The following is a 115,343-nucleotide window of genomic DNA, read 5'->3' as shown; positions in this document are numbered from 1 at the left end:
GTTGCTAAATGCTAAATGGATCACTCGAATGCTTGCTACGGTTGCGTTGGTTGTTGGTGTGACGTTGCTCGTCTGAGGCTGATGAAGAACGGTATACCTTATTCATCCGGTGTTTCATTGACGACTATTTGGGTGAGCACAGGGTACACATAAGGCTGTGTAGGCGTTGGCAGTTGATCAATGGCCGTCACTCGAATGACGGCGCGTCCAGATCGGTGTTCAATGGTCCCTTCAAGTTGTACCCATTCATTGTCTTTTAAAGACTGCGTCATCTCGCCGTGAATGAAAAAGGAAAGTACACTCGCATCGGCGACACAATGTGTAATCAAAAAACGATTAATCGTCCTCGTTCCGTTCGCCTGATTGTGCACGAATCCTTCGAGGGTTATGGTCTTGCTTTGAAAAGCCTCTGGTTCACTGGAAATCATTTCATAATAGGGAGCAAACATCTCCGCCTGTATGTTGATGGCTTCGTTGTTTTTTAAGGCGGCTATCGCTTCGTCATAGCCTTGCTCGGACATGTAATTGTTGTTGATTATGGCATTGCTGTGTGCAAGCGTTGTAGGATTTGCTTTGTTGGCGGCGATGGACGCGTTTAACGGTACGGGAGCGATACTGAAGCCGAGCACTGCGGGCAGGACGACAAGCCCATACCCGATCCAACGCCAGCGTTTTTTTGCATGTACGTGATTGTGACCACAGCCGCAAGAGTGACCCGTCTTTGCTACTGTCCAAATTCTCGTGCTTTGCTGCAATGAAAGTAGGCAAAGACCCAACGTCGCTACTTTACTGAACGTCGTGTACGCTGGATTAATATAAGAAAACAGTCGTCCGGTTGCTTGCAAATAGAGAAAGTAAAGGGCCAACATTGTTAGCAAGACAGCGCGCAATGCTTGGCGACGAGAAAAGGTCATACCCCCTACACCCCCAACTGGAACAAAAGCGCTGATAGCCAAACCGTACAAGCGACAATGACTGTAACCAACAGCACAAAGGAAACCACAAACTTGGGCTTAAACACACTAAGCAGCATCAATGTATTTTTTAGATCAATCATCGGTCCATAAATCAAAAATGCAAGGATCGACGTTGTTGGAAAAATGGAGGAGAAGGAAGCGCCAATAAAGGCATCGGCTTCTGAGCACAGTGAAAGCAGAAAGGCGAGAGCCATCATAAGAAGCGTGGAGCTCATCATATTCTGACCGAACAACAGCATGTCCCCAGCAGCGACAAAGGTTTGCATGAGTGCAGCGAGGAGAGCGCCTAAAACAAAAAACTTACCAACATCAAACAACTCATCAATGCTGTGGTTCAGCATATGCCGAAACCGTTCGATGAAAGGAGCTTTTTTGGTATGTGGATGGTTTACAGCTTTCACTCCATCCTGCTTAAACGGATTGGTGCGAAGGAGGGAGCGAGCGGTAAAAGCAATGATACAAGCAGCAACAAAACCAATTCCCATACGCATTCCCGCCATTTCTAGGCTTTGCCCAAATGCCATGTAGGTTGAAAAAATAACCATTGGATTAATGAGGGGCCCGGTCAGCAAAAAGCCTAGTGCTGCTGGAATAGGCACCCCTTTATAAATCAAGCGTCGTACAATCGGCACGATCCCGCACTCACAGGCAGGAAAAATACTTCCGACAACACAACCCATCAGGACGGAGAGCACCGGGTGCTTTGGAATCCAGCGCTGGACATGCTCTTCGGTCACAAACAACTGAATCGCCCCGGCAATCAGAATACCAATCAACAAAAACGGTAGTGCTTCAATAATGAGGCTAATAAAAATGGTCGTCACCTGCTCTAGCTGCGTAGGCATCCACTGCCCTTGAAGAGACAGCTGGTGAAGGAGCGTTGCTAGCATTGCAGTTGTGAGCAAAATGATCAACCAAGTGATGTCTAAATAGTAGGATCTGAGCCAGGTCATATACAAAAACTCCTCTCGCATAGGGGATGATCGTTTAGTATATGACCGACTCTAGTGGAATATGTGATTCAATTAACAGATTGATAGAGGCAGAGGGCTCAATTGCATGGCGTCCCTTCACAATCGCCATCTGCTAGGTCAATTTGTATGGTCGTGTGCTCTAGCTGAAACTCTTGTTTAAGCAGTGCTTGGGCGTTGGCGAGTACCGATTGGTGAGCGACCTGCGGTTCCACGACGAGATGACAGCTCAGGGAAGGAAAATCCGACGTGATCGACCACACATGCAAGTCGTGCACGTCTTTAATGCCTTGTAACGACATTAATGCCATTTTGACATCCTCAATTTGCATGCCATGCGGAACACCTTCCATCAGAATGTGAAACGAATCTTTTGTCACACGCACGCCGCTTACGATAATTAAGAAAGCCACAACAATACTGGCAATTGGATCAGCGATGCTCCACCCGAAAAACAAGATAAGCAATGCCGCCACGATAGCGCCTACCGAGCCGAGCAAATCGCCAAGCACATGCAGAAACGCACTTCTGACATTGAGGTTATCCTCTTTATCCCCCCTCATTAATAGAAAGGCGACGACGATATTCACGAGCAGCCCAATTCCTGAAATAATTAGCATGCCTGAGCTCACGACCTCTGGAGGAGCAAGAAGACGAGTAATGGCTTCCACAAATATATAAATGGAAATGCCGATAAGCGTAAGCCCATTGATGAGGGCGGCCAGAATTTCAAACCGTTTGTAGCCAAAGGTTTTCGATAAAGAAGCGCCTTTTTCTCCAAACACAATGGCGAAAAAGCTAAGTCCAAGGGCTGCGGCATCGCTCAACATATGACCAGCATCGGACAGGAGTGCCAAGCTATTTGTGAGAAAGCCGCCAATCACTTCAACGATCATGAACGAAGCAATAATAAAAAAGGAAAGCCTAAGTACCTTTTTGTTTTGGTGTCCATGATGGTGATGGTCGTGCCCATGATGATGGGAGTGGGAATGAGAGTGGTTCATGTTTGTTCACCTCAGTTTAATATATGAATATATGTTCATATATAAATTATAATCAATACACCAATGCTTTTCAACCATGTTTCTTGCCTAATTAGGTTCCCCATCCTTATTTCAATCTAACCAGATGTGTCACACGTCTTCATTATTTTAGTCAAATAGTGAAAATGAATTGAGCTTGCTGTAATACAATACCCAGTTGCGTCCTTTTGAAAATGCTATATAATGAGAATGAATATCATTATTAATTACATCATCTGACTTGAAAGTGAGGATTCGATAGTTATTATGAAGACATTTGGTTGGTTGTTAGGTTTGATTTTAATGGTTGGTGTGCTTTCTGCATGTGCTGGAGGGCAAGGACCAGCAGAGGGGATGACCAATGAAACGGCATCTGCGGAGACAGAGCATTCCCAACAAGACGATGCAATAATTGACACAGATGCGCGAATTGCATCAATGTCGATCCATATGACGAACAACTTATTAGCCCTCGGAATTACGCCAGCTGGCTCGGTCATTGGCGGAGGTGTGCAGGATTTTCTTCCCCATGTGAAAAATCAACTGGAAGGCGTGGAAAAACTAGGTGTCATTAAAAATCCGAATTTAGAGGCTGTGGTTTCACTAAAGCCTGACTATATTTTTACAGACAGCTTTTTCGGTGCTGAAACCGTTGATAGCTTGGAAAAGATTGCTCCAGTGATCAGCACGAATTTGGACAAAGGCACATGGCGCGATCAGTTGCTTGAAACGTCTTCCCACTTTGCATTGGAAGATAAAGCTCAGTCTTTTATTGAGGAGTATGACGCGAAGGCAAAGCGTGTTGGGGAGCTCATCCATGAGGAGCTTGGATATGATGCAAAAGTGATGGCAGTGCGGGTGACCGCAAAAAATATCCGCGTGCAAAGCACTGGACGTCCTCTTGGTCCCATTTTGTACGACGATCTCAAGCTCACACCACCTAAATTGGCAGAGGATATTTCAAAGGCTGAGCCGTATGCCGCCATTTCTGTAGAGGTGCTCCCTGAATCAGATGCAGATGCCATTATCCTCATGGTCAATAACGATGAAGACGCGAGAAAAGCATTTGCGACACTTGAAAATAATCCACTTTGGTCGCATGTAAAAGCCGTCAAAAACGATCATGTGTATGCGGTTGACGGACAAAAATGGCTAGATTATTCATCGCTCGGTCAAAGCATGGCGCTCGATAATGCCGAAGAGCTGTTTACTAACAAATAGAGCAGTAGACGTCATAAACCCCTGTGGCCAATTTGCCATCAGGGGTTTTTGCATGGACATGTTTAATTACAGCTGAGCAGGCTTACTAAATGGCTATATTTTTTAAAATTAATCTCCTTTGTTCATTGGAGTGAAGAGTTAAATATGAAATGCGCAGGAGTACAGCAATATACAAAAGAGGAAACCATTCAGACTCCAGCGAAGTTGCTTCGCTGAGTTCTTAAATTTTTGTAAATCTAGAAAACTTAGAGCGATGAGAGGATACGCAAACTAAGGTGTGTCCATGAAGCGTTATTGCAAATCAACTCAAGTGACATTGTATTGCATCTCCCATACAGATTTCCCCAATGAGTTAATGAAGAACCGATAGAATCTGTCATTTGTCCACCAATTTTTGTATAGTAAAAGGAAAGCGCCATTTAGAGGTGATGTCATGCATTTTTTTCGTAAATTCGCTGTACAACTCATTCGTTTGAAAAATGCCACTGTGCTTTTGGCCACTCTCATTTTTGTTGCTGCGTGTACAGTGGTGATGTATAGCCTTGAGCCAGACAATTTCGGAACAATCTTCAATGCGTTTTATTTCGTTCTTACTACCTTTGCGACAGTTGGGTATGGGGATTTTTCGCCCGTCACTGTCATAGGGAAAATCGTGACCATTTTGATGTACTTCATTGGGATTGGTCTTCTCGGCGTAGTAATCGGAAAAATTGTAGATGGCTTCACTGTGTTCAAACGCAGACGAGAGGAAGGGAAGGTGGCCTATATGGATAAGGAGCATATTGTCATCATAGGGTGGAGCAAAAAAGCAGGGATTGCCATGAAAGAAATCCTCGAAAATGATGAAGAGATGGAAATCGTGGTGGTGGATACGTTAAGCGAAACACCAGTTGATCCAGGTGAGGATCGTGTACATTATATTCAAGGAAGCGTTACGAATGAAGAGACTTACGTTCAAGCGAATCTTGATACAGCAAAGGCTGTGATCATTTTTTCCGACGATACCATACAGGACCTCTCGCTCCGTGACGCCAAGACCTTATCTATTGCGTTGACGGTGGAACGGATTGCTCCGAACGTTCACACAACAGCTGAGATTATGGCGAAGCACCATCTTGCTAATTTCGCACATGTCCGCGTTGATGATTTTCTACTCTCTCAAGACACCATTTCGCACATGGCGGTTCGCTCCGTCATGGATCAAGGCATTAGTAAGGTTTACACGCAACTCATCAGCCAAACGGATGGAGCAGACGTGTTTCAGGTGACCCCAAGACCCGAGTGGACCACCTATAGGGAAGCCTTCATCCAGCTTTTGGAGCAGGGGGCTACATTAATTGCCGACGAGGAGTCAATGAAGCTCCATCATCGTCTTCACGACCCACTTCCGCAGAATGCACGGTTATTTGTTCTCTGTGACAAGGCCACCATTGTCAAGATTGAGGGAAGAGCAGGGGAATGAGGGTCATGTGAAATAAATAATCCCCTTGCTCCTTAGAGTGAGGGGTTAAAAATGAAATGTACGTAGGAGTACAGTAAAATACAAAAGAGGAAACCAAACAGACTCCAGCGACGTTGCTTCGCTGATTTCTTAAAAAAGTGTACACTTAGAAAACCTAGAACGATGAGAGGATACGCAAACAAAGGTGTGTCCATGAAGCGAAATAGCAATACAACCCAAGTGACATTGAAGAGCAGTTCCCACCATACGGATTCCTTGAATTTATCTAGCAAAGGTCACCCTCCTTCCGTTGACGCAAAGTTATAATCGGCAGTAAACTTCTTAATGTACAAAATAATGGAATTGGATTCAACCCTGTTTTATGAGATGTTCGATTGATGTAGTCAATGTTTTTGTGTTGGGGCGACAGTCGAAGCGCGAATCTTATCAAGCATCATCACTTTAGAGGACTTTTGGGATCAAGTGTCTTTCGAAGGGGGTAAGGAGGCGATAGAATGGTAAAAAAGAAGACTATAAATAGCGCTTTTGTTTTTTTCAACATTGCTACTGAATTCCAAACTGGGAAGAAGGTATTTAGTGTTTATTCTCGCTCAATGTCCCTCGTTTCAGAGTCCTCCTCTTGATTTGGGCTGGATAGAAGCTCTCTAATGAGCGCACCGAAACCACATCCGAGAAGTCCGACAACCATATTGTCTACCTCAATGGAAAAACCATCACCGTTAAAATAATCCCATATCATGCCGACTGTCACGTAGGTGCCGATATACACTGCTGCATAGCCAACTATTTTTATTAGCTTCAAGCTTCCCCTCCTTTATATCCACCATTCTTATAAATAGTCCATTAAATTCATGGGAGTTTTAGCTTCTCTTTGACCTGGTCACAAGTGATTCAATGAGCCAAAGGACACAGAATACAGCGACGATGATGAGCAAGATATCTAGATTTAGCGATATGCCATTGGGGTTAAACGAGCCGAAAATTACAGCAATAAGAAGATAACAGACTATAAAGCCAAATAAATAGAGAAGTTTTCTCTTCAATGCTACACCACCTTCAAACCAAATGTTGTGTACCTTCCTTGACCTGGATTTTCCAATACATCCATCTGATTGTCAAGGGTCATATGACTAAATTCTACTGACTATTGTATATAAAAGGACCAGTAACTCCACGAGATGGGAGTATCTGGTCCTTTGCATACAATTAAATTGAACGTCTTCTTCTTTCTCTAATGGCCCCTCGACATATCGCTTTTTTGGTTAAACACCAACACACGTTTTCTCAAAAGAAACAGCAGAGCCATGAGTGCAAACATACAGCCGGCAAAACCGAACAACACCCACAACGTAACTTGAACAGGATAGAGGTCAAGCAAGCTGCCGGTTAAGCGAGGAAGTAATGCGCCACCTAAACCGCCCATCGCAATAAGTAAGCTCGACGTTCGGTCTTCCAATCCGGGAGTTGCCTCGTTAATAAGCAGCAGCCCGAGTGAAAAGATGCCGCCCATCGTCAACCCGACAAAGAAGATGACAATAAAACTTATGGTCACATTTGGCGATAACGCAAACAAGCCAAGGGTAATGAATTGTCCAGTGCAGCAGATGGCGAAAAGCTTTGTAAACCCGAATCGTCCAATGATAAAGGTCATGACCATACGCCCAATCGTCATTGCGCCCCAAAACACAGTGATGCTAAGCGCAAGTGTCGATGGAGACAATTCAGAGGACATCGACAAAATGGAAGGCAAATAGTTCGGAAAGGTCATTTCCGTGCCAACGTATAGAAAGAAAAAGAACGCACCAATGCAAAGCATAGGCAAAGACGGTTTTGGGTAGCGCTTATGGTCAGCTTTTTTCGTTTTGATTTTTTCTTTCGCCATAAGGGTTTCATCATGTTCACCGAAGCGAAGAAACATCCACAAAACGAAGGTGATCAACGTTACCATTCCAACGAAAGCAAAAAGACTGTTCCATTCTCCACCTGCGATCAGAATGGCTGAGATGATGGGGAGCAGTAAAGCCCCGATGCCGAAGAACACTTCTGTTAACATCATCACCGATGCTTTTTTCTCTTTGAGCTTTCCAATGATCAGCCCAGCGATGACGGTTTCAGTGATTCCAAGTCCTGCACCACCTAAAGGCACGATGGATAACAGCATTGGCCAAGGGACAAGCATAAACAATGCCACCTGAGCGACGGTAAACAGGAAAAACGAGAGAACAATGGTCGTTCGTCGACCCATGGTTTTGAGAATAAACGGTGCAAACAACACTCCAACTAAAAAGCCGAGGAATTGGTTCATAATCAGTTGTCCGCCATCGCTATAACTAAGGTCATAGTGTGCAATCATCGGTTCAAGAACAGAACCAATAATAATATGGCCGACGCCTGTAAGTAGGTAGGACAAGCATGCCAACCAGATGAATAGTCTCATATGTTTCCTCCAGAAAAGGATCGTAGATGTCGACCGCAAATTTGCTTTTAATTGTATATCAATGAGTACTAAAATTAGTTAAATGTACAGGACTAGACTAGTATGGAGCAGGTAGAAGTGTGCGTCAAGATGCCTAGAAGCCTAGATTGTCTAATGCAGGTTCACAATAAAGATGGTAGGATAAGACGGAACGGTAAAGAAGTAAGGTTTTATGTTTAATGAATACGTTTTCATATAATGGTAAGCTGAACACCATCTAAGATGATGAAGGAGGAATAGATATGATTGTTACAGGCTATGAATTGTTCCAAGTGCCTCCACGTTGGTTGTTTTTAAAGATCGAAACCGATGAAGGCATTGTCGGCTGGGGCGAACCGGTGGTGGAGGGCAGAGCCAAAACAGTTGCCGCTGCTGTAGAAGAGCTAATGGAGGGCATTGTCGGTAAAAGCCCCCTTTTAATAGAAGATCATTGGAACACGATGTACCGCGGAGGGTTCTATCGTGGCGGTCCGATTTTAATGAGTGCAATTGCCGGCATTGATCAGGCGCTTTGGGACATTAAAGGGAAGTATTACGACGCGCCCATTCATGAGCTTATGGGCGGCCGCTGTCGGGATTCCATCCAGGTCTACTCATGGATTGGCGGCGATCGTCCATCGGATATTGCTGAAGGCGCACAAGCGGCTGTCGATGCAGGCTTTCAAGCGATCAAAATGAACGGTACAGAGGAGCTTCATTACGTAGACTCTTTTGCGAAAATTGAGGCTGTCGTAGAGCGCGTGGCGACAGTCAGACAAGAGGTCGGGTCACATATTGGCATCGGCATTGATTTTCATGGACGTGTGCATAAACCGATGGCTAAGGTACTCGCTAAAGAGCTTGAGCCTTATCACCCGATGTTTATCGAAGAGCCGGTACTAAGCGAAAACGTAGAGGCGCTTCGTGACCTTATGAAGCTGACCACAATACCAATCGCGCTTGGTGAGCGACTGTATTCACGGTGGGATTTTAAACATATTCTATCCGAAGGCTATGCCGACATTATTCAGCCCGATTTGTCTCATGCAGGCGGCATTACTGAGTGTAAAAAAATCCTTTCCATGGCGGAAGCGTATGATGTCGCTGCAGCCCCACATTGCCCGCTTGGTCCGATTGCTTTAGCAGCGTGTCTTCAGGTTGATGCGACGTGCCACAATGCGTTCATTCAGGAGCAAAGCCTCGGCATTCATTACAATCAAACGAACGATTTGCTAGACTACATTGTCGATCCAAAAGTCTTTTCCTATCAAGACGGTCAGGTCGCCATTCCAAACGGTCCTGGTCTTGGCATCGAAATAAATGAAGCCTTCGTCCGTAAAATGGCTGAAGTCGGACACAACTGGCATAACCCGATTTGGCGTCATCAGGATGGCGCTGTAGCGGAGTGGTAGGAGGTTCAGTTCTTTTGAATAGGAAAGAGGCGATATGAATGAAAAAAACAGATATCCTAGCCTCCTAAAACTCGACTATATTTAGGAGGCTATCAGATGAAGTTTAATCTAATTGATGTTGAAAGCTGGCAGAGAAAAGAAATCTTTAATCATTTTCTGAAACAACAAACCACGTTTAGCATCACTACAGAAATTGATATTACCGTCTTGTATCAAATGATAAAACAAAAAGGATATAAGTTTTATCCTGCATTTATCTTCTTAGTGACGAGCGTCGTAAACTCTAATAAAGCGTTTAGAATGAACTTTAATCGTAAAGGACAGTTAGGTTATTGGGATAAGGTAGATCCAATGTATACGGTATTTAATCGTGAATCGGAAACATTCTCTGGAATTTGGACAGAAGTAAAACACGACTTCAAAGGGTTTCATGACATGTATCTTTCTGATGTTAAGAAATATAATGGGACAGGAAAATTGTTTCCTAAAACACCTCTACCTGAAAATACCGTGTCTATTTCTATGATTCCTTGGACCTCGTTTACAGGGTTTAACTTAAATATTAACAGTAATCCGAATCATCTCCCCCCAATCATTACAGGGGGAAAATTTGTTGAGAATGGCGATTCGATATATTTGCCTGTTTCTCTGCAAATCCATCATGCTGTTTGTGATGGGTATCATGCAGGAGTTTTTATGAACAATGTTAGGCAAATGGCTGAACATCCTGCTGAATGGATTTTATAAAGTTGTCATGCTGTCGTGATTTCGACAGCATGATATTTGGGGTACCAGACATTTGAACCAACACAATAAAATTCTGCGTAAAGTAATAAAAAGGAAGGAGGGTATACGACATGAAGGCATTCCTTGTTCATGCCAGCTATTTTGTCGCTCTTATTTTCCTTTCCTTTTTCTCGTTTTTCTTCATATTTGGCTTGGGGTTTATAGGGAGGATCAATTTATTTTACCTGTCTATTCCATTAGGTTTAAGCATGATTTGGGTTGGGGCATATACATGGTCTGTCCTTCGTTTGAAATTTGGTGCAAATAAGGTTGAACAAGTATTTAATCTTAAAAACCCCAAGTTAATATGTTTGCTTCTTACAGGTATCATTACAGTATTTGGTTTGTTTCTATCAACGCTATTCCCTTTTCCGACACAGGACGTCCCGGCATGGATATTTCTCGGAACACCTGCAATCTTATTGCTGTTTTGGTGCTGGTTATTATATCGATTTGTACAGAACAAAAGAAAACGATCTCAGTGGATAATGAAGGTGCTTCACTTCCTGATTTCTTTAACCTACACCTTTCATGTTTGCATTATTTATTACATTCATTTTTTTACTAACTGATGTTGTTAAAGTCTCACTTCTTTTATGGAATCCCAAAAAATTGAACCTATCACTCCCATTTTCTGCGTAAAGTAATAAAAGAGGAGGTTTTTCGTATGAACTATTTCTATTCAATTGCATATGGAGATGTCTTGGTTCAACTCGTCGCTTTAGTTTTTTTGATCGTTTTAGGAGCGATCATCGTCATTTATCTAAAAAGACTTTCTCGATGGTCAAAAAACAGCAGCCATCCAAAACTTGATGTTGCTGCCGAGGTCGTGGCGAAACGGTCAAACGTTCGAGGAGGTAGATTTAGTAGCACGCGGAATTTGTACTTTGTCACCTTTGAAGTCGAAAGCGGCGACAGGATGGAGTTGATCGTCAGCGGTTCTGAATATGGTCAACTTAGTGAAGGTGACTCGGGTACGTTGGCGTTTCAGGGGGCACGTTACATTGGTTTTGACCGTAAGAGGGAATCGCCGATAGCGACGTAGGAAAAAATGTTTCTTTATTCTTAGATCTTGAAAACGTATCAAAGGAGGTACTCACCATGGCACTTTTGCCTAGACCGCCCTGCTAAGCCAAGGGCAGCAGTTCTTCACGTGCTCCACCAGCTTATCGAGTGATGTTAGTTGATTCGATTAGACTGGAGAGGAGCTTTTTAAATGAAGAGTGTATCGAATGTATGGAAGCTCTACGGCTTTCGGTTTTTTTATAGCTTAATTCCTGCCTATGTCATTGAACGATTGTACTGGGAAGAACGGGGCATGACCATCCAAATGGTCATCTACGCGGAAATCATTTTTGCAGTTACAGTTTTGTTGTTTGAGGTCCCGTCCGGCATCCTCGCTGATCGTTGGGGGCGAAAGCGGCTCATTGTGGTGTCGGCTGCGCTTGGTGTCTGTGAATTTTTCCTACTTTTGTTTGCGACGTCATTTTGGCATTTTGCGCTTGTTGTGTTTTTAGCGGCAATTGGTATGTCCGCCAGCAGTGGAGCAGAAAATGCGCTGCTGTATGATTCGTTATTGCTGAAAAAGCGGGAACGCAGCTATGAAAAATACTATGGACGGCTGAATGCCTTGGAAATTGTGGCAACAATGCTTGCCGCTCTCAGTGGGAGCTGGCTCGCCGTTCAGTTTGGTTTTACATTCAACTACTGGCTTTCCTTTGTGGCAATGTGGGGCGCTGTTTTCTTTGCCTTCTGGTTAAAGGAGCCTGCCGTCAAGACGAAAACAGAAGAAAGCGAGTCAATGCCACTGAAAGGTTATGTGGCTGCGTTTGTTCGGCTTTATAAGCAGCACCCTAACGTCATCCCAGTATTGACGTCAGGGATGGTCGTTGGGGCATCTGTCAATTTTATCGATGAATTTTGGCAGCTGTACCTTGACCGTCTGCAAATTCCTATTCTTTTCTTCGGGATGTTTTCGGCAGCTCTTTATTTTCTGAAGCTCCCAGGCAATCTGCTTGCCTACCAGTTGAAGAAGCGAGTTGCGACGCCTCGACTGCTGTTGTTTATTATGAGTGGGATTGTGTTCGGGTTGTTCATTATGGCAGTGAGCCCGAATATTTATGGACTACTCGCCATGGGTTTGGTCTACTTAGTCGCGGGGATGATTGAGCCATTGACGTCTGGGTACCTACAGCACCGTATTTCCTCCAATGTTCGCGCAACGATGGGGTCGGTGCAGTCAATGGGCGAAAACGCAGTGATCATGCTTGCAGGTTTAGGCTTTGGCTATTGGTCATCTAAAGGGGACATTTTTGGAGGATACGGGTTTCTAGCGGTCCTCTGCGGCGTCTTTCTTATGTATTATGTGTGGCGTCAGAAGGCTGTGAGGTCATAAACAAAATAGTTCTAGGACGGTCTTTTGAAACTTGATGAAGACGTAACATAAACAAATCGGAGGTTTTGAGGATCACCATTGTCCTATGAGGTTGTTGCTTTGTGATAATAGGGAGTCCTCTGACCAGTTTTCATCCATTTTTTTGTATCACACAGAAGGTATTTCCGTCAGGATCGGCCAAAACAACGTAGTCTGCTTCAGGAGGATACCTCCACTTGACTCGACTCCCCCCGAGGGACAACAGTCGCTTCACCTCCGCTTGTTGGTCGGATGCATACAGGTCGAGGTGGTGCCGTTGGTGGGTTTCGGCGTCAGAAGAAACACGAGAAATCGCCAATTGAACCCCTTCACCTGAGCGCGGAACTAAAATTGCCCAATCTGATGATGGTTCCCGAAGTAGTGTATAATCCATGGCTTCGCACCAAAACTTGATCGCACGCGGAACGTCTTGAACACCCCACACAATCGAACCAATTTTAAGCTTCTCCATCTTGACACTCCTTAGCTCGTAGACGTAAGTGAAAATTTCTAGAATCGGTAATTCGAATACTCTAACGTGCCTCCAACCCTCTTGGGCAACAGTTTCTATCAAGCATGTTTTCCCTACGCTTAAGTATTTTTCCGAAACCATAGTACAAACATCAGGAGACACACGACCATCCAACTATACGGTACGACGAGGTAGGGAAGTATGGTTTCATTGGCTTGCAATTGAACAATTCCATAGTGCAGATGATAATTTGGAAAGAAAGCGAGCCAAGACATTTCCCCTCGTTCGTTATTCATAAGCAACCCTGCAATAAACAAATACAATAAAGCAATGGGTGAGCCATAGAGAGTGACTTCAATTGTATTTCTTGTTTTCAGACCTAGAATAACGCCTATCATAATCATCATCAGGATGAGCGGAAAACTTAGGACAAACATTTTTAGACTCGTAAGCGGATGAATGCCATAAATGACAAAGAAAATCATAAGGAAGAATGCAGTTGCTAGAAATGTAATAAATATTTTAGAGTAAATAATTTCTCTCAAGGAGAAACCGACTTGGATTAATCGTCGAGTGGTACGCTGTTCTTTCTCCTCGACAATGATATTGCCTTGCATGAACATTGTCACCAATACAAAAATAGACGCAAGGATAAAGCTCACAGGAATATCACTATTTGGAGCCCATAAAAAAGTAATGGTAAAGAGGAGGTTTATGCAGAAATTAAAGATGACCTGCCCATTCCAACGCAAGTCAGATACATCCTTATAAACTAACGCTTTCCACTGCATTCCTGATTTTTGCATCATACATGAATCAACTCTTTCAACTTACTATAGTTTCCTTTGGATAGGGGAATTGTACTCTTTGAATCATCTAAGCTGAGACTATAGCTGTTTTTACTCCAAATGATAATTTCCCTTACACGTTGTAAGTTGACCAAATACGAGCGGTGACAACGGAAAAACCCTAACGATTGCAATCGTTCCTCCAAGGATTTAATCGTACTTGATGAAGCAAACTCCTCATTGTTCACAAATAGATACGTCTGCCCATCACGTGCTTCGATATAATCGATTTCCATAGGGTTAAAAAGAATAATTTTATCCTCTACCTTTGCACTTACTTTGTTCAGCTGCACCTGCATCCTGCTAAAATCTTGCGAAAGTTTCTCCTCTAATGATTCTTCTTTTTCAAGGTCCTGCTCAATTTCTTGAATCCCACGCTCAGTGTACCGGTACACCTTTTGACCGAGACGAATCGCTTCTTCTACAGTTGTAGTAAAAATGAGCACGGCCCCATCATTTCTCGCCAAATGTAAGAGTAAATTATGTAATATCTGCTTCGATTGCAGATCAAGCATCAGAGACGGATCTTCAAAAATATACACGTCTGCCTTTTGGATAAGTGCTGAAGCAAACAGTAGCCGACAATGTTCAGAAGGCGTGAGATGCTTTGTTTTTTTTAGGACACATGCATGCAATTCACAAAGGTTTAAAATTATATCCAAATCAGGCTCTTGCTCATACAGTCTGCACCAAAATTTTAATGTTTGCATGACCGTCAATCGCTTATACAACCCGTCGTCCCGTTGAAAGAGATAAACCTTTTTCAGACCACCCTCTGGAAATGTAATGGTGTTGTTCTTTATTTGTTTCGGGTAATTAAGCAGGTCAAACAGGCGTTGAATATACTCATTTTCGCTTTGGACAGCAACAATGTCTCTTTTTTCAATGGCGAGCGTTAATGGTGGAAGCATCACTGTGTTTTCGTGAATTTTATTAAGTTCTTTGAAAGAGAATACCATACTCAAGGCTCCTTTATCATGCTGCTTCTTATTCTATACTTTAGGAGCAGTAAATCAAAAGCTTAATGCTTGGCTGTCTTTCCTATCACAAAAGCGAGTATTACGATACAAATGATACTGATAAAGCCAGCAGGAACAAACCAGGGTGGCGAGTCGAATTTAGGTAAAAAAAGAAGAACGGTTGAGAGCTGGTCATAAATGACTGAAAAAGGAATGACCGCGAGAAAGACCATCATGATTGGAGCAATGACCATACTTAGGTTTCTCACTATTTATCGTTTCCTTTCTTTCATACGATTTTTATTGCTGTATTTCTCTTGCTTGCACATAGTTTCTTCGACATTTAGTGGGTCCAGAAGGTTGTTTCGATATCAATCAACCAATGATTTCTCAGCATAAGCGCTCGCTCCACTCCTGCTAAAATACCGGCAACAGTAAGCGTGGTATTTGCCCATCCGGGGAGTTGAATGGGGGACACAAACGATCCGAAATTCACAGCAAAGAAGGGTGTCTCTGAAATGACCGACGCTAATTGTGGAAGGCCAACAAATAGAGAAACGAACAAGACGACAATAGCCATCTTCCCGATGATTGAACTTGCACGAGGAAAACGGGCATCCAGTCGCATTCGAATGCCTTCTGTTGACCATTTATCTGGCTGTAATGGATATTCGTTGTTCTCTGTCGTGACATAATGCATGCGACTAAGACCATAAATGCTTGTGCCCACCTCGATAGCCCCATCTGGAACAGAAAAAGCCGCAGGTAGCTCTGACGTAGCGATATGTTTCCCATCACAATAAAGTTCTGTTGCATGATTTTCATTGAAGTGGTTCACGTTTACGGCATAAATCATTTCGTCGTTATCCTCATCAGTAAGCTTTATATAAAACAATGATCTTGTGAATAAATCCGTCAGGCGATAAGGCTCTAAAGAATGCCCGTCGCCGTATTTTACTTTATTGATCTTGTTTTGACGTTTTCGATTCCGAATAAAGCGAAACATCAGCATACCTTCCTTCTCCTTTAATGAATGGCACAAATGAGTTGAATAAAAACGCGCTCTCGTCTCAGGTCATCCAAGATGAGCTTATCGGTCGAACTATTATTCTCACGAATGTCCCAGCGAAAACTTCGAATTAATTTCAGAATGGAAAGGGTACGCTTTCCTTATGCCAGCAAAGCATTGAACAAGGATCATGATATCGAAGATCGCTTGATGAAAAAACAAAAAGGGGGTGAATGGAGGGATTTCTGTGCTCAACAGAGGGAGTTCATCTTTTAACGAAGCGTTGTACCTCTGCAAATGGATACTGTATTCAATGAGTACTACTAGAAAGTACGACGTTTTGACCGGGAGCTTCGTTTTTGAAAAGATGCATGAGAGGTAGACAATTTCAGGTTGAGTAGGGGGCATAGGTTAAGCTGGAGCGGCATACAGAGAATGGATCCAAAAAGACCCCTTTAGAAGAGGAACATACTTTCCTCTTTCAAAGGGTCAGCAAATCAAGTTACTTTATGTCTTTTCCTTGCAAATGAATTCGTTTTGATCTGTCTTCTTTTCATGGTAGAAGTTGAGGCATGGCATAGTACCTCAATTACGCGAAACAGTCATATGATCTTGTTTTAAGTCACGCAATGGCTCATCGATCAAATGGGTCATCCGGTCGGATCCCCCAATGGAACCCACGATCGTAAAGAAGTCTAGCGTTAGGCGCAGCACGAACAACCATCTCCATCCCATTGCCACTTAGTCGAAGGGTATCGTCCGACTCCTCTTGAACGGTCAACTCAACCGTTTGCACTGGTGAAGAATTGTACTCCTTGACCGTTTGCCCTGGCATACGAAGCTCACGCAGGTTCAATTGGACGGTGTCTTCCCCGATGCGTTCATAAGTGCCTTCTAAAAGCGTTCCGTTGGCGATGCGAACCTGGACGCTAGCCTTCCCTAGTTTCTCTACATTCCCGAAGGCAATTTTTTGCCACCGTGTGTCCTCCGACAAATGCGCAGCTGGCTCCTCCGTATCTTCCACTACCATCCATACGCCAGCAGGAACGGACTCGTTTATCGTTAGAGATGGCTGCGACGAAAATGCTAGCCAGCCGACGACGGCTAGAATAACAAATCCTGTAATGGGACCAGCAATTCGAGTGATGCGGGAAATCTTTGAAGATGTGAACATAGATGGTGTAGGAGCGGACGAGATCTGTTCCTGACCAATGAAGGCAGTTGCAATACGTTTTGTCCATGGCAAAAGTACGATCGCAGAGAAAATGAGCAGGGCAAGCGAGATCTGCTTCCCAGGCATGTCATAGCCTAAATTCAAAACGAAGACAAACGACATCGATGCCAAACTGATCATCGCACCGATGGCAACGGTCCGTCTCCAAAGGAGCGCAACAGCCGCACCAACTTCCGCAACGCCGGCAAGGATTTGAAACAACGGAGAAAATGCCACCATTCGCCCTAACAAACCCATGGGGCTCATCTCTCCATGAGCGATGAGCGCGTCTCCTAGATCTGGCATTCCGTACTGACCTAGGCCTAATTTAATTGCACCATTATACAAAAGGGCAATGGCGAGGATGAACCGAATGATACCGTGTATCCACCACAAAAATGTTGGCAATTTTTTTTGCTTATTCATAAAATAGTCTCCTTTGGAAGATTAGTGTAAACCACTTCTCTGAGTAGACATTCCCTAATAATTCAACTTCCTAACGCAATGATTAGCATTCGTAACGAGAAGATTACTTTTGAAAATTGATTGAACCCAAAGAGAATCCACGGATGATTAAATGACTTGCTCCTAAAGGATTATAGATTGAGAAGCTCTTTTAAAATTGTTCATTTGATGTGGAATAAATTACAGAGGGGAAAAGACCATTTAATAGAGGGGGGATCGAGTGCTCGGAAAAGGACATGAACTTTTCGGAAGCAGAGCGGATGTGCGCGGAAAATCACATGAACCGTGCGAAAAAAGCACTCGAGTGTTCGGAAACACCTCGAGTGCAAGGAAAAGGTCATGAACCGCTCGAAACCAGTGAAAACGCGGTGAAAACGTATGAACTGCGTGTGAAAAGCCTCTGAGTGCTCGATCCCATGTGGAATCTAAGCTCTAGCTTAAGCCGCTGCCTGATGGTTCACTTTGCCTCTAACAAGCTTGAAGTAGATCATCACGCCAATGGATGCGCTCGTAAACAAGATGAGCGCCATTGGAACAGCGCTTTCTTCATTGATTCCTGCCAATAGGGAGACAATCGCTCCTATGGCCAGCGGCAACATGCCAAGGACGGCGCTGGCGCTTCCAGCTCGGTGGCTTTGTTGCGCCATTGCTAGTGTGAAGGAGCTCGTCAGTACCATGCCCATACAGATCATATAAATGAAAATAAGAATGACGAGGCTGGTGAGAGGAGCTTGGATCGTAGCCATGACTAAAAGCAGACACGTGGCTATACTCGCTATGATGATCGCTGTTCTGAGAAGAACGCGTTCATGAATTCGATCGCTAAGGCGTCCGATAAGAAAGCTACCCGTTACGATCGCCAGTCCGTTGATGCCAAACAGAATGCTGAACAATTGAGGAGACACGCCATAAATATCCTGATACACAAACGGTGTTCCAGAAACATAGGCGAAGCTGCCTCCATGGACAAACCCTACAATTAACGCATAGCCAATAAAGGACTGGTCGCGGAACAAGCTGCCCATTGTACGTAATGTATGTTTAACGGAACTAGGTGAACGACGCTCCACAGGCAGTGTCTCAGGTAGTTTTACAGTGGCCGTTACGACCATCAGGACTCCTAGCACGGCAAGCGTAATGAAAATTGCTGGCCATTCCGCAGATGGAATCAGCAGAATGGCTCCGCCAGCCATCGGGGCAACCATTGGGGCAAAGGCATTAATGACCATTAGCAGGGCAAAAAACTTTGTCAGCTCCCGCCCCGAAAACACATCTCGAACGACCGCTCTTGAAAGAACGATGCCGGCCGAAGCTGTAAAACCCTGCAAAAAACGTGCGGCAATCAGAGTCGTTATGTTTGGTGCGAAGGCACATAATAAGGAAGCAATCGCAAAAATCGATGTAAAAAATAGCAATGGCCCACGCCGGCCCTTCGCATCACTAATTGGACCGACGAAAAGCTGACCAACAGCAAGACCGAGTAGGGCTGCCGTCAAACTGAGTTGAACGAGTGTTTCATTGGCACGAAAATCATTCGCAATATCCGGAAAGCTCGGAAGATACATATCGATGTTTAATGGACCGAGAATGGCAAACATGCTCAGCAAAAAAGCCATGCCCATCCGCTCGCGCCCGGTTGGATTGTGAAGCACGGTGTGACCTCTCCCTGTTGTTATGGTATATTTTCTTTATGCAAATGTCGCAAGTATACGGCAAGAACAAAGGGTTGTCCATTCGTACACGTTCAATGCAATCGTCATGGCAATGAAAGCCTCTATGTCATTCATCAAGAAATCTATGTTATCCGAATTGACGAAACTTTTTATTTGTCATACAATATGACTATAAACTTACTTAGTTAAAATGGGGAGGGTTGTTTAAAACCATTGATGAAGCCAATTGAAGTCGGCACTGTAAGCCGAAAAACGCTGTCAAAGCAAGTTGTTGAACACATTGTTGATTTGTTGAATACGCGTAAGCTAAAGCCAGGGGATAAGCTTCCGAGTGAAATGGATTTAATTGGTATGCTGTCGGTCAGTCGTCCTGTGTTGCGTGAAGCGTTGAGCTCTCTCGAAACATTAGGGGTTATTACGCGGAAAACGCGTGGGGGTACATTCTTTAATGACAAGATCAGTAGTCAGCCATTTTCTGTCATGCTGGCACTCGCTGTAGATAATTTGCCTGCGGTCATAGAGGCACGTATGACGTTAGAGCTTGGCCTTGTGACAATGGCTGCTGAAAAAATTACCGACGAACAACTCGAGCGGCTGCGAAAAACGATTGACGACATCTCGGAAAACGCAGACAACAATTATGGCAAATACGATAAGGAGTTTCATCGTATTATCGCCGAAAGTGCCAACAACCCTGTCGTTGAAGGCATGATTCACTCGTTGCTGCTAGTGCATGAACGAACGGACAGTCAAATCAAAATTCGTGAGCCGGAGCTGACGATTCAATACCATACAGCCATTTATAAAGCGCTTGTTAAGCATGACCCGATTGACGCGTTCCAACAAATGTATAAACACTTGTGTTATGTCAGAGATAAGGTTTTAGGGGATTACCAGCCATAAGCTGGTATGACTCGAATCTTACGTCCAGTGAAAAAGCAGGAGCAAAGCTTGCGGAGCCAGTTTCAGCTTTCACAAAGAGATCCCTCTGACAGTATACCACAGCGTTATTTGTAAGCGCATACGTGTAGATCACCCTTTGGCAAAAACAAAGCGAGAAGAGGGAGGAAGACGACATGACTCGAAGACAAGCCCCAACAGGAATTCTTGGCTTTCCAGTAACGCCTTTAGATGATAACGGTAAGGTAGATGAGATTGCGTTAGCGCAGAACATACAGTTTCTTATTGATGAAGGTCTTGAATCGATTTTTATCGCTTGTGGATCGGGAGAGTATCAGTCGCTGAGCTCGGGAGAATATGAGCTGCTCGTAGACATTGCCCTGGATGTGACGAAAGGAAGGGTTCCTGTATACACAGGGGTAGGCGGTCATTTGCCAACATCTCTTGAGTGGGCACAACTCTCAGCAGATAAAGGAGCGGATGGTTATCTTGTCTTTCCACCATATCTTGTGGGAGGCGAACAGAAAGGCCTTGTTCAATACTACAAAACCATCATTGAAAGTACAGATCTAGACGCCATCCTCTACCAGCGCGGTCAGGCAGTGTTTTCGACGGAGTCCGTTCAAGAGCTGGCAGAACTGCCGCAGGTTGTAGGTGTGAAGGATGGCATCGGCAATATGGAACGAAATGTGCAAATGACACAAACGATTGGTGACCGAATGGGCTGGCTGAATGGAATGCCGATGGCCGAAGTCACGATGCCGGCCTATGTGCCACTTGGCTTTAACTCCTATTCATCAGCAATATCCAATTATATCCCTCATATCTCACGAGCGTTTTATGAGGCTTTGTTGGCACAACGCATGGATGATGTGCGTCAGATGTATCAGGAGGTCATTCTTCCCATCAACGCTATTCGCAATCAGCGTCAAGGATATGCTGTCTCATTGATTAAAGCTGGGATGGAAATTATGGGCCACTCAGTTAAAAACACCGCTAGACCGCCAATATTGCCTGTTGAGCCTGAGCATTACAAGCAACTGGAAGCCATTTTAAAACGCGCGCATGAATTATATCCTAAACGTACCGCGATTGAACATAAGTAATCTCAGATCTTATCCAATTCATCATCATTATATTAGGAGGTTTTTAACGTATGGTCGTTCGTGTCGAAAGCAAAACATACCTCAATTACTTCAATGGAGAATGGGCAACATCAGCGTCAGGCAGCACAATTGAAAGTGTTAACCCTGCCAACACCCAGGAAATCGTCGGTCGTGTTCAAAATTCAACGAAGGAAGACCTTGATCAGGCGGTTGCAGCGGCAAAGCAGGCAAAGGATGGGTGGAGAAAGCTCACTGGTGCCGCAAGAGGCCAGTATCTTTATGCGTTAGCCGATGCCCTTGAAGAAAACCTTGGTGCCATTGCTGAAACGGCAACGAGAGAAATGGGAAAAACGCTAGCTGAAATGAAAGGGGAAACCGCTCGAGGTGTCGCCATTTTACGTTATTACGCAGGCGAAGGCATGCGAAAAACGGGGGATGTCATCCCGTCGACTGATGATGGTGCGTTAATGTTTACAACGAGAACACCCCTCGGTGTTGTTGGCGTCATTACGCCGTGGAACTTTCCTGTCGCCATTCCAATCTGGAAAATCGCCCCTGCCTTAATTTATGGGAACACTGTCGTTGTCAAACCGGCTACTGACACAGCTGTCACCTTTGCGAAAATTGTTGAGGCCTTCGAACAGGCGAAGCTTCCGAAAGGCGTATTAAATTTTGTGACAGGAAGTGGCTCTGTTATTGGTCAAGGGTTGGCCGATCATCCAGACGTCAACGGCATCACCTTCACTGGCTCAAACAATGTCGGCAAACAAATTGGTCAGGCTGCGCTTGCAAGAGGCGCAAAATATCAGCTTGAAATGGGTGGGAAAAATCCTGTGATTGTTGCGGAGGATGCCGATATTGACTTGGCTGTCGAAGCCACCATTAGCGGCGCATTCCGTTCCACGGGACAGAAGTGTACAGCAACGAGTCGTGTCATTGTTCATCAAGACGTTTATGAAACCTTTAGAGACAAGCTGATCGCCAAAACGAAGCAGATTACGATTGGCAACGGGCTGTCTGAAGAGCATTGGATGGGACCAAGCGCGAATAAAGGTCAGTATGAAACAGTGCTTTCATATATTCAAAAAGGTCTCGATGAAGGCGCCACCTTGCTTTACGGTGGGCAGCCTGTAAAAGGCAAAAATGATGAAGTGGGGTACTTCGTGGAGCCAACCATCTTTGAGGATGTACGCTCTGGAATGACCATTGCTCAGGAGGAAATCTTCGGTCCAGTTATTGCGCTTATGAAGGTGGAGACCTTTGAGGAAGGGTTGCAAACGGCGAATGACGTTGAGTATGGTCTCAGTGCGTCCGTATTTACGACCAACATACAGAAAATGCTAACGTTTGTTAATGACATGGAGGCAGGTCTAGTCCGTGTGAATGCAGAGAGCGCAGGTGTTGAACTTCAAGCACCATTCGGCGGTATGAAGCAGTCCAGCTCTCACTCCAGAGAACAAGGTGAAGCAGCAAAAGAATTCTTCACCGCGATCAAAACCGTTTTTGTGAAGGGTTAAAAACCGAAGCTAAATTTATTTAGCCTGATTCTCGTTGGTGAACTAATCGAGGTTGCGCTTGATGAGGGTGCCACACTTGTTGTGGAAAATGACCAAGAGGAGAATGTCCTATGAGCCATCAGGTAATTTCGACGATACGTACGGATACGCCGATCATTAAAACGATGCGTGTGATTCCGGTCGCAGGACAGGACAGTATGCTGTTGAACCTTAGTGGCGCACATGGTCCGTTTTTCACTCGGAATCTTGTCATTCTCACGGACAACAATGGCAGAACTGGGGTCGGAGAAGTGCCAGGAGGAGACACCATCCGCAAAACGTTAGAGGATGCAAAGGAAATCATCCTTGGGAAGCCGGTTGGGGAGTACAATAACCTGTTGGGTGAGGTGAAACGTGCATTTGCATCGCGTGACGCCGAAGGCAGAGGTTTGCAAACGTTTGACTTGCGAACGACTGTGCATGCCATAACGGCGTTAGAAGCCGCCTTGCTCGATCTTTTAGGGCAATTTCTAAATGTCCCTGTGGCGGCTCTGCTTGGCGACGGTCAGCAGAGAGATCAAGTGACCATGCTTGGGTATCTGTTTTTTATCGGCGATCGGAAGAAAACCGACCTCCTGTATCCACATGCGGAGCATGAAAAAGAGGATTGGTTTCGGTTGCGGAATGAAGCTGCCCTGACTCCGGAGTCGATTGTAAGGCTTGCAGAAGCGGCTTCTGAACGATATGGCTTTCAAGATTTTAAGCTTAAGGGTGGTGTGCTTTCTGGCGAGGAAGAGCTGGAGGCAGTGACTGCACTGGCAAATCGCTTTCCAGAAGCTCGTATTACACTAGATCCCAATGGCGCCTGGTCATTAGAAGAGGCCATTCGACTTTGCCGTCACCAGCATCATGTGCTCGCGTATGCTGAGGATCCTTGTGGTGCTGAGCAAGGGTACTCAGGTCGTGAAGTGCTGTCTGAGTTTCGGAAAGCAACGGGTCTGAAGACGGCGACCAATATGATTGCTACAGATTGGCGTCAGCTTGGTCATGCCATTCAGCTTCAGGCCGTAGATATACCATTAGCTGACCCGCATTTCTGGACGATGCAAGGTGCTGTCCGTGTCGCGCAACTTTGCCATGAGTGGGGACTGACATGGGGCTCTCATTCCAACAATCATTTTGACATCTCGCTGGCGATGTTTACCCATGTTGCCGCAGCAGCCCCTGGTGACATTACAGCTATAGACACCCATTGGATTTGGCAGGATGGACAGCGACTCACTAAAGAACCACTCAAGATTAGGAATGGACAGGTAGCGGTACCTGATGCACCAGGCCTCGGCATTGAGATCGATATGGGAGAAGTTGAGGCAGCGAATCGTCTCTATGAAACAATGAAGCTAGGCGCACGTGATGATGCGAAGGCCATGCAGTACATAATCCCTGGATGGCAATTTGATCACAAAAAACCGGCCCTAGTTCGATGATTCTGGAAGAGAGGGTGTTTGGAATGACAACGAAAATGGATCAAGCAGAAGCGCCATTGTACATTAAAGTCCACGAAAGCGATAACGTGGCGATCATCGTGAACACAAAAGGGCTTTCTGAAGGCACGGTGTTTCCCTCTGGACTTGAGCTTGTGGAATTTGTGCCCCAAGGCCATAAAGTGGCGCTCGTTGATCTCCAGGAGCATGAAGCCATTATACGATACGGTGAAGTGATTGGGCATGCAGTCAAGCCGATTCCTAAAGGCAGTTGGATTAAGGAAAGTTTATTGACGTTTCCGACACCGCCGCCGCTAGATACTCTGCCATTGGCAACGAGAGATCGGTCTTCGCAGAAGCCTTTAGAGGGCTACACCTTTGAGGGCTTTAAAAACAGTGATGGGTCTGTAGGGACAAAAAATATTCTGGGTATCACCATGAGCGTTCAATGTGTGACAGGCGTCCTTGAGCATGCCGTAAAGCGGGTCAAGGAGGAACTTTTGCCGAACTACCCGAATGTCGAGGACGTGATTGCATTAAATCACAACTATGGGTGTGGGGTAGCGATTCACGCCCCTGGCGCAGCCATTCCGATTCGTACTATTCAAAACCTGGCCACCCACCCGAGTTTTGGTGGCGAAATCATGGTCGTTGGCTTAGGCTGTGAGAAATTAAGACCTGAACAGCTTGTTAAGGACGATGATGGGTCAACCATTACATCGTTGCAGGATCAAGAGGGGTTCCATGCAATGGTTAGCTCTATCATGGCCATGGCTGAGGAGCGCCTTCTACGACTCAACCAACGAAAGCGTGTCACATGTCCAGCAGCTGATCTTGTCGTAGGTATGCAATGTGGCGGAAGTGACGCTTTTTCTGGCGTGACAGCGAATCCGGCCGTAGGGTTTGCTGCGGATCTTCTTGTTCGTGCAGGCGCGACGGTGTTTTTTTCTGAGGTGACGGAGGTTCGTGATGCGGTGCATTTACTAACCCCTCGTGTTGTGAACGAAGAGGTTGGTAAAAAGCTCGTTGAAGAAATGCGCTGGTATGACGATTATTTAGCAAGCGGCGACGCTGATCGCAGTGCCAATCCTTCCCCGGGAAATAAGAAGGGGGGGCTATCCAATGTCGTTGAAAAAGCACTTGGATCCATCGTCAAATCAGGAACAAGTCCAATTGTTGATGTCCTTTCTCCAGGCGAAAAAGCCACTAAAAAAGGGTTGATATTTGCCGCAACCCCTGCAAGTGACTTTGTTTGTGGCACGCTCCAGCTCGCTTCAGGCATGAATATGCACGTGTTTACAACTGGTCGGGGAACGCCATATGGTCTGTCCATGGCTCCAGTCATTAAAGTGTCCACACGTACCGCTTTGAAGGAGCAATGGCATGATCTGATTGACGTAAACGCTGGTCAAATTGCGACCGGCGAAGCCACGATTGAAGATGTAGGTTGGGAGCTTTTTCACTTAATGCTCGACGTCGCCAGCGGGAAGAAACAAACATGGGCGCAAAAATGGAAACTCCACAATGATTTGAGTTTGTTTAATCCAGGTCCAGTGACATAATAAAAGTAGGGCATGTTCTAAAAGTCATCAAAGGACTCTTTAGGCAGCCCTTTTTCATTATTCGACTTGCTCTCCTAGACTGATGAACATCAAGTTCCAGCCGTGCTCACTACCGTCACGGAATTCATCGATGGCTTTTAGAATGTCTGCTTCCGCCCAATTGTCTTCGTGTGGCACATGGATGTGTTGCGTGAACGTCATTTCACAGCCATCTTCTATCGGGTTTAGTTCCACGACAATAGTGTCCTCACTGTCACTGAATTGAGGCATTTTAAAGGTGAATTCGAGTCGGTGCGGACGATCAATGTCTTTGTATTCGCCAATCGCTCGATAGTCTTTTTCCTCTCGATGGTCAATGATTTCCCAATGGCCACCGACATGCGCCACATTCTCCACAAGCTTGTTCGTTGCTTCGCTCGTAAACAACCATTTTCTCATTGTTCCAGGCGCTAACCAGGCGTCAAAAACCTCCTCTACCGATGTATTAAACTGGCGTACCATCGTAAGTGTAGTGATGGATTCCACAATTATTCTCCTTTCTGCTATTTAGTTGTAAGTTCCCTTTCAAGCACCTTGATATGCTTCGAAATGGCCTGCTGCGACATCTCAAAAAGGAGAAGCCAGCCCATTTACGCCCCTTTCTTTCTCAGTTAATAACTGGACAATGGTCCTGGCGTTGAATCATCCAACGCATACAGAATTGAGATTTGAATTTAAATAGTTAACCATACGGTTTATTATAATGGATGAATCCTGTTTTCATAAAGAAAAACACTCAACCATAGCGGAGGAGTGTGGATGAAATTATTGCTGTTGGGGATTTGGTTTTACCTTAAACTGTTCTGCGATTGCGATAAGTGTATTAAGATCATCAACGATGGCCGAGACCGTAAAGAACTTGCCGTTGGCTACAAAATGGACGGTTTTTCTGATCCCATCCTCAAAAATGGCCGGGTAACCTAATATTGTACCTTCAGTCAGTACTTCAGAATCGTACCAAGTCTTCGCAATGTCTAAAGTTGCTCCATCTTGGGTTTCTGCGACTGTAATAGGCTCACCTGAAGCTGTTATGTAACTCGTTCTAGCAAAAAGGCCGTTTGAAGACTCTTCCGCCCTAAAATACGTCTGCTTTACAATGTCTACTGTAGCCTCATTGTTTTTGTGGAGATGAAGTGGGAGGTTGATGTCGTTTTCCACTTCATATAGGCTTTTTACATCGATCTGTTGTTCAAAAACAGCCTGTAATGAGCTTTGTTTTTCAATGTCTGCTGCATCGACCGAAAGTTTTGAAATTCCTAATGTAATACCAACAACACATGCGCCAAAAGCTACAATTCCAACCCACTTTTTCATCGGATCCTCCTCATTAGCGTGTCGTAAAAACTTCTTCCTTAATTTGTTTACGAAAAGCGTATCATAATTTCAATGGATAATGGTAAATATTTTGATATTTTCCAAAGTAGTACAACAGGCTGAAGAGTCGCTTTCCTACCGAATACTAAGACATAATTAACCATGTAAGCGACGACTCACACTTCCAAAGTTTTCAATCAAGAATTTTGTCAGATTTAAAGGTTTTTTAGGGAAGAAGACGAATGTGTATTGTGAGAACGTTACCATGAAAACTGAATCAACCGAAAGGGGACATATACAATGGCAGAAAAGAAAATCAAATGGGGCATTATGGGCCCAGGCGGCATCTCCCGTAAATTTGCATCAGACCTTGTTCAATCACCGGAGGCTGAGCTTGTCGCAGTCGGCTCTAGATCGTTGGAGCGGTCAGAGCGTTTTGCAGAGGAGTTCAATGTCACGCGCTCTTATGGCAGTTATGAGGAGTTCGTTCAAGATCCAGACATGGAGATTGTGTACATTGGCACACTTCATCCAATGCATAAAGAGTGCATCCGTCTCTGTATTGAGGCTGGAAAAGCAGTGCTTTGTGAAAAGCCGTTTGTGATGGACCAGCAGGAAGCTGAAGAAATCATTCAGCTGGCGAAGGAAAAAAACATTTTCCTTATGGAGGCCATGTGGACGCGTTATTTGCCAGCTGTTGTTCAGGCACGCCAATGGATAGAAGAAGGGCGTATTGGTGAGGTTCAATCACTAACGGCAAACTTTGGATTTAACGCAGGATGGAATCCAGGCAGTCGTTTGCTTGATAAATCATTAGGTGGCGGTGCATTATTGGATGCCGGTATTTATCCTGTCTCTTTCGCCTCAATGGTGTTTGGTCAGCAACCAGACCGTATTCTCAGCAGCGCTCATATTGGTGAAACCGGCGTGGACGAGCATTTCTCTGCGATTTTTGAATACGAAGGTGGCCGAACAGCGGTGTTGAAATCTGCGGTTCGCCTCAATTTGTCCAATGATGCATTTATTTATGGAACGAAAGGGCATATCCACTTGCCTAATTTCCTCTTTGGCCCTGGGGCGACCCTCAACGGACCAAACGGTGTGACGGTGGAATGCAAGGACAACCGAAGCCTCAACGGCTATATTTATGAAGCCGAAGCAGCGATGAAATACTTGCGTGAAGGCAAAAAAGAGAGCGTCATCATTCCTCAAGAAGAGACGATTGCGATCATGGGAACTCTAGACGCCCTGAGAAAGCAGTGGGGTCTGGAATATTCTGAAACCGTAAACGTATAATTAATTTTCGCAAACAAGGGCTGTCCTCAAACGTCATAATGATGACCTTGAGGGCGGCTTGTTTGTAATTTAGCTAAGGTGTTTCGCCTAACTTCCGCTCAACGTTAACGCCAGTCAACAGTGCATGATTCTGGTGCTGTTTTGAAGAAGTGGAGGACATGTATAAGACAGAATTTTTGGATATAAAGGAGGGGGGTCGCATCTCCTTAAGAAAAGTCATCGCCATTGTTGTCAGCGTTATAACCCTCCTACTCATCGGCTTGTGGGTCATCTATGAGACGACTTCTTACCCTGATATAGAAACAAATGGTGTCGCGTCCATTTTGATCACAGAAGATAACGGAATCGTTACGCAAGAGTTTAAAGACTATGTAACAATTGTTGAATTTCTTCAACTTTTGAACAGGGCGAAACCAGAATCCACCGGTGCCTCATTTGATATACGTAGAGCCGATGATGAAGGTCGTATTGAATACCAAAACGGGACGTCGCTTACCTTTCGTCTCTGGTTTTTTACCGATACGGCGTATCTTGAGGTGGACGGCGAGTATTTTACGTTTGAGGAAAGGGAAAAGCGTCAATTGCAGGTGTTGCTTTCAAAGGAATGACTCATCGAGAGCTTTTTTTGAGAGAAAGCCAGCGACGTCAATTCGCATAAAACGGGTTTCGTTGTGAAAATGACGATGTATTTTAGAAAGAGGTGGCTTAAAATGGCTCATACTGTGAAGATTATGGGGATTCCATTCTCTACATGGACACTTGCTGAAACAACAGATCAACTGACGTCTCATGTTGAGAAAGCCTCACGTATGCTGCACTTGATGACGGTGAATCCTGAAATTGCGATGCGCAGCCAATCCGATGCTCATTTGCAAATGATTTTGCGTGAAGCGGATGTGATTACTCCTGATGGTGTTGGGATTGTGATGGCGTCAAAAAGAAGTGGCACGCCTGTCCCAGAGAGAGTGACAGGCTACGAACTTCTGCTCGAGCTCTTGGCGAAGGGAGATGAAAAGCGTTGGGGATTTTATTTTTTGGGCACTGATGAGGAAACGAACTGTCTCGCTGTGGAGAACATTCGCCAGCGTTTTCCACAGGTCATTATTTCGGGGAGGCACCATGGTTTTTTTGCGGAAGGCGATGAAGCCATGATTCTTCAAGACATCCAGCAAACAAAACCTGACGTACTGATTGTGGCCATGGGAGCACCACGCTCAGACAAATGGATGCATCAACATAAGCAAGCATTGAGTGGTGTCAAGCTCGGCTTTGGTGTGGGTGGCAGCCTCGATGTACTCTCTGGGAAGGTAAAGCCTACACCAGGTTTTTGGAAAACGCTCCAGTTGGAGTGGCTGCATCGTTTGTTGACGGCAAAAGTAGCGAAGGGGCAACCATCCCGCTGGCGTAGACAAGCCATTCTTCCGAAATTTGTGTACCATGCGATCTTGAAAAAGTCATAAGGTGGAGTTAAAACCTCAAGGGAGAGAAGTCCTTATGGGCCAGTGTTTGCCATCGTTGCCTTGATGCATTGTTAAATTCAACTGTCCCTCGCTGTCTCCCATTCGTTCTTAACTGCGATTAGGGTTGCCGGATCGCGCGTCGTAATCGAGGCGACACCCATCTCTGCCATTTTGCGCATGTCGGAGGCTTTTTCCAATGTCCAGACGTATACGTCAAGGCCGTGCGCAGCGGCTTCCTCCAGAAACACCGGCTGCACCAAGTGATAAGGGGCATTCAGACCGAAACATTTTGTCTCGAGCGCATGTTCACACGCCATGGCAACAGCCTCGTCGTAATTCATTCGTTTAAAGGAGGACGCATCCACGTTCAGCAGCTTGTGGATGACAAGGCCGAGGCGATTTTGTAGCCGTAGTGCTTCTGCGGCGGTCTCATAGCCGCAGCCGCTGAGAAAAGCATGCTCTTGCATACCGAGCTTCACGATTAAGTCGAACACCGGCTTCAGTGATGCATCCGTTTTAATGTCCAAGTTCATTTTTGCTCTGGCATTCTTTACCACCCGCATAAGAGCCTCCGCCCGAGGAAAGGGCTCTAGGGGAGAGTCAGCCAAGGAAGGATCAGCTTGTAAGATCGCCTCGTCTAGCTCTCTCGTTGACATAGTGGCGATGTTGATGTTCTGTCCGTCCGCCAGTCTTACCTCGTTGTCATGCGCCAGCACGGCGACACCGTCGCACGTTGCTCGGATATCGTCCTCGTACACGTCAGCGCCTAATGACATCGCTGCTTGGACAGATTCAAGCGAATGCTCAGGATAACCCATGCACCCCGTATGGGCCGTAATCAGCGGAAATTTGGCAAGTCGTGACATGGTCATGGTTCGACCTCCTTAAAATGATGACGAAGACTACTCACCTTAAATAGTAACGCATATAACGCAAACTTTTCACTCATTTTTCATCCTCTGAAGCCAAAATAATAAAAAAGGGGTACTTACATGATTGCATACATTTCACAAATTGGTACTACATATGAGGCACGCTACGAACGTCAAATTCCACACGCTGTTGAAGAGGTTTGGGCCATGCTGACAGAAAACGAAAAACTTTCGCAGTGGTTTCCAGAGCTTTCAGTAACTGACTTGCGCAAAGGCGGTACAATCCAATTCGATATGGGTGATGGCTCTACGGAAGACTTTACAATTCTCGCGTATGAGCCGTTAACGATTTTGGCTTTTACCTGGGATCATGACGCGGTACGTTTTGATCTTGAAGAAGATGGGTCCGAAACAAGGCTTGTTTTTACTGAAACGATTCACGCGTTTACTGATCACACGCCAAGGGACCTCGCAGGCTGGCATGTCTGCTTAGAGGTCATTGAAGCGTTGTTAAATGGGACAAAACTCGATTCGAGGAAAGACAGATGGAACGAGCTGTTTCCGCTGTATGAGACAGAAGTAGCGAAGTTTCGTGAATAACAACGTTAGAGGTACATGGATACGTGTTATGTCACCCATGACAAAGGAGGCGGGCCATTCATGATTCTCAACACACTGACAAAAAAACAAAAAGATATGAGATCATCACCTCCTAGTACACTAGCTTTTTTAGGGGACAGCGTCACACACGGCGTGTTTGAAGTGGACGTTCTTAAGCCAAATGAACCGACACTTGTAGTGGATGCAGAGCACGTCTATCACCAAGTAGTGAGGCGCAAGCTGCAGGCGGTATTTCCAACCGTTCCGATCCATATCATCAATGCGGGGGTCAGTGGCGATAATGCACCTGGTGGTCTCCGTCGCTTGGACCGTGATGTTTTGTCCTTTGCCCCAACTGTCACAGTTGTTTGCTTTGGGTTGAATGATGTAACACAAGGGGAAAAAGGTCTCGCAGCATATACAGACAGTTTGCAGGACATATTTAAAAAGCTTCATAAAGCAGAATCCATTCCGATATTTATGACGCCGAATATGACCAATACGTATGTTCCTTCGACCATTTCGGAGCCTTTTTTGCTGGAAATCGCCAAAACATGCGCGTTGTATCAGACGAATGGAGTGATGGATGCGTATATGCAACGAGCAAGGGACATTTGTGCGCGTGAAGGTGTTGAAGTGATTGACGTCTACGCGAAATGGAAGCAGCTTCATAACTGCGGTGTGGATGTCGTACCGTTGCTAGCAAATCATATCAATCATCCTACAAGAGCCATGCACGGCTTGTTTGCAGATGCTATAGTGGAAAAACTCTTGTTTTCGGCGCTTTGATTCGTCGAAGTGTGACGTATGTGCTCAATATTGCCCGGGAAATGAGGGGGAATGACGACTGAGCGTCATTTATCTTTAGAACGACCAAAAACCAGTGCCTCCTTATTGAATAGGAGAACGCTGGTTTTTTTGAGTTCGCATAATCACCGCCAGCGTAAAATCAACTTAATGCGAAAAAGAAATGGCAATCTTTTTCCCTTCTAAATGGCGGTTGTCAGAGATGCTGGCTTAACTTTCATTCCTTTTATCTCCATAATTAGTCATAGATCAAGGAGGGACCTTATGAATACAGTTGCGACTAATATTAAGTCAAAAAGAAAAGAAAGGGAAATGACGCAACAGGAGTTAGCGGATGCTTTAAATGTCTCCAGAACGACAGTGTCAAATTGGGAAACGGGAAGGAATTACCCGGATTTAGAAACGGTGATTGCGATTAGTGATGTCCTTGAAATCTCTCTTGATATTTTACTGAAGGAGGAAAAGCCGATGGTTAAAGAATTCATTAGTGAAATTCGCGTTAGTTCTAAAAGAAAATTGGCGTTGAAAATATTAATTCCCTTGTTAGTTTTTACGCTCCTATACACTGGGTACATGGTTGTAATGAATGTAGGTGTAGTTAAAGATGTTTTCTTTCCTCATGAAACCGGAATTTCTAATGGAGAATATGCTGTAGATGAGTGGAGACCTTTATTTTTCCGTGGAGAGGACCACTTGATAATGAACGGCTTTTTTTGGGACATGAAGCTTACTAGTGGTGGTTATATAAATGCGGGGGATATTTGGATCAGAGTAAAGGATACCAGTGGCAATTTGGTCGTTGAAGAAACACTTATTCCAAGGAATTCGACAATTGAATTAAACGCGTTAGAAACAGAAAAGAAGTATTTTTTTGAAGTGAAGTCGTACGATGACTACGTAGCTGTTAGTATCAATTGAATTATTCAGTGCTATTTAAAAGACTTCGGCAAAGCCAAAGGCACTCTTTCACCATAAATTGATGCTCCAATTCTTTTAATACTAAATGAGAAACGTACATACAAACACTTCATACCTTTCATCAAATGATTCAAAAGGCATCTTCCACACTAAGGAGGCCTCAACCGCGAGACCTTCGCAAATGGAACGTGAAAATGTCATTGCGCACGTAGTCGAGCGAATAAAAGAGCGGTGTGTTGAAGGCGTTGTCATGCACTTGTTGCAAAAGCATGATGGGCAGTGATGGTGACGCAAAGAGTCGAGAAAGAAATGGGTCCTGGGCATTTGGTACGGTAATTTCTGTATCGGCAAATACAATCGATGTTTGGAGATGACGTTCAATAAAGCCAAGTAAGGAGCCAGTAAATGCGTCAAACAAATGGGGGTCCTTGATGAGCTCTAGAGGAAAATAGTTGACAGAAAACACGACAGGTTCCCTGTTTCCAGTGCGTAAGCGGTGAAGAACGACAACAGAGTCCTTTTCCTGAAGCTCTATGGCATCAGCAACTGACGCATTGCAAAGTTGGTGGGATCCGGCTATTAATTTCTTTTATAACAATACTGTCTTGTATATCATCAAACAATCACAAAAAAGGCACCCCCAACGGCAAGGTTACCAATAAAATAATAGGAGCCTACTTCGAGGCTCCCGTCGTTGATCATTATAATACTTTGGGCATCGACCAAAGTGCCGTTGTATCAAGCATTCTCGCCTGATCACTTTATTTTTATGCGTGACCAGTCACAAAGATGAAGAATTTTTTTCTAATAAAAGTAAAAGGAGCCTGCATCGAGGCTCCCGTCGTTGAACGTCTAGTAGTGCCAATAATTCATAAAAATGAACCATGGCTTATCTTGAGTACGTCGCTCAAGATGTAGTTGTATATGAAAACTATACCAATTTGAGGCTGTGTTGTCAATAAGAGATTACGAGATTCTAATAATGGTTTTTAATAGTTTCGATCATTTCAATTATTGTTTGCTTGTCTGAAGTTTCCGCTAAACCTAATGCTACACAAATATCCTTCAGATCATCTACTGCTTTATTCCTTTCTTCTTTTACTTTCTCCAAGTGTTTTTCAGTTTTATTAAGTTTAGTAGCTTGCTTATTAACTATTTCCGCTACTCCAAGAGAATGAAAAAGCGCTTTATCAACGCCGGGCATTTCCGTTTTCTGATCCAATTCGGATAAATAATCGCCTAGACGTGCTTTACTAATTGTAACAATATTACCAAGCAGCACATGCCCTTCAACATGAGAATCTTCTGGACGATTTAATGGAAAAACAGATGAATTGGTATCGGCAGAATTAGTGATTGGAGCAACTATCGTATTTGGAGAAGTTCTATTTGCTGGGTTGTTTTGTAATACAACCGCAGGTCTGTTTTGGCATTGTTCGCTGCCTACATTTTCTCCGAATTGACACCAATAAACTTGTCCTCTGCGAACTTTCCGTGTTTTAGCTGAATCAACCTTACCTATCAGCCTAAACTTTTCACCTAACCACTTCGACAATCTGATTGATGTACTTACAGGCATCATCTGTGCGGGTTTTGAATTTTGAGAACCTTGATTTCCTTGTTTTTGTGCCAATTAAACCCCATCCCTGTTTAAATAATGATACCCTTTATTTTACCATAAAACCCTAAAAGAGGAGTCTTTTTTGACAGTTAACAGATGCCGTGTTACGACTATTTACTTCGTTCAAGCAATAGATATGAGAGAGGTGGAGAGGGTTTAATTCATTGGATAAAAGATAAATTTCATCCCTATCCATAAGAAGGCCTCAGCCACGAGACCTTCGCAAATGAAATGTAAATATGTCATTGCTCACATAGTCGAGCGAAAAAAAAGAGGGGTGTGTTAAAGGCATTGTAATGCACTTGTTGCAAAAGCATGATGGGCCGTGATGGTGACGCACCGAGTCGAGAAAGAAATGGATCCTGGGCATTGGGTACGGTAATTTCTGTATCGGCAAACACAATCGATGTTTGGAGCTGGCGTTCAATAAAGCCAAGTAAGGAGCCAGTAAATGCGTCAAACAAATGGGGGTCCTTGATGAGCTCTAGAGGGAAATAGTTGACAGAAAACACGACAGGTTCCCTGCTTCCGGTGCGTAAGCGGCGGTGAAGAACGACAACAGGGTCCTCTTCTTGAAGCTGCAGGGCTTTGGCGACCGACGAATTGCATAGCTGATGGGCAATCTCGTGCTACGTTTCCCCTTCCTCTAATCCTGCCGCCAGAATCATTTCACCAATACAAGATAGCTGGTCCAAGCGACTTGGAATGACAGGAAGGGGCTCCGTCACAAACGTACCAACTCCGCGTTTTACATACAAGCGACCGTCCGCTACAAGCTGTTTTAAAGGCCTCGAGGAGCGTTTCACGGCTAACAGAGAAGCTCTCGGCCATCTGGGGCTCAGACGGAAGACGCTGCCCAGAAGTATATGAATCTGATTGAATCATATCAATAATTTGCTCTTTGACCACGTTCGTTTTTAGCATACCTACGTTCCCCTTGTTTCATGAATTAAGTGCATTGTACCACGACTGCGAAACAGACCGATGACGGAGTAGTGAGACAAAGGGTTAAACTTGCTTAATGAGGTCGTGGAACCGGTTCTTTTCTTCGAGAAATGGATAGTGATTGCTATGCTCAAAACGGTAGAACTGAGAATTTGCAACGAAGTCATGCATTTCTTCTGAAAAAGCTATCGGGCATTGAACGTCATGAACGCCACAGAAAATGATCGTTTTTGTCATCACTCGGTAAAGCTGTCTCGTCACATCAAACGTCATCATTTCACGTGCGAAAAAATCTAGGCGGGCGGCACATATAGATTTCGTGATGAGGGGAGAAAAACAGGTATCATACTGTTCCGGATGATAGAGAGAAAGCTTTGTTCGCTCCCTCGTTATAGTCTTCCTCTCCTCCTGCGGAAGCTCAGGACACTTCAATTTCTCCAAGTAGTGCTGCATGATAGAAAACTTCGCATGGTCTTGATGGTAAATGCACTCCGGCGCATCCATATACGCGCGGGCTGCTGCACCAACAATGAGAAGGGCATCAAGTGATTCGGAAAAATGAATACCATAGAGGATGCCAATCATTCCGCCGGTTGAATGACCGGCGAAAGTCCATGCGGAATACCCTATCGCCTCACGAATGCTTTCAAGATCATAAACCGCTTCAATCATGCTGAATTGATAGGCATGCTCTGCAGAAGCAGAAGCGCCGGCCTCTCTCAAGTTCACCAAGTATACCTTGTGTGTATCTATAAACCCCTCAGCGAAAAAATCACCTGTTTCATTAAACTCAGAATAATGATGAGTCACACAAACCGGTTGGCCAGCGCCTTTCACAAACACCTCGAACGTGCCTCGATTTGTTTCAACCAGTTCTCGTTTCCAGCTCATCTTTCTCCTCCTTACACTTAGGGAAAAACAACGGTCTCCGCTTTTGTGTATTGTTTCAAGCGTTCCATTGCCATGTGCAGTTTCTCGAGAAAGACCGTTTCAGACGGAATTGTCTTTTCGAAGGCGTTTACGATCAGACGACAGTTCTGCTTCTCGTGTTTGATATCAGCCTGTCCAAGAATATCTCCGTTATCAATGAGGACAAAGCTATAAGGACCAAGCTTACGTTTTTCCGCAGGTTTGTAAATCTCCCAAATGTAATCAAAATCATAGAGCTGCTTGAGCAAGGTTCGATCCCAAATGGTGTTGTCCAAGGGAGACAACAGCATAGGTTCTGTGGTAGCAACAGCATCGTCAGACTGAGTTGCAAAACGAGCAAAATCCTCAGAGATAAAATAATCCTCTTTGCCAATCGTGATGAGCTGTAAGGGTTCTTCCGTGATCAAGCTGTCTTTAATGCGCCTTTTCTCCAATTGTTTTCTCCGTTGAAAGCCAATGAATTCATAGTTTGCACGGCAAAGACCAAGACTTTCCACATGTTTTCTACCTAATGCCTCTGCATGTGGTGCTTCTAAGCTCTTAGGTAGGTTAGCAACGAGCTCCTCAGGCAAGGCATCTTCGATCAGCCGGTACCACTTTTTGTTTCCTTCGCGTCGGGTCACGACAATCATTCCGCTCCGCCACATGAGTTCAAGGAGCTGCGTTTTTACACGCCTCGGCCCCCATACGTCAACGTTTGTCGTTTGCTCATGAACAATATCGTTTGTACAAACGTCCGTGTCACAGTGGTGGAAGTGGTCCAGAACAACATCCATCGCCTCTTTGTACTCCACCAAACTGGGGGCAAGCTTCTCTTTCCGTGTCATCATGTATGGCCAGTAGAGCGGTAGATCCTCTACATGAATAAAACAGCGCTCCTTCGCGTATGTCTCGACAATTTTGCCTTTTTGAATGGCTTCGGTTAACTGATTCGCCGAATAATTCGCAAGCCGATTGTTCAACACAAGGTGGTGATTGGGCGCAACGATGTTGACCGGGTCAATTTGAACAGCCCCCATTTGTTGAATGGTCTTTTCTATTTGCTGAAACGGTCTTAGGTTGTATTGAAAAAAACGTCGTTTGATTTGTTCTACATCTAGTGCCAAGATAGCTCGACCCCCACCAAATGGTTTTTTACTAGTATACGTTGCTAGTCTTGAGGACTCAAATAGTAATGGGAGAAGAGGGGATGTAATGGGCGGAGAGTGAAGGGCTCGAAATGGTTATCTAATAGCGGTAAGTAGACATTTCTGTGTATGTCCCAGGCGAGCGTCGACCAATACCTCGGTATGATGAAAGAAGAGAGCGGTTGGGCCGACTTTGACAAGGCTGACGTCTTTGATGAAGGCGTCATCATCGTGCGGACTCTCTCTTACGTGGCACAGCTTATTTTGGGTGACTGGCTTTTTGAATATGAGCCAGGTCAAGAAATCGAATCTTACTAATTTAAAATTGAAAACGCATAAGCCCTTCCATCAAGGAAATGAGCTTGTGCGTTTTTCGTCCAAAGCTTTTCTTAAGGCAATTTTACGATGCAAGCATGTAAACGCTGGAGAGGTCCTTCAGCGTGCAGTTTTCCTTCTTGAATTAACTCATGGAGCCGAAGTTGCATGTAGGGAAAATAGTCATCGAAGTAAATGTAATCTAAGTCCATGATGGTATGAACGAGCAGGGAATGAGCGGAAACAGCGTTGGAATAAGGGCTCTGCTGAAGGCTTTGCATGTTTAGCATTATCATCGTATTAAAATCATCGAATGAAGCTGGTAATGGTTGTCCTTTACTCACCATGTGCACATAAGCGCCTTCTTTTTGCAGGTTGTGCCATTCATTTAAAAGCTGATTCACCTCACCTTTCGTCAGAAAAGGACTCGTCGAGTGATCGTCAAAAAGAACTCGAAGTTCCTTAGGAGGAATTCCGCCGGTCATATAAATACATTGAGTGTCTGGTTGATTGTGTTTCGAGGCGTAAGCTCTGGTGAAATTAATCACGCGAATAGGGTGATTCTGTTTTTGTACTATATGCACGGCCCAGCGTAGACCGATTTGTTCTCTAGCATTTTCCGAAGTCCAGATGGTGATTGGCTCACCGTCTGGAAGAGTCTGAAGTGCTAGGAGTCCACGGATAAGTGAATTTGGATCAAAGGACATGTCCAAGGAGCTGAAGTGGTGCCGGAACCAATCGTACCTATTCACAACACCTTCTTGCGTATCAAGCCGATCGAGCGGGCCAACCGAAAAATTCTCATCTATCGCCAGCATGTTTATCGGAGGATTTTCAAAGACAGATGAGGAGACGTAGCCTTCATTTATAAATAGCAAGTGATGCATTTGTGACCCCCTGTTCCTTTGCTTTCTGTACCTATTGATAGTGGAAGAATAATTTGATTAATTTTTTAAAGCGAAATTAAAAATGATGGCGCTACTTTGACGCCTGTTTTAGCGGGAGTAGGGTGAAAGTAGCCATCTGTTCGTCATCACCTGTCGCCGTCACTTTCACATTAGGACCGAGTGCATCCAGCACACCACTTATGGTCCAATGTCCGGTGGAGGTGAGTATCATATCTCCTTTATCCGTATTTCTAGAATGCAGGAGCGATTCTTCATTCCATTTTATCGGTATACCTGTAGAGAAGAGAATGGCATCGTCTAAGGAAACTTCAGGTATTGATGATGCTTCAGTGGGCACGGACGAATATTGAATCGACCAATGTAGATTAATATCGACAGGCTTTTCTAACGGCTCGTAGCTGTATTCTTGCTCAAGTGAATGAATTGAAGGGATTTCGGAGATTTTCGTTGTTTCTGTTTCCCAAATCTGAACAGGCTGTTGATTTCGCAACTGTTTCATTGCGTTCAAATCTTCCTCTAACTCAGTAAGGTTGGTAAAAGGTTGACTCTCCCTGTGCGGCACCTCTCCAGGAAGTTCCTCTATCGTAAAATCGATATCAAATTCCACTTCAAGCAAAGCGAGCGCCTCTTCAGCATCTGGTTTGGACGTCTCTTGCGCCTGGCAGCCAAAAAGCAAAAGCGTGAATGGAGCGATACGTAGCCATGATGATACGGTTGACTTCATTTGCTTCACCTCCACGTCCAGACTATAGAAGAATGGTTAATTTGTCAAAATATCTCAGTTAGTGTTCTGCTTATTTAAAAAAGGTTTGACGGCTTTTTCTTGACGAAAACACATGTCTGTTTTATAATTCGTAATCATTACGATTTATATTAATGTAGTACAGATTGAGTTATTGGAGGAAACCGGATGAACGACTTTCTTCTACGAATGTATACAGATCAGATTGTTGCAGCCTTGCCTGACGAGAAAAGATTGCCTTATATGGCGGCAATTGAACTTGAGAATCGGGTTGCTGAAATGAACGCTACGTCTGACGAGTTTATCAATGATTTAGAAGCGAACATGCCTCACCAACAATTGGCTAGTCAATTCCAAATGACGCTGCCAGCTTTTCTTCAGTTTGTGAATGACATTGAGCATGATGTGTCCCAGCTGCTTGAAACGAGAATTAATCAAATGAGATGGATGGATTACACAGATGTTGTTCACCGCAACACAGGAGCATCGCCGTGCTTGTATTTTTTATTTGTTCCGTAATAGTCATTCCACCGTTCAGTTTGCTATTTTAGAACTGGACGTTTTCTGTTAGTTTTATTTTATTGAAAAAGCACTCAGCTAAGTGGCAACGTTATTCCTAGCATTTGTATACGTAGCTTCCATTTTCAAATTGACTCAGAGTTGAGTTTTCAGACGCGCCCGAATATGCGTTTCTAGTCTTGAGGACTCAAACTTTAACGTGAGAATAGGAAGTATTCAGTGGGTGAAGAGTGCAGTGGTCGAAATGATTATCTTAAAGCGCTAAGTAGATGATTTTGTGTAGGAAACGCACAAGCTTTCTCCTCATAGGAAGTGGTTTGTGCGTTTTTAGGTGAGTTCTAATCATTTTTTATAAAGATTATGGAGTTGCTACTTATTTTTGAGGATTTTTAATAATATTGAACTCCGCTAAAGAATTTTCTTCAGGGTTAACAGCTTCCATATAAGAAAACATTAAATACCCGTCGGAGTTGAGTATTTTTGAGGTTGTACTTCGAGATTTTGTAACCTCTTGAACCTGGCCCGTGGATAAATCTAATGCCATGATTTTTTCCATTGCAAACCGATAATAAAGCGTATTATTCATGATGTAAGGTGTATCCAGGGTCATTAGTGGATCGTCTCCAGGAATTTCATAGATGACTTCACCAGTAGAGCGATCTATGACTATTATCTTTCCCATTTTGCATAAGACGACCCAATCCTCGTTTGCGGTAAAGTCAATAAGATCTATCACATTTTCTTTAATGGTTATAGGAGAGGACTTATCATAAGGGTAGAAAACGAGGTTAAAGGATTTGGTGTGCCCCTCGTTATTTTTTTTGAATACGGATTGATCGATTAGCATACCGTTGTTTACGGGTCGCTGAATATTAAAGAAGGTACCCTCTCTATTATTTTTATCTTTCTCTTTCAACTGCACTGACGCAATCTCTGTTTGCTCAACCGAAGATGGGTCGAACATAAAGGCAGTACTAGTTACTATGTGATTTTCAATAGTATTTTCAATCCAGGTAAGCTTACTTTGATTTACTCTTAAAACAGGAGGGGAGATACCGTCTTCTGAAATTCCTTTTCGAAATATTTGTACAGAATGATCGGATAAATTCATCGATTTAATCATCCAAGAGTTTGTTCCGTTACTTGTTCGAGGCCTTTCTATCCAATATAACGAATTCTTAATGCCGACGAGTTGTTCAAGATACGTATTATGCTCGGAATAATAGACTTTATTCATTTCTTTTGTATCTCGTGATATAGCCACAATGTTACCCATTGCATCTTCACTCGAGTCGATTGAAAAAACTATTACCTCATCGTTTACAAATTCCGGTACACCAAAAGAATGTTCCAATAATGGATGTTCAATTTTAAAAGTGTCTAGTGGAATATGCATTTTTTTTGTAGGTTGCGTGATTGCATTCTTAGGTTGATTTGCGAGAGAACTATGTGAATGGTCAATTGAATCAGCAGGAACATCATTCTGATTAATCGTCGATGATCCATTCGTATGTGAGTTGTTTGTGTTAGTTGAATAGACAAATGCAACTGACAAAATAATGATAAATAATGTACTAAAGCAAATTACTTTTATAATATTTCTCATCACGATCTCCTTTGAAACGAATAAAAGGGGGATGATAAGACACATCCCCTTTTTTATCTTTAATAAATTACCGCACCTCTGAAATGGTCTTGGTTAGCTTCAAAGATACTATCCATGTCATACCATCTATTTCCTATTGTTCTTCCTCTATTACCTTGATCAAATGGATCAGTTAAGCGAATTCGTGGATCATCTCTTAAATCACCTTGTGCATCATAACCAGAGGTATTTAATATATGACCTGCTACAGTAGATTCGTAATTAGGCAGTGTTCTAGGTGATATTTTCAAATCAAGAACAGCTGGGATACCTCTATCAACAGACTTGATCATAAAGATCTGCCAAGCTAAATAATCATCTTCTTCATACTCGTAATACCTATAGGTTCTTTCATTTTGGTTATCATTAAGAATGTTATCGACTATACTAAAAACTGTACCGTCTCTTGTTGTTCCAAGTTCATCTGCGTAATCTGACTGTGAGTCGGAAGAACCATTAAGGTAATGTAAAACTTGCTTTACTGTAGCAGGTCCACACCAGTAACTTGTTTCTTGCTCAAACCCTCTTACAGATAGTATTTCCTTCTCGCCTAAATCCATAGCTTTAAGAATTCCCTCAGTATCTTCCGACGGTAAATCATCAATAACACCATTCAAGAACTTTGATTGTTCCTTACTTGCTTCAATTTGCTCAGGGGTCGGCACGTCTTCTATAGGTCTTGGATCGTCCCCGGTACCAGCGGCAAATGCTGTAGACTGTGGTAACGCAAAAGAAGCTGAGATCGTTAGAACAGCAACAATCTTTAAATAATTTGTTTTAATCAATATTCCCATCCTCCTAATTTTAATATCCTCTTACCTATTCTTATATAATTTTCTATTAGCTGTCCTCCTTCTCTAAAGACGTGTATATATTTATGTATTTCATGATAGTTTTGTAGTTTTGTTCTGAAGTAATATTCAGAACATTTTCTAATTCAAAATTAATAGTACTTTATGCAATAGGGAATGTAAATAGTTATTTTCCAGTGGTAATTTGTTTGTGATTTTCTTTCTTGCATTTAAATCAAGAATTATTTTCGCCTCGCTGACCATACTACGTATAGTTCAACATCATCCGAGGAGGCTTTACAACATGAAGGGACGTTTAGAAGACAAAGTCGTCGTCATTACAGGAGGCGGTTCTGGTCTTGGTCGTGCTGTAGCGATTGTAGTTGCAGAGGAAGGCGCAAAGCTTTCATTGGTGGACATCAACATGGAGGCTCTTGAGGAAACGAAAAAGCTTGTTCTGGAACAGGTGGAGACAGACATTCTTTTATTAGAAGGTGACGTCGCTGATGAGGACCAAGTGAAGAAATATGTGGATGACTCGATGAGCCACTTTGGGCGTATTGACGGCTTTTACAACAACGCAGGCATTGAAGGCAAGCAGGCCCTTACAGAAGACTATGACAGTGCCATGTTTGATAAAGTCATTGCTATTAACCTGAAAGGGGTTTTCTACGGCTTGAAGCATGTGTTGCCTGTGATGAAAAAGCAGGGAGGCGGCTATATCGTCAATACGTCCTCTGTTGGTGGCATTCGTGCCGTCATGAACCAAATTGCCTATGGCGCCAGCAAACACGCCGTCGCAGGGATGACGAAGGATGCTGCGATTGAATATGCGGAGCATGGAATCAGTGTCAACGCCATTGCCCCAGGTGCCATTCTCACAGAAATGGTCATCGGTTCATTCAAGCAAATTGACCCGGACAACTGGGAAGCCGCAGCAAAGGATTTCGTACAGGACAATCCTGCCAAACGACTTGGAAAACCAGAAGAGGTCGGACACCTCGTAGCCTACCTGCTCTCTGGGGAATCACCGTTTATCAACGGCGCAATTATTCCAATTGATGGTGCACAATCAGCTAAATACTAAAGGTATATGACAGAAAGCCCCTGTTGTAAACAGCGTCGAGAAAGTGATGCTGTTCTACTGGGGGCTTTTATGTGAAGTCGTTTCGAATCCATTACTGAACTGCACCTTTAATTCGTTTGATTCATAATAAGAAAGATCAACAAAACATCTCCTAAAGTAGATTTTCTCACCTTTTTCATAGGCCCTGCTTCAGGAGCTTATTCAAGCGTGCCTATCATTCCGTCAGAACATCTGCTAAAAGGGCTTTGATTGCTTGTTGCGTTTGTTGGACGGTATTTTGTGGAACGGAATCGGCGCTTGAGATGCATGCAAAGTAGACCGTCTCTAATGAACGCAAAGCATGGGACAAGCCTTTTTTATCAAAGGACGTTTCATAAGTGTTCTTCAAAGCCTTTACGAGCGGATCGTTAATGGTATTTATGACCTTATTGTTGTCGTGTTGAATGCCATGGGACAAACAGATGATGTCAATCACATGCTGGCGTAGCACGTCCATGTCGTGACGAGCTTTGATCACATCTTTTCGTTGAATTGATACCGCCGCATTACGGAAAAACTGCCAACACATACTGAGTGCCTCATCGATAAACGTTGTCATTGATGGAGAGAGTTTCTGAGGTGCTGTAGCAGTCAAGCGAGCTGACAGGATATCGTCTCGATCAAAGAGGATGCGCCAATGTGGCTTGGTTGCACGAAGTTTTTTTAAGGACCATAACCCGAGGTCCACACCAAGATGGTTTCCGAATAAATAACAGGTGACCCAAATGTCCTCTTCGTGGGTGTACGTTTTTTGAAATTGTATGTGCTGGGTTTGTTTGAAATAGCGATTTACTATGGGCTGAACTTTAGACACATCGTCGGGCTCTTTCACGACTGTCAAAAGGTCTATATCTGAATAGCTGTCTCGAAATCCTCTTGCTCCAGATCCTACAAGAGCGATTCCCAGAACAGCATCAATCTCTTTTGCAAACGCCACATAGGCGGAAAGGGTATGAGCTCTCTCGCTTTCGGTAAACATAGGACCTCCTACGAATCATTTTTTAGAAAAATAGGTTTCAACATCATCAGGGATGAGTAAATCCGTATCGATGGGTGTGTACCCTAGCTGCCGAATCATGCTTACAATCTGTCCTTTATGATGGAACTCATGCGTGGTGGTATGAGTATAAAGCCATAACACAGAGAGCGATTCCTCCTCTTTCTGCCAGGGCACTTTGCCACAAATGTGTGTCTCGTTTTGACCATCAAATTCCTCGAGAAATCTCGCCACCAGCGAATCGATGGTTGAAAACACTCGTCTCATATCATTAACGTTCTCCACATCTTCAGGGGTAACGATAGTCATCGCTTCTTTTAGGCCAAATACAGCAAGCCAATTCTGATAGCATTCAGCGACGTGAACGTGCAAGTCACGTATCGATGCCCAGCCGAAGCCGTTGAGTTCTTGTCGATACTCTTCGTCCTGTACCAACTCGCAGCAACGGAACGTATTCTCTCTCGTCATTCGAATCCACGCATATTGGTCTTTAAACAGCTTCACGGACATCCTCTCCAATCGCTTTCCTCCTTAAAACGTACCATATTGTCACTGCATTGTCCTACTCCCTTTGAGAAGGGCGTGATGAGGCGCGCTTCTTTCCATAAAACCCCTTGACGTCCTAATGAGAGGGTGCTATGATAACGTCGGTAATAAATCGTAATAATTACGATTTGTGACGGCGATATATATGCATTTGAATAACAACATAACTGAGAGAAGAGGCCATTATAATGACATTGATTTTCAGTCCACTAAGCCGTGCTATTGGGGGGATTTTACTATCTGTCTCCCTCATTGGATGTGCAAATCAAACGACGACGAGTGAGGAGACGGCAAGCTCAGGCTTTCCTATGATGATTGAAAACTGTGGGCGTCAGGTGACCATTGAGGCGCCGCCTGAACGTTTGTACGTCATTGGTGGCGAGGCGGGTACACTGATTCACTCCGCTGGCGGTTCCGATAAAATCAATACGTTTTCACCGCTTGTCGGAGAGCCGTTAGGGGAAGCTGAGGAGGTCCTTGGTGAAAAGAAGCAACTGCCTATACATACAGCATCAGAAATGTCACGAGAGGTGATCATCGGCGAGTCCCCGGATTTGGTCGTTGCGTTTGGTCTGAGTGGCTTTGAACCAGAGGACTTAGAGGCTGCTGGAATTCCAACCTATGTCATCAACGGGTACTGTGGCGGTTTTGGTGCGGGGCAATCGACCATTGAAAATCCGCTAGAAGGCATTTATGAGGATGTGGCAACGCTAGGCACCATTTTGGGTACGGAGGACATTGCCAATGCCGCGGTAGCCGACATGAAAGCCCGCGTTGAAAAGGTGAAACAGCGGGCGCAGCAGGCATCAACTGATGATACGAAAGTGGCTGCGCTCTTTGTTGCAGGCGGTGGTGGAGGAATTGGTGCCTATGGGAATCGAAGCATGATTCACCAGCAGATGGAGTACGTCGGTTTAACAAATGTGTTCGAGGAGACGAGTGAGCGTTATTTTGAGCCAAGCATAGAATCATTTATTGACGCGGCACCCGAGCGCATAATCGCATTGCATGAACCTGCTGACATTACCGAGGAAAGTGTCCAATCTGTTCTTACAGAACGGCCAGATATCGCTTCCGTTCCTGCTATTATGAACAATCAAATTGATGCGCTTAATTTCTTTTATTCAGGTCACGGGTCGCTCGCTATTGAAGGACTGGAAATGCTGTCTAACTTGGTGAATGAAAGCAGTGACACAGAAGATGGCAGCTCGCAGGAAGAATCATCGGTTGGAAAATAAACAGGATTCCGTTCAGACGCACAAAACTGTGGATGATCTTAACTACCGTCAGCGTGCCGTGCGGACAGCGTTGTGGATTCTCGGTCTTAGTTTACTTTTGCTTGGAAGCATTCCAATCACTGTTGGCATAGGTCCTGTCACTATAGACCCGGCGACGGTCGCGAGCATTATTGTTCATCATACGGTCGGTGGTGTGGATATGACGTGGAGTGATTCAGAGGACAGCATTGTCTGGCTCGTGCGCACACCACGTGTCCTTCTGGCAGCTATTGTTGGGGCGGCGCTTGCCATTTCGGGTGTGGCGTTGCAGGCCTTGGTACGCAACGTGCTTGCCGAGCCTTATTTGCTCGGGGTAAGTGCTGGGGCGTCTACCGGGGCAGCCTTAACGATCTTGTTTGGTGTCGGTTCCTCCATTGGATCAAGCGCGCTAACAGGGAGTGCTTTTTTAGGTGCATTGCTCGCTACAGCCATTGTGTTTGTTCTTGCTTTAAGCGGAGGCAAAATGACGTCGGTCCGCTTGCTGCTCGCTGGGGTGGCTGTAGGGTATGTGTTAAATGCCGTCACAAGCTTTTTGATTTTTGCGTCCGATACACCTGAAGGCGCACGCGCAGTGCTGTTTTGGTTGCTCGGATCGCTCACGCGCGCGAACTGGCCCTCTGTTTGGATGGCTTTTCCGATTGTGTTAATTACGTTTGTACTGCTGTTCTTATGGTCAAGACGGTTTGACGCTTTAATGCTTGGAGACGATACGGCGCATGCCTTAGGAAGTCCGCCCATTAGAGTTCGTGTGCAAGCGTTAATCGTCGTATCGCTATGTGTCGGAGCGGCTGTTGCGGTTTCGGGAGGGATCGGTTTTGTCGGTCTGATAGTGCCTCATGTGGCAAGGCTTTGTGTTGGTGGCGTGCATCGCAGACTCTTTCCTGTGGCCGGACTGCTCGGCGCATCCTTTCTCGTATGGGCGGATCTTGTCTCGCGGATGGTGTTCGCCCCGCGTGAACTGCCTTTAGGTATTATGACAGCGATCGCAGGAGCGCCGTTCTTATTTTTCTTGGTACGACGCATGCGTTCCGATGGATGAGGAAGAAGAAAGAAGGGACGGAAATGAAATACACATCTAAAAGGCTACACACTTACAGGAGACGGCACCAATGTTCGACATCTTAAAGGAACCTACTTTCCGTTTGGCATGGATCAGCTACACGCTGTCAGGGGCAGCAACGTCAATTACGCCAATCGCCCTTACGTTATTTTTACTTGATCAATACGGGGGGATTGAAGTGTTAGGCGTGGTGTTAGGTGCGAGAACACTTGGGTTTGTTCTAGGGGCAGTGCTCGGTGTTTCGATTATTGATGGGTACGCCCGCCGGACGGTGCTCGTGTTGTCGAGTGTCGTGCGAGGCGTAGCCGTCTTGTGTGCAATGCTAGTCTTTGACGTTTCGTTACCCCTCCTGTGCATCGCTATATTAGTGGCTGGATTGGGAGAGGGCATGTTTCGCGGAGCGTATCAGGCGCTTATTGGTGAGGTCGTCATTGAGCAGCAGCGCCAGCAGGCCAATGCTGTCTCCACCTTCAGCAACCGTGTACTGCTCGTTACAGGACCAGCTTTGGCGACTGTGCTTTATACCTTTATTGGTGGACCAACAACGCTACTGATCATCTCATTTTTCTGGCTAAGTTCAGCATGGTGTGCCTGGTTCCTCCCACGCGCATCACGCCCTTCAAGTGTCGGCGCTCGTGCAAATCTTTTTCTGGAGATAGGGGACGTATTACGTGAAGTCCTTAGGCATCGTTGGTTTATTGCTGGTCTTGCGGCGTTGTCTGTTTGGTTAACGTTTGGCTTTTCGTCTCAGCAGCTCAGTTTACCTTCCATTAGCAGAGGGGTGTTTGGAAGTGATGCGTTTATCGGCATCGCGTTAGGAAGCTATTCGTTAGGTGCGCTAGGCGCGGCACTTCTTATGGCAAAATGGACGCCTCGTGCCCCAGGCGTGTTAGCGTTTGTTGGGCTAAGCTTGTTTGCTGCTGTCCCAATGGCGCTCACGATCATGCCAGAATCGCCTATGTTTGGCGCTGTCCTTGTTTTGCTTGCCTATTTTCTAGGCGGTGCAGGCATTGAGGCCTTCAATATTCCTTGGTTTAGTGCCATCCAGCGAGAAGTCGCACCCGACAAGTTAGGCAGAGTGTTTTCCTTTGATTTCATGGTGTCTTATGGCATTGCTCCTTTAGGGTTGATTTTTCTCCCTTTCGCAATGACAGCCGTAGGACAAACACCAGTGCTGCTTTGGTGTGGGCTGCTCACAGGAGCGGCTGCCCTCGCCACGCTGCTCGTGCCAGGCACCTGTGGGCTGTCTGATCCAAGGTTAGATGATATGAAAAGGTAAACAATTCCCTATCGAAAGGAGTGATCCGTATGATACGAGCCACAAATGTTTCTTTCGCTTATGATGAAGCACAGGTGCTTTCTGGGGTCGACCTTCACGCCGCATCGGGAAAAATGGTCGGGCTGATTGGGCCGAATGGAAGTGGGAAATCGACGTTGCTGCGAACACTTTACGCAGCACTTCGGCCAAAAACGGGGAGAATTCAAATAGGGGAGGATGTTGTGTCTTCCCTGTCCCCACGAGAGCTTCCGAAGCGAGTGGCTGTCGTGGCGCAGGAGCCGTCATCAGAGGCCGTCATGTCTGTGGCAGATATGGTGTTGCTCGGTCGTTCGCCTCACCGGTCGTCGTTTCACTCGTATAGTGCTGAGGATTACGAGATTGCTGCCGATGCCTTGCGAAAAGTAGGCTTACGTCATATGGCCGATCGGCGTTTTCATACAATGTCAGGTGGCGAAAAGCAGCGAGCATTTATTGCCCGCGCGCTTGCCCAGCAAGCCGAGCAGCTCCTGCTGGATGAGCCGACCAACCATTTGGACATTCATTATCAGCATGACATTCTTCAGCTCGTTCGTTCCTTAAGGAAAACAACCGTAGTTGTCTTGCATGATTTAAATCTGGCAGCTCGATACTGTGATGAACTCGTTCTGCTCAACCATGGCAAGGTTGTTAGTTCTGGGCCAACTGCTGAAGTGCTCGTCCCAGAAGTGATCGAGCCAGTGTATCGTATGAAGGTCACCACATTGTATGATGAAGGTCGATTGCAGCTCGTGTTTCGTCCGCTGGATAGAGCGGTGTCGGTGGATAAGGCATTGGTATAAGGAAGAATACATGCACCCTCGTGACTTAAGGGATCTCTGTCCTTTGAGCCACGAGGGTTTTGTTGTGCTTTAATGATGAATTCAATGTGAAGAGATGTCTCGTAGGCTTTTCATTTCATATGTATGCTAAACGACCTTCATTGGCTCTCGCCACTTTCCCTCACATTAAAATACAATGGCACTGTCGTTGGCATCCATTGCAATGGAAGAGGCTGGGTCATGTTGAAAAGGTCGTTGAACAGTGAAAGAGAGGCATCATCTGAGGTGGGATAGGAATAAAACGCTTCAAGCGTCATGAGCACTTGGATGTATTGCAAGACCTCTTCCTGTGGAGCATCCTGACACATGAGCTTGAATAAACCTTGCAACGGTGGAGGAGATGGCTCGGTGCAGTGCGTACCATTTTGATAGGTTTCACTGCTCGCAAGAATGTCGATTAGCTTGTCCTTGGTTGTATGTATTCTGACCTGTTCCTCCGTCGGCATATCCTCTATTGGACGTGGGTCATCGCCCGTACCTGCGGCGAATATCTCCTGCGGAAACAGGCACAACGCTGTGAGAAAAAGCACATATTTTATGATTCTAATAGAAATCCCTCCTAGTATGGGGCGAATAGAATTTACTATCTTTTCCCTTAGAAATTATTGTAAGTCGAGCTGGTGGTATTGTCTATCTATTTTCGCAATTTAAAGGCTAGGCAAGCAGCAAGTAATTAGGTAGTCTTAATACAATCGTTTTCATAGGAGAAATGGGTTCATAACAGTATTAGATTTGAATGAATCAGAAATTAGAGGCTATGAGAGGATTGGTTGCAGCAGGACGTATAGGACGGAAAATGTGTATCAAGAACAAACAGGTCGTGGATGGACGAGTATCGCCATGCCATTACAAAGAGAGCGTTTTACTCGTACATTTGAAATTATATAGGGGCGCAAAGATGGAACAATATTTATATCACTATTATGAATATGAAAGGGGACCCTTTAAGACCCTTTCAAGTTTGAAAATCGATGAAGCACGAAGCATACACGAAAAGCTAAGGGAAGCCGGAGATGTGTTCGCCAGTCAAAGAGCAGATGATTATCTGGTTATTCGAAGAGAACTGGAAAGCAAGGCGAGGGATTTATTTATCCAGCAGGGCGGGGAGCCACAGTCTAAGTATCCGCATTACATGACGCTTGGAGCGTGTAGTTGGCTCAAAAGCTGGTACCGAGAAGGAAGCGAAATCAGGATTCGATGCGATGCGTTCGATCCGCTGCGCATAAGTTTTACATATGGGGATTTATTTCCGACGATGCGCTATCAAGACGGGAAGCCATATCGAGGAAAAGTATACACCAAGCCCGAAATATTCGAACTAATCAAGCGGTTCGGGTATCCGCAAGTATGGAACCGGGACGGAAAGTTAGGACCAGAGCGATATATTGAAGTGCAGATCTGGGATGAGGAAGCGATTGAGAAGTACAAGTAAAATTGGATGAGGAATGGAAATTTTCAGTTTGCTCAGTATGTAAGTATCTATCAAAATAAAGTAGATGCTTATGAATAGCTGCAGACTGCTCGACTTATATGCTTAGAATCCTTTTGTTATTTTTATAGCACGACTCCCAGTATGTTGTATTGTCTATCTATTTTCGCAATTTGAAGGCTAGGCAAAGACCAAATTCTTAGGTAGTCTGTATACAATACTTTAAATCGCTTTCACAGGAGAGATCATAGGATGAACATTACACAATCAAAAGATATCCACCTTCTGGCCCAATTAAACGAAGAAGTGCACTCGATGCATGCAGCGATGTATCCCGAGCGATTCAAGCCATATTCTTATGAGGCAGTATTTGAGGCATACAAAGCTAAGTTGGATGAGCCTTCCAACATATTTTTGCTCGCTGAAGATGAGGGGCAGGCAGTTGGATATGCTTGGGTGGAATTGAAAAATACGCAAGAAAATCCTTTCAAATATGAAACTTCTACACTGTATGTTCACCATTTTTGCATATCAAGTAAGCGGCGACAAAAAGGGTACGGGAAGGCGTTATTGCAAGCGGTGGAAGACCTTGCGCGTGAGCATGATATGACATCGGTGGAGTTAGACTACTGGCTATTAAACACAGCAGCAAAGGCATTTTACCAAAAACAGGGGTTCGTTGAGATGCGCAGCGTTTCGCATAAGCTCCTATAGCATTTGGTATCGTCATTTTCCTGCATACTAGTGCCTTTTCCACTACCTTAGTTCATGACCGAAATTGAACCAACAAAGTCTATCTCATTTCATTCGTTCTTTACAATAACCAAAAGCGGTCACTAGTGAGACTCCAGAAGTAAAGAAAACACGACGAGGTCTTTTCGAGTTGAAGATGCGCTAGGGTGCACGGGAATGACGACCGCTGCGTCAACAAACTTCGCTTTCTGTGGGGCACGGCTTCAGCTTCCTCGGAAAGCAGGCTTTCCGAGGGGATCTTCAGCTCGCGCTGATCCCACTAGAGTCTACGTATGTTGACTACGCTGATGTTTATTTCTGTGTACATTGTTTATTGTGGCTTGGTTTCGTATAGAAGGTAAAAAGCTGTGTGGCAACCAAATCAGGCAAGTACGGACAATGTTTCAAGGTAGATCACCTGGTGCCTTTTACATGAATGTCGTTTGGTAAAGGAATGAAGAGAAACCATAAAAGGTCGGTCTCATTTGATTCGTTCTTTATCATAAACCAAAAACGGCTACTAGTGAGACTCCTGCGACAAAGAAAATACGATGAAATCCTTTCGAGTCGATGTTGCACTTTTACCCTTTAGGGTGAACACGAATGTATAGCCGTTTGCCTAGAGAAAATGTTTTCCAGCAGTTAACTTGTGCGAAAACAAGAACCATAACTCATCCTGAATAAAATAAGATCTACGTTACCTGATGGGGCACTCTACACTACATGTTCGAATAATTTTTTTTCGCTAGAACGTCCCGCTATTTTGTGTGCTCTGATTAAAAAAGATTTCCCCAGCAGCGCGCTTACACTTCATAGACAAGGTGGAGATAGATATGAAAACGTATACAATAAAAGTAGCCAATCTTCATAAAGACATTTATCCTGCGTTGCCTCATCTCAAAGGCGTTCATCCAGATGGCCAGACCTTACAATTTACAAATTATTACCTTGAAATGAACGATGCCCCTTACTTCGGTATTAGCGGCGAGTTTCATTTTAGTCGGTATGCGAGTGAACGCTGGGATGACGAATTATTGAAAATGAAAATGGCGGGCATCAACACTGTACCGACCTATGTGTTTTGGAATCATCATGAAGAATGTCAGGGTGTATTTGACTGGGAAGGCGATCGTGACCTTCGTCGATTTATTACACTGTGTCAGAAGCACGATCTTTATGCCATCGTCCGCATTGGGCCTTTTGCTCATGGGGAAGGACGAAATGGAGGAATGCCGGATTGGCTCTTCGGGCGCCCGTTTGATTTGCGTTCCAACGATGAGGAATACCTTGCGTTTGCGCGCCGGTTTTACCAAGAGATCGCTAAGCAAATTGAAGGGCTTTATTTTAAAGATGGTGGGCCCATCATTGCCGCACAAATTGAAAATGAATATGAGCATTCAGCGGCTCCATGGGAGATCACGACGGGGACGAGCCAGGAGTGGGTCACAGGCGGCAGAGATGGGGATGCCCATATTAAAGTGCTGAGAAAAATGGCTGAAGAGGAAGGAATTATCACGCCGTTTTATACAGCAACAGGATGGGGTGGTGCTGCAGCTCCTACATCTGAGGTGCTTCCTTTATGGGGAGGCTACGCCTTTTGGCCATGGATTTTTTATGGCGATGTAAAGGAACACCCTGCTACGCCCGAATTCATTTTTCGCGATTACCATAACAAACAGGTTGTGCCTTTTTATAATTTTGAGCCTATGTATGACCCCGAGTCTGTGCCTTTTGCCTGTTGTGAGATGGGTGGGGGCATGACGGTCTTTTACAATTATCGTTTTGCGCTTCCGTATGAAAGTGTTGATGCGATGACCTTAATCAAGGTAGCTGGTGGATGCAATATGGTTGGCTACTATGTGTTTCATGGGGGCTCTAACCCGAAAGGCACGGAAACGCCTTTCCTTAATGAAGGAGCGACACCAAAAATCTCATACGATTACCAGGCGCCGATTGGGGAGTTTGGGCAGCTACGAGCCTCGTACCATCGCCTGAAACGGTTGCATCTATTTTTTAAAACCTTTCAGGACTCTTTTAATAGAACGAAAACCGTCCTTCCTGACACAAATCAGACGCTCGAGCCTGAGGATGCGGACACGCTACGCTATGCAGTGCGGGGCGATGGAAATAGTGGGTATGTGTTTATCAATACGTATCAGGACCACTTTGCGATGAAGGATCAAAGCGATGTGGCGATTGAGCTTGAGCTGGATCAGGAAACCCTTCGCTTGCCAAAGGAAGGCGGTTTTTCTCTCGCGAAAAACACCTCCTGCGTCTTGCCATACCAGCTTGATATGAGTGGTGCACAGCTGCGTTACGCCACCGCGCAGTTAATCACGAAGATGGCGCATGAGGGAACGGTCTATTATGTGTTTTTTGCTCCGAAAGGCATGACGCCGGAATATGCTTTTGAACGCAAAACGATGAAGAATTGGTCTAAGAGTGCAGCGCTTGAGGATGAGACGAGCATTGTTTTTAACGTAGAAGCTGGTGCGAGTCAGGCGCCATTGCATTTTGAGACTGCGGATGGTCAAAAGGTGGCACTTCTCACACTGACGGATGAGGAAAGCTTGCGGCTATGGGAGATTGAGGTTGATGCAAAGCAGCATTTACTGCTTTGTGAGGAAGCCGTACTGTCAGAGCAGGGGAGATTACGGATAGAAACGTCTGCCGATCAGATGAACCTCTCTGCCTTTCCAAATCTGTCGCTTGAGGCAGAGGAAGGATGCACAACGCAGGAACGCAATGGTGACGAGGGTGTATTCACTTCTTACGTCCTTGAAGGCAGCAAGCCACGACAGAGTAACGTCGACGTTACAAAAGTCGGAGGCGCAAAAGCGACGCTTGATTTTCAGCCTGACCAGTTTGACGGCGTAAAGGAACTGTTGCTGAAAGTGAACTATACAGGAGATATTGGCTACGCTTTTATTGATGGAGAGCTCATTCATGACAATTTTAACAATGGAACAACGTGGGAGATTGGTTTAAAGCGTTATGAAAAAGACCTCATCAACAAAGGCATGTACCTTTATGTATCGCCCCCGAAGGAGCAGCGCCATGTGAAGACGGATTCTCCAATGGCGGCAAGGAAGGAAGATGTGGACCCATCGCTTGCCTATATCTCTTCCATTGAAGTGGTTCCGGTGTACGAATGGACGTTATCCATCCAATCGAATGACAAAAGCTAACGGTAACCAACACAAAAAAAGTTATTCTTTTGTAAAGAGTTGTATAGTATCTAGCCATGCGGTCATATTGGCAGAGTGCCATTTGTTTTGGTGAACTGCAGCAAACATCTGTAACGAATGGTGAGTTGTGTCCCACGCTGTGGCGACCAGCTCGCCTTTTTTGATTTGCTCCTCAACGACAAAATTCGGCAGCATGGAGATACCTAATCCACAAAGAACACATTGCTTGATGGCTTCGACACTTGGGAGCTCGAGCTTTTGAAAGATACCTTGGCCATGTTGGTGAAGATACTCTTCGAAAATAGGGCGCCAGCTGCATGCTTTTTCCGTAAAAAGCATTGTTTCCACAGGAAAGTGCTGAGCGGATTGCACGATAGACAACCGTTCTTCTTGAAATGGAAGGGCAGTTACATTCGGTGGCTTCCATGATGGCTTTTCTAAAAGCATCGCAATGTCCATCTCGTTTTGCTGGAGCTGGGTAGCGACAGTTAAGTAGTCAACCGGGACAACCTGGAGCTCAACAGCGGGGTGCATTTTTTTGAAATGATTGATGAATCCAGGGAGCCAGTACACCATCATCGATTCAGTTGCGCCGATGGTGAGCGGTCCAGAGGGCGTATCGTTCTGAGTGACAGCCTCAAGCGCTGTATCATGCAGTGAGAGCATCTCTTCGACGTAAGGCAGGAAACGGCGACCTGTTTGGGTGAGCTGCACGGTTTTCCCTAAGCGATCAAGCAATGGTTGTCCGAGCTCCTTTTCCAAAGCTTTCATATGAGCCGTTATGGAGGATTGGGCATAGCCGAGCTCTTCGGCAGCTGCGCTAAAGCTACCTGTGTCGACAATCGTTTTAAAGGTAAGTAGTTGCCGTAGTTCCATAAGTATTCTCCTTTGTATCACTTATTTAGATGATTATTATTATAAACTTCAATTTTACTGATTGAAAGATTGGATTTATACTTTCTATAAGAAAATAACTATGCATAAGGAGAAGGTGTATGAATGTCCTTGTTATTGTCGCACATCCACGAGAGTCATCTTTAACGATACAGCTTGCAAAAAGATTTATAGAAGGGTTAGAAGCGGGTGGGCATTGCGGAGACATCCTTGACTTATATCGAGATGAATTTGACCCTGTGCTTCGAGAGGCCGATGAACCTGATTGGAATGCTAGTAAGCAACAGTATTCTCCTGTTGTCCAAAAGGAAATACATCGCATGAACAGCTATGATGGGTTGGCATTTATTTTTCCATTGTGGTGGTGGAGCATGCCCGCCATTATGAAAGGGTATATTGATCGCGTTTGGAACTATAGCAACGCTTATGGACCAGGAGGCTCTCTGCCTCACCAGCATATTTCCTGGATCAGTCTCGCTGGAGCTCCTGTGGAACGATTTGAGAAACGTGGGTATGATCAAATGATGCGTCATTACTTTAACGTTGGGTTGGCTGATTACTGCGGCATCCCAAGCTCATCCTTTCACTTGTTATATGAAACAATAAAACAACCAGATGTCTTGTATTGTGAATGGGATTCCCATGTTTTTCAGTTAGGGAAGGAATTCGGTACAGTCAATGAGTTGACGTTATCTTAGTGAGTTGTGTTTCACGTGAAACGGGAACGTTGTTTATGTTAGATAGGTAAATGCGAAGTCAACCCACCAACTCTAGTACTGATCGGATTTATTCTTGGAACCATCTTTTGAAAAATACATTGCCACCCACAAGCGCATTTGCTAGACTCATTGAAACTGGAGGTGGTTTGATGCAATACCCTAGTCTAAAAGAAAACGCTACGATTGGTGTGACGGCGCCATCCTCAGGAGTACCGCAGGCGCTTCACCAGCTATTGAAGGATGCTGAAAAAAGACTGACGAAGGAAGGCTATTCGCTTTCGTTTGGCGACACGGTATGGACGCAGGAAAAAGCGATGTCAGCCCCTGCGCGCCAACGAGCGCTAGAGCTTCAGAAGATGATGGAAAGCGATCACATTGATCTGATCATCCCGCCGTGGGGTGGCGAACGTCTCGTCGAAATCCTTGAGCATTTACGTTTTGAAGATATGAAAGCAAAATGGATTCTTGGCTATTCGGATACAAGCAGTCTTTTGCTTGCGTTGACATTAAAGACCGGAATAGCAACGGCGCATGGCGTAAATCTCGTTGATCTACGAGGACAGTATTGGGATGAGACGACAGGGAAGTGGGAAGCAGTGCTTTCGACAAAGGGCAATGAATCGATTCGTCAATATTCGTCTGTGAAGTATCAAAGTGAATGGGATCATGAAAACCCAACCCCTTGTGTCTATCATCTCGACCAGCCTACAGAGTGGAAAACAGTGTCGCGCTCCAAAGAAACCATCCAAGGGAGGTTGCTCGGTGGTTGTATCGATATTATCCGGCATTTGGTAGGCACTCCGTATGGCGATGTAAAGCACTTTCAAAACGAAATGATCCATGGAGAACCGCTCGTGTGGTTTTTCGAGAATTGCGAATTAAACACAACGGATTTGCGGCGAAGCCTCGTCCAAATGAAGCTTGCCGGTTGGTTTGCTCATTGCAGTGGCGTTTTGTTTGGACGAAGCAGTGCCAATCAGTCGGTAGGTGGATACACCGCGGAGGATGTGTATCAAGAACTTGCCGCGGAGCTTGATGTTCCCATTGCGTACGATATTGATTTCGGTCATGTGCCCCCACAACTGACGCTTATCAACGGTGCGCGAGCTGAGGTTGAGGTCAATGAAGGCAAAGGCACCGTTGTTCAGCGTTTTGTCCCATAAACAAGGTGAAAGAAGATGGAAGGCCTCAGTAGTCTTAAGGCCTTCCGTCTTTTCTTTGGTTTTCTTGGAGATGTTCAATAAAGAAGACGACGATTTCATTGAGCGGTTCTTGAAGTTCTGTTGGTAGTTTTTCAATCCCCACAACCAGCTGGTCAATCAAACGCGCTTCGTGGTCTGGTAGTCTTTTAGGTTCTGGTAAATAGTGATAGAACCAAGAGTCAGCCAGCCAAATGACATTAAGAGAATGTTCGTAAGCTTCCTGGCTAATGGCTTCCGCTCTCGTCGGTGTTTCTGAGACGGCTTGAATGGCAGCGACGATGTCACTATTTCGAAACTCATCCTCCACATAGAGAAGCGATCCAGTAGCTTTATCAATAAGTGCGGCTTTTATGACAGTGGTCTCAGCAAGATCTTGATTGGCCGGGAGCAAAAGTGCCGGTTTGGCGTCTTCCTCAATTTTAAAGGAACGTACCCAAAAGGATGGGGTTTCCTCAAACGCCAGGACAGTGCCACCTAAATAGAGATTTTCAGATGGATAAGCCTTTCCTGACGTTTTCCACTCATGCGATGTACCGTCATAGGTTATGGTTGCCTCCAATTGAATGTCTCCTCCGTTAGTGACATAGAGATCGTGAATGTTCAAAGAAAGATCGAATTGCGCCTTGGAGTTTATACCGAATATTTCTTTTCCATAAACAACCCCTTGAAGAGAGTCAATTGCTTTGGTGCTCACAGGCTGAAAGCTTATTGCGAAGATAAGCAAAGCAAGGAACAGATGAATGAAGCGAATTGGCATCTTTACACAGCCTTTCGTAATTTCCCTTATTTGGATTTTTTCTCCTGTTAGCTTACGGGAAAAAACAGCATTCGCCAACAATAAAGCTGTTTTGGTAGACTAGTAGTATTCACTAGCAAAAACGAAGCAAATGATAAAATAGAACAGGAGACTCTCATGAAAACGATTGACGTCCACCATTATGATGCGTTTACGACCGTTCCAAATGAAGGCAACCCGGCAGGATTGGTGTTTGGTGGGGAGGCTTTGGACGAAACCGAAATGCTCGCCATCGCCAAGGCTGTTGGCTTCAATGAAACGTCCTTTCCAGTGCCTTCAACTGTTGCCGATTTGCGCATTCGGTACTTCACCCCGGGGCATGAAATGAATTTATGTGGTCACGCGACGATGGCTACACTGTTTGCGATGAAGGAACGCGGTATGCTTCCAGACAAACAGTCATTGACGATTGAAACTAACGCAGGTCTGTTGCCGATTGAACTCAAAGAAACTGGAGCGGGTCTAAAATTGTCCATGCAACACGCTGCGCCACAATTCAAACCTTTCCGCGGTTCATTGAAGGACTTAGCAGACGCACTGGGCATTGATGAGGAGGAGATCGACTTGTCCATGCCAACGGTGTATGGCAGTACCGGCACATGGACACTTCTTGTCCCAATTCGATCGCTTGAGGCGATGAAGCAAATGAAGCCTAACAACCACTTGTTTCCGGACATTCTTTCAGACATGCCGCGGGCGTCCGTTCATCCATTTTGTTTTGAAACTGTGCATACAGACAGCGATATGCACGCGCGTCACTTCTCGTCTCCGTATTCTGGGACAATTGAAGACCCCGTGACGGGAACTGCATCAGGCGTCATGGGTGCATATTGCGCAACCTACCTCCAGCCAAATGAGTTTTCACTGGAGTTTACAGTTGAACAAGGACAGGAGCTTGGGCGCGATGGGCAAGTTCACATTGCAGTGGAGCGTCGCGACAACCAGCTAACCGTCGTTATGACAGGGACCGCTGTGTATGTTAAAACATTTCAAGTCGAGATTTAATTGATTCCTAACGTTATAGAACTATGAACCATCGGACAAGCCGATGAGCATGGTTCTTTTTTTGTTCGTAACCATGTGAGTGTGGAAGGAGTAATGGGTTACTAATGTGCTACCAACAGCGAAATATGTGGCTGTGGCTATAGTTGTTTGGTTATTAGGGTGGCTTTTGCCTCAGGAAGCCCCTGGGTTATGGCTGGATATGTTGGAGAAATTGCGCTGCTACCGGCGACAGCACATCGTCACGACGCCAACATACGAAAATAGGATTGGCCATCGGGGCAATGCCTTCGACGTCAATTCGCCGCAGCACGCCCTTTTTCACTTGCTCGCGGACGACAAGGGATGAAACAAAACTAACCCCGTAGCCTGCGCTGACAGCGCCAATCGCCTCATGCAATCCGTTAAACTGAAGGGCAATACGAGGAGCTGGCACACCATGCGCCTTACAGAGGGCAAAGAGACGCCCTCGTGTTGAGCTTCCTTCTTCCCGCATCACAAATGATTCCATGGCAAGGTCAGCAAGCGCCACCCGTTTTCCAGCAAGCTGGTGCTCTGGTGCAGCGACGAACCATAACTCGTCCTCATATAATGCTGTTGACTCAAGTTCCTTGAGGTGTCCCTCGACTCCCCCACCAAAGACCGCCAAATCAGCCTCGTACTCCATCAGCTGTTGATAGACTTCCTCCGAATTCGACGTATGAATAACGAGGTCTACTCCGTCATTGACCTTTTTAAATGCAATGGCTGCAGGAGGAAGAAGAAATTTCGCCGGCAAGTATGTCGCAGCAATTCGCAGTGAACCCCGTTTGGCCTCACGATACAAGCTCAGACTCTCTTCCATATACGTTTCCAGAGAAAACAGCTTTCTTGCCTGGATGCTCAGCTCCTCACCAGCTTCGGTCAGCTCAATCCCCCGCCCCTTTTTTTGCAACAGGGGCGTGCCGCATTCCAACTCGAATTTTTTGATTTGCGATGTGACCGCTGGTTGGCTGATGTTCATCAATTGCGCCGCTTGTGTCACACTTCGGGTTTGCGCGACATGATAAAACAGCCGTAACGCATGCAGATTCATAACGTGACCACCTATCATAAATTATTTATATGTATTTATATTTATAATATATTTTATTTATCATTAAGTCCAGCTTATACTACAACTAAGGAGGCTGATCATAATGAACAGCACAGCAAACACTTGGACAAAAGTTGACCAGTATGCAGAACGCACCATCATCCGTGAACCACAATCCCTTAAGAATGCACGTCAGGCCAACAGAGCCGCACACCTTCCCGACATTGACGTCAGTGCCGCCCAAGGAAAACATCTGCAATTGCTGGCAACGATGTGTGGTGCCAAGCGAATTCTCGAAATTGGCACGCTCGGAGGCTACAGCACGATTTGGCTCGCCAGCACCTTGCCGGAAGATGGCAGCATCGTGACATTGGAGGTCGAGGCAAAACACGCAGAAGTAGCGAGAAAGAACGTGGAGGCAGCAGGAATGGCCCAGCAAACGACCATTCTTGAAGGTCCAGCGTTGGAAACGTTGCCTTCACTTGCTGGCGGTGAGCCATTTGATTTCATTTTCATCGACGCCGATAAGCCGAACAACCCCGATTACCTGACGTGGGCTCTTGCTCTTTCCCGGCCTGGGACAATTCTCGTGGCCGACAACGTCGTCCGAGACGGTGAGATTATTGACGCGGGTACAACTGATGAACGTGTTAAAGGTATTCAGAAATTCATCGACGCATTGGAAAAGAACGACGATGTCGACGCGACGATCATCCAAACCGTCGGAAAAAAAGGGTATGACGGCTTCTTACTCGGCATTGTGAAACGGGTAGCCGAACGCCGCTAATGACAGAGCCACGTAACACCTTTCCGAAACGATACCCAGCGGCTCACTTAGGTTGTCATCATCTAAACGGCATTTGGCAAAGGGCCAAAAATAGTTTATGAAATCGGTTCGAATGTAGAACCGACGATGTACCGAGGAGGTTTTACATGAACGAGCAGGAGTATTGTCGCTTTCGAGTGGAGAAAATAAAACAAAAACTTGAATTTGCTAATCGCGAGGGTTGGAAATACGAATCATTAAACAAAGATAAGCTTCCCTTTTACAAAACCTTATTCAGAAAACTGCTTCCAATGAGTAATGCATAATAAAAGAGCAGCGTATTGAAAGAAAAAAACTACACACCGTTGCAGGACAAGGAAGGCACGAAAAAGGCCTTGCAGCGATTCAAAATCACTCTACTGTTTTCAGCCCCTCGCCGCCAGCTTCCTTTCCAGGCAGACACCAAGCGACTCACTAAGGTCGTCATCATCCGGCAAAACGGCAGCACAGCGATAAGGAAGGCCCCCTTCAAGGATATAGCCGCCGAATAGAATGATAAAACCCCTAATAAATGCCCCCTCTGATAACACTGCTAGGGTTATTGCTCACACCTCCCGTGCCCCTCATTTGCCGGCATGACGACTGTCACCTCACCATTGCTTCAACGCCCCTGTCATTATGACTGGAACGACAGTGTATGTTAGAACCTTTCAAGTAAAGATGTGATTTACAAGATACCGAAAAGAACCATGAACCAGCGGAGAAGTCGATGATTATGGTTCTTTTTTTGTTCTTAACAATGTGAGTGGGGAAGAAGTGATTGCTTACTGCGATCTCCTAATGATGATGTACAGAGGTAACTTTGGCCGAACTTATAATCGGATAATTCTACACAAAATTCCTTATATTCTTAGAAAAACATTGTCGAAGTGACACCGACCTGATACCGTTGTTTGTTATGAAGGAACTCGGCATGCTTCTAAAAAAGCAGATCGTAACGAATGAAACAAACACAGGTCTGTTGCCTATTGAACTCAAAAAAACTGGAGTGGGTACCGGAAGCATATTAGGCGTTATGGGAGCCTACTGTGCAACATATCTCCAACTTAATGAGACTTCTCACGTTTGTTGACAGGAAATCACTGTTACTCCATGCCAATAGTGTGAGGTTATACATTTAATCGTACAAAAACAACTGGATAATTTATCATAAAACCCCTTCCTTTGTAAAAAAACATTGATGAAACAGTAGTGACCTGATACTATTTATGATAATGATAATCATAATCAATTGAAGATAAGAGGAGAAATTAAAATGGGGAAGCGAAAGCAACTATTTTTAGTATTGACGATTTTTCTGTTGCTCGTTGTTTTATCAGCGTGTGGAAGTAGTGCAAATATGGAGGCATCACCACAGGATGTAGCAGACTCTACAGAAACAGAGGAGACAGCAGAAAGTGAATCAACGGAAGTGAAAACTGAGGAAGCTTCCAGCGAAACACGTATCGTTGAGACTATTAACGGGGAAGTCGAAATTCCTGCGAATCCGCAGAGAGTCGTGGCTCATGAAAATTACCTTGCCACACTTATTGCATTAGGTATCAAACCAGTTGGTGGCTCAGATCGTGAATTGAGCAGTCCACATATTCAAGATCACATACAAGGCATCGAGAGTGTTGGGGAATTTACCGGATCGCTTGAAAAAATTCTGACGTTAAAACCAGATCTTATTGTCACTGCGAACAACGATCCTTCAATTTATGCCCAACTTTCAAAAATCGCACCAACCCTTGTGTTTCCTTATTTGACCTTTGGTAACGTGGAGAAAGAAATGCAGGAAATGGGCGCAATGTTGGGACGGGAGGACGAGGCTAAAGCATGGCAAGAGCAGTTTGATGAGCGTGTGGCAGTTGCAAAACAAAAGGCACAGGATGTCATTGGTGATCAAACGGTCACCCTCGTCGGCGCCTTCAACAAAGACCTCTATATTTACGGCGACAGTCTATACCGAGGCGGTGAAGCGCTGTATCAACATCTTGAGCTGCAACCACCTAAAGCTGTGGCGGAGGAAGTCATTGGGAGCGAAGATAATTACCTTGTTATCTCATACGAAGTGTTAGAGAACTATGCCGGTGACTATATTTTTGTCGATGAATCGAACGGTGGTCAACTTGAAGAGGACAGCCCCATTTGGCGTAACCTTGATGCTGTGAAAAACGAACGTGTTATTATCTACGAAGATCCTGAATATTTTTGGCCATATGACCCAATCGCTGTGCCAAACCAAGCGGAGCGTTTAGCCGAGTTGCTGATAGAGCTTGGAGAATAATGAAATGAATCAATGTGTTCGGTGTCTTTAAGGTACCGGGCATATTGTATTGTGTACGAACGTGTTCTTATTGATGAAACGATGGCTCCCCCGTATACTTATGAGCAAACATTATTAAGAAAGGATCTCGTATGACGCGCGAACAGCTTGAAAGAAACCAAGTCTGGCTCTACGGAGTCGTCCTGATGCTTGCTGGAGTGATCGGCTGGCTCGCCCCAGAGGTTACATCGAAACTGGATCACCACGTTCTCATCTCTCTCATTATCGCCATTCTCATGTATGGCATGTTCACGCAAATTCCGTTTCCTTCGATTCAACATGTGTTTAGTGATCGGCGCTTTATTTTCGCATTACTCACAGCAAACTATGTCGCTGTGCCTATAGTTGTTTGGTCGTTAGGGTGGCTTTTGCCTCAGGAAGCCCCTGTGCTCCTTGGTGTGTATTTAGTGTTACTCACTCCGTGTATTGACTATGTCATCGTCTTCACTCAGATCGGGCGAGGAAATGCACAAAAGTTGCTCTTGGCTACCCCATTGCTCTTCATTTCTCAGCTGCTTTTGCTGCCACTGTATTTATGGTTGTTTCTAGGGGAGTCTGCTGCAGCTATTGTTCAACCCGGTCCTTTTATTGAAGCGTTTCTCCTCATCATCATTCTTCCATTGTTTGTGGCATTTGGGTTTCAGATGTTCGCAAAGACATCTCGCTTTGCAGAACGTGTTTTAGATCATTCTGCATGGCTACCCGTCCCATTCATGGCGATCACGTTGTTTGTGGTCGTCGTCTCGCAACTGGGTAAAGTCACTGGACACTTGGGTACAATTCTTCAAGTCGTGCCCGTGTATCTGCTCTTTATGCTCCTTATGCCTTTAATCACTCGACAGATTATTCGCTGGTTTCGTCTTGAAGCTCAGACTGGACGAGCCGTTCTTTTCAGTGCCTCAACTCGGAATTCATTGGTTGTACTTCCCCTTGCCTTGGCGCTTCCAGAGGAGTGGCGGTCGTTAGTGGCGGCGATTATCGTTACCCAAACGATTGTCGAGCTTGTTGGAGAACTCATCTACGTTCGTTGGATACCAAATCGTTTGCTGCGTGAGCAGGGGAAGCGCTGAGGAAAAGCGAATAAAGATAGCAAAAGAGAAGAAATGAAGGAATCGCTGTGTGCTAAGGTTAGAGAAGGCTAACAAAAAAAGGAGCTGACTACATTGTCGATAAAAATGATGCCGTATCTTATTCTGGATGGAAATGGTGCAGAAGCTGTTGCGTTTTACGTAAAAGCGTTAGGTGCAGAGGTCATGGCTCTTCAAACCTTCGGAGGCATGCCGCAATCACCGGATCAACCAGTGCCTGATGAAGCAAAGGATCGCGTAGCCAATGCGCAACTTTCCATTGGTGGTGCTGAATTTATGCTATCAGACAATTATCCTGGTATGGCCTATCAGCTTGGAGATCAAGTGTCGGTGTGCATTATCACCAACAGCAAGGAAGATTCTGAAGCATTGTTCAACGCATTAGCGGATGAAGGAACCATTCATATGGCGTTTCAGGAAACCTTCTGGAGCCCGGGGTATGGCATTGTCACAGACAAATTTGGCGTGAACTTTCAAATCTCTACAGAAGCATAATTAGATAAATATTGGTTGTATTGAGGCGTTTTAAAGTGCTTCTGTAAGCCAGCTTTTCTTTTGCGGTTTACTCACAGTCTTGTTAGAAGTAAAACTTAAAAACCACGAATAGTAACACTGTAAATACGACTTGTACCATCACCAATATTGCGTACCCAATATTGGTTTTTTTGTGTTGATTTTTTTGGTAGTGTTTGATGAGTAAGTACTCGTTAGAAAAACATGTACCATTAACGAGTAGTAAGAAGCTGATTGTGATGAGTAGGGCATTTCCACTTTCTAAAAACGAGGTTGAAAATACCATAAGTGTACTCATAAGATTAACAAATGAAATACTATATTTTTTAACGGTTGTAGGCATGTGAAAGCTCTCCTCATATTAAGTTATCGCAAGCTATTGATGCTATAGAATAACTCATCATTAAACTTGTTTATCTTTGACGACACCAAAAAGAGATGGTAGGAGCCTGATTATATCAAGATTAATCCGAGTAAGCACAAAACGCAATGAAAGAAGCTACCCTGCTCAAGGTTAGGTTTTACAGACAAAATTTGTATAAAGAGATGTATTATTTACTTGAGTTAGTTCGCATTTAAAATGAGAACTTAATGTTGTGGAGATGATTGGAATTTTTATGTTGCAAATTTTGAGGATATAGGGGGTAAGTTCAATGTACAAGGCGATGATTGATAAGGATACTTACATTTCTATTTTAGAACCGCGACACGCAGAGGAGTTATATCATGTAATTGATGCAAACCGAGAGAATATAGGAGAATGGCTATCCTTTCCTATGAAGACAAACAATGTTGAAGACTCGAAGATATTTATTGAGAAATCCCTTAAAAGACTTTCTGAAAATAATGGATATTGGGCTGGGATTTGGCATGAAAATAGCATCGCTGGCTCGATAGGATATTTGTTTATGGATTGGAGTGCAAGAAAAACTGAAATCGGGTACTGGTTGGGTAAGGATTATGTGGGTAAAGGCTTGGCAACATTAGCTTGCAAACAACTCATTGACCACTCATTTAACGATTTAAGGTTGAGAAAAGTAGAAATCAATGTAGCGACGAAAAATTGCAAAAGCAAAGCAATCCCTGAACGATTAGGTTTCATGCAAGAAGGAATTATTCGTAACTATGAATACTTAAATGGGGAATATCACGATAGAGTTATTTACGGATTACTAAAAGAAGATTGGGAACAGGAAAATATAAATAACCTGGGTGAAAACGAGACCTGGACAAAATAAAAACACTCTACACAAAAAACGAAAAACATTAGGATTTGAAATAAACATAGGCGGTCAGCGTAGTCAAAATCCGTAGACTCCTGCGGGAACAGCGCGAGCTGAAGATCCCGCAGGAAAGCAAGATTCCGAGGAAGCTGAAGCCGTGCCCGCGGAAAGCGAAGTATTTTGCTGAAGCGGTCGAAGGACATTAAGAAAATTAACTAAAGATCAAAAACATCCAATTAATTCAATTGGATGTTTTATACTCTAATAAACTTGTTGGTTTATGTGTAAATTGCAGTGTTTTTATACTAAGTTATCAACTTGAGTTTTATTTGCTTTATAATGTATGAACTATTTACTCCAATTGCAGACTTTCGTTTTCGTATCGCTTAATTTAACTTTTCCCCTTGATAAACGTCAACTTTTAATGGCGCACTCAACAACTCCTTGGCACTAGCACTAAATGTTTGAAAATGAGAACTTGTATTGTGTGCTTCTACTGCGGCCATGTCCTTCCAATTTTCCACCATCAGAAAACGATTCGCATCGCTTGGGTCCTGGAACAATTCATAACTGTTGTTCCCAGCCTCCGTACGACTGCCTTCAATGACTGCGTTCATTTCTTGTAAGAAGATGTCTTTTTTCTCGGGTTTGACTTGCATCGTTGCATGAATAATAATCATGAGTCCACCTTATTTCCATTCAGTGACTTGTTCAATTGGCATACGGTAAGACTGGTAGCCAGCATCTGCTGCTTTCCCGATAGATATCAGCATAACAGGGATATATCGGTCTTTGTCGAGGTCAAATGCTTCGGCAATTTGGTCTTTCTCATAGCCGCCAATTGGATTTGTATCATAGCCAAACGCTTTTGCAGTTAACATCAGTTGCATAGAAACCAAACCACTGTCGATCAAAATCGTCTCTCGGTTGGATTGGTTTGAGATGTCAGAAAGCACTTTGCGAATGGCGATGACCTGATAGTCTCTTACTTCTGCTGGCATCATTCCTAGGTCTACAGCTTTTCCGTAGATTTCTTCAAGATAGTCTAGGTTCTTCATATCCGCAAAGACGGCGATAACTGCTGAAGACGTTGTGACTTGTTGTTGATTGAATTTAGAAAGAGGTGCGAGCTTTGCTTTTGCTTCTGGGCTATCAATTACAACAAAACGCCAAGGCTGCAGGTTGACGGACGATGGTGCGGTTGTTGCAGCAGTAAGAATCTCGTGCATCTCTTCTTTGCTAATTTTCACATTCTCATCATACCGACGAATGGAACGGCGATCCTTTAAGAGTTGTATAAAGCTTTCTTTATTGTATGTGGCGGTTTGATTCACTCTGGTGTTCCTCCTAGGTTTTTCTTAGTGACTTGCGATACGTTTTGACTGATTTTGTTCAACATGGATAGGAAGTGTTCCAACTCTTTTTCAGAGAATCCAGCTAATGTCTCTTCTATAAATTGACTTTTTTCCTTGTAGGATTGTTCGATATGACGTCGCTCATCTTCATCTAGCTTCACCCATGTCGCTCGTTGATCATCGGGCTTTTTGTACCGATAAATTGTCCCGGAAGCTTCCAATTGCTTCAGATGTCTCGTAACTGCTGCAGGGTCTATATTTACTTCTCGTTGCAAGGAGGTTTGCGTCACCTCGTCATGTTGAAGAAGATAGTGCAGAATCTCAATCCGGGAGGTACTCGCTCCGAAGCACGTTTCGAACGTTGAGTAGATCTCCTTATTGACGGACTGCAACTGCATAAAAATTTGTAACCGGACGAAACAAGCGGTCATGGTTTGATTCCTCCTTTAAAACCATTGATACGTCAATGATTGATACGTCAATAATATAGTCGTTCCTGATTCTTGTCAACAAATGTGATTATTTAAGGGGAATTTAACTATGCCCAATGTTTCTCAAACGACCCTCAAATGGTAGAATATATGAAGTCCAGGTGGAAAGGGAGCGATTTGTATGCGCTTCGTGTTTGATTTAGACGGAACAATCTGTTTCCGAGGACAACCGGTGACAGAGCCGATTCTTCGCCAGTTTGATGCGCTGGTCGCACGTGGTCACGAAGTGATTTTTGCGTCTGCTCGACCAATCCGAGAAATGCTTCCAGTACTGCATGATCGCTTTCATTCGGTCTCGCTTATTGGGGCAAATGGAGGTCTAGTGTCAAAAAAAGGGATCATTTCAGCGGTCCAGCCATTTACCCATGATGAGCTTCTCCTCATTTATGAATTGATAGAACATCATAAAGCGACCTATTTGATTGATGGAGATTGGAACTATGCCTGTACGGGGACAAACCATCCCATTTTGGAGAACATGGATTCACGTCAGGTTGCCAAATGCGTGCCAATCACAGAGCTTGGTGACATTATAAAAGTCCTCATTCTCTCTGCGGAACATACGGGGAATCTTTTAGACAAGCTTCACCAATTGAATTTTGTGCCCCATACGTATCAAGAGGATGGCGGTATCGATATTAGCCCGCGCGGAATACATAAGTGGAGGGCTCTGCAAACGCTTCACGTGGAGGAGAACAACTTTATTGTTTTTGGCAATGATGCAAATGATGAATCAATGTTCCAAAAGAGTCGACATTCCGTCATGATTGGCGAGCACCCGAAGCTAGCTCCATTGGCGACTGAGCGTATTGAAACGGGGGAATCGTGTGAACGACGGATTATTGAAAAGCTTGAGGAGTTGTCTCGTCAGTACGACAATGTAATTTAAATGAGTGTCTAAACAAAACAATGATGCATGACGAGGAGGACGGTGACAATGTCGATACGAATCCATCCAAGTTTTATTTTTCACTGTTTTTTTATCTTCGTCCTCTCGGCGATCTTCAGTGTCCTTAACATGGGGATACCTTTATTTAAAGGTGGCGCTCCGCCGCTTTCTGCGCTTCTCGTTTCTAGTCTATCTCTCGTCATTTGGGGATTGTATGGTTTCTTTTGTGCGCTAAAACGCGACACATCCATCTGGTACCCTATCATGTTTTGGTTAGGCGGCGGCTTGCTCTTTTACGCAAGTGCTTCATTGGAATGGATCATCGTTGGTCTCATGACCGTGCTCGTTTGGGTACAGCCATCATACGGGGTCACCTATTTCATGGCATCCAATCACCCCTTGCTAGAACCCAGTGCCCACTTCCTCGTCCCTTTGTTTGTCAGCTTAGTAGGGTTCGGGATGGGACACTATTGGAGGAAATTGAGCATGCATGTATCTGATGGTTAGAAAATACCTCATTGCCTTAAAAAGATGAAAAAAAAGCCGATGTATAGACGACATCTTTTTCCAATGTCTGAGAGGCCTTTTCTATGATACGATATCGTCATATGTAAGCGGTATCAAGCGTTCGGATAGTATATTGAACCAACAAACAATGTTTCCATGTCTTACGAATAAGAGGGAGAGCGATGCTAAAACGGTTGCATCTTTTATGGTTTCCAGATTCGTTTACATTAAAGAACCGAATTGTGGTCGTGTTTGCGTTGTGTACGCTGCTACCGCTTATTTGTACGGTGGTATTTGCTTACCATACGATGTCAACGATGCTGACGAGTAAACTAAATACCTCCTTGCGAGATAATTTGAGACAGGTGGAGCTTTCGATTGAAAATATTCTTGTCAATTTGAACCATGTATCGCAACAGCTTGCAGCTCCAGGAAGTGTTGGTATGAAGCTAGACGCTTTTTTAAAGGCGAAAGACCCATATGAAAGAGCTTCTTTGTACAGTGAGTTTAAGAATGAGTTTAATGTGCTGACCTTTAGCAATCCAAGCATTGGGATGACAATGTATTTTCTTGAAAATGAAGGTCGGTATTTATTAAACAATTATGGGGTGAAGCCAGATAGTTCTATGGAAGATCTCCCTATTCTTGCTGATCGCTACAAGATTAGAAACCATGGTCCGCATATCAGCTTGCAACGACACAATCACCAGTATGTACTTTCGACGCTGAGACAGGTTGATATTCGAAATCGCGATACGATTTATGTGTATATCGAATCTGCATTTAACCTTACGGAGGACATTCTTCAGCGAAATGAACGAACGCAACGTTCTTCCTATTTGCTGATGAATGCTGAGGGAGAGGTGACGTATAGCGATTTGCCTGAGAGATTCCCCGTTCAATCTATGTTCTCAGAACAGGGCAATGAGGGAATGACAGGGGCATATTATTGGTTTAAGGAGCAATCTGACCAAGGGTGGAGTATCGTTTCGTTAATTCCACAAGTGCAATATGATGAAGAAAAAAATGAATGGATTGTGCAGATGGCGTATTTAACCATCTTTTTTGTTGTCTTGAGCTTGATCGCTTCCTGGCTTCTATGGCTCATGGTGTATCGTCCGATGAACACCGTCCACGAAGAGATTGACTCGTTAACCAACAATGATTTTGCATCAAAGGTAATTTTTACGAAAATTCCTGAATTTGATGCGTTACTCGCCCAGTTTCAGCATATGAAAGCACAAATTCGATCGCTGTTTCAACAAGTAGAGCAGAAGGAAAAGCGACGCGCAGATCTTGAAGTGGAGAAGCTCATGTACCAGATCAATCCCCACTTTCTAATGAATACGCTTGATACGGCACGATGGATGGCGGTCATGAACGGGCAAAAGGACATTGACCATATTTTAACGTCCTTGAATCGCTTGTTAAGCTACAATCTAGGCAAGCTAGGGGAGCTCTCTAATGTTGCAGAGGAAATCGAGTCGATGAAGCAATATTTGTCACTGCAACAGCATCGCTATGATTTTACGTTTGACGTACAGATCGAGGCAAGTGACGATTTAATGCAAACAACAGTATCACGCTTTATTCTCCAGCCTCTAGTGGAAAACTGCTTGTATCATGGGTTGGAGGATGACGGTCACATTTCTGTCTGCGTGTTTTCAGAGCACGATCAGCTTGTCATTGTTGTGTCTGACGATGGAAAAGGCATGTCTCAAGAAAAGATAGACCAGCTGTTGACTGATGATACCGCGCTGCAAAAAAATGGGATGGGCATCGGGATGAGCTACGTTAAACGCGTGCTGGAGCGGCAATATGAAGGAGCCTCTTCCTTGCGCATCAAGAGTACGCTTGGGAAAGGCACTAGCATTTATGTAACCATACCTACGGAGGTGCATGGGAATGATCAACATCATGATCGTTGAGGACGACAAACTTGTGAGAAAAGGATTAATCTCCCTCATGCCATGGGCGGACTACGGCATGAAAGTCACTTGCGAAGCGAATAACGGAGAAAAGGCGTTAAGCCTGTTGGAGACGACGACGATTGATCTGGTCATTACCGATATTTCTATGCCAGTCATGACAGGGCTGGAGCTCATGGAGGCCATGCAGGAGAGATTCTCACATATTCCTGTTGTCCTGCTCACCTTGCATCAAACCTTTGACTACGTTCAAAAAGCACTTCGTCTCGGGGCGATCGATTACATTTCAAAGGTGGAGCTAGATCACGATAACTTTGATGATATTTTGATTCGAATCCAGCAAAAACTGCAGGATGTCCGTAAAACGACTACAAAGGATCAGCAGAAGGAATACTTCGATACCGATGAGGCTTATGTTTGGCTGACACGTAAAGAGGAAGGGGAGTTAAGTGATACAGCCATACACCAAGTCGGCCACTCCCCTCTGATTGTTCGTGAAGATGTGTATATGTGGATTTTGGAAAAAGGACAGCAAGACCAGCTCAGGCAGCGATTGTCTGAGCTCCATGAAACGCATCCCACTGCCTCTCTATGCCATTTGACAGGCATTCAGGGAAAATCGCTGCAGGAGGTGAGGCAAGCACTGATGGCTTACAGCTCTCATGCCTTTTATTACGACTTTTCCCCCTCGCGTTGCTTCAGTGACCTATCCTTTGATCAGCTATTGGCGTCTTCGGTCAAGGATGACGGGCAAGAAGAGTCAATTCGTTCCGCACTCATCTCTTTGCAATGGATTCAGGATGCCGAGCTTTTGGATAAAGTATTGCATGATTGGAAAACACAATCGTTTCCCCCATCACGGGTTGATCAACAAGTGTATTACATGGTGAGTGAATGGAATCGCGTGTACAGTCCTGTCGTTGAACAGACGATTCACTACCCTGGCTCTTTTGCGTATTGGCATGATGTCAAACAATGGTTTTATAGAACGCAGAATGTATGGCGCACGGCTTTAGCAAAGCCTACGCTGTCCGAAGAAGTGAAAGCGTGTATTTACCGAGCGGTGTTTATTGTGAACGACGAGCTTTCCTCGCCGATCCATGCGGAGTATGTTTCAAAAAAAGTGAATATGAGCCGAAGCTACTTTTCACAATGTTTTAAAGAGGCTGTAGGTATGACATTTAATGATTATGTCCGTTTCGTCCGAATTGAAAAAGCGAAGGAGTATTTGGCGAATACCGATAAGCCAGTGTTGTGGGTTGCGGAGCATACAGGCTACAGCGATCATAAATACTTCAGTCGCCTCTTCCGCCAGCAAGTAGGCGTCCTTCCAAGTGTGTTTCGACAACAACAACGCGAAGGGGAGAAAAATGACAACTGAAGAGGGGGAGATTTGTTCTGCGTCCCAGGCAAATGCGTGATCATCTACTAAATGCCGTTCTTTTTTCTACCCTAAGCACAAACAAACATCGTCACTGTATACGCTTTCAGACTGTTATAGTAAAAAGGTCTTAGAACTTATCAAGTAAGGGGGAACAAAAATGCATAAAGAAATGAAAGCGTTTTTTGTAAGCGTTATGCTATTGCTTTTGGTGCTAACAGGTTGTGCGGGGAATGATTCTGCTGCACCAGATAGCTCAGGCTCTGATTCTTCCGGCTCTGAATCAAATGAACCGGCAGATCCATTTGGAGCGTACGAAGAACCGATTACAATAAAAATTGGTCAGGAACTTGATCCAAGTGATACAAGTCTTCCAGCTGAAGACTCTCCATTAGATAATCAGTTCACACGAAGCGTTAAGGAAAACCTGAACATCGATGTGGAGCATTATTTCACTGCATCTCCTGCAAATTACGATCAAAAGGTAAGCCTGGCGATTGCGAGTAACGATTTACCGGACGCCATGATCGTTGGCCCTGTTGAATTGAGACAAATGTATGAAGCAGGTCAGCTTGAGGATTTAACGCAAGTGTATGAAAATTATGCGTCTCCTGCCATTAAACGAATTATCGAAGGCACGAACGGCATTGCATTAGAAAGTGCGACGTTTGATGGCAAAATCATGGCCATTCCGAATGTGCAATTGCAAGCAGATGGTGTGCATTTGCTTTGGATTCGCCAAGATTGGTTAGACAAAGTTGGCCTTGAGGCGCCTAAAACCGTAGATGAATTGAAAGCGGTCGCCAAAGCGTTTGTAGAAGAAGATCCAGATGGTAACGGCCAAGCGGATACGATTGGTCTTGCTGGACCAGATACAAGCAACAAGCTGTATGCAACCTTCCTTGAATCAACCAATAATCTCTACGGGTTTGATGGCATTTTCTCTGCTTTTGGTGCATACCCAGGGTTTTGGGTAGAAGGAGAAGGTGGAGACCCTGTCTATGGCTCTACTCTTCCTGAAACGAAGGAAGCACTTTCGGCATTACGCGATATGTACGCCGAAGGATTGATTGATCGCGAAATGGCAGTACGTGAGGATTCAGATCAATCGGTAATTAGCGGACAGACGGGCATGTTCTTTGCTCCGTGGTGGATGGGGTATGGTCCATTAGCTGATGCGATTACACAAAACCCAGATGCGAACTGGCAGGCTTATGCGTTGCCACTTAATGCAGACGGAGAATATACACCACATTTAAGCACGCCAACAAGCAATTATGTTGTCGTGAAAAAGGGTTATGAGCATCCTGAAGCGGCAATGAAAATACTAAACAATCTTTTAGACAATGAATCGACCTTTAGTCCTGATAAGGGCGGTCCAGGATACTATCCATTACGTCTCGTATTTGCACCATCTGATGAAACCGAATTCACTGTTAAAGCCCTTCGTGAAGTGATGGCCGGCACAAAGACACCAGAGGACTTTAAAGATATGCCGGAATACAAGCTCCTTGTCTCGGATGTGGAAACGGTCAAAACCGTGAAAAAAGAGCCTTATGATGATCTCAATATTGAACATTGGGACCCACAGGCAGATATGGGCGTATGGACGCGTATGTATTCCTTGCTTGTTGGGGGAAGCCCGCTTGTCGACACAGAAATCAACGGTGTTTACAGTGAGCTTTATTCACAAACGAAAACAATGGAACAACGTTGGGTGAACTTGAAAAAGCTTGAAGATGAAACATTCCTAAAGATTATTATGGGCACTGAGCCGTTAGACAGCTTTGATACCTTTGTAGAAGATTGGAAATCTCAAGGTGGCGAGCAAATTACAGGCGAAGTAGCAGACATCACTTCTGAATAATATGCGTGAGGCTCCGGAAGCACAGGTTTCCGGGGTCTTTCTGCCAATGGAAAAGGAGGAAACCTGATGTACAATAAGGGCTTTGCCAAACATTACTATCTTATGCTTTTACCAGGTCTTATTTGGCTTTTTATTTTTAGTATCGTCCCTATGTTTGGTATTGTCATTGCCTTTCAGAACTACAATCCGGTTCAGGGCATTCTTGGCTCGGAGTTCGTAGGTCTTGACACCTTTGAATATATGTTCTCATTAAACGATACGGCAAGCATTTTTATGAACACGATTTCGATTGCTGTTATGAAAATTATCGGAAACCTAGTCATTCCGTTAATTTTTGCTTTGATGCTCAATGAACTGAAACATATGATTATCAAGCGCTCCATTCAAACCATCGTTTATTTACCTCATTTTTTGTCATGGGTTATTCTTGGCGGTATTATTCTTGATATTTTCTCCTTTCAGGGGCCAATTAACCAAATACTAGGCTTCTTCGGCATAGATGCTATCCTCTTTTTTGGCCGAGCGGACCTATTTCCGTTCTTGGTTGTAGGCAGTGACATTTGGAAAGAGTTCGGCTTCAATACCATTATCTATTTAGCCGCCCTTACAGGCATTAACCCAGCGTTATATGAAGCTGCGTCTATTGACGGAGCATCTAGGTCTCGCATGCTTTGGCATGTGACCCTTCCCGGCATTCGGACGACCGTTGTGCTTTTATCCGTACTCGGGCTTGGGAATGTCTTAAATGCCGGTTTCGACCAAATTTTCAACCTCTATAACCCGCTTGTCTATTCTACAGGAGACATTATTGATACATGGGTGTACCGTGCAGGTCTCTTGAATATGCAATACGAGCTTGCGACAGCTGTAGGGCTCTTGAAGTCCGTTGCAGGATTTATTTTGATCAGCGTGTCTTATTTCTTAGCTTATCGTTTAACAAACTATCGGATTTTCTAATAGAGAGGAGGGTGAGGCATGGTCAGAAATCGGTCCGTTGCATCTAGAGTCTTTGATGTCGTGCTACTTGTTGTGCTTATCGCGATTTCCATCACATGTATTTTGCCCATTTGGTATACACTTGCGCTGTCCTTTAGTTCAAAATCGGCAGCTGCTGCAGGTATGGTGGGTCTGTGGCCTGTCGGCTTCAACTTGAATTCCTATGTACAGCTTCTAAATGAAGGGCAGTTTTTTCAATCCTTTTGGATCTCAATCCAACGTGTTATTCTGGGGGCTGGTCTCAATCTCCTGATTGTACCGTTGATGGCTTATCCATTATCTAAAACAATCAAAGACTTCAAGCTGCGTAATATCATTATGTGGTCAGTCATTTTTACAATGCTGTTTAATGGTGGCTTAATTCCACTTTATTTAACGATTAAGAACCTTGATCTGATGAACAGCATTTGGGCGCTGGTGCTCGTCGGAGGTGCACAAACGCTTGTCTTTAATATTATCTTGACGATGAACTTCTTCAGGAACCTTCCTCCCGTACTGGAGGAAGCCGCTTTGGTGGATGGTGCTGGTCCGTGGTACATCCTGTTAAAGCTCTACATTCCGCTATCTGTCCCTGTACTTGCCACGGTGTCATTGTTCAGTATTGTCTACCATTGGAATGAGTTTTTGTACGGACTGATCTTTATGACTCGTGAAGAGTTCTATCCGCTGCAAACATACATTCAACAGCTCACCATTTCGGTTGATCCATCATCAATGACAGAGGATCAATACAAGCGAATGAGTGAACTCTCAAACCGAACATTAGATGCGGCAAAGCTGTTTATTGCTATGCTGCCAGTCCTTATTGTTTACCCATTTTTACAACGATTCTTTATCCATGGCATTACGCTTGGGTCGGTAAAAGAATAGTACGTAAAGCGAATGGAAAAGTGCTGAGCTGTAAGTCTATTGAGACTTGCAGATCAGCTTTTTTGTTGCATAGTCACATTTTGTCGAAAAGAACTTTCGAAAAGCTGTGTCCTTTCCATATCCGTCCAATTTCAATGTGGTACATTAGAAAGGACTTATTTTGGGAGGTTGCTATGCCATATTCTGTTGGCCGCATTGTGTTTAGTCTCATTTTAGGAGCCTTTTTTGGAGCTGTAAGTGGTTTCGCTTTTGTCGAAGTACTGGGAGCGCCTGAGGCTTTTGCGTTCCATGGGATTTACTACGGGATGATTTTAAGCGTGCTCATCTGTCTGGTTCTCGAGGTAAGCGAAAAAGGTAGTCAGCCACTTTCGAAAGAAGAAGGCACAGATTGATAGATTTGAACAAAGGATGGATTCATCATCCGTTTGGAGGAATTAGATTGTGACCACACTAGATCAACGTCAGCAATTGATTGAATGCGCCACATCACAGATCGCACATCATGGCTATTTTCAAACTACGGTGTCTGACATTATTGAAGCTGCAGAAGTTACAGAAGAGACCTTCTATGCGTTTTTTGAAACAAAAGAAGACGTTGTGATGAGCATTTTATCAAAGGGAGAAGAGGCGTTGTTAGACGTTGTTAAATTGGGGTATCGCAAAAACAATGATAACGTCAGCGGCATGGTGGATTCATCGATTGCGTTGTTTACGAATTATTTTTCTTTTGCTAAGGAAAATCGTGATCTGATGATGCTGATGATTCGCATTCGTAATGGTGGAGACTCAGCTGTTGCAGCGTTTGCCAACCGAGTGAATGAGGACATCGAACATGCGTTTTTTCACAACATACAGCGTGCAAAAGACTTGGGTATGCTTGTTGACAAGCGATCGACCGCTGTTCAGGCGGCTTTGCTCACAAGCCTTGTCAATGGAATGATGCAAAGGTGGCTCTTTGCGAATGATCCTATCGATTCCATCTCTATGCTCTCTCCTGAAGACATGGCTCGGGAAATTGTCCAGTTTGAATTTTTTGGTTTCATTGGATGGCATGATGAGTATCGCCAATGTCATGAGAACAGCAAGGGGAGAATTGAATAATTTAGTAAAAATTTTTACTTGCCCTCTTTTTAAAGTTTCATTGCAAGTGTACAATAGTAGACGAAGAAGCAAGGAGGGCTCAATGTGGCAACAATCAAACAAATTGCCGAAAAGGCAGGAGTGTCTTTGGCCACGGTGTCGCGCGTTCTGAACAAGGACCCGAAGCTGTCAGTGACAAAAGAAACGCGAATAAAAATCATCCAAGCCGCCAACGATCTAGGCTACAGGCAAAAAGTAATTCAGCCGTTTATTGAACCCATTGCCTTTTTATATTGGGTTACAGAGCGAGAAGAGCTGGAGGACGTATACTTCAAATCAATTCGGAAGCAGGTGGAACGTCAGGCGGACGATTCCGGGGTCGATCTGCGAGTGTACACGATGGCAGATGGCATTGATGCTATAGATCTTAATTGTCGGGGATTTATTGCCGTGGGACGGTTTACATCTAAAGAGCTCGATCAATTGGGTTCAGCGTTTTCGAACGGGGTTTGGATAGATGCGGTTTCCGATTCGGATCAATTTGATGTCGTCCGAACTGATCTGGAATGGATGACGCGCCAAGCGGTGAATTTTTACATAAGTGAAGGGCATACTGACATCGGCTTTATTGGCGGGGTAGATGTCGATTCGACCACAGGGATGCAAAAGCAGGATATTCGCGAAAAAACGTTTCGTTCATATACACAAGATAAAGGAGTCTTTTCGGATCAGGCGATTTTCGTAGGTCCGCATTTCTCAGTAAACGTTGGATACCAGTTGATGACAGAAGCGATTCAATCCCTTGGTGAGAAGCTTCCAACTGCATTTTTGGTGGCGGCTGACCCAATCGCTGTGGGATGTTTGCAAGCATTAAATGAACATGGGTACGCGATTCCCGGTCGCGTCAATGTGATGAGCATTAACAACATCAGCGTTGCCAAGTATGTTTCCCCACCACTTACCACATTTCATATCGATGTCCAAGAGGTATGCAAAACGGCAATTGGGTTGTTGTTTGAAAGGATTGTAGATGGGCGGTCCATCGTGAAAATCGTCAATCTCCATGCGCAGCTTGTGTTTCGTAAAAGTACTACACAAGGAGCAGAGTCAACAAACGATGTTGAGTAAGTATGGAAGAGAAGGATACAAACCCACGGCTAAACATTATTGTTTATGCGACTCTAGTGCCCTTTCCACTACCTTCGTTGGTTATGGTCGAAAGTGAACCAACAAGGTCTATCTCATTTCATTCGTTCTTTACACTAACCAAAAGCGGTCACTAGTGAGACTCCAGTAGTAATGAAAACACGATGAGGTCCTTTCGAGTTGAAGATGCGCTAAGGTGAACGGGAATGACGACCGCTCCGTCAGCATACTTCGCTTTCTGTGGGGCTCGGCTTCAGCTTCCTCGAAAAAGCATGGCTTTTTCGAGGGGATCTTCAGCTCGCGCTGATCCCACTAGAGTCTACGTATGTTGGCTACGCTGATGTTTGTTTCTGCGTACATTGTTTTAATGTGGCTCGTTCTCGTGTTGAGAGTAAAAAGCCGTGTTGCAACCAAATAGGGCAAGTAAGTGCATGTTTCAAGTTAGATCACCTGGTGCCTTTTACAAGAATGTCGTTTGGTAATGGTTGAAAATGAAACCAAAAAAGATCTTTCTCATTTCATTCGTTCTGTATAATAAACCAAAAACGGCTACTAGTGAGACTCCTGCGGGAAAGCGAGCCAAGCGAGACCCGCAGAGCGTGAACACGCTTGAGGAGGCTTGCGGATCGCCCGCGGAAAGCGAACGTATAGCCGTTTGCCTATGAAAATGTTTTCCAGCTGTTTACTTGTGCGAAAACAAGGACCATAACTCATCCTGAATAAAATAAGATCTACGTTACCTGATGGGGCACTAGTGCTATAGTGTAGCTTAAGCCGCTAAGATCTAATCATGATTTGATGGTATATTCGTTTAGCTCAGGTGAGCCGCGTGAAGTAGACTGTTCAGGCGGCATTTCTTGTGATGCTATAACAATACATATTGTTTTACTAAAAAATTTAACTAAAACAATTGAATTTTTTATAGAAAACTGCTACGATCTTATGTAAACGTTCCCATGGAGGAGACTGACTTATGACAAAGAAGTGGACTACAATCCATCCAAATGTAAAAGGGATGATGCACGGTGGAGATTACAACCCTGACCAATGGCAACATCTTCCTGAGGCAATTGATGAAGATTTTCGTTTAATGAAGCTCGCGCACGCAAATGCATTCTCTGTGAATATTTTTGGCTGGAGCGCTCTTGAGCGTGAAGAGGGTGTTTACACCTTTGGTTGGCTAGACGACATCATGGATCGCTTGGCTGAGCAGGGGGCGCATGCGATATTGGCCACACCAAGTGGCGCGCGTCCAGCTTGGATGAGTGAAAAGTATCCTGAAGTGCTGCGAATTGAGGAAAATCGGAAACGAAACTTGCATGGGCGCCGACACAACCATTGCTTTACGTCTCCAGTGTATCGTCAAAAAACGCAAGAAATGAACCGTATGCTAGCAGAGCGGTACAAGAATCATCCGGCGCTTGTGATGTGGCATGTGTCGAATGAATATAGTGGAACCTGTCATTGTGACTTGTGTCAGGCTGCGTTCCGTCAGTGGTTAAAGCAAAAATACAACAACGATTTGGATCAGCTGAACAAAGCATGGTGGACAGGCTTCTGGAGTCACACATATACAAGCTGGGAGCAAATTGAATCACCTGCCCCGCACGGTGAGAACGAGGTACATGCCCTTACACTTGACTGGCGTCGTTTTACAACCGACCAAACGGTGGATTTTTATCGCAACGAAATTGCGCCACTACGAGAAATCACGCCAGACATTCCATTAACAACAAATTTTATGGGCAATTATCCACGTATGAAACCATTTGTAGGGTTGAATTACGCAAAATTCGCAAACGATATCGATGTTATTTCATGGGACGCCTACCCAGCTTGGCATAACCCTTGGCAGTCCAATGCCGAACTAGCAAGAGATGTTGCATTCGTGCACAATCTCTATCGTTCTATGAAAGGCGGCAAGCCCTTTTTAATCTTGGAATGCACGCCAAGCTTCGTCAATTGGCAAAAAGTCAACAAAGCAAAACGTCCAGGCATGCACTTGCTGTCTTCTCTACAATCCATCGCGCACGGTTCGGATTCAGTGATGTATTTTCAGTGGCGTAAAGGACTTGGATCGTCTGAAAAATTTCACGGCGCTGTTGTGGATCACACCGGGCGTGACGACACACGCGTATTCCGAGACGTTGCAGAGGTCGGTAAATCACTCGGTCAGCTTAGTGATGTGGCAGGAACATCCGTCGAGGCGAACGTGGCTATCGTTTTTGATTGGGAAAACGAATGGGCAATTCAAGACGCCCAAGGCTTTGCCACAGAAGACAAAAAGTATATTGAGACACTGGAAGAGCATTATCGCTACTTCTGGGAGCGTGGCATTAGCGTTGACGTAATTACGCCGAATCAATCAATGGATGACTACAAGCTCATTATCTGTCCGATGCTGTACATGATTCCAGAAGGATTTGCCGAGAAAACGGAAGCGTACGTACAAAATGGTGGTACCTTCGTGACGACGTATGCAACTGGGCTTGTCAATGAGACCGATCTCGCCTTTACGACAGGTGGACCAGGACCGTTTCAGAAGCTTCTTGGCATTCGTACAGAAGAGATTGATACGCTGTACCCTGAAGAAACTCGTGAGATTGTGACAACCAAAGGGGTTAAATACAAGGCGCAGGAGTATTGTGAACTCATCCACGCCGAGGATGCAGAGTCCATTGCTTTCTTTACTTCTGATTTCTATGCGGATCAACCCGCAGCAACCGTTCGAACTCATGGCAAAGGAAAAGCATACTACATCGCTTCTCGTAATGAAGAGTCGTTTCAAGATGCATTCTATGAAGGTGTTGCAAAGGATCTCGACATCAACACACCGTATGGCATCGTTGTGCCGAAGGGCGTATCTTTACAAGTGCGCACAGACGGCGATTGGGATTATCTCTTTGTTATGAACTTTTCCGAGTCACCACAGCGTGTGCAGCTTGGAGAGCAAGTCTTTGAAGATATGTTGGCAGAGACGACAAGCTCGAACACCCTTCACCTCGAGAAATATGGTGTTCGCGTGCTGAAGACGAAACGCAACTAAATAAATGAGACAAACCCAGAGCTGTTGCATGAGGCTCTGGGTTTTGTTTTTTATTTAACCTCTTGTTTCTTTGTACCAAGTAAGCGCTAATTGCTCCATTTCAGTTACAAATGCTTTTTTGGCTCGGCTATACTCGTTCGTATTCTCAAATTGTTCCGCGAGCACTTCTTTAAAATGGCTGTATCTAGCTACTTCTTCTGGATGGTTACGGAGATAATCTCTAAAAATAAGATGGCGTTCAATTTGAGGGTTGTCGTATTGATAAAAGTGAATGTGATGGGTTCGATGCTCTCCACCTTTTCGGAATAATCTTCTTCCGGATATGCCCCACTCTCCAGCGATATCGTATCCTAAGGCATTCATTTTCTCATTAAACGCATCAACAGCCGAGATATCATTAACAATACACATCATATCAATGACGGGTTTGGCTTTCATCTCAGGAACCGAAGTGCTGCCGAAGTGTTCAAACTCAGTGATTAAGCCTCCAAAAATAGCTTTCAAATGAGTGGCCTCATCTTGGAACAGTTGAGCCCATTCAACGCTAAAAGGTGTAAGGCGAACTTTCATGATACCCCTCCTTTATCATCCAATTCCTTTATATATAGTTCGTTATCGTAGTACACCCTCCTGCTTAGTATTCGTCCCCATTTGTTTCAATTCAAGAATTTGAATAAACGATATCCAATGTTTGTTGAGATTGATGCTTAAATCTTTCATTTACGACAACATTTCTATAGTATTCTATTAAACTTTAATAATGAAATCGCTTCCATTAAAAGGAGACTATGAGATGAATCATCGTAAGGAATTATTGCTCATTCACCATTCGCATACGGACATTGGTTACACAGATCGTCAGGAGAAAATCACTCGCTACCATGTGGATTTTATTAAACAGGCGGTGGCAATATGTGAACAGATCGAAAACGGTGGCATGTCAGAATGGGCGGGCTTTCGCTGGGTGTGCGAAAACACATGGCAAGTGGAACAGTTTCTAGCAAACAGCACCTCTGAGGAGCAAGCGAATTTTCGGAAGTACGTTCAACGAGGGTGGATAGACATCTCAGGTACGTATTTAAACATGACAGAGCTGATTGATATCGACATTCTCACCGCAAAGCTGAAGCGTGGGCTGGATGCAGCTGAACGTGCGGGCAAGCGGCCAGTGTCGGCTATGACGGCAGACGTTAATGGCTACGCATGGGGTTATGCAGACGTGATGCATCAGCAAGGCATACGTCATCTATTTTCCTGCATACATACGCATCATGGCATGTTCCCATTCAACCAAAAGCCGATGGCGTTCTGGTGGGAAGCACCAAGCGGCCAAAAGCTGCTGACTTGGGTTGGGGAGCACTACCATTTTGGCAATGTGCTTGGATGTGCGCCCCAAGGCACGACGAATGAGTCTTTAGAAAAGGCGATAGAAGCACATGTCAGGAAAGTAGAAGCAGGATTGTTGCGATACAAAGCTGATTTAGAGGCGCAAGCGTATAGCTTTCCGTTTATCCCTCTCATGGTGTCGGGCGTGATGACAGATAACGCTCCTCCGAGTGGAGAAATCATGGCCTTTGTAGCGGAATGGAACCGTAGTCACAGGGACACTTTTCCGGCAAGAATGTGCAGCCTCGATGAATTTTTTGAGTTGGTGTCTGCACATGGGAGCAATCTGCCGTCCTACCGTGGGGATTGGAACGATTGGTGGGCCGATGGGGTAGGATCGACGATGAACGCTGTCAAAGCCTTTCGCGACGGACAACGGACGTATCAGCTCGCAAAAAAGCTTGATCCAGAAGGGATGTGGGCAAGTAAATTACTCCAGCAGGAGGCTGAGGACAAGCTGATGCTCTATGCAGAGCATACGTGGGGATATTCTTCCTCCGTGTCAGAGCCGTGGAACACCTTGGTCAATGACCTCGACCTCCGTAAGACGGCACATGCTGTCAACGGCACAGTTGCCGCAGCAGAAAATCTCGATCGTATTCTTGCAGGCAAAGCGGAGGTGTCCATCTCTGCAAATCGCGACAAGGCGTTTCGAATCATAAATCCTCATGATATTGCTGTGCATGACGTGGTCACGATTGAGATTGAATATTGGGAGATGGTTGACGGGGAACCAGTCAATGATGTGAATGTTCGTCGTCGACTGGCCGTGGTGGACGAGAAGGGGAATGTTTTGCCATCAGCGCTCAATCCAATTTCTCGCGCTATTGAAATCGAGGTGGAAGTTGGGCTTTCGCCTCGCGAAGAGAAAAGGGTACAGCTCGTGCTTCAGCAAACCTCTCCAGCCATTCTCTCGGAACGACATGCGTCGATGGGGGCTGAAGGCATCCGTGATGTGGAGCTCGCGACCAACACGGAAAAAGCGACAGTCTATGAGCTGCAAAATGAGTTTTATCACATCGTGTTTGATGAAACAACGGGCATCCAGGACATCGTTGACCGAAAAGATAGGACAAGCCTACTTCATCCACAACGCGAACACGCCCCATTTGCGGGCATTTATGAATGGACACCAATCGAGACGTCAGCGACGGACGTGCGAAGGAAAATGGGCCGTAATCGCAAAAGTGTAGCAACGAAGCGGTACGTAAGCAAACTCTGTAACATTGAAGTGAAAACAAAAAACAAGCTATATGTTGAGATGCTACTGTCCTTTACGCTTGAGGGCACTAAAATGTATCAGGTCGTGCTGAAGGCTTATTGGCATGTGCCGAAGTTGGATGTCATGGTTCGCTTCCATAAGGACAGCTGTTGGGAGCCGGAAAATCTCTATATCGCCCTACCGTTTATGACTGGCCATGAGGAAGAAATGTGGATTGAGAAAACAGGCTGTATCCTACGTCCGGGCATTGACCAGCTTCCGTATTCCAACGAAGCATTTTACCTGATCCAGGACGGTGCTGCGTATGTCGCTCCGAAAAAGACGGTGCACATCGCGATAAAGGATGTACCGTTAATCACGCTAGGATCCTTAAAGGCGAAAGCTGTGACTTTACACGAGTCGAATCCTAAACTACAAAACGAACCCCTCTACTCATGGGCGATGAACAATTTTTGGGAAACCAATTTTAAAGTTGATTTGTCAGGTTTCTATGAGTTTCAATACACCATTTGGACGACCCATGAGCCCATTGATGCCGAGGGGGCCATCGCCACGTGCAAGCGGCTGAACCAAGGATTGATCGGGTATCCAAGTGCGTGAAATAGGGGAGATTGACATTATGCTGAAAGGATTGAATGAAGGTGGACAATGAAAAAACGATTGAGGAGATACAGCAGAGGTTAACTAAAATTGAAGAGACGCTTAGTAAAATCCAGGCGCAGAATCATTCTCGCATTAACTGGAGGGTTGTCATCGCTACACTGATAGTGAGCATAGGGACAGCCTACATTTTATTAATTATTTACATTTATTTTCTACAAAACGTTTAAGCAAATATATGCTAAGAGGCAGTGATTTCCGATCGGTCATCAAGTTTCCATAATGTAACCATGCTGTAAATTGGTTTCGCTGTCATACATGGTATAGTAAAGAGCAGAAGGCATACTTACGGAGGTGGCTGAGGATGAATAAGACTTGTAAAGTAGTGGGCATTACGGCCGTAGCTATTATTGGCTTTGCTGGCTGGTTGTCGTGTTACCGTTCAAGCTGCAGTGTGAAGTATAGCTAATACAATCGTCGAAAACGCGTGCTGGGGGAAGGAACCTCTAGCACGCGTTTTTTTATGATGTTTTTTGGTCTTTCGCAAGCGTTAAACGATCCTGCCTGCCGAGATTCATTTGTTAATGAATATTTGTTCATTCGTTGAGATTGCTTTTCCTCTTGGTGTTGTTAACACGCATGACTCGCACAAAATATTTGACAACAAAACTTGGCATGTGTATAGTATGGGTATGACAACAAAACTTGGCAGATTGTTCGGAGGTATTTGATGAACAAAGATGAAATGAAATCTTGACGAAAAAGATTTATTTCAGTAATTGTCCAGCTTAGAGAAGGGAATAGACATGCCTATTTTCAAATTGTCTGGACGAATCAAAAAAAAAATTTGAGATTATATGAGAGGAGCTTTTACATGCTACATGAATTACAAGAGACTTATTTTAATGTATTTCCTGGTCTGGAAGGGAACATATTTTTGCAATTGCTATGCCTCTTTGTTCTTTCTCTGATCCCATTTTTTGAAGCTCATGGGGCAATACCGTTTGGCGTTATTTTAGGAACACCTACGATACCAGTCGTTATCACGGCAGCAGCGGGGAACTGGTTGTCTGTTATGGCGTTTATTTGGGGTGTGAGTAAGCTTCGTTCTAAAATGGCTAAAAAGAAGCAAAAGAAAAAAGAACCAAGTAAACGTGCGATTAAAGCAAGAGGGTATTTTGAGAAGTATGGGGTTCCTGGCGTATCCTTAGCAGGTATCATCTTAGGGTTCCACTTAGCAGCGGGTATTCCGCTAGCGGCAGGCGTTAATAAGAGTTATGTGAGTTTGTGGATCACCATTTCAATTATTCTAGGTTCCATTTTGGTTGGCGTATTAGCTGCATTTGGAGTAAATCTTTTACATTAATAGAGCATGAATATTGTTGGGGTAGTTGTATACTATAACGACAAATGAGTCCTCATTTTTGGTTCACATTAGTGAATCCCAGCAATTCTATTATATGCAATGTAAAAAACGGTCGACGTCAAAGATGACGTACGACCGTTTTTGTAAATTCTATTTACCGAACGGGACAAGCGCCTGTGTCACACCCATCAGAACCGAGGTCTAATTCTTGCTGTGTTTTTTCGAATTCATTTAGAAGCGATGCGTCGAATGGCTTCATCTCTACTTTGCGTTTATAGTACTCTTCTTCAGTGATCTCTTCATAAGGCATTAACGGGTACACGGCATCGTCTAACGGCAAGAACGAAACAGCAACTACATTGTCCCAATGCTCCCAAACCCATTGTTCAACGTCCTCCCATTCATCAGAGCGAACGGTGACTGTGATGGAGGTGTTATGTTCCGTGTAGTGGTCTTGAAACATTTTATACGTTTCCAGTTGTTCGATGGCGCTTACTTGGGCTTTGACGACTTTAGCCGTTGATTGAACAGGAAATTCAACAACGAGAGTTGCTGCATTTTCCCATGTCTGTCCCGATTCAGGAAGAATAGGATAGCCAAGTGCAGTGACAACCTTAGCGAGAGGATCGTGTGCAGAAATACGAACCCGTCGAATAAAGAAAGGTGAATGGCTTCGATGGATGCCTGAAGACACCGAAGGAAGCTGGCTCAACGTCCCTTCAGGTTTTACCGTTGTTGCGAGAAGCGAAGGGTTGACGCCCAATTTTTTCGCGTACTCGTCTACAGTGTTACGAACGATACGTTTCAGCGTGCGTAACAAATCAATTTGTTCTTCTGTCGTTAGTCCCACTGCGTCCACCATGTCAAAGTAGCCTGTGACAGAACATCCAATTAAGCGATCTTTCTCTTTCTGTGCGTTCCAACGTTCAATTTCAAGCTCCGGAAGAGTCATTCGGAAACCGAGGCGAGCGGACAGCTCAAACGCACGATACAGCTTCGTTTTTTGAAGTTCCCCATCCTCCACAAAGGACAGCATATTGACAGTCGAGAGATTGCAAAGCCCTCGATCCGCTAAAAGAATCTCCGCGCACGGATTTAAGCCTGCAAAATCTTCTCTGCGTTTTCTTCCAGCTTTTGCATTGACGAAGCCACGTTCGCCTGTGAACCTCATGTTCTTAAAATTCTCATGAAGTTCCTCTCTAGTAGGCTTGTCTTCATAAAAGATGGAATTATTGCTCATGCGCCGATGAAGAATGTCCTGGTTTTCTTTCCATTCACCGTTTTCCTGATAGTACATGTTGTTTTTGGCATGTTCGATGTCCATATCATCCTTTGAGGCAAGGTTAATTTCTGAGCTTCTCCGGACACCTCCAGAAACAACGTTTTCCGCAATAATGTTGCCGATATCAAGAGCATCAATGGGCATCAGCTTCCCATTCGTCTTCATCATGACTTTGTGAACCTTATGGAACATGGTTTCTAGTGACGTATGACCAGAAGATGTACCACCAAAGCGGACGAGTTTTTCTCCTTTTCCACGCACATGATCAAAATTCACGGTAATATGCTCTACATTTTTGTAAAGGAAGGATGTTAAAAGCTTGAAGTACAGTTCAAGAGCTGTAATCCACCCTTCCTTAGAATCTCCGACAAGAATGGTTGCACGATTGCCCTCAATATCTAAGTTAGTAAACTCCTTACGCAATTCCTTTTGAATCGCAAGGTATGGCTTGGATGTTAGTGAAATTCCAGTTCTAAATGAGGGGATTTTTTCTACATCATAAGGCATGGTTCGAAAACCCACACCTGACCCGATCATTAAGAGGTAAAACTGTTCACAGAATCCCTCGAAACTATCCATGACAAGAAACGAACAATTGAAATTAGCAATAGGGAATGAATCCGCTACGTCTGTCCCGCCGACCCATAGTGTTCTTCCACTAGGAAATTGACGTAAATAGAACATGTTCTCAAATAGCTCCTCAGCTTCTTTGCGAAGGGCTTCAATGTCAGCTCCCGGATGAAACCTTCTTTCCAGGTCAATATTGTATTCAATTGCTCGCTTGATCGTCTCTTCCCATTGCTCACGTCTGCCTTCTTGTTCAAGGAATCGACTGTACGTCCGTAGGTAAACAAATTCACCTAGCTCAGTGAATGGAACACGTCTAGATGCGTAAGTAGCTAAAAACTCGTTGGCTAGATAATGAAATTTAGTGATTGTCGTCATTGTGATTGTACTCCTTCATATGTGCAATAATTTCTATATGTAGTACTTATTAATGATTTATGAACAATATATTGTGTTTTTCATCTTATTTATACCGTATATAGAGACAATAAGTCAACGGAATTTCTGTGACGAATAACAGTCTTTTTATTACATATTTTCAAAATTTGGTTCTAGAGAACAAAACAAAAAGCACCACCAGAAATGTCGGATTGTTGCTTAACAAACACCAACAGACTGAAGAGGTACTCTATGATAATACATGTCATTGTTTAGTTAAGGATTTGCCTTAAGAAGTCGTAAAAGCATCGGTACATTCCAATCGAGATCGTGAAATTCGTGATTCGTTCTAATGGTTCGGGGGAGGAAGCAACAACTTCCTTAATGTTGTTGTTCAACAGCAAAATACAGCCCGTTGTCATGTCTGAGCTGACACATCAGGGAAAGCACATTGCGGCTTAGCGAAGTGAGGACCTCATACGTCTCGCGATCATTTTTTTCAATTAGATTTGCAAACGCCTCTGCTTCAAACTGCATTTTATTTTCTTCTGATGAACGGACAGCGAGCTCGATAGGATCCGCTGAGCGATTGTCCAACCATTGAATTTCTTCAATTCCAGCGATGTTGTCAAACTTTAAAGTGCCATTAACCCCATGGATTTCATTGTGTAAAAAGGAGTTGCTGTTTTTGGCCTGGAAAATCGTTACGGAAAAGCCTTCGTATTGAAGAACAATCGGTCCACCGCCGTCAACGCCTGTGGAAATGATCTGTGGATTGTACGTCGCGCTTCGTGGTACGCCAAACAGTGCAACAGCTGTATAAAGGGGATAAACGCCTAAGTCAACGAGCGAACCTCCTGAGAAGTTAAGCGAAAAAATATTGGGCTCTTCGCCTTCCAGCACTTGATCGTAACGAGAGGAATACTTAGCAAACACAAAAAACGCGCTGTGAATATCGCCAACGCGGCTGACATGCTGCTGAAGTTCCTTGAAATTAGGCTCAAACATATGTCGAGCGGCTTCTAGTAGATAAACGCCATGCTCGTTTGCGATTGTATGGGCACGGTCAAATTCGTCAAGCGTTGAAAATACAGGTTTTTCAACGATGACATGCTTTTTTTCTTTCAGAAAGGCAATCGCCTGTTCGAAATGCAAACTGTTTGGTGACGCAATATACACTGCGTCAATATCGTCGGATTGTGCCATTGCTTCTATGTTTGTATAGATATCTGTAACGTGAAAGGGTTCAGCAAAGGTTTTGGCGCGCTCATGATTTCGTGAATAAACAGCATTCAGAGTCCATTTGCCTGATGCGTGAGCGGCAGCCACAAACTCCTCTGTAATCCAGTTAGTACCGATTATTCCAAGTCTCATGTGGTTCGATCCTTTCTATGAAAAGGGTGTTTTTGATAGTGTACCACAGGGGAGAACGAGATCGGAATTGAGGAGAATCACGCGTGTAGCACGATTGAACGAAAATTCGCTTGTTAAAAAAAGAAGCCATCGTATGTAACGATAGCTTCTCCTTTAGCTCATGACAGAACGATTCGGCCTTGTTGTTTAAGATCTTCCTTTAGCTTCTTCTTGACGACCTTCGCGGCATTCACTTTCGTATGCAGAACAGGGGAGACATAACGCTCATAGGCACCGCTCGTGATGGCCAATTTGATATCATTCGCTGTATGGCATTCAACGGCAAATGTATTTTTAACGGCCCCTAAATGAATCGGATGGTGTGCGTCGCTTCCACAAACTACGGGAACCCCATGAGAGTCTCCAAACGCAATCACGCTCTGTTGCATGTTCTCAATCCCATGCTCGTGCATGTCCTTGCCATTCAAATCAAATGCGTCAAGGCGCTGAAGAAGTTCTGGCGGATGCTGTTGCAGTGGCGTTGACGTTCGGAGCGGATGGGCGCCAATCACTAACAAATCCTCGGCTTCCACTGCGTCCAGAAGCATTGAAAAGGGCATAAATTGACCTTCTTCCGTATGTCGATCAAGCAGGTGGCGCAGACGGAGTAGCTTATCCTTATGCCCGATGCAGAGAATGTGACCGACCTCCTTCACGTCGACCTCCATCCCGGTAAATACTTTAAAATCATTCACCAAATAATAGTCGTGGACGTAGGGGAAATGCTGATCAAGTGTCTCGTATATCGTATGAAAATGTTTCGTGTTGAAGTGCTCAGTAAGTGCGATGGCTGTTAGCCCAGCCTCTTTTGCATTGAGAATAACTTCGTTAAAGTAGTTGAGGTCAAAATCAACCTTTTTGCTTAGCTTGACATGGGTGTGAAAATCAATAATCAATCAAACAACGCCCTTTCTTACAAATAATATGGGAACCAAACCCCAACGGCGTAAACGCCGCCGGTAATAAGGATGGTCATGCAAAGAAATTGAATATCTAGACGAGTTATTTTCATGTAGGCAAGCTTGAGTTTTTTCGCCTCTTTGCTTTCTTGTGTATAACTGAAGCCGCGAATCTCAAGGGCCTCAACAGTCGTTCGCGTGCGTTTGGCCATGTTCAGCATCATCGGATAAAAGGCCATGACGCACATTTTTGCGTAGTACAGAATATAGCGAGTGTAAAGCACGCCAGGCTTTTCGGGCTGCTTTCCGCGTAATCGGAAGGAATGAATGATGTTTTGGAATTCTTCGATAAGCATTGGGAGCATGCGGTAGCCATAGGAAACCCCGAAGCTAAACCGCCCAGGCACACCTAGACTAACAAGGCCATCACTGAATTTCTCAGGGTCCATGCTCGTAAACACAGCCATGCTGCAGAGAGAGACAATGGACACTTTCAACGTCAGTGGGATGATCGCGACCGCGGCCATAAAGCTGTTTCCGAGAAAGAGAGCGGCAAACACAATGTACGTAAATTGCGAGATAACGCCAAAGAAAAACAACACAATCAACAAGGGGCTCACCTTTGTTGTGTACGTAAGGATGGCCATCATAAGCGTTAGACCGACCAATATCGTGAGATTGTGTGTTAGCCACGGAAGCACAGAAAAGACGAGCACCCAAATCATCAGCATTCGTGGATCTAGACGCGACAGCAGTGTTCTTTCATTTCCATATGCGGTTCGCATAAGTTCAATCTTGATCGTTTCAACGGAAAGCTTGCTAAAAAGCTGTTGTAAGCTGCTCAACGTCGATCACCTCCTTTTGAACCATCGCGACAAATTCATCGACACTTAGCGCTGCCGGGGAAATGTGTAGCTCATGGCATAGCGCGACGATTTGCGGAGGCACCAAGGAAGCTTCATCCAGCAAATGCTTGCGAGTAAACAGCTCTCCTGGAGATACATCCGCCAAAATGCTGCCTTTGTGAAGGACAATGACACGTGATGCCCACTCGGCGACAAGCTGCATGTCATGGGTGGCGACAATGGTTGCTTTGACCTCCTGCTTGACGTCCTTCAGCATTGAAATCATTTGCTTTCTCGTCGCTAAATCCAGGCTAGCTGTTGGCTCATCAAGCAGGACGAGGGAGGGCTGTGTGGCCATGCCAATCGCAAGAGAAGCTCGTCGTTGTTGACCGCCGCTGAGCAGTCGTCCGTCACGATTCGCCAACTCTTGAAGGCGAAAGCGCTCCATAATTTGTTCCAAAAAGATGTCACGATTAGGTGTCTTTCGGGCATTTAAGTAGTACGCAATGTCTTTTGCGATGCAATCCTCAATAAACATTTCCTCGGGGTGCTGATAAATGTAAGCCACTTGCTCAGCCAATCGTTCAGGTGACGTTTTCGCTGTCAGCAACTCGCCGATATGAACAGTTCCGGATTGTGGACGTATCAAACCAGCCATCAATTTTAATAGCGTCGATTTGCCAGCACCGTTGCTACCGACAAGCGCGATATTTTCGCCTTCATTGATCTTCAAAGAGACCTCATCTAGCACGACCTTACGTTTCCTTGTGATGGATTTATATCCATAGCTGACGTTGGAGAACGTCACGAACCCTTCTCCCTCGGGTTGTACTGCTGTGAAAAGCGGACGTTGTGGCTCAAAGCGGTGCGTATGAAAATGCGTCGTCGCTTCTTGCATCCGAATCGGCAGAAGCTGTTTTGGAGATGTTTGAAAGGCGCTGGCCGCACTCGTCACTTGTGGTGGATACAGTTGAATGCGTTCTAGCTCCTCTACTTGGTTTAGCGCGTCCACGACCGGTTTCTTCCATTTGACAGAACCATTTTCCAACAAGAGCACCTGCTGACAATAGTCAGCGATAAATTCGGTGTGGTGCTCAATGACCAAAATCGTTTTGCGATAGACCTCGTGTAGCATTTTGAGTTTTTCGTAAAGCACGATCGCATGAGCAGGGTCAAGTTGAGCAACGGGCTCATCGATAATAAGAATGTCTGGGTCCATGGACAGTGCGCCAGCGAGGGCAACGAGGTGCTTTTGACCGCCACTTAGCTGCCAGATATACTCCTTCGCAAGATGTTCGATGTCCAAAATTCGTAAAGCATTCATTCCACGCTCTTTATAATCCTGATAACCAAAATTAAGTGGCGAAAAAATCGCTTCGTCGTAAACTGTTGGTCGAACGAGCTGGTGCTCAAAATCCTGGTATACATAGGCCACCTTTCTCGATAAGGCCGCGACATTGGAGGTCGTTGTTTCAAGTTCGCCAATTCGAACAACCCCTTCAAAGTCACCTACATAATAATGCGGAATTAAGCCGTTCATCGCCTTACAGAAGGTAGACTTACCAGCGCCGTTCCCGCCAATGATGCCGACAAATTCATTTTCTTGTATCGTGACGTTCACGTCTTTGAGTACCCATTCATCGCCACCGGGATATTTAAATGCGACGTTTTGAAATGAAATCATGAAGCTCCTCCTTCGTTCTTCTTAGGCCGCGCGGTCGTTTCCACTCGTTGTTGTTGGCTGGCTTCGTTTCTTCAAACGCGTTGCGACGTACCCAAGTAGAATGAGGGCGACACCAAAGGCAGAATAGGCGATCCATTCATAGCCGCCATCAAATTGAGCGAGGAAGTCTGGAGACCAGAAGGCAAGGTTGACTTCCATTTCTGCCATGAATTCACTGATCATAGCGACAAAGCTCAGAAAAATCGCAGCAACAATTAATCCGGGCGTGATAAATGCGCCAAGGGATGCATTGACGCGGCGCTCACGGGGCTTCATGCCAAGGAGTGGTTCGATTTTTCCATATAATCGAGGGGTGAGCAGTAATGTAGGGATAAGACCGAACAGCACACCAGTAATGACCATTTCATTTAGAAAGCTAACGGCTTCAAGGACGACAATGCTCTCGGGCAGCCCAGGAACCGCATCAAACCCATCGACACCGATCACGACCTTAAAAATATCGACGATGGAGCTAAGGAGTTGATCAATGCCCACCCCAACCAATGATGCAATCGCCAACTGCCATTTGCTTAGCGGGTTTCGAACGAGAAGACCTGCGATGTACATGGCTAAGGTAAGCTCGATGAAGCCCTCGATCTCCCCGATGCCACCAAAATCCCCCATGAGAAGACCAGCAAAAATGATTTTCCCGACAGATGCACCTACGGCGACATACAGCGGATGAAACAACGACACGAGGATAAGTGGGATGAAAGCAAAATAAGAAACTGAAAATTCGATAGGTCCAATTTCATTTTGAGGCAAAATTTCTGTAATCATCTTCGACAATCCAAAAAGCGTCATCGCCAAGATAAACACCATTGTTTTTTGAGCCTGTGTCAATGAATGTTCCTGCTGCAATTTCATGTCATTAACCTCCCTAATTTCAATGTTTTCTAGTTTAGAATAGTCTGGATTTGTGAAGGGAGTGTTAAGGGATTGTAAAATAATATCTTTTTGTAAAAAATGATAATTATATTTCATTTTTGTTGTATAATTAAGGCATCAATCAATGGGGAGCGAGTGTATGGTCGACTTAGCACATGTGAAGCTGACGAAAGCGCAGCAAAAACTTGCCGATTTTATTTATAAAAACATGGAAGAGCTTCCGTTTTTAACGGAAAAAGATATTGCGGAGCACTGTGGAACGAGCGTGGCAACTGTATCGCGTTTTTGGGGAGCAGCAGGGTACGAAAATTTGAAGGCCTTCAAGCAGGCTATGAAAGATGAACAGGCGGTAACGCCAGCAAATAAGGTTAAGTCTGCATTGAAAACGTATAATGATACGTTCCTAAATCAGCTTGCCGATACGACAAAAGCACATCTTGATGAAACGTTAAAGCATACGACTGAAGCCGATGTGAAGGATGTGGTCGAATTGCTCGCAGGGGCTCGGCGCATATACCTTTATGGAGCGGGCTCGGCGCAAAGTCTCCTCAGCCTCTTGCAGTTTCGCCTCAGTCGTTTCGGTTGCGACGTCCTCGTATTCCCGCCAAGCGGTCATGAAATATTTGAAGAGTTGATTCATATTCAACAAGAGGATGTGATGGTCGTGTTTGGGTTTGTCCAATCGTCCCCTGAGATTCGTGTATTGTTTGATGTAGCGATAAAGGTAGACTGCCAGACCATATTGGTTACTGATTTATTGGTTTCTCCCATGAGAGAAGAAGCGACGAAAGTACTCTATGCGGAGCGTGGTGGTCGAAGTGATTTTCATTCAATGATCGCACCGATGCTGTTAATTGAAAGTCTAGTCGTTGCTCTTGGGAGGCAGCTTGGTGATGTTGCTTTACAAAAACTCGACCAACTGCACCGGCTTAGAAAAACGTACGAGCAGCAGCTTCCAAAAAAATGATGAGTGTGAAAGAAGGGCATGTCACGGCTGTAGGAGAAATAGACCTGCCCTTTCTTGTCCAACTTTGATAAAATGAACGTCAGTTGAATAGTATTTGGGGTGATGAGGAGATGCTTAACAAAAACGGCTACGTCCCGCTTTATGAACAGCTACGCCAGCAGCTACGTCAGCAAATTCTAAACGGAACGTACAAAAACGGGGACATGCTTCCGTCAGAAAACGAGCTCATGAAGATATACAGCATCACAAGAACGACGATACGTAAGGCGATGAGTGCGCTTGTTCAGGAGGGATTGATTCAGCAAATACACGGACGAGGGACTTTCGTTAGCTTCAAAGAAGTCAAAAAAACGATTTGGAACTTTCAAGGCTTCTCGACCCTTGCTAAGGAGCGGAATGAAACACCTGTGTCTCGAGTGCTTGAACATGCTGTCATTACTAAAAATGGGAATGAGTTTTTGAAGCTAGTAAGACTAAGGGGTATGGAAAAGGATGGGCATATCACTTGGATGACGCTTGATGAATCGGAGCTGCCTCTGGCGCTTTTTCCAAAGCTTGAGACAAACAACTTTGAACAGCATTCCCTCTACGACATTCTTGAAAAGACGTACAATTGTCCACCGCGGCATGTGAATTTAGATATCCTTCCGATTTTAAGTGACGATCGTACGATGGATTTGTTTAGTCTGTCCACGCAACAGCCTTTGTTAAAAGCTCAGGGAGAGGTCTTTGATGACAACGGACAATGCATTGAAACGCTAAGTGTTGTCTACGGCCAGCAGTTTACCTTTAAAATGGCAAAAACCATTTGATCCATAACCCTGGGCCTAAACAGCCCTCTTGACGCTCAGAATGAAAGCGTTTATACTTCATCTTGTACGTACGAGTGTACAAGTAACTTTTGAGTAGTAACGAAAGGTGGATTTCCTTTGTCTTCTTACGATAAGATTGCAGGCACACTATATGGTATGGCGATTGGTGACGCACTTGGCATGCCCTCTGAGCTTTGGAACAGAGAAAAAGTAAAACGCTACTTTGGTCGCATCGACACATTTCTTGATGGACCACAGTCAAATGAGGTGGCTAAATATTTTACAAAAGGTCAATTTACAGATGATACGTCGCAGGCCTTGCTGTTACTTGATAGTTTGATTGAAAACGATTTTGCTCCAGACGAAGCGATTGTGGCCAAGAATTTAATGGCTTGGTCGTACAAGGTCAACGCATTTGAAGAGAACATTTTAGGACCTAGTTCGAAGGCTGCTCTTACCGCAATCAAGGACAAGGAGGATCCTTCGCCATTCACGTCAAAAGCATTAACGAATGGTGCTGCGATGCGTATTGCGCCGATCGGCTGCTTGTTCCGTCCCGATGAGAAAGAAGCGATGGTCGATAGGATTGTCACGCTCAGTAAAGTGACGCATTCGACGGATGTAGCGTATGGAGGGGCGGCGATGATTGCCATGTCTGTAAGCGCTGCAATAGAGGATGATGATTGGGATACGATCATGGAAAAGGCGATAGAGGTCTATTCGATCGCTGAACAAAAGGGTTCGTTAACGTTTAGTGCTTCTATTCCAGAACGCCTCCGGTTAGGAATGCTTTATGCCAAGGAACTGGCGAATGATGAAGAAGCGTTCTCGCAAAAAATCTACGACGTCATTGGCACAGGAACAATGACAAGTGAGTCTGTTCCGGCGGCTTTAACGATCGCCTATTATGCAAAAGACCCTAAACGATGTGCGTTGTTATGCGCGAACCTCGGTGGAGACACCGACACGATTGGGGCAATGGCAACAGCCATCTGTGGAGCGAAAGCAGGATTCCACGGTCTGCCTCAGGAATGGGTCAAAGTAATTGATCAGTACAACGAGCAGTCGATTCAATCCTATGTTGATCGAATCGTCAATCAGCTAAAGAAAGGATAACGTAGCATGGAACAAAAAACAGGCTCTTCTTTGTTTCTTACAGATGCAGAAAAAACAGCAGGTCCTAAAGACTTATTTTTCATCTGGTTTGCTGCCAATATGGGCGTTTTAGGCATTGTGTATGGAGCGATTATTGTTGGGTTTGGATTGAGTTTTTTCCAATCTATGCTCGTTGCGATTATCGGACCCTTATCTTTTCTCTTGGTGGGCTTAGTCAGTCTTTCAGGAAGGGACGCAGGAGCGACCACCTTTGTATTGTCGAGAGCAGCGTACGGCTTCCGGGGTAACTATATCCCGGCCATGATTGGGTGGATTACGCAAATTGGTTGGTTGACTGTAAACGTTTCAACAGGGACGTTGACCATCCTTGCCCTTCTCAGCCAGTTCGGAATTGGAGCGGGAACGACAACGACAATTATTGGCTTAATCATTTTTGCAGGCATGGTGATCGTTTCAAGCTTCTTTTCTCAGGAACGGCTTGTCAAAATGCAGACGTTTTTCACCTATGTGTTTGGTGGACTTACATTGCTTGTTATTGCAATGCTGATCCCTTCTACAAATTGGGGGCAACTACTTTCGATGGAGTCCGGTTCATGGGTGACAGGATTTCTACCGGCATTGGTTTTCTGTATGATTGGGACGGGTATGACATGGACAAAGGTAGCGGCAGACTATAGTCGGTTCCAGAAAAAATCAAACTCATCTTTATCCATTATGGCAAGTGTCACGCTTGGTGCTGCCATTCCTTTGATCATCATTATTGGTGCTGGTGTGCTTCTCGCTTCTTATGTGCCTGATTTAGCAAGCGCTTCAAATCCAATTTCAGCGATCATTGATAGTGGCGCTTTGCCGCATTGGGTCGTTGTCTTATATACACTTGCTGCCCTTGGTGGATTAACACCAATGTGTTTTATCGGTCTTAAATCTTCTGGACTCATCATGAAAAGCTTTAATATTGAAATGAAAGAATCCACAGTGATTGTCATTCATTCTTTAATTATTATCGTGATTCCCATCTATGTTCTTATCGTTTCAAACAGCTTTATGTCCTTTTTCCAAGCCTTTTTAGGAGTGTTAGGAATAGGACTGGCCGCATGGGTTGCTGTCTTTGCCGTCGATTATTTATGTTTAAGAAAAAATGGCTACGACGCCAAACTCCTCGAGGATGAAAAAGCTAACCCCGTCAATAGGAAAGGTGTCATTAGCTGGATTGTCGGCGTGTTGGTTGGCGCAATGTTTACGAAATCCAGCTTGTATACAGGGCTTTTTGCGGTTGGAATATTTGCTGAAAGCAACCTCGGCGTATTCTTTACGCTAGTAACGAGCGCTATGCTCTACTTGATCCTCATTCAATTCGGGAAAAAAGATGACCAGTTTAGGAGGAACTAAAAATGAACGTGCAAGGAACGTCAAGCGCACGCAAAAAAGTATTGGTCCTGGGGAGCGCGATTCTTGATGTCATTTTAGGTGTTCCTCAATTGCCTACGAGCGGGCAAGATATGTTCGCCGAGCAAAAAGAGAGTATTGTAGGTGGATGTGCTTATAATGTGTCCAATATTTTAAAACATCTTCAGGTGCCATATGATTTGATGGTTCCAGTAGGTGAAGGTGCGAACGCGAATCAAATTCGTTCACAGTTGGAACTAGATGGTCATGACATTGTTCTTGATATCGATACGGGGGACAATGGCTGGTGTCTTTCGATTGTCGAAACTGACGGGGAGCGGACTTTTATTACGGTGCCTGGGATTGAACATTCATGGAAAGAAGAATGGTTTGACCACATTGATATGAGGGACTACGACTATATCTACATCTCAGGCTATTCTTTTGAAGGCCCATCTGCAGACGTGATGTTAAATGGACTGAAGAAGAAAGCGGCGCACGCCAAAATTATCTTTGACCCATCGCCACGTGCTTCGTATTTAGACAAAGACAAACTGGAAACGCTGTATTCCCTAAATACGATCATTCATTGCAATCGTTCAGAGCTTCATGCATTGACTGACGAGGTTCATTTAGAGCGGGCAGCAAGCTCGCTGCACGAACGGACTGGCGAGCCTGTCGTGGTGACCTTAGGAGGAGAAGGATCGTTTTATATCAACAACAAAGTGCTCGGCACTCGTTCAGAGCCGCCCGTGATTCCTGTAGATACGATTGGGGCAGGAGACGCCCACACAGGAGGGTTTATCGCGGGGCTTCTCGAAGGCAAAAGCCTCGAGGATGCTTGTACACTTGGAAATCAAATGGCGAATAGAGTTGTTCAAGTGCAAGGTGGAAAGCTCCCTTCTTAAAAACCACTTGTTGACATAGGGTCAAAGTGCTCTGCGCATGACATGATTGGCTCCTCTCTTTCCCTTATTGGGGAGCGTGGGTCAATCTAATCGGCGTGACGTGTACTTTTGACCCTCTTTTTGTTGCAAATTTTAGTGATACGAAATCGAATAAGAGTTCGAAAAGCGCCTCGGTAAAATTCGACCAAGCTTAAAAAGCATGTCTCCTAACATGTCGTGAGATCCGACTCATATATACAGTAAAGGAAGTTAAATCTTACATTAGGAGTGATTGTTTTTGGCTTGTTTCCACCCAGATCTAGAGCGTGAAACGGTTGAAGTGCCAAGAGACATTTTTGCAGAGCTGTCATCCGCCATCCCCGGCGATCCAAGAAGGTTGATGGTGAGCGATAATCCAGAAACGTTGGATGCAGACATCTTCATTGAAACCAATATTACGCTTTGGCACGACGTCGTGAAAACGAGTGACACCTGTGTGAAGCATCGAATTTTCGGTTGGCACCTAAATCGAATGAATGCGCCGATACAAGTGGGCATCACGGTGGAGAATTTTGCCCAAGATAATGCCCTTCAAATTCAAGACGTTGTCCGCCAGCAGCATTTTAATCCACGAGGCTGGCTGATGGAGGTCGGACAATGCTTGGCAAAATCGTGCATTAGTGGAACACTGGAGCAGATTGAGGCCGTTGACAATGTTGTTGAGGGTGGTGAGGTCGGTCTTTTGGAGGTCGCCTCTGTACCGGATGAAGCATTGTACGGCTTTATCTACGAGTTCTCTATCGTACGAAGCAAAGGTTCTGCAGATTTGGATTATGTCATTCGGACTGTAGCGAGTCAGGATTTATGCGCAAACGTACGTCACATTACTGAAGAGCCGATTCCAAATGATCTGCCTCATCCACGAGGGAGCTGGCCATTTTCAGAAACCGTTGGTACAACGGGCATGTACGAGGTAGGTACAGCAAAACTGTATCGGACGTGTGCGCCAGAAGCTTTGGACAAAGGCGAGCCTGTTGACGCCATATTTGTCCCTGAAACAAGTGATGTCCCGGGATCAAGAGAAAATATTGGGCAATATGGCGCTGTGTATACGGTGCAAGTCCCAATTTTGAACAACACGGAGGAAGAAAAAACGGTTCATATTCGCGTCAATCCAAGAGGAGGCGCATTTGCCGGCGCTGCGGAGATCAATGGTGAAGTGTATGGCATCCCATTGCTGCGACCATATAATGACACAGCGCTCATTGATGCGTATTCAGCTCCACCTGGCGTAAGTCTGTACACCTTTCGCTACATGACAGCAGGTGCATCAAGCCTTCCGCTGGCGATCTATTTGACAACGGTTTAAGTGAACAGAAGAAGGTATGGTGCTCGAACGCGGGAGGAGTGCTCGAAAATCGGAGGTTAGTGCTCGAAAAACCGGTCTGATTGCTCGAAAATCGGAAGGAAGTGCTCGAAAAAGACGGTTCAGTGCTCGAACGCGGGAGGAGTGCTCGAAAATCGGAGGTTAGCGCTCGAAAAACCGGTCTGATTGCTCGAAAATCGGGAGGAAGTGCTCGAAAAAGACGGTTCAGTGCTCGAACATCAGAACGTGCTCATCGGTGGGCACGTTCTTTTTGTCCTCTCCTTGAATGTGATCCTTTACAAAACTATTACAATCCGCTGTATTTCGCAGTGGTATACTTTTTCTAGGTCTTTGTTCCTAACCCCGGATGAACAACTTTAGAGAGGTGAATATGGCGATGCGTTTCACATTGTTTCGAAATATTTCTATTGGATGGAAATATGGGGCTGTGCTTGCGAGTGTCATTTTTTTGTTTACCGTGTCTGCGGTATTGGTGTATGTAAACTTACATAATGTGCAAAAAAATGTGGAGACGTTGCAAAACCGCAGTGATTTGGTTTCAAACATTTCTCAACTTGAGTCTCTGTATCAAGCGAAGGATATCCGAATTGCTGATTTTATCTTGGCTCCTGATAGTAAAATACTTGAGGAGTTTGCTGATAACCAAAACAGTATTTCGCTGCTCATGGAACGTATTAGGCCGTTCATTGCTAGTGCCGGAGAACAGGAATTTTTTGATGAGATTGTTGAAAAAGATCAGGTGATTAATGGCCTGTTTCTGAATAAATTAGTACCTGCTGTAGAGAACACAAACACAGCACTTGTTATGGAGCTTAGATCAGATGCACGTGATATTCGAGATGAAACTGTTTTGGCTATTTCGAATTTACGTATGGTGATCAACAATCAGCAAACCCAGACGGTGTATGAGGCGAACGAAGGCCTTGTAGATACAGTGGTCATGCTAGGTACTTCGATTATCATTTCTGCCATTTTTGGTGCATTGCTTGTGATGCTCGTCAATCGATTCATTCGCAAGCGTCTACAGCGGCTTATTAAAACGGCAGAACAGATTGCTGAGGGCAACCTGGCGATTGATGACACCAGCTCACAAAGCAAAGATGAGATTGGACAGTTGAGCCAAGCAGTGAATTCGATGAAAGCGCGCTTGCGTGAGATGCTCCATCATATTACGGTTGTGTCTGAAACGGTCAATCGTCAAAGTGATGAGGTTAGTCTTTCTGCCTATGAAGTCACGGATGGTAGTGTACAGGTGGCGTCTACCATGCAGGATCTCGCATCGGGGTCATCTGACCAGGCTCAAGCCGCAGCTCATCTGTCGGAAACGATGGCGGAGTTTATGAGCGCACTTGAAGAAGCAAGCACGTACGGAGGTCAAATCGTTACCGTGTCTAGTCATGTACAGGGGCTCACAGAAGATGGAAGACGCATGATGAATTTGTCACTGGATCAAATGCGCTCGATCGATCATATTGTAAAAACCTCGGTAACAAAGGTGCGCCGATTAGAGAAACAGTCCCAGCAAATTACCTCCTTGGTTGAGGTCATTAAAGACATCGCAAAGCAAACCAATTTACTTGCGTTAAATGCAGGCATTGAAGCAGCGAGAGCTGGTGAACAGGGGAAAGGATTTGTCGTCGTTGCCAGTGAGGTTAGGCGGCTTGCTGAGCAGGTGGCTTCATCAGTTGCTGACATCACGATCATTGTCGACGGCATCCAAGTAGAAACAAACGGTGTCGTTTCGTCTCTGGAAGATGGGTATCATGAGGTCACTCAAGGCACGTTGAAGCTTTCCTCCACAGGTGAGACCTTTGACCTTATTGGCCGTTCGGTTACAGATATGGCAACCCACAGTGAGGTTATTTCTCGTCATTTAACAGGAATGGTCCAAGGAAGTCAGCAAATGGAAGATAAAATTATCCATATAGCTCACGTTGCAGAGGAAGCTGCAGTCATTGTCGAGCAAGCATCCGCCTCGGTAGGGCAGTGTCGATATGCAATGGAGGACATTACGGGAAGCTCGAAACAACTTGCCTTACTTGTGGAAGATTTGAACGGTCTCCTGAAAAAATTCTCAACACAATAAGATTCAATAGCTGTTAAGGTCTGTAAAAGACTTTAACAGCTTTTTCGGGACTTTTGTCATACTTATAAGCCTTGCTTTGTCATCTTCCATGACATAAAAACATAGGTGGAGCCCTAACGAAGGGAAAGAAAAGGTGTTATAATGAAAAGGAGTTTTTTTCATACATAAGTCCTATAAAATGTTAAAAATAGACGAAAATGAAGGTCTTTAGTAGATTTTCGTTTGTGAGTTTCGACTCAGTTGGAAAGCGGTTTATGTGACGATTGTAAAAGTGGTGGGAAAACGAAGAAAGGGTGCAATTATGAAGACGTTATGGAGAAATGTGAAAGTTGGGCAAAAGTATGGTCTAGCTCTTGGTGTCGTTTTTGTTCTATTTATTAGCGCAGCAATTCTCGTGTATACACAGCTAAACGCCGTGGCGGAAGATGTAATCGATCTTGAAGCACGAGGGGACCGAGCCATCAAAATTACCGAGATGGAGGGCTTGTTTCATGCGAAAGACACGAGCATCGCGGACTATATCAATACACCGAATGAAGCGATCATTGAGGAGTTTTGGGCATCGACAGATAAAATGTACGTCATTCTAGAAGATATTGCTCCTTATTTAACATCCCCAGCTGCGCAGGAGTTGTATACGACTATTGCGGCCAATAATCAAGAAATGAACACTTTGTTCCTGAACGATATGGTGATGGATCTAAAGCTGGGAAACCGTGATCAAGCTCTTGAAACTAGGGAACAAGCAAAAGAACTTCGGGAAAAAACTGCGTCTCAATTGACAGAACTGAGTCAGCTTGTGAATGAGCAAAGGCAGCAGGCTTCGCTGGATGCAGAAGATAGCATGGAAGAATCGATCGTGACCCTTATTGTTAGCATCGTCATAGCAGTCATTACAGGCTCCTTAATCGTGTTTCTCGTCAATCGCTTAGTGCAGAAAAATCTTCAGAAAGTGATTGGTATGGCGACAGATATTTCTGAAGGCAATCTAGCTATTGATCAGAATGATTATAATGGTAAGGACGAAATTGGTCAGCTCAGTGCTGCAATGAATTCAATGCATTCGAATTTACGAGAAATCGTGAACCTAATTGCAAATGCAACGACAACAGTGAGCGTGCAGAGTGCTGAACTATCTCGGTCGTCCAGTGAAGTGAGAGAGGGAAGCAGTCAGGTTGCCGCGACGATGGAAGAGTTGTCTTCAGGCTCTGAAACGCAGGCTTTTGAGACCACAGAGCTTTCCAGCTCAATGCTTCAATTTACTGCGACCATCCAAGATGCAAATAAAAATGGAGAATACATATACTCGTCGTCCAATGATGTGTTGGAGCTCACAGGTGAAGGCAAGGAATTGATGGATGAATCAGTGAAACAAATGGGCACCATTGACTTTATCGTGAAAACGGCAATGGAAAAGGTACAATCGTTAGACAATCAGTCTCAGGAAATTTCACGTTTGGTGGCTGTGATAAAGGACATTGCGAAGCAGACCAACCTTTTGGCTTTAAATGCAGGCATTGAAGCAGCACGAGCGGGTGAACAGGGCAAGGGGTTTGCTGTCGTTGCTAATGAAGTCCGCCTCCTTGCCGAGCAAGTGTCGGTATCGGTTGCTGACATTACAGGCATTGTGCAGGGCATCCAAACTGAAACGGCCGATGTGGTGGGTTCTTTAGAAACGGGATATGAAGAGGTCGAAAAAGGCACACAGCAAATTCGAACCACAGGCGCTCGTTTTGCAACGATTGATCATTCTGTTTCAGACATGGCTGAACGTATAAAGAAAGTGTCCGTAAACTTATCTGAAATGGTGCAAGGAAGCAAAAACATGAGCGACTCCATTAACCATATCGCAGCAGTGTCTGAGCAATCGGCTGCAGCAGTTGAGCAGACGTCTGCCTCTGTTCAACAAACAAGCAGTTCAATGGAAGAAATTACGTCGAATTCTGAAGAGCTCTCCAAGTTGTCGGAGCAATTAAACACGCTGGTGCGACGATTTACTTTGTAAGTCTCTTAGAGAGCGCATGAGAGTGTAACAATTGAAAGGCAAGCTCTTTTTTGGCAGGAACGACGTATAGCCAACAAACGCCGAAGTAACGCAGGTCGCCGCCATTGTGCAGGCGGCTTTTTTTATCCCTTCCTTCTGTTCTCCTTCGTATTTTTCATCTCTTTAAGGCATTGATCACAAAAGTCTTGACTTTGCCTTGAAATAGGCGTCAAATGGGAACAGAATGTGTCGAATGTGGCACTGTAAAAAGGCATCTGCATGGCTAGTATTGTAGAAGGGCAAGATGGAATGCAAAAGGAGATGTAGAAATGGTCGAAAAACCAGCATCAAAGGCAGTTGTTGCTGGATTGCTTTTAGGCATATTGATGGCAGCGATGGACAACACCATCGTGGCAACAGCAACGGGCAGAATTGTGACTGATTTAGGTGGTTTTGAACAAATTGCTTGGGTGACGGCCGCCTATATGGTCGCAGTCATGGCTGGCATGCCGATTTATGGGAAGCTTTCCGATATGTATGGAAGAAAACGTTTTTTTATTTTTGGTTTAGTCCTATTTCTCATTGGATCTGCACTCTGCGGAACCTCACAATCGATGAACCAACTCATTATATATCGGGCGATTCAAGGCATCGGCGGAGGCGCCTTAATGCCAATTGCATTTACGATTATTTTTGATATTTTTCCTCCTGAAAAGCGTGGGAAAATGACAGGTCTCTTCGGTGCAGTGTTCGGGCTTTCAAGTGTCATGGGTCCTTTGCTTGGTGCAATTATTACTGATACGATCGGCTGGCAGTGGGTGTTTTATGTCAACGTTCCTATAGGTGCTGTCTCCTTTTTCTTGATATGGCGGTACTATAAAGAAACGTTAGAACATAAAAAGCAACGTATTGATTGGGGCGGTGCCATCACATTGGTGTTAGCTGTCGTCTCCCTCATGTTTGCTCTAGAATTAGGTGCCGACGCTGGGTGGAGTTCTCCATTTATTGTATTTTTGTTTTGCAGCTTTGTTGTGCTGTTTGTCACTTTTTTATTTGTCGAGAAAAAAGCACAAGAGCCGATTATTTCCTTTTGGATGTTTAAAAATCGTCTCTTTGCCACGTCTCAGATCCTTGCTTTTATTTACGGATCGACATTTGTCCTCTTGGCAGTATACATCCCTATCTTTGTACAGGCCGTCTATGGTGGATCAGCCACAAGCGCAGGGTTTATCCTGACACCGATGATGATTGGGTCAGTGGTTGGAAGCATGGTTGGTGGAACACTGCAAACAAAAGTGAGCTTCCGGAATCTAATGATCGTATCCGTTCTCTTTTTTATTGCAGGCATGGCCTTGCTGGCAACGATGACTCCAGAAACATCACGCATTTTGCTCACTGTATTTATGGTATTGGCAGGTTTGGGCGTTGGGTTTTCCTTCTCATTGCTTCCGTCCGCCTCGATTAACGGGCTCGACGCACGTTATCGTGGCTCTGCCAATTCTACGAATTCCTTTTTGCGCTCGTTTGGAATGACGCTAGGGATTACGGTGTTTGGTACAATTCAAGCCAATGTGTTGCAAAACAAACTATCGGGGAACGTCGCAGCAGATCCACAAGCCCTGCTCCAGGCGAATATGCGTGAGCAAATGCCGCCAGAGGTTTTGAACACCATCGTTGCCGCGATGTCAGACAGCATCACCTCGATATTTTTCTGGGCGCTTATTCCGATTGCGATCGCAGCAATCACAATCCCTTTTATGGGGAATGAAAAGGTAGAACGCTCAAAGCCGATGACGCAAAAGTCGACTTGACGTTGACCCTCGTTATATGAAAAAACGACCCTTCTGAGTGAGTTGTGGTCGCTTTTTCATTGATAAATGAAAGAACAAGTGAAACTATCACTAGCGGAAAAACGTTTCTAAAGTAAATAGTAATCAATGGAGGTCTTGCAATTGTCAGCAAAACGTTTCGTCATTATCATGTTTCTCTTGTTAGGCGTTCTCTCAGGCTGCTCGCAAGGACAAGCCGAACAAAAAATTGTCACGATAATGGACATGGACAACAAAAAGCTAGCCACCTTTGCAGGAACGTATATTGGAGATAATTCAGCTGTTGTTTCGCTTATGAATTCATTGCCTGGTGGCGGCTTGATCAAAGAAATAAGCCTTTACGAAGAGTCTCTTCATGCGACCTATGGAACGGACGATACGTCGATAAATTATTGGTACGGAGATTCATCGACGCTACAAAGCAATGTGATGTACAATGCATTCTATACGACTCTGCTCATTCCAAATGCTAAAGCCATCCAGTTCACTATGCCAGAGACATCATTCACTGCTGAACGAGGTACTGTGTTGAAATGGATGAACGAGAATTTATCAGAGCTACCAGGTGAAGAATCAATCTGGGAGCAGGATAACGTCGAGAATTATTTACAACAAAACGGTAACCTCATTCAAGAGGCTGCTCTGTCAGATGATTTGAAACAAAGTTTTTTTAAGCAAATGCCTCTAGATCAATAAAAACGTGAACACAAAGTCGATGGACATCCGTTGCCTTTGTGTTTTTTTGCATAACAAAGCATGTTTGTACGCTGATAAGGGAAACTACACAAGTCTATGGAAAATTAGCAAGCTGTTAAATTCTCCTAACAAAGGTTCACACCAGAAGGATGAAATAATTTGAAATTATATTGAATATATGACAAAGTTCTGTAATTCATACTTGACTTATAGGAATATAATCCTTACTATAGGAATATTCCTATATAGATAATATGAAAAAAGGGGTGTGGGGAGATGGACTTGTTTTTAACATTACTTATTTTGCTATTCGTCGCCGTATTTATTGCGGGGCTTAATTACATGGCTAGAAAGCACGTATCTTTCTCAAAGAGAGTGTTTTCTGCACTTGGTGTGGGGATCGTTTTTGGCTTGATTCTCCAGTTTCTTGCATCACCTGATGATTCGTTTTTACAAAACGCGATGAACTGGGTCAATATTGTTGGGAGAGGGTACGTTAATCTTCTGCAAATGATTGTTATGCCTCTCGTTTTCATCTCGATTCTAGCGGCATTTACACGATTGACGTTTACGAAAAACCTGGGAAAGATCAGTGGCCTTATCATTGCAGTGCTTATTGGTACAACTGCTGTAGCCTCGGTTCTAGGGATCTCAGCTTCGATAGGCTTTGATCTTGACGCAGAAAGCATCTTACAAGGAGAAGCTGAAGAAAGTCGTGGGGCCTCTCTAGTAGAGCGAACAGAAGGACTTTCTGCACCAACATTGCCTGATCAGATCCTTGAGCTTTTTCCGGCGAATCCATTCCTCGATTTAACGGGTGATCGTGCGACTTCTGTGATTGGTGTTGTTATCTTTGCCGCCTTTCTAGGTGTGGCTTACTTAGGTGTTTCGCGGAAGCAGCCGGAACAGGGGGAGTTGTTTAAAAAGATCGTTGATGCGGTGTACGCGATTATTATGCGCGTTGTGACACTGATTCTCCGCCTGACACCTTATGGGGTTTTGGCATTAATGATTCGAACCGTTGCGACAAGTGACCTAGGGGCAATTTACACGCTCGGAAAATTTGTTATAGCGTCCTATGTGGCTCTTGGCGTTATGTTTGTGATTCATCTCGTCATTCTTTCTATCATTGGACTGAACCCATTAACTTACGTTAAAAAGGCATTTCCAGTGCTCGCCTTTGCGTTTACATCACGTACGAGTGCCGGTGCCCTTCCATTGAATGTGCAAACACAAAAAAACCTTGGTGTTCCAGATGGGATTGCAAACTTTGCTGGTTCGTTCGGACTGTCGATCGGGCAAAACGGCTGTGCAGGCATATATCCAGCCATGCTGGCGATTATGATTGCACCTTCAATGGACATTAATCCATTAGATCCAGTCTTCCTCCTCACAGTCATCGCCGTTGTTGCGATTAGCTCTTTTGGCGTCGCTGGTGTTGGTGGTGGAGCGACCTTCGCAGCGATTCTCGTGCTTTCAGCGCTTGATCTACCGATTGCCCTTGCCGGGGTATTGATCTCCGTTGAGCCGCTCATTGATATGGGACGTACGGCATTAAATGTGTCAGGAAGTATGGTCTCTGGCTTGTTTACTTCCAAAGTGACGAAATCCATTAACAATGACGAATACAACGATGATAGTAAGCGTTTGGACACAAGCGAATTTACCATTTAATTAAATCGATAAAAAAGCTGAATGAACTATCCCCCGAAAAAAGGACACTTCTTAAAGAGTGTCTTCATTCGGGGGTTTTTTAATTTAATCTCTTTATTATTGAATCAACAATACGAGCGAGGGTAGAGAGATGTCCAAATTCATTTTTACTAAGACGCAGAGAAAAAGGCTTTCCTCGGCTGTCCGTTATTTTTGCGAATTAGCGAACGTGAGTCGTTCGGGTTATTTGGTCTTTTGAACTCAACTCATTTGGCAGAAACGCTTTGACACAACTGGATTAACCTGAAATTCATTGTTGGGGTTGTTTTTATACAAGTTGCAATACGCTCGCTTTTACTCTATTGGGCACAAGCGCATCATCTTTTGGTCGTGTGTTCTTTACATCCTGAAGGCAACAGCTCAATTCACTTTTCCATTTTCTTCATTATACGAGACCAAGAAAAAATAAAAACAATTTACGCAGGAACAAACATCAGCGTAGTCAAAATACGTAGACTCCTGCGGGAACAGCGCGAGCTGAAGATCCCGCAGGAAAGCTTGCTTTCCGAGGAAGCTGAAGCCGTGCCCGCGGAAAGCGAAGTATTTTGACGAAACGATTGTGATTTCTTTGCACCCCAAAGGGCATAAAGGCAACATCGATTCAAAAGTACCTCGTCGTGTGTTCTTTGCAGCTAGTTATTTAGAGCGTAGAGATCCGTAAATGGCGATCTTCTAAAAAATACAGGATTGTGAGCATTGGGACCTTCATATTTACTGAATACAGCAGGAATTGTTCTCAAGATGTCAAGCTATCTCACCTTGCTTCCACGCAGGCACGACCAGCGGTGAAGGTGATTTTGGCACTGCAAAAGACCAAAAAACTGAGCGTGGGGCTCTTCCCGCGCTCAGTTTTTCTTATTGTAGTGACGTACCACTACCTCAGTCTAACTCCTTGAGTTTTCTCCAAAGTGTCGTCCGGTTTATACCAAGCCGTTGAGCAGTTTTGGACCTGTTTTTGTTTTCTTCCAGCCAGACGGCTTGAATAATTTGCGTTTCAATGTCAGCAAACGTACCCGAAAGGTCAATTTCCACTTTAGTGTCCGGGCCCATACTCGAAAGAATCGTTTCGATGGTGCCATCAAGAATATATTCCGTCTCTTCCTCCAACACAGCCTCTTTCATAATACGTCCAAGCTCCGTAATATTCTGCGGGTAGGCATAATTCTCCAGAAGGTCCATGGCTTCGGGCCGTATTCCAGCGATTTGCCTGCCAAACTCGCTGTTGAATGTGGAAATAAACAAACGGGCTAAGTCAGCAATATCCTGTTTGCGCTCACGCAGCGGCGGAAGATGCAAAAGGGTGCCTTTTACCGGAAGTTTCCCCTTCGTTTCAAGGTCAGCCGTTAAGATGATTCGGAAAGGGTTCTGCTGGTGTGCTTTGAGCCACGCCAGAGCCTCGTCCGGTAGGCTCTCAGCGTTGATGATATACAGGACACCACCCTGATGAAGAATATCTGCCAAAACATCATAGAACGCCACTTGGCATTGGGAGCCATCAACCTTTAAAAAAAAGCCCTCCGAAAGGCCGTGAATATGCCGGGCAAGGCTTTCCTTGCCACTCCCTGTTTCACCGGTAAGTATAATTGGCCCGGCCTGATCCCGTAGCGCATCCGCATGTTCAATTAGTTGCTGAACTTCGTGATGGTTAGAGGATAGATACACCGCATCGTTTGCCGGGCTGATTAACGTAACCAACGGCAGAGCTTCGGGAATGTCTTTTTGTTCCTGCAGTTCAATGAGGACTTGTCGGCCAAGAAGCTGTCGCCCGTTCAGTTCATACAACTGGTGCTGGTAGGCCATAAGAAACTGGAGCGGTCCATGGGTGGCTATGGCATCAGCTAGCCACTCAACGTAATCCATGGGCAGCGGAAATTCCCTGTGTGATAAAACGGTGGCTTGGCCATTCACAAGGACGGTGTGTTGATGCTGATTGTAAATCATCTCACGGTACGTGTCCCGTTCATTTTTTAATGCTGCAATCATTCGGTATGCGTCTTCTGCCTGGATGAAGGCATTCAGGACGCTTTCCCTGCCGGAAGTCAGCAACAAGCCGTGAAGGCCAGTCTTTTCAGCGAGCTGAACAGTAATGACATCGCCAATAACAAACGTGTAATGGGATTCCTTTAGCTTTCTGAGCTGTTGTTCAATATGAAGTTCATCATTGATTGCATACACATCCAAATGGACATCAATCAGGCTGCTGATCGTCTTGACTGCATTCGCGATCGCAGGGAAGCCGACGAAGGCAGCGTGGCTGTCTGTATCTTTTATTAACGTAATGACACGCAGCAAATCAAATCCTGAAACATCAATGGAAATCACAGGGATCGCCACATGCTTTTTAATACGCTCGGCTGTTTCTCCGCGGCTGATAATAATATCGCAGTTTTGTTTCTCCGCCTGAATAGCGCTGCGGACACCCTCCTGTAAGTCTCCGACCAGCACATCGATCGTCGTTATTCCCTTCTCTGCTGCTACGTCATTGATAATTTCTGCCAAACCTGCATACGGAGCGATTGCCGTAATTTTCATGTCGTCACCTCAATGGTTTTCAAAAATCTCTGCAACTAACGTATCACAGAATGGTTGCTTTCAGAAATGTTAAGGCTGGATAAAATCCGACGTTATTGATGGTAATAGATGGGTGTGTTATGGGTGATAAAAGTTCTAAAATGTAAAATTAATGAAATTGACAGGTGGGGTAGGGAACAACAAATCGTTCAAAAACGCAGGTGATTCAAGGTTTGCTTCCTTACGAGATCGTCAATAATGATGGTAAGTATATAGTGTTTAAAAATGAAACACTTAAACTAAAAATGATTAATGTATAAAAAAATCGATAAAAAAGTTGATTTATGAAACGTTCTTGTGTAAGGTAGTTGGTGATAGCGCATTCATAGGGAGGGTCCAATATGAAGTTTGCAGGAATCTGGCCGGCAATGGTTACACCGATGACTGAGCAGCAGGACATCAGCATTCCGGCCATTGAACAGCTAACAAACGAGCTGATTAGTTATGGCGTCCACGGATTATTTGCTTTGGGAACAAATGGAGAATTCCATATGCTGACCAAGGAAGAGAAACGGACGGTAGCTAAAACAATCGTCCGTGCAGCCGCGGGACGTGTACCGGTTATGGCAGGGACTGGCGGGAACTCGACCCGTGAGGTTATCGAGCTTTCCAAAGAGATGGAGTCGATCGGAGTCGACGCCCTGTCAGTCATTACGCCATTTTTTGTTCCACCGGGACCAGAGGAGCTTTCCGTGCATTATGAATCGATCGCTGATGCTGTCGGAGTTCCTGTCATCCTTTATAATATCCCGTCAAAAACGGGTATGAGTATATCCGCTGATACGGCAAAACGGCTGGCGAAGCACCCTAATATCGCAGGCATTAAGGATAGCAGCGGTGATTTTGATTTAATTAAAGCCTACATCGATGTGTCCCAAGGGGAAGATTTTGCCGTGTTTGCCGGGACGGATTCCCTCATTTTACAGACGCTTCAAGCAGGGGGACACGGAGCTGTGGCTGCCACGGCAAACGTACTTCCTGACCATGTGCTTGCCATATACGACGGTTTTCTGGCCAAGGATGCCAGGAAATCGGAAGAAGCTCAGGCAAGCCTGCAGGCGTTGCGTGACACGTTCAGCCTAAAGGCAATTCCGAGCGCTTTGAAAAAAGCTGTTGAACTGAAAGGAATACCGGCAGGCCCGCCGCGGCTCCCGGTAACGGAAGCTAGTGGAGCGGAGCTCGAAGCCATTAAACATATGATGCAAGGGTACCAGAAATAAATATCACCATGAAAAGGGGAGAGCAACATGAGCAACTATCGATTTCAGACGGCAGACCATATTATTGCAGGGCGTCATAGCGTAGCGAATATTGGGGAACATTTGGCACTTGTTGGCCTACCGATACAAAAGGCGCTAATTGTTACTCAGCCCGCGCTCGTTCAAACCGGCGCTGTCGCTTCACTGGAAGCAGCATTGAAGGACCGAGGAATCGCTGTGGACCAGACGACAAATGTGGAACCTGAACCGACGTTGGAAAATATTGAGCAGGTATTTGCAGATACTGTTGGTGCTCAAGATTATGATGTCTTGATTGGTCTCGGTGGAGGAAGCATCCTCGACACCACAAAATTGTTGTCGGTCTTAAAAACGAATAACAAAGGGCTCGAGGCTATGCTAGGAACCGATCTTGTCGAGCATGCAGGGGTACCGACGATTTTAATTCCAACGACGTCCGGTACAGGGGCAGAGGTGACACCAAATGCAATTGTTACCTTGCCTGAGAAAGAGTTGAAAATAGGCGTTGTCAGCAGACATCTTCTTCCTTCACTCGTGATTCTTGATCCGGTGTTGACGACCGGCTTGCCAAAACCGATTACAGCAGCCACCGGCATGGATGCCTTTACACATGCCCTGGAGTCCTACATTTCCACGAAAGCCAACCCTATTAGCGACATGTTTGCCTTGGAAGCGATTCGCCTCATCTCGGCCAATATCGTACAGGCATATCAGCAAGGGGATGACCTTGATGCACGTGAGAAAATGCTCGTTGGCGCCATGTACGGTGGTATGGCACTAACGGCTGCGGGAACTGCGGCCGTTCATGCGATGGCCTATCCGCTCGGAGGCAAATACAAGATTGCTCACGGTGTCGCAAATTCAATGTTGCTTCCACATGTCACGCAGTTCAACCTGGATGCGATTCAGGAGCGGCTTGCTTCAGTTGCCGGACCAATGGGGATTGACGTAGCTGGTCTCTCGGATGGGGATGCCGCCCAGGCCGTGGTCGATAAAATCAAGGAACTGACGAAGACACTCGAGATTCCTCAGGATCTCGCCGAATACGGCGTTGACAAGGATAGCATCGAGGAAATGGCAGTGGCCGCACTTGATGTTAAACGCCTGATGGACAACAACCCGAAAACTGTCACAAAAAATGATGCCATAGCGATTTACAGCAAGCTGCTAGTGTGAGTGGTCGTTTATGAATAACATCGTAATCATTGCAGACGATCTGACAGGAGCAAGCGATTGCGGGGCAACGCTACTTCCGTACGGCATGGACGTTCTTGTCCGGCTAGATGGTCAGATAAAAAGGTTGGGTGCTGGCCAGTCGATTGTCCTCAACACAGACAGCCGGTCGTTGTCTTCTGAAGATGCCTACCGGAGAACGGCCCAGGTGGCTTCCGAAATTTCCGCCGCAGCACCCGAAGTCGTTTATAAAAAAATGGATTCAACGATGCGCGGGAACATTGGGCGGGAATTGGATGCTCTATACGAGGTGTTAGCACCGGACATTGTCATCGCAGCACCTGGCCTTCCTTCACAAGGGCGCGTCGTCAAGGATGGAGTTCTTTTGCTTCATAACGTCCCTTTGGCTGAAACAGAGGTCGCCAACGATCCAAAAACGCCTGTAACCGAATCGAATATCCATACACTCATCGCGCACCAA

At 44.8% G+C, this 115,343-nt stretch carries 108 protein-coding genes (2 of these 108 running past the window's edge); 66 read left to right on the top strand and 42 right to left on the bottom strand.

Annotated elements, in window-relative coordinates; genetic code table 11:
* On the top strand, positions 1–76 hold the end of the coding sequence (locus EV213_RS07045; protein WP_133579803.1) for a sulfite exporter TauE/SafE family protein. Its footprint begins 698 nt before the window's first position; 76 of the gene's 774 nt are visible here — the last part of the coding sequence; the start codon falls outside the window, past its left edge; its stop codon occupies positions 74–76.
* Positions 77–98: 22 nt separating this feature from the next.
* Here EV213_RS07045 and EV213_RS07040 read toward each other — a convergent pair whose 3' ends face one another.
* The 3 genes from EV213_RS07040 to EV213_RS07030 all read right to left on the bottom strand — a co-directional run bounded on the left by EV213_RS07040 (position 99) and on the right by EV213_RS07030 (position 2,952).
* Positions 99–914, bottom strand: a complete 816-nt coding sequence (locus tag EV213_RS07040; protein ID WP_133579802.1) for a TIGR03943 family putative permease subunit — start codon at positions 912–914, stop codon at positions 99–101.
* A 5-nt stretch (positions 915–919) separates the two neighbouring features.
* Positions 920–1,930, bottom strand: coding sequence for a permease (locus tag EV213_RS07035; RefSeq protein ID WP_133579801.1), 1,011 nt, complete (start codon positions 1,928–1,930; stop codon positions 920–922).
* A gap of 98 nt (positions 1,931–2,028) precedes the next feature.
* Entirely contained in the window at positions 2,029–2,952 is a 924-nt protein-coding gene (locus tag EV213_RS07030; protein WP_133579800.1) for a cation diffusion facilitator family transporter, read from the bottom strand.
* 285 nt (positions 2,953–3,237) lie between these two features.
* Between EV213_RS07030 and EV213_RS07025 the strand changes: the two genes are divergently transcribed.
* Together EV213_RS07025 and EV213_RS07020 are read left to right on the top strand one after the other, a co-directional pair.
* Positions 3,238–4,191 carry an ABC transporter substrate-binding protein gene (locus tag EV213_RS07025; protein ID WP_133579799.1) on the top strand — a complete coding sequence of 318 codons (954 nt, stop codon included), beginning with the start codon at positions 3,238–3,240 and terminating at the stop codon, positions 4,189–4,191.
* 433 nt (positions 4,192–4,624) lie between these two features.
* Positions 4,625–5,653 (top strand): ion channel, encoded by a 1,029-nt coding sequence (locus tag EV213_RS07020; protein WP_133579798.1) that lies wholly within the window; start codon positions 4,625–4,627, stop codon positions 5,651–5,653.
* 580 nt (positions 5,654–6,233) lie between these two features.
* On the opposite strand, the gene EV213_RS07015 is transcribed toward EV213_RS07020, so the two are convergent.
* The 3 genes from EV213_RS07015 to EV213_RS07005 form a co-directional block, all read right to left on the bottom strand.
* Positions 6,234–6,455: a hypothetical protein gene (locus EV213_RS07015; protein WP_133579797.1), complete on the bottom strand. Its 222-nt coding sequence runs from the start codon at positions 6,453–6,455 to the stop codon at positions 6,234–6,236.
* Positions 6,456–6,513: 58 nt separating this feature from the next.
* On the bottom strand, positions 6,514–6,696 hold the full coding sequence (locus tag EV213_RS07010; RefSeq protein ID WP_133579796.1) for a hypothetical protein: 183 nt from the start codon (positions 6,694–6,696) through the stop codon (positions 6,514–6,516).
* Between the two features lie 188 nt (positions 6,697–6,884).
* Entirely contained in the window at positions 6,885–8,090 is a 1,206-nt protein-coding gene (locus tag EV213_RS07005) for an MFS transporter (RefSeq protein ID WP_133579795.1), read from the bottom strand.
* Between the two features lie 281 nt (positions 8,091–8,371).
* Between EV213_RS07005 and dgoD the strand changes: the two genes are divergently transcribed.
* From dgoD to EV213_RS06985, 4 genes are all read left to right on the top strand, one after another.
* Positions 8,372–9,520: a galactonate dehydratase gene (gene dgoD, locus EV213_RS07000; protein ID WP_133579794.1), complete on the top strand. Its 1,149-nt coding sequence runs from the start codon at positions 8,372–8,374 to the stop codon at positions 9,518–9,520.
* A gap of 96 nt (positions 9,521–9,616) precedes the next feature.
* On the top strand, positions 9,617–10,267 hold the full coding sequence (catA, locus tag EV213_RS06995; RefSeq protein ID WP_133579793.1) for a type A chloramphenicol O-acetyltransferase: 651 nt from the start codon (positions 9,617–9,619) through the stop codon (positions 10,265–10,267).
* A gap of 706 nt (positions 10,268–10,973) precedes the next feature.
* Positions 10,974–11,351 carry a DUF2500 domain-containing protein gene (locus tag EV213_RS06990; RefSeq protein WP_133579792.1) on the top strand — a complete coding sequence of 126 codons (378 nt, stop codon included), beginning with the start codon at positions 10,974–10,976 and terminating at the stop codon, positions 11,349–11,351.
* Between the two features lie 171 nt (positions 11,352–11,522).
* Complete coding sequence (locus EV213_RS06985) at positions 11,523–12,701, top strand: MFS transporter (RefSeq protein ID WP_133579791.1); 1,179 nt, start codon at positions 11,523–11,525, stop codon at positions 12,699–12,701.
* A 130-nt stretch (positions 12,702–12,831) separates the two neighbouring features.
* Here EV213_RS06985 and EV213_RS06980 read toward each other — a convergent pair whose 3' ends face one another.
* The 6 genes from EV213_RS06980 to EV213_RS06955 all read right to left on the bottom strand — a co-directional run bounded on the left by EV213_RS06980 (position 12,832) and on the right by EV213_RS06955 (position 19,337).
* Positions 12,832–13,191 (bottom strand): VOC family protein, encoded by a 360-nt coding sequence (locus EV213_RS06980; protein ID WP_133579790.1) that lies wholly within the window; start codon positions 13,189–13,191, stop codon positions 12,832–12,834.
* Between the two features lie 119 nt (positions 13,192–13,310).
* Positions 13,311–14,000 (bottom strand): ABC transporter permease, encoded by a 690-nt coding sequence (locus EV213_RS06975; protein ID WP_133579789.1) that lies wholly within the window; start codon positions 13,998–14,000, stop codon positions 13,311–13,313.
* Positions 13,997–14,998: a response regulator transcription factor gene (locus EV213_RS06970; RefSeq protein ID WP_133579788.1), complete on the bottom strand. Its 1,002-nt coding sequence runs from the start codon at positions 14,996–14,998 to the stop codon at positions 13,997–13,999. The genes EV213_RS06975 and EV213_RS06970 overlap by 4 nt, the downstream gene beginning before the upstream one ends.
* Before the next feature lie 343 nt (positions 14,999–15,341).
* A complete protein-coding gene (locus EV213_RS06965) occupies positions 15,342–16,010 on the bottom strand; it encodes a hypothetical protein (protein ID WP_133579787.1) in 669 nt (222 codons plus the stop codon).
* Positions 16,011–16,641: 631 nt separating this feature from the next.
* Positions 16,642–17,646, bottom strand: a complete 1,005-nt coding sequence (locus tag EV213_RS06960; protein ID WP_133579786.1) for a hypothetical protein — start codon at positions 17,644–17,646, stop codon at positions 16,642–16,644.
* A 476-nt stretch (positions 17,647–18,122) separates the two neighbouring features.
* Positions 18,123–19,337, bottom strand: coding sequence for a Bcr/CflA family efflux MFS transporter (locus tag EV213_RS06955; RefSeq protein WP_133579785.1), 1,215 nt, complete (start codon positions 19,335–19,337; stop codon positions 18,123–18,125).
* Between the two features lie 237 nt (positions 19,338–19,574).
* Between EV213_RS06955 and EV213_RS06950 the strand changes: the two genes are divergently transcribed.
* From EV213_RS06950 to garD, 5 genes are all read left to right on the top strand, one after another.
* Entirely contained in the window at positions 19,575–20,261 is a 687-nt protein-coding gene (locus EV213_RS06950; RefSeq protein WP_133579864.1) for a FadR/GntR family transcriptional regulator, read from the top strand.
* A gap of 173 nt (positions 20,262–20,434) precedes the next feature.
* On the top strand, positions 20,435–21,364 hold the full coding sequence (gene kdgD, locus EV213_RS06945) for a 5-dehydro-4-deoxyglucarate dehydratase (RefSeq protein ID WP_133579784.1): 930 nt from the start codon (positions 20,435–20,437) through the stop codon (positions 21,362–21,364).
* Positions 21,365–21,414: 50 nt separating this feature from the next.
* On the top strand, positions 21,415–22,881 hold the full coding sequence (gene gucD / locus EV213_RS06940; RefSeq protein ID WP_133579783.1) for an alpha-ketoglutaric semialdehyde dehydrogenase GucD: 1,467 nt from the start codon (positions 21,415–21,417) through the stop codon (positions 22,879–22,881).
* A gap of 110 nt (positions 22,882–22,991) precedes the next feature.
* Positions 22,992–24,347: a glucarate dehydratase gene (gene gudD, locus EV213_RS06935; protein ID WP_133579782.1), complete on the top strand. Its 1,356-nt coding sequence runs from the start codon at positions 22,992–22,994 to the stop codon at positions 24,345–24,347.
* Between the two features lie 23 nt (positions 24,348–24,370).
* Positions 24,371–25,906 (top strand): galactarate dehydratase, encoded by a 1,536-nt coding sequence (garD, locus tag EV213_RS06930; RefSeq protein WP_133579781.1) that lies wholly within the window; start codon positions 24,371–24,373, stop codon positions 25,904–25,906.
* 57 nt (positions 25,907–25,963) lie between these two features.
* Here the strand turns inward: garD and EV213_RS06925 are convergent, their stop codons facing one another.
* Both EV213_RS06925 and EV213_RS06920 read right to left on the bottom strand, forming a co-directional pair.
* Entirely contained in the window at positions 25,964–26,407 is a 444-nt protein-coding gene (locus EV213_RS06925) for an SRPBCC family protein (RefSeq protein WP_208112722.1), read from the bottom strand.
* 303 nt (positions 26,408–26,710) lie between these two features.
* Entirely contained in the window at positions 26,711–27,259 is a 549-nt protein-coding gene (locus EV213_RS06920; RefSeq protein WP_133579779.1) for a hypothetical protein, read from the bottom strand.
* A 300-nt stretch (positions 27,260–27,559) separates the two neighbouring features.
* Here EV213_RS06920 and EV213_RS06915 point away from each other — a divergent pair, with 300 nt between their 5' ends.
* The 3 genes from EV213_RS06915 (at position 27,560) to EV213_RS06905 (ending at position 30,015) form a co-directional block, all read left to right on the top strand.
* Entirely contained in the window at positions 27,560–28,555 is a 996-nt protein-coding gene (locus EV213_RS06915) for a Gfo/Idh/MocA family protein (protein WP_133579778.1), read from the top strand.
* 158 nt (positions 28,556–28,713) lie between these two features.
* Entirely contained in the window at positions 28,714–29,163 is a 450-nt protein-coding gene (locus tag EV213_RS06910) for a YhfM domain-containing protein (RefSeq protein ID WP_133579777.1), read from the top strand.
* A gap of 102 nt (positions 29,164–29,265) precedes the next feature.
* The gene (locus EV213_RS06905) at positions 29,266–30,015 is read left to right on the top strand and encodes a WecB/TagA/CpsF family glycosyltransferase (protein WP_133579776.1); all 750 of its coding nucleotides are present in this window, start codon (positions 29,266–29,268) and stop codon (positions 30,013–30,015) included.
* A 77-nt stretch (positions 30,016–30,092) separates the two neighbouring features.
* Here the strand turns inward: EV213_RS06905 and EV213_RS06900 are convergent, their stop codons facing one another.
* Positions 30,093–30,887 carry a glycerophosphodiester phosphodiesterase gene (locus EV213_RS06900; RefSeq protein ID WP_243740013.1) on the bottom strand — a complete coding sequence of 265 codons (795 nt, stop codon included), beginning with the start codon at positions 30,885–30,887 and terminating at the stop codon, positions 30,093–30,095.
* Positions 30,888–31,007: 120 nt separating this feature from the next.
* On the opposite strand from EV213_RS06900, the gene EV213_RS06895 reads away from it, so the two are divergent.
* The 3 genes from EV213_RS06895 (at position 31,008) to EV213_RS06885 (ending at position 33,212) form a co-directional block, all read left to right on the top strand.
* Positions 31,008–31,487, top strand: coding sequence for an SRPBCC family protein (locus tag EV213_RS06895; protein ID WP_133579775.1), 480 nt, complete (start codon positions 31,008–31,010; stop codon positions 31,485–31,487).
* Between the two features lie 60 nt (positions 31,488–31,547).
* Positions 31,548–32,276, top strand: a complete 729-nt coding sequence (locus EV213_RS06890) for an SGNH/GDSL hydrolase family protein (protein ID WP_166639195.1) — start codon at positions 31,548–31,550, stop codon at positions 32,274–32,276.
* A 282-nt stretch (positions 32,277–32,558) separates the two neighbouring features.
* Entirely contained in the window at positions 32,559–33,212 is a 654-nt protein-coding gene (locus EV213_RS06885; protein WP_133579773.1) for a helix-turn-helix domain-containing protein, read from the top strand.
* Positions 33,213–33,372: 160 nt separating this feature from the next.
* Here EV213_RS06885 and EV213_RS06880 read toward each other — a convergent pair whose 3' ends face one another.
* The 6 genes from EV213_RS06880 to EV213_RS06855 all read right to left on the bottom strand — a co-directional run bounded on the left by EV213_RS06880 (position 33,373) and on the right by EV213_RS06855 (position 37,814).
* The gene (locus EV213_RS06880) at positions 33,373–33,792 is read right to left on the bottom strand and encodes a UTRA domain-containing protein (protein WP_133579772.1); all 420 of its coding nucleotides are present in this window, start codon (positions 33,790–33,792) and stop codon (positions 33,373–33,375) included.
* A gap of 396 nt (positions 33,793–34,188) precedes the next feature.
* Entirely contained in the window at positions 34,189–34,845 is a 657-nt protein-coding gene (locus EV213_RS06875) for a type II toxin-antitoxin system PemK/MazF family toxin (RefSeq protein WP_133579771.1), read from the bottom strand.
* A gap of 230 nt (positions 34,846–35,075) precedes the next feature.
* Complete coding sequence (locus EV213_RS06870) at positions 35,076–35,456, bottom strand: UTRA domain-containing protein (RefSeq protein ID WP_133579770.1); 381 nt, start codon at positions 35,454–35,456, stop codon at positions 35,076–35,078.
* 46 nt (positions 35,457–35,502) lie between these two features.
* Positions 35,503–35,757 (bottom strand): GntR family transcriptional regulator, encoded by a 255-nt coding sequence (locus tag EV213_RS06865; protein ID WP_133579769.1) that lies wholly within the window; start codon positions 35,755–35,757, stop codon positions 35,503–35,505.
* Positions 35,758–35,841: 84 nt separating this feature from the next.
* A complete protein-coding gene (locus EV213_RS06860) occupies positions 35,842–36,669 on the bottom strand; it encodes an alpha/beta fold hydrolase (protein WP_133579768.1) in 828 nt (275 codons plus the stop codon).
* Positions 36,670–36,686: 17 nt separating this feature from the next.
* Positions 36,687–37,814 carry a DNA glycosylase AlkZ-like family protein gene (locus tag EV213_RS06855; protein ID WP_133579767.1) on the bottom strand — a complete coding sequence of 376 codons (1,128 nt, stop codon included), beginning with the start codon at positions 37,812–37,814 and terminating at the stop codon, positions 36,687–36,689.
* A 150-nt stretch (positions 37,815–37,964) separates the two neighbouring features.
* On the opposite strand from EV213_RS06855, the gene EV213_RS06850 reads away from it, so the two are divergent.
* The gene (locus EV213_RS06850) at positions 37,965–38,153 is read left to right on the top strand and encodes a hypothetical protein (protein ID WP_133579766.1); all 189 of its coding nucleotides are present in this window, start codon (positions 37,965–37,967) and stop codon (positions 38,151–38,153) included.
* Positions 38,154–38,224: 71 nt separating this feature from the next.
* Here EV213_RS06850 and EV213_RS06845 read toward each other — a convergent pair whose 3' ends face one another.
* The gene (locus EV213_RS06845; RefSeq protein WP_133579765.1) at positions 38,225–39,037 is read right to left on the bottom strand and encodes a DUF1835 domain-containing protein; all 813 of its coding nucleotides are present in this window, start codon (positions 39,035–39,037) and stop codon (positions 38,225–38,227) included.
* Between the two features lie 91 nt (positions 39,038–39,128).
* Positions 39,129–39,782, bottom strand: a complete 654-nt coding sequence (locus EV213_RS06840; RefSeq protein WP_133579764.1) for a hypothetical protein — start codon at positions 39,780–39,782, stop codon at positions 39,129–39,131.
* 186 nt (positions 39,783–39,968) lie between these two features.
* Between EV213_RS06840 and EV213_RS06835 the strand changes: the two genes are divergently transcribed.
* Entirely contained in the window at positions 39,969–40,319 is a 351-nt protein-coding gene (locus EV213_RS06835; protein ID WP_133579763.1) for a hypothetical protein, read from the top strand.
* A gap of 373 nt (positions 40,320–40,692) precedes the next feature.
* Here the strand turns inward: EV213_RS06835 and EV213_RS06830 are convergent, their stop codons facing one another.
* Positions 40,693–41,925, bottom strand: a complete 1,233-nt coding sequence (locus tag EV213_RS06830) for a hypothetical protein (RefSeq protein WP_133579762.1) — start codon at positions 41,923–41,925, stop codon at positions 40,693–40,695.
* Between the two features lie 59 nt (positions 41,926–41,984).
* Positions 41,985–42,749, bottom strand: coding sequence for a C39 family peptidase (locus EV213_RS06825; protein ID WP_166639194.1), 765 nt, complete (start codon positions 42,747–42,749; stop codon positions 41,985–41,987).
* A gap of 310 nt (positions 42,750–43,059) precedes the next feature.
* On the opposite strand from EV213_RS06825, the gene EV213_RS06820 reads away from it, so the two are divergent.
* Complete coding sequence (locus tag EV213_RS06820; RefSeq protein WP_133579760.1) at positions 43,060–43,842, top strand: glucose 1-dehydrogenase; 783 nt, start codon at positions 43,060–43,062, stop codon at positions 43,840–43,842.
* A 214-nt stretch (positions 43,843–44,056) separates the two neighbouring features.
* Here EV213_RS06820 and EV213_RS06815 read toward each other — a convergent pair whose 3' ends face one another.
* Together EV213_RS06815 and EV213_RS06810 are read right to left on the bottom strand one after the other, a co-directional pair.
* Complete coding sequence (locus EV213_RS06815) at positions 44,057–44,860, bottom strand: nucleotidyltransferase domain-containing protein (protein ID WP_133579759.1); 804 nt, start codon at positions 44,858–44,860, stop codon at positions 44,057–44,059.
* 15 nt (positions 44,861–44,875) lie between these two features.
* Positions 44,876–45,388, bottom strand: a complete 513-nt coding sequence (locus EV213_RS06810; RefSeq protein ID WP_243740018.1) for a DinB family protein — start codon at positions 45,386–45,388, stop codon at positions 44,876–44,878.
* 224 nt (positions 45,389–45,612) lie between these two features.
* On the opposite strand from EV213_RS06810, the gene EV213_RS06805 reads away from it, so the two are divergent.
* The 4 genes from EV213_RS06805 to EV213_RS06790 all read left to right on the top strand — a co-directional run bounded on the left by EV213_RS06805 (position 45,613) and on the right by EV213_RS06790 (position 49,858).
* Positions 45,613–46,662 (top strand): ABC transporter substrate-binding protein, encoded by a 1,050-nt coding sequence (locus EV213_RS06805; RefSeq protein WP_133579757.1) that lies wholly within the window; start codon positions 45,613–45,615, stop codon positions 46,660–46,662.
* Positions 46,652–47,740: a FecCD family ABC transporter permease gene (locus tag EV213_RS06800; RefSeq protein WP_208112718.1), complete on the top strand. Its 1,089-nt coding sequence runs from the start codon at positions 46,652–46,654 to the stop codon at positions 47,738–47,740. The genes EV213_RS06805 and EV213_RS06800 overlap by 11 nt, the downstream gene beginning before the upstream one ends.
* A 70-nt stretch (positions 47,741–47,810) precedes the next feature.
* A complete protein-coding gene (locus EV213_RS06795) occupies positions 47,811–49,040 on the top strand; it encodes an MFS transporter (protein ID WP_133579756.1) in 1,230 nt (409 codons plus the stop codon).
* 29 nt (positions 49,041–49,069) lie between these two features.
* Positions 49,070–49,858 (top strand): ABC transporter ATP-binding protein, encoded by a 789-nt coding sequence (locus tag EV213_RS06790; RefSeq protein WP_133579755.1) that lies wholly within the window; start codon positions 49,070–49,072, stop codon positions 49,856–49,858.
* 137 nt (positions 49,859–49,995) lie between these two features.
* Here the strand turns inward: EV213_RS06790 and EV213_RS06785 are convergent, their stop codons facing one another.
* The gene (locus EV213_RS06785; protein WP_133579754.1) at positions 49,996–50,427 is read right to left on the bottom strand and encodes a hypothetical protein; all 432 of its coding nucleotides are present in this window, start codon (positions 50,425–50,427) and stop codon (positions 49,996–49,998) included.
* A gap of 368 nt (positions 50,428–50,795) precedes the next feature.
* Here EV213_RS06785 and EV213_RS06780 point away from each other — a divergent pair, with 368 nt between their 5' ends.
* The 3 genes from EV213_RS06780 (at position 50,796) to EV213_RS06770 (ending at position 55,246) form a co-directional block, all read left to right on the top strand.
* Positions 50,796–51,329, top strand: a complete 534-nt coding sequence (locus EV213_RS06780) for a hypothetical protein (protein WP_133579753.1) — start codon at positions 50,796–50,798, stop codon at positions 51,327–51,329.
* Between the two features lie 249 nt (positions 51,330–51,578).
* Positions 51,579–52,040, top strand: a complete 462-nt coding sequence (locus EV213_RS06775; protein ID WP_133579752.1) for a GNAT family N-acetyltransferase — start codon at positions 51,579–51,581, stop codon at positions 52,038–52,040.
* Positions 52,041–52,891: 851 nt separating this feature from the next.
* The gene (locus EV213_RS06770) at positions 52,892–55,246 is read left to right on the top strand and encodes a beta-galactosidase (protein WP_133579751.1); all 2,355 of its coding nucleotides are present in this window, start codon (positions 52,892–52,894) and stop codon (positions 55,244–55,246) included.
* A 21-nt stretch (positions 55,247–55,267) separates the two neighbouring features.
* Here EV213_RS06770 and EV213_RS06765 read toward each other — a convergent pair whose 3' ends face one another.
* A complete protein-coding gene (locus EV213_RS06765) occupies positions 55,268–56,122 on the bottom strand; it encodes a LysR family transcriptional regulator (protein WP_133579750.1) in 855 nt (284 codons plus the stop codon).
* 119 nt (positions 56,123–56,241) lie between these two features.
* Between EV213_RS06765 and EV213_RS06760 the strand changes: the two genes are divergently transcribed.
* Positions 56,242–56,838 (top strand): NAD(P)H oxidoreductase, encoded by a 597-nt coding sequence (locus EV213_RS06760; RefSeq protein WP_133579749.1) that lies wholly within the window; start codon positions 56,242–56,244, stop codon positions 56,836–56,838.
* Between the two features lie 167 nt (positions 56,839–57,005).
* The gene (locus tag EV213_RS06755; RefSeq protein WP_133579861.1) at positions 57,006–58,022 is read left to right on the top strand and encodes a S66 family peptidase; all 1,017 of its coding nucleotides are present in this window, start codon (positions 57,006–57,008) and stop codon (positions 58,020–58,022) included.
* A 34-nt stretch (positions 58,023–58,056) separates the two neighbouring features.
* Here the strand turns inward: EV213_RS06755 and EV213_RS06750 are convergent, their stop codons facing one another.
* On the bottom strand, positions 58,057–58,620 hold the full coding sequence (locus EV213_RS06750; protein ID WP_133579748.1) for a hypothetical protein: 564 nt from the start codon (positions 58,618–58,620) through the stop codon (positions 58,057–58,059).
* Between the two features lie 354 nt (positions 58,621–58,974).
* Here EV213_RS06750 and EV213_RS06745 point away from each other — a divergent pair, with 354 nt between their 5' ends.
* Positions 58,975–59,862: a PhzF family phenazine biosynthesis isomerase gene (locus tag EV213_RS06745; RefSeq protein ID WP_133579747.1), complete on the top strand. Its 888-nt coding sequence runs from the start codon at positions 58,975–58,977 to the stop codon at positions 59,860–59,862.
* A gap of 187 nt (positions 59,863–60,049) precedes the next feature.
* Here EV213_RS06745 and EV213_RS06740 read toward each other — a convergent pair whose 3' ends face one another.
* The gene (locus tag EV213_RS06740) at positions 60,050–60,934 is read right to left on the bottom strand and encodes a LysR family transcriptional regulator (protein ID WP_133579746.1); all 885 of its coding nucleotides are present in this window, start codon (positions 60,932–60,934) and stop codon (positions 60,050–60,052) included.
* A gap of 103 nt (positions 60,935–61,037) precedes the next feature.
* Between EV213_RS06740 and EV213_RS06735 the strand changes: the two genes are divergently transcribed.
* From EV213_RS06735 to EV213_RS06705, 7 genes are all read left to right on the top strand, one after another.
* Positions 61,038–61,721, top strand: a complete 684-nt coding sequence (locus tag EV213_RS06735) for an O-methyltransferase (RefSeq protein ID WP_133579745.1) — start codon at positions 61,038–61,040, stop codon at positions 61,719–61,721.
* 146 nt (positions 61,722–61,867) lie between these two features.
* Complete coding sequence (locus EV213_RS20670; protein ID WP_166639193.1) at positions 61,868–62,026, top strand: hypothetical protein; 159 nt, start codon at positions 61,868–61,870, stop codon at positions 62,024–62,026.
* A gap of 15 nt (positions 62,027–62,041) precedes the next feature.
* A complete protein-coding gene (locus EV213_RS06730; protein WP_133579744.1) occupies positions 62,042–62,251 on the top strand; it encodes a hypothetical protein in 210 nt (69 codons plus the stop codon).
* A 764-nt stretch (positions 62,252–63,015) separates the two neighbouring features.
* Positions 63,016–64,029 carry an ABC transporter substrate-binding protein gene (locus tag EV213_RS06725; RefSeq protein WP_133579743.1) on the top strand — a complete coding sequence of 338 codons (1,014 nt, stop codon included), beginning with the start codon at positions 63,016–63,018 and terminating at the stop codon, positions 64,027–64,029.
* A gap of 131 nt (positions 64,030–64,160) precedes the next feature.
* Positions 64,161–65,138, top strand: a complete 978-nt coding sequence (locus EV213_RS06720; protein WP_133579742.1) for an arsenic resistance protein — start codon at positions 64,161–64,163, stop codon at positions 65,136–65,138.
* 93 nt (positions 65,139–65,231) lie between these two features.
* Entirely contained in the window at positions 65,232–65,651 is a 420-nt protein-coding gene (locus EV213_RS06715) for a VOC family protein (protein ID WP_133579741.1), read from the top strand.
* Positions 65,652–66,322: 671 nt separating this feature from the next.
* The gene (locus EV213_RS06705; RefSeq protein WP_133579739.1) at positions 66,323–66,907 is read left to right on the top strand and encodes a GNAT family N-acetyltransferase; all 585 of its coding nucleotides are present in this window, start codon (positions 66,323–66,325) and stop codon (positions 66,905–66,907) included.
* Between the two features lie 371 nt (positions 66,908–67,278).
* On the opposite strand, the gene EV213_RS06700 is transcribed toward EV213_RS06705, so the two are convergent.
* The 3 genes from EV213_RS06700 to EV213_RS06690 are packed head-to-tail and all read right to left on the bottom strand — an operon-like array spanning position 67,279 to position 68,678.
* A complete protein-coding gene (locus tag EV213_RS06700) occupies positions 67,279–67,572 on the bottom strand; it encodes a putative quinol monooxygenase (RefSeq protein ID WP_133579738.1) in 294 nt (97 codons plus the stop codon).
* 9 nt (positions 67,573–67,581) lie between these two features.
* Positions 67,582–68,226 (bottom strand): nitroreductase family protein, encoded by a 645-nt coding sequence (locus tag EV213_RS06695; RefSeq protein WP_133579737.1) that lies wholly within the window; start codon positions 68,224–68,226, stop codon positions 67,582–67,584.
* Positions 68,223–68,678 carry a MarR family winged helix-turn-helix transcriptional regulator gene (locus EV213_RS06690; RefSeq protein ID WP_133579736.1) on the bottom strand — a complete coding sequence of 152 codons (456 nt, stop codon included), beginning with the start codon at positions 68,676–68,678 and terminating at the stop codon, positions 68,223–68,225. The genes EV213_RS06695 and EV213_RS06690 overlap by 4 nt, the downstream gene beginning before the upstream one ends.
* Positions 68,679–68,859: 181 nt before the next feature.
* Between EV213_RS06690 and EV213_RS06685 the strand changes: the two genes are divergently transcribed.
* The 11 genes from EV213_RS06685 (at position 68,860) to EV213_RS06635 (ending at position 82,448) form a co-directional block, all read left to right on the top strand.
* Positions 68,860–69,627 carry an HAD-IIB family hydrolase gene (locus EV213_RS06685; RefSeq protein WP_133579735.1) on the top strand — a complete coding sequence of 256 codons (768 nt, stop codon included), beginning with the start codon at positions 68,860–68,862 and terminating at the stop codon, positions 69,625–69,627.
* Positions 69,628–69,675: 48 nt separating this feature from the next.
* Positions 69,676–70,134: a hypothetical protein gene (locus EV213_RS06680; RefSeq protein ID WP_133579734.1), complete on the top strand. Its 459-nt coding sequence runs from the start codon at positions 69,676–69,678 to the stop codon at positions 70,132–70,134.
* 182 nt (positions 70,135–70,316) lie between these two features.
* The gene (locus EV213_RS06675) at positions 70,317–72,062 is read left to right on the top strand and encodes a sensor histidine kinase (protein WP_133579733.1); all 1,746 of its coding nucleotides are present in this window, start codon (positions 70,317–70,319) and stop codon (positions 72,060–72,062) included.
* Positions 72,040–73,443 (top strand): response regulator transcription factor, encoded by a 1,404-nt coding sequence (locus EV213_RS06670; RefSeq protein ID WP_166639192.1) that lies wholly within the window; start codon positions 72,040–72,042, stop codon positions 73,441–73,443. Before EV213_RS06675 ends, EV213_RS06670 begins: the two co-directional genes overlap by 23 nt.
* 160 nt (positions 73,444–73,603) lie before the next feature.
* Complete coding sequence (locus EV213_RS06665) at positions 73,604–75,310, top strand: extracellular solute-binding protein (protein WP_243740012.1); 1,707 nt, start codon at positions 73,604–73,606, stop codon at positions 75,308–75,310.
* A 66-nt stretch (positions 75,311–75,376) separates the two neighbouring features.
* Positions 75,377–76,267, top strand: coding sequence for an ABC transporter permease (locus tag EV213_RS06660; RefSeq protein WP_133579731.1), 891 nt, complete (start codon positions 75,377–75,379; stop codon positions 76,265–76,267).
* A gap of 18 nt (positions 76,268–76,285) precedes the next feature.
* Complete coding sequence (locus EV213_RS06655; RefSeq protein WP_133579730.1) at positions 76,286–77,176, top strand: carbohydrate ABC transporter permease; 891 nt, start codon at positions 76,286–76,288, stop codon at positions 77,174–77,176.
* 173 nt (positions 77,177–77,349) lie between these two features.
* Positions 77,350–77,568, top strand: coding sequence for a hypothetical protein (locus tag EV213_RS06650; RefSeq protein ID WP_133579729.1), 219 nt, complete (start codon positions 77,350–77,352; stop codon positions 77,566–77,568).
* A gap of 49 nt (positions 77,569–77,617) precedes the next feature.
* Positions 77,618–78,277, top strand: coding sequence for a TetR/AcrR family transcriptional regulator (locus tag EV213_RS06645; RefSeq protein ID WP_166639191.1), 660 nt, complete (start codon positions 77,618–77,620; stop codon positions 78,275–78,277).
* 84 nt (positions 78,278–78,361) lie between these two features.
* A complete protein-coding gene (locus EV213_RS06640; protein WP_133579727.1) occupies positions 78,362–79,384 on the top strand; it encodes a LacI family DNA-binding transcriptional regulator in 1,023 nt (340 codons plus the stop codon).
* A gap of 991 nt (positions 79,385–80,375) precedes the next feature.
* Positions 80,376–82,448 (top strand): beta-galactosidase, encoded by a 2,073-nt coding sequence (locus tag EV213_RS06635; protein WP_133579726.1) that lies wholly within the window; start codon positions 80,376–80,378, stop codon positions 82,446–82,448.
* A 54-nt stretch (positions 82,449–82,502) separates the two neighbouring features.
* On the opposite strand, the gene EV213_RS06630 is transcribed toward EV213_RS06635, so the two are convergent.
* Entirely contained in the window at positions 82,503–83,018 is a 516-nt protein-coding gene (locus tag EV213_RS06630; RefSeq protein ID WP_133579725.1) for a GrpB family protein, read from the bottom strand.
* A gap of 223 nt (positions 83,019–83,241) precedes the next feature.
* On the opposite strand from EV213_RS06630, the gene EV213_RS06625 reads away from it, so the two are divergent.
* The 3 genes from EV213_RS06625 to EV213_RS06615 all read left to right on the top strand — a co-directional run bounded on the left by EV213_RS06625 (position 83,242) and on the right by EV213_RS06615 (position 87,022).
* Positions 83,242–85,656, top strand: coding sequence for a glycoside hydrolase family 38 N-terminal domain-containing protein (locus EV213_RS06625; RefSeq protein ID WP_166639190.1), 2,415 nt, complete (start codon positions 83,242–83,244; stop codon positions 85,654–85,656).
* Positions 85,657–85,697: 41 nt separating this feature from the next.
* The gene (locus tag EV213_RS06620; protein WP_133579723.1) at positions 85,698–85,886 is read left to right on the top strand and encodes a hypothetical protein; all 189 of its coding nucleotides are present in this window, start codon (positions 85,698–85,700) and stop codon (positions 85,884–85,886) included.
* A gap of 644 nt (positions 85,887–86,530) precedes the next feature.
* Positions 86,531–87,022: a small multi-drug export protein gene (locus tag EV213_RS06615; protein ID WP_133579722.1), complete on the top strand. Its 492-nt coding sequence runs from the start codon at positions 86,531–86,533 to the stop codon at positions 87,020–87,022.
* A 154-nt stretch (positions 87,023–87,176) separates the two neighbouring features.
* Here EV213_RS06615 and nrdJ read toward each other — a convergent pair whose 3' ends face one another.
* The 6 genes from nrdJ to EV213_RS06585 all read right to left on the bottom strand — a co-directional run bounded on the left by nrdJ (position 87,177) and on the right by EV213_RS06585 (position 94,996).
* A complete protein-coding gene (gene nrdJ, locus EV213_RS06610; protein ID WP_133579721.1) occupies positions 87,177–89,249 on the bottom strand; it encodes a ribonucleoside-triphosphate reductase, adenosylcobalamin-dependent in 2,073 nt (690 codons plus the stop codon).
* A gap of 381 nt (positions 89,250–89,630) precedes the next feature.
* Positions 89,631–90,623 (bottom strand): Gfo/Idh/MocA family protein, encoded by a 993-nt coding sequence (locus EV213_RS06605; protein WP_133579720.1) that lies wholly within the window; start codon positions 90,621–90,623, stop codon positions 89,631–89,633.
* A 158-nt stretch (positions 90,624–90,781) separates the two neighbouring features.
* Positions 90,782–91,558 carry a PHP domain-containing protein gene (locus EV213_RS06600; RefSeq protein ID WP_133579719.1) on the bottom strand — a complete coding sequence of 259 codons (777 nt, stop codon included), beginning with the start codon at positions 91,556–91,558 and terminating at the stop codon, positions 90,782–90,784.
* 17 nt (positions 91,559–91,575) lie between these two features.
* Positions 91,576–92,406, bottom strand: coding sequence for an energy-coupling factor transporter transmembrane component T family protein (locus tag EV213_RS06595; protein WP_243740011.1), 831 nt, complete (start codon positions 92,404–92,406; stop codon positions 91,576–91,578).
* On the bottom strand, positions 92,381–94,090 hold the full coding sequence (locus tag EV213_RS06590; RefSeq protein ID WP_133579718.1) for an ABC transporter ATP-binding protein: 1,710 nt from the start codon (positions 94,088–94,090) through the stop codon (positions 92,381–92,383). Before EV213_RS06590 ends, EV213_RS06595 begins: the two co-directional genes overlap by 26 nt.
* A gap of 21 nt (positions 94,091–94,111) precedes the next feature.
* The gene (locus EV213_RS06585) at positions 94,112–94,996 is read right to left on the bottom strand and encodes a DUF8171 family membrane protein (RefSeq protein WP_133579717.1); all 885 of its coding nucleotides are present in this window, start codon (positions 94,994–94,996) and stop codon (positions 94,112–94,114) included.
* A 160-nt stretch (positions 94,997–95,156) separates the two neighbouring features.
* Between EV213_RS06585 and EV213_RS06580 the strand changes: the two genes are divergently transcribed.
* The 11 genes from EV213_RS06580 to EV213_RS06530 all read left to right on the top strand — a co-directional run bounded on the left by EV213_RS06580 (position 95,157) and on the right by EV213_RS06530 (position 109,841).
* A complete protein-coding gene (locus EV213_RS06580) occupies positions 95,157–95,984 on the top strand; it encodes a MurR/RpiR family transcriptional regulator (RefSeq protein WP_166639189.1) in 828 nt (275 codons plus the stop codon).
* A gap of 110 nt (positions 95,985–96,094) precedes the next feature.
* The gene (locus EV213_RS06575) at positions 96,095–96,796 is read left to right on the top strand and encodes a GntR family transcriptional regulator (RefSeq protein WP_133579715.1); all 702 of its coding nucleotides are present in this window, start codon (positions 96,095–96,097) and stop codon (positions 96,794–96,796) included.
* A gap of 117 nt (positions 96,797–96,913) precedes the next feature.
* A complete protein-coding gene (locus EV213_RS06570) occupies positions 96,914–97,912 on the top strand; it encodes an ADP-ribosylglycohydrolase family protein (RefSeq protein WP_243740010.1) in 999 nt (332 codons plus the stop codon).
* Positions 97,913–97,918: 6 nt separating this feature from the next.
* A complete protein-coding gene (locus tag EV213_RS06565) occupies positions 97,919–99,301 on the top strand; it encodes a purine-cytosine permease family protein (protein WP_133579714.1) in 1,383 nt (460 codons plus the stop codon).
* Between the two features lie 2 nt (positions 99,302–99,303).
* Positions 99,304–100,206, top strand: a complete 903-nt coding sequence (locus tag EV213_RS06560; RefSeq protein WP_133579713.1) for a PfkB family carbohydrate kinase — start codon at positions 99,304–99,306, stop codon at positions 100,204–100,206.
* A 277-nt stretch (positions 100,207–100,483) separates the two neighbouring features.
* Positions 100,484–101,554 carry a hypothetical protein gene (locus EV213_RS06555; RefSeq protein WP_133579712.1) on the top strand — a complete coding sequence of 357 codons (1,071 nt, stop codon included), beginning with the start codon at positions 100,484–100,486 and terminating at the stop codon, positions 101,552–101,554.
* Positions 101,555–101,942: 388 nt separating this feature from the next.
* Positions 101,943–103,658, top strand: coding sequence for a methyl-accepting chemotaxis protein (locus EV213_RS06550; protein ID WP_166639188.1), 1,716 nt, complete (start codon positions 101,943–101,945; stop codon positions 103,656–103,658).
* A gap of 301 nt (positions 103,659–103,959) precedes the next feature.
* Complete coding sequence (locus EV213_RS06545; protein ID WP_133579710.1) at positions 103,960–105,663, top strand: methyl-accepting chemotaxis protein; 1,704 nt, start codon at positions 103,960–103,962, stop codon at positions 105,661–105,663.
* Between the two features lie 308 nt (positions 105,664–105,971).
* Positions 105,972–107,453: an MDR family MFS transporter gene (locus EV213_RS06540; RefSeq protein ID WP_133579709.1), complete on the top strand. Its 1,482-nt coding sequence runs from the start codon at positions 105,972–105,974 to the stop codon at positions 107,451–107,453.
* Between the two features lie 141 nt (positions 107,454–107,594).
* The gene (locus EV213_RS06535) at positions 107,595–108,167 is read left to right on the top strand and encodes a DUF4825 domain-containing protein (RefSeq protein WP_166639187.1); all 573 of its coding nucleotides are present in this window, start codon (positions 107,595–107,597) and stop codon (positions 108,165–108,167) included.
* A 276-nt stretch (positions 108,168–108,443) separates the two neighbouring features.
* Positions 108,444–109,841, top strand: coding sequence for an L-cystine transporter (locus EV213_RS06530; RefSeq protein WP_133579707.1), 1,398 nt, complete (start codon positions 108,444–108,446; stop codon positions 109,839–109,841).
* A gap of 918 nt (positions 109,842–110,759) precedes the next feature.
* Here EV213_RS06530 and EV213_RS06520 read toward each other — a convergent pair.
* Positions 110,760–112,412 (bottom strand): sigma-54-dependent transcriptional regulator, encoded by a 1,653-nt coding sequence (locus tag EV213_RS06520; RefSeq protein ID WP_133579705.1) that lies wholly within the window; start codon positions 112,410–112,412, stop codon positions 110,760–110,762.
* 380 nt (positions 112,413–112,792) lie between these two features.
* Between EV213_RS06520 and dapA the strand changes: the two genes are divergently transcribed.
* The 3 genes in view from dapA to EV213_RS06505 are tightly spaced (at most 27 nt apart) and all read left to right on the top strand, a layout consistent with a single transcriptional unit that may run on beyond the window.
* Entirely contained in the window at positions 112,793–113,671 is an 879-nt protein-coding gene (gene dapA, locus EV213_RS06515) for a 4-hydroxy-tetrahydrodipicolinate synthase (protein WP_133579704.1), read from the top strand.
* A 27-nt stretch (positions 113,672–113,698) separates the two neighbouring features.
* Positions 113,699–114,865, top strand: coding sequence for an iron-containing alcohol dehydrogenase (locus tag EV213_RS06510; protein ID WP_133579703.1), 1,167 nt, complete (start codon positions 113,699–113,701; stop codon positions 114,863–114,865).
* Between the two features lie 10 nt (positions 114,866–114,875).
* A protein-coding gene (locus EV213_RS06505; protein WP_133579702.1) for a four-carbon acid sugar kinase family protein crosses the window boundary here: on the top strand, positions 114,876–115,343 show its 5' portion. 834 nt of this gene lie beyond the right edge of the window; 468 of the gene's 1,302 nt are visible here — the first part of the coding sequence; it begins with the start codon at positions 114,876–114,878; the stop codon falls past the right edge of the window.

It is taken from the genome of Aureibacillus halotolerans (assembly GCF_004363045.1).
In the GTDB taxonomy this organism is placed as follows: domain Bacteria; phylum Bacillota; class Bacilli; order Bacillales; family DSM-28697; genus Aureibacillus; species Aureibacillus halotolerans.
Note: the sequence above shows the minus strand (reverse complement) of the source record. Positions and strands in the feature narration are given on the sequence as shown.

Coding starts and splice junctions, on each gene's coding strand:
- EV213_RS06560 (WP_133579713.1), top strand. CDS start 99,304: ATGAACGTGCAAGGAACGTCAAGCGCACGCAAAAAAGTATTGGTCCTG.
- EV213_RS07025 (WP_133579799.1), top strand. CDS start 3,238: ATGAAGACATTTGGTTGGTTGTTAGGTTTGATTTTAATGGTTGGTGTG.
- EV213_RS06520 (WP_133579705.1), bottom strand. CDS start 112,412: ATGAAAATTACGGCAATCGCTCCGTATGCAGGTTTGGCAGAAATTATC.
- EV213_RS07040 (WP_133579802.1), bottom strand. CDS start 914: ATGACCTTTTCTCGTCGCCAAGCATTGCGCGCTGTCTTGCTAACAATG.
- EV213_RS06720 (WP_133579742.1), top strand. CDS start 64,161: ATGACGCGCGAACAGCTTGAAAGAAACCAAGTCTGGCTCTACGGAGTC.
- EV213_RS06970 (WP_133579788.1), bottom strand. CDS start 14,998: ATGGTATTCTCTTTCAAAGAACTTAATAAAATTCACGAAAACACAGTG.
- EV213_RS06660 (WP_133579731.1), top strand. CDS start 75,377: ATGTACAATAAGGGCTTTGCCAAACATTACTATCTTATGCTTTTACCA.
- EV213_RS06890 (WP_166639195.1), top strand. CDS start 31,548: ATGATTCTCAACACACTGACAAAAAAACAAAAAGATATGAGATCATCA.
- EV213_RS06840 (WP_133579764.1), bottom strand. CDS start 39,782: ATGAAGTCAACCGTATCATCATGGCTACGTATCGCTCCATTCACGCTT.
- EV213_RS06605 (WP_133579720.1), bottom strand. CDS start 90,623: ATGAGACTTGGAATAATCGGTACTAACTGGATTACAGAGGAGTTTGTG.
- EV213_RS06735 (WP_133579745.1), top strand. CDS start 61,038: ATGAACAGCACAGCAAACACTTGGACAAAAGTTGACCAGTATGCAGAA.
- EV213_RS06830 (WP_133579762.1), bottom strand. CDS start 41,925: ATGAGAAATATTATAAAAGTAATTTGCTTTAGTACATTATTTATCATT.
- EV213_RS06575 (WP_133579715.1), top strand. CDS start 96,095: ATGCTTAACAAAAACGGCTACGTCCCGCTTTATGAACAGCTACGCCAG.
- EV213_RS06960 (WP_133579786.1), bottom strand. CDS start 17,646: ATGAATAAGCAAAAAAAATTGCCAACATTTTTGTGGTGGATACACGGT.
- EV213_RS06900 (WP_243740013.1), bottom strand. CDS start 30,887: ATGACCATGTCACGACTTGCCAAATTTCCGCTGATTACGGCCCATACG.
- EV213_RS06925 (WP_208112722.1), bottom strand. CDS start 26,407: ATGGTACGCCAGTTTAATACATCGGTAGAGGAGGTTTTTGACGCCTGG.
- EV213_RS06860 (WP_133579768.1), bottom strand. CDS start 36,669: ATGAGCTGGAAACGAGAACTGGTTGAAACAAATCGAGGCACGTTCGAG.
- EV213_RS06915 (WP_133579778.1), top strand. CDS start 27,560: ATGGCAGAAAAGAAAATCAAATGGGGCATTATGGGCCCAGGCGGCATC.
- EV213_RS06625 (WP_166639190.1), top strand. CDS start 83,242: ATGAATCATCGTAAGGAATTATTGCTCATTCACCATTCGCATACGGAC.
- EV213_RS06775 (WP_133579752.1), top strand. CDS start 51,579: ATGAACATTACACAATCAAAAGATATCCACCTTCTGGCCCAATTAAAC.
- EV213_RS07005 (WP_133579795.1), bottom strand. CDS start 8,090: ATGAGACTATTCATCTGGTTGGCATGCTTGTCCTACCTACTTACAGGC.
- EV213_RS06770 (WP_133579751.1), top strand. CDS start 52,892: ATGAAAACGTATACAATAAAAGTAGCCAATCTTCATAAAGACATTTAT.
- EV213_RS06565 (WP_133579714.1), top strand. CDS start 97,919: ATGGAACAAAAAACAGGCTCTTCTTTGTTTCTTACAGATGCAGAAAAA.
- EV213_RS06950 (WP_133579864.1), top strand. CDS start 19,575: ATGAAGCCAATTGAAGTCGGCACTGTAAGCCGAAAAACGCTGTCAAAG.
- EV213_RS06630 (WP_133579725.1), bottom strand. CDS start 83,018: ATGAAAGTTCGCCTTACACCTTTTAGCGTTGAATGGGCTCAACTGTTC.
- kdgD (WP_133579784.1), top strand. CDS start 20,435: ATGACTCGAAGACAAGCCCCAACAGGAATTCTTGGCTTTCCAGTAACG.
- EV213_RS06810 (WP_243740018.1), bottom strand. CDS start 45,388: ATGTCCGTGAAGCTGTTTAAAGACCAATATGCGTGGATTCGAATGACG.
- nrdJ (WP_133579721.1), bottom strand. CDS start 89,249: ATGACGACAATCACTAAATTTCATTATCTAGCCAACGAGTTTTTAGCT.
- EV213_RS06815 (WP_133579759.1), bottom strand. CDS start 44,860: ATGTTTACCGAAAGCGAGAGAGCTCATACCCTTTCCGCCTATGTGGCG.
- EV213_RS06920 (WP_133579779.1), bottom strand. CDS start 27,259: ATGAAAAAGTGGGTTGGAATTGTAGCTTTTGGCGCATGTGTTGTTGGT.
- EV213_RS06980 (WP_133579790.1), bottom strand. CDS start 13,191: ATGGAGAAGCTTAAAATTGGTTCGATTGTGTGGGGTGTTCAAGACGTT.
- EV213_RS06700 (WP_133579738.1), bottom strand. CDS start 67,572: ATGATTATTATTCATGCAACGATGCAAGTCAAACCCGAGAAAAAAGAC.
- EV213_RS06530 (WP_133579707.1), top strand. CDS start 108,444: ATGGACTTGTTTTTAACATTACTTATTTTGCTATTCGTCGCCGTATTT.
- EV213_RS07035 (WP_133579801.1), bottom strand. CDS start 1,930: ATGACCTGGCTCAGATCCTACTATTTAGACATCACTTGGTTGATCATT.
- catA (WP_133579793.1), top strand. CDS start 9,617: ATGAAGTTTAATCTAATTGATGTTGAAAGCTGGCAGAGAAAAGAAATC.
- EV213_RS06585 (WP_133579717.1), bottom strand. CDS start 94,996: ATGAAATTGCAGCAGGAACATTCATTGACACAGGCTCAAAAAACAATG.
- EV213_RS06965 (WP_133579787.1), bottom strand. CDS start 16,010: ATGCTGATGTTTCGCTTTATTCGGAATCGAAAACGTCAAAACAAGATC.
- EV213_RS06615 (WP_133579722.1), top strand. CDS start 86,531: ATGCTACATGAATTACAAGAGACTTATTTTAATGTATTTCCTGGTCTG.
- EV213_RS06745 (WP_133579747.1), top strand. CDS start 58,975: ATGAAAACGATTGACGTCCACCATTATGATGCGTTTACGACCGTTCCA.
- EV213_RS06885 (WP_133579773.1), top strand. CDS start 32,559: ATGAATACAGTTGCGACTAATATTAAGTCAAAAAGAAAAGAAAGGGAA.
- EV213_RS06910 (WP_133579777.1), top strand. CDS start 28,714: ATGTATAAGACAGAATTTTTGGATATAAAGGAGGGGGGTCGCATCTCC.
- gucD (WP_133579783.1), top strand. CDS start 21,415: ATGGTCGTTCGTGTCGAAAGCAAAACATACCTCAATTACTTCAATGGA.
- EV213_RS06740 (WP_133579746.1), bottom strand. CDS start 60,934: ATGAATCTGCATGCGTTACGGCTGTTTTATCATGTCGCGCAAACCCGA.
- EV213_RS06670 (WP_166639192.1), top strand. CDS start 72,040: ATGATCAACATCATGATCGTTGAGGACGACAAACTTGTGAGAAAAGGA.
- EV213_RS06835 (WP_133579763.1), top strand. CDS start 39,969: ATGAACGACTTTCTTCTACGAATGTATACAGATCAGATTGTTGCAGCC.
- EV213_RS06760 (WP_133579749.1), top strand. CDS start 56,242: ATGAATGTCCTTGTTATTGTCGCACATCCACGAGAGTCATCTTTAACG.
- EV213_RS06865 (WP_133579769.1), bottom strand. CDS start 35,757: ATGCTAAAAACGAACGTGGTCAAAGAGCAAATTATTGATATGATTCAA.
- EV213_RS06985 (WP_133579791.1), top strand. CDS start 11,523: ATGAAGAGTGTATCGAATGTATGGAAGCTCTACGGCTTTCGGTTTTTT.
- dapA (WP_133579704.1), top strand. CDS start 112,793: ATGAAGTTTGCAGGAATCTGGCCGGCAATGGTTACACCGATGACTGAG.
- EV213_RS06690 (WP_133579736.1), bottom strand. CDS start 68,678: ATGACCGCTTGTTTCGTCCGGTTACAAATTTTTATGCAGTTGCAGTCC.
- EV213_RS07030 (WP_133579800.1), bottom strand. CDS start 2,952: ATGAACCACTCTCATTCCCACTCCCATCATCATGGGCACGACCATCAC.
- gudD (WP_133579782.1), top strand. CDS start 22,992: ATGAGCCATCAGGTAATTTCGACGATACGTACGGATACGCCGATCATT.
- EV213_RS06550 (WP_166639188.1), top strand. CDS start 101,943: ATGGCGATGCGTTTCACATTGTTTCGAAATATTTCTATTGGATGGAAA.
- EV213_RS06540 (WP_133579709.1), top strand. CDS start 105,972: ATGGTCGAAAAACCAGCATCAAAGGCAGTTGTTGCTGGATTGCTTTTA.
- EV213_RS06820 (WP_133579760.1), top strand. CDS start 43,060: ATGAAGGGACGTTTAGAAGACAAAGTCGTCGTCATTACAGGAGGCGGT.
- EV213_RS06545 (WP_133579710.1), top strand. CDS start 103,960: ATGAAGACGTTATGGAGAAATGTGAAAGTTGGGCAAAAGTATGGTCTA.
- EV213_RS06795 (WP_133579756.1), top strand. CDS start 47,811: ATGTTCGACATCTTAAAGGAACCTACTTTCCGTTTGGCATGGATCAGC.
- EV213_RS06975 (WP_133579789.1), bottom strand. CDS start 14,000: ATGATGCAAAAATCAGGAATGCAGTGGAAAGCGTTAGTTTATAAGGAT.
- EV213_RS06805 (WP_133579757.1), top strand. CDS start 45,613: ATGACATTGATTTTCAGTCCACTAAGCCGTGCTATTGGGGGGATTTTA.
- EV213_RS06685 (WP_133579735.1), top strand. CDS start 68,860: ATGCGCTTCGTGTTTGATTTAGACGGAACAATCTGTTTCCGAGGACAA.
- EV213_RS06510 (WP_133579703.1), top strand. CDS start 113,699: ATGAGCAACTATCGATTTCAGACGGCAGACCATATTATTGCAGGGCGT.
- EV213_RS06590 (WP_133579718.1), bottom strand. CDS start 94,090: ATGATTTCATTTCAAAACGTCGCATTTAAATATCCCGGTGGCGATGAA.
- EV213_RS06895 (WP_133579775.1), top strand. CDS start 31,008: ATGATTGCATACATTTCACAAATTGGTACTACATATGAGGCACGCTAC.
- EV213_RS06705 (WP_133579739.1), top strand. CDS start 66,323: ATGTACAAGGCGATGATTGATAAGGATACTTACATTTCTATTTTAGAA.
- EV213_RS06675 (WP_133579733.1), top strand. CDS start 70,317: ATGCTAAAACGGTTGCATCTTTTATGGTTTCCAGATTCGTTTACATTA.
- EV213_RS06845 (WP_133579765.1), bottom strand. CDS start 39,037: ATGCATCACTTGCTATTTATAAATGAAGGCTACGTCTCCTCATCTGTC.
- EV213_RS06790 (WP_133579755.1), top strand. CDS start 49,070: ATGATACGAGCCACAAATGTTTCTTTCGCTTATGATGAAGCACAGGTG.
- EV213_RS06665 (WP_243740012.1), top strand. CDS start 73,604: ATGCATAAAGAAATGAAAGCGTTTTTTGTAAGCGTTATGCTATTGCTT.
- EV213_RS07020 (WP_133579798.1), top strand. CDS start 4,625: ATGCATTTTTTTCGTAAATTCGCTGTACAACTCATTCGTTTGAAAAAT.
- EV213_RS06650 (WP_133579729.1), top strand. CDS start 77,350: ATGCCATATTCTGTTGGCCGCATTGTGTTTAGTCTCATTTTAGGAGCC.
- EV213_RS06765 (WP_133579750.1), bottom strand. CDS start 56,122: ATGGAACTACGGCAACTACTTACCTTTAAAACGATTGTCGACACAGGT.
- EV213_RS06635 (WP_133579726.1), top strand. CDS start 80,376: ATGACAAAGAAGTGGACTACAATCCATCCAAATGTAAAAGGGATGATG.
- EV213_RS06580 (WP_166639189.1), top strand. CDS start 95,157: ATGGTCGACTTAGCACATGTGAAGCTGACGAAAGCGCAGCAAAAACTT.
- EV213_RS06725 (WP_133579743.1), top strand. CDS start 63,016: ATGGGGAAGCGAAAGCAACTATTTTTAGTATTGACGATTTTTCTGTTG.
- EV213_RS06655 (WP_133579730.1), top strand. CDS start 76,286: ATGGTCAGAAATCGGTCCGTTGCATCTAGAGTCTTTGATGTCGTGCTA.
- EV213_RS20670 (WP_166639193.1), top strand. CDS start 61,868: ATGAACGAGCAGGAGTATTGTCGCTTTCGAGTGGAGAAAATAAAACAA.
- EV213_RS06905 (WP_133579776.1), top strand. CDS start 29,266: ATGGCTCATACTGTGAAGATTATGGGGATTCCATTCTCTACATGGACA.
- EV213_RS06990 (WP_133579792.1), top strand. CDS start 10,974: ATGAACTATTTCTATTCAATTGCATATGGAGATGTCTTGGTTCAACTC.
- dgoD (WP_133579794.1), top strand. CDS start 8,372: ATGATTGTTACAGGCTATGAATTGTTCCAAGTGCCTCCACGTTGGTTG.
- EV213_RS06850 (WP_133579766.1), top strand. CDS start 37,965: ATGTCCCAGGCGAGCGTCGACCAATACCTCGGTATGATGAAAGAAGAG.
- EV213_RS06680 (WP_133579734.1), top strand. CDS start 69,676: ATGTCGATACGAATCCATCCAAGTTTTATTTTTCACTGTTTTTTTATC.
- garD (WP_133579781.1), top strand. CDS start 24,371: ATGACAACGAAAATGGATCAAGCAGAAGCGCCATTGTACATTAAAGTC.
- EV213_RS06780 (WP_133579753.1), top strand. CDS start 50,796: ATGGAACAATATTTATATCACTATTATGAATATGAAAGGGGACCCTTT.